The sequence below is a fragment of the Flavobacterium jejuense genome (assembly GCF_006491595.2).
Lineage (GTDB): Bacteria > Bacteroidota > Bacteroidia > Flavobacteriales > Flavobacteriaceae > Flavobacterium > Flavobacterium jejuense.
On record NZ_VEVQ02000004.1, the window covers coordinates 1 to 115,343 of the forward strand.

111 protein-coding genes and 1 pseudogene (1 of these 112 running past the window's edge) are annotated in these 115,343 nt (G+C 30.7%); 43 read left to right on the plus strand and 69 right to left on the minus strand.

Annotated elements, in window-relative coordinates:
• Positions 1–420: 420 nt before the first annotated feature.
• A complete protein-coding gene (map, locus tag FIA58_RS06905) occupies positions 421–1,185 on the plus strand; it encodes a type I methionyl aminopeptidase (protein ID WP_140961528.1) in 765 nt (254 codons plus the stop codon).
• A 117-nt stretch (positions 1,186–1,302) separates the two neighbouring features.
• Here the strand turns inward: map and FIA58_RS06910 are convergent, their stop codons facing one another.
• A complete protein-coding gene (locus tag FIA58_RS06910) occupies positions 1,303–2,274 on the minus strand; it encodes an IS110 family RNA-guided transposase (RefSeq protein WP_140961530.1) in 972 nt (323 codons plus the stop codon).
• A 362-nt stretch (positions 2,275–2,636) separates the two neighbouring features.
• Here FIA58_RS06910 and FIA58_RS06915 point away from each other — a divergent pair, with 362 nt between their 5' ends.
• Positions 2,637–4,376, plus strand: coding sequence for a S41 family peptidase (locus FIA58_RS06915; protein WP_140961532.1), 1,740 nt, complete (start codon positions 2,637–2,639; stop codon positions 4,374–4,376).
• Positions 4,377–4,734: 358 nt separating this feature from the next.
• Here FIA58_RS06915 and FIA58_RS21430 read toward each other — a convergent pair.
• A pseudogene (locus FIA58_RS21430) lies at positions 4,735–4,860 on the minus strand (hypothetical protein); the annotation flags it as partial.
• Between the two features lie 489 nt (positions 4,861–5,349).
• Here FIA58_RS21430 and FIA58_RS06925 point away from each other — a divergent pair.
• The 7 genes from FIA58_RS06925 (at position 5,350) to FIA58_RS06955 (ending at position 12,998) form a co-directional block, all read left to right on the plus strand.
• A complete protein-coding gene (locus FIA58_RS06925) occupies positions 5,350–6,162 on the plus strand; it encodes a ChaN family lipoprotein (RefSeq protein ID WP_140961534.1) in 813 nt (270 codons plus the stop codon).
• Between the two features lie 186 nt (positions 6,163–6,348).
• Positions 6,349–7,116 (plus strand): class I SAM-dependent methyltransferase, encoded by a 768-nt coding sequence (locus FIA58_RS06930; RefSeq protein WP_140961536.1) that lies wholly within the window; start codon positions 6,349–6,351, stop codon positions 7,114–7,116.
• A 641-nt stretch (positions 7,117–7,757) separates the two neighbouring features.
• On the plus strand, positions 7,758–8,762 hold the full coding sequence (locus FIA58_RS06935; RefSeq protein ID WP_140961538.1) for a hypothetical protein: 1,005 nt from the start codon (positions 7,758–7,760) through the stop codon (positions 8,760–8,762).
• A gap of 334 nt (positions 8,763–9,096) precedes the next feature.
• Positions 9,097–9,768: a hypothetical protein gene (locus FIA58_RS06940; RefSeq protein WP_140961540.1), complete on the plus strand. Its 672-nt coding sequence runs from the start codon at positions 9,097–9,099 to the stop codon at positions 9,766–9,768.
• Between the two features lie 266 nt (positions 9,769–10,034).
• The gene (locus FIA58_RS06945) at positions 10,035–10,442 is read left to right on the plus strand and encodes a hypothetical protein (RefSeq protein WP_140961542.1); all 408 of its coding nucleotides are present in this window, start codon (positions 10,035–10,037) and stop codon (positions 10,440–10,442) included.
• Between the two features lie 175 nt (positions 10,443–10,617).
• On the plus strand, positions 10,618–11,250 hold the full coding sequence (locus tag FIA58_RS06950; protein WP_140961544.1) for a LysE family translocator: 633 nt from the start codon (positions 10,618–10,620) through the stop codon (positions 11,248–11,250).
• A 224-nt stretch (positions 11,251–11,474) separates the two neighbouring features.
• Positions 11,475–12,998 (plus strand): ArnT family glycosyltransferase, encoded by a 1,524-nt coding sequence (locus FIA58_RS06955; protein ID WP_140961546.1) that lies wholly within the window; start codon positions 11,475–11,477, stop codon positions 12,996–12,998.
• 434 nt (positions 12,999–13,432) lie between these two features.
• On the opposite strand, the gene FIA58_RS06960 is transcribed toward FIA58_RS06955, so the two are convergent.
• Positions 13,433–13,804, minus strand: coding sequence for a Fur family transcriptional regulator (locus FIA58_RS06960; RefSeq protein WP_140961548.1), 372 nt, complete (start codon positions 13,802–13,804; stop codon positions 13,433–13,435).
• Positions 13,805–13,968: 164 nt separating this feature from the next.
• Here FIA58_RS06960 and FIA58_RS06965 point away from each other — a divergent pair, with 164 nt between their 5' ends.
• A complete protein-coding gene (locus FIA58_RS06965) occupies positions 13,969–14,886 on the plus strand; it encodes an NAD(P)/FAD-dependent oxidoreductase (RefSeq protein WP_140961550.1) in 918 nt (305 codons plus the stop codon).
• Positions 14,887–14,991: 105 nt separating this feature from the next.
• Here FIA58_RS06965 and FIA58_RS06970 read toward each other — a convergent pair whose 3' ends face one another.
• The 4 genes from FIA58_RS06970 to gdhA form a co-directional block, all read right to left on the minus strand.
• A complete protein-coding gene (locus FIA58_RS06970; RefSeq protein WP_140961552.1) occupies positions 14,992–20,628 on the minus strand; it encodes a GEVED domain-containing protein in 5,637 nt (1,878 codons plus the stop codon).
• Between the two features lie 337 nt (positions 20,629–20,965).
• Positions 20,966–21,679, minus strand: a complete 714-nt coding sequence (gene recO, locus FIA58_RS06975; protein WP_140961554.1) for a DNA repair protein RecO — start codon at positions 21,677–21,679, stop codon at positions 20,966–20,968.
• Positions 21,679–23,958 carry a type IX secretion system anionic LPS delivery protein PorZ gene (porZ, locus tag FIA58_RS06980; protein WP_140961556.1) on the minus strand — a complete coding sequence of 760 codons (2,280 nt, stop codon included), beginning with the start codon at positions 23,956–23,958 and terminating at the stop codon, positions 21,679–21,681. The genes recO and porZ overlap by 1 nt, the downstream gene beginning before the upstream one ends.
• 116 nt (positions 23,959–24,074) lie before the next feature.
• Entirely contained in the window at positions 24,075–25,418 is a 1,344-nt protein-coding gene (gene gdhA / locus FIA58_RS06985) for an NADP-specific glutamate dehydrogenase (protein WP_140961558.1), read from the minus strand.
• Between the two features lie 227 nt (positions 25,419–25,645).
• Here gdhA and FIA58_RS06990 point away from each other — a divergent pair, with 227 nt between their 5' ends.
• On the plus strand, positions 25,646–26,428 hold the full coding sequence (locus FIA58_RS06990; protein ID WP_140961560.1) for a THC0290_0291 family protein: 783 nt from the start codon (positions 25,646–25,648) through the stop codon (positions 26,426–26,428).
• 80 nt (positions 26,429–26,508) lie between these two features.
• Here the strand turns inward: FIA58_RS06990 and FIA58_RS06995 are convergent, their stop codons facing one another.
• The gene (locus FIA58_RS06995) at positions 26,509–27,654 is read right to left on the minus strand and encodes a cystathionine gamma-synthase (protein ID WP_140961562.1); all 1,146 of its coding nucleotides are present in this window, start codon (positions 27,652–27,654) and stop codon (positions 26,509–26,511) included.
• A 31-nt stretch (positions 27,655–27,685) separates the two neighbouring features.
• Complete coding sequence (locus FIA58_RS07000) at positions 27,686–28,144, minus strand: DinB family protein (RefSeq protein ID WP_140961564.1); 459 nt, start codon at positions 28,142–28,144, stop codon at positions 27,686–27,688.
• Positions 28,145–28,317: 173 nt separating this feature from the next.
• Here FIA58_RS07000 and FIA58_RS07005 point away from each other — a divergent pair, with 173 nt between their 5' ends.
• From FIA58_RS07005 to FIA58_RS07050, 10 genes are all read left to right on the plus strand, one after another.
• Complete coding sequence (locus FIA58_RS07005) at positions 28,318–28,683, plus strand: dihydroorotase (RefSeq protein ID WP_140961566.1); 366 nt, start codon at positions 28,318–28,320, stop codon at positions 28,681–28,683.
• Between the two features lie 48 nt (positions 28,684–28,731).
• Positions 28,732–29,085: an arsenate reductase family protein gene (locus tag FIA58_RS07010; protein WP_140961568.1), complete on the plus strand. Its 354-nt coding sequence runs from the start codon at positions 28,732–28,734 to the stop codon at positions 29,083–29,085.
• Positions 29,085–29,978, plus strand: coding sequence for a DMT family transporter (locus tag FIA58_RS07015; protein ID WP_140961571.1), 894 nt, complete (start codon positions 29,085–29,087; stop codon positions 29,976–29,978). Before FIA58_RS07010 ends, FIA58_RS07015 begins: the two co-directional genes overlap by 1 nt.
• A gap of 90 nt (positions 29,979–30,068) precedes the next feature.
• The gene (locus tag FIA58_RS07020; RefSeq protein ID WP_140961573.1) at positions 30,069–30,929 is read left to right on the plus strand and encodes a YicC/YloC family endoribonuclease; all 861 of its coding nucleotides are present in this window, start codon (positions 30,069–30,071) and stop codon (positions 30,927–30,929) included.
• An 88-nt stretch (positions 30,930–31,017) separates the two neighbouring features.
• A complete protein-coding gene (gene gmk / locus FIA58_RS07025; RefSeq protein WP_140961576.1) occupies positions 31,018–31,590 on the plus strand; it encodes a guanylate kinase in 573 nt (190 codons plus the stop codon).
• Positions 31,591–31,648: 58 nt separating this feature from the next.
• Positions 31,649–32,014 (plus strand): four helix bundle protein, encoded by a 366-nt coding sequence (locus FIA58_RS07030; RefSeq protein ID WP_140961578.1) that lies wholly within the window; start codon positions 31,649–31,651, stop codon positions 32,012–32,014.
• 64 nt (positions 32,015–32,078) lie between these two features.
• Entirely contained in the window at positions 32,079–32,660 is a 582-nt protein-coding gene (gene nadD, locus FIA58_RS07035) for a nicotinate (nicotinamide) nucleotide adenylyltransferase (protein WP_140961581.1), read from the plus strand.
• A gap of 7 nt (positions 32,661–32,667) precedes the next feature.
• Complete coding sequence (locus tag FIA58_RS07040) at positions 32,668–33,075, plus strand: hypothetical protein (protein ID WP_140961583.1); 408 nt, start codon at positions 32,668–32,670, stop codon at positions 33,073–33,075.
• Between the two features lie 62 nt (positions 33,076–33,137).
• Positions 33,138–33,716, plus strand: coding sequence for a hypothetical protein (locus FIA58_RS07045; RefSeq protein WP_140961585.1), 579 nt, complete (start codon positions 33,138–33,140; stop codon positions 33,714–33,716).
• 11 nt (positions 33,717–33,727) lie between these two features.
• Positions 33,728–35,158, plus strand: coding sequence for a hypothetical protein (locus tag FIA58_RS07050; protein WP_140961587.1), 1,431 nt, complete (start codon positions 33,728–33,730; stop codon positions 35,156–35,158).
• Positions 35,159–35,252: 94 nt separating this feature from the next.
• Here FIA58_RS07050 and FIA58_RS07055 read toward each other — a convergent pair whose 3' ends face one another.
• The 19 genes from FIA58_RS07055 to FIA58_RS07145 all read right to left on the minus strand — a co-directional run bounded on the left by FIA58_RS07055 (position 35,253) and on the right by FIA58_RS07145 (position 51,235).
• Positions 35,253–36,710 carry a nicotinate phosphoribosyltransferase gene (locus FIA58_RS07055; RefSeq protein ID WP_140961589.1) on the minus strand — a complete coding sequence of 486 codons (1,458 nt, stop codon included), beginning with the start codon at positions 36,708–36,710 and terminating at the stop codon, positions 35,253–35,255.
• A gap of 11 nt (positions 36,711–36,721) precedes the next feature.
• Positions 36,722–37,792 (minus strand): adenylosuccinate synthetase, encoded by a 1,071-nt coding sequence (locus FIA58_RS07060; protein WP_140961591.1) that lies wholly within the window; start codon positions 37,790–37,792, stop codon positions 36,722–36,724.
• The gene (locus FIA58_RS07065; RefSeq protein WP_140961593.1) at positions 37,793–38,674 is read right to left on the minus strand and encodes a hypothetical protein; all 882 of its coding nucleotides are present in this window, start codon (positions 38,672–38,674) and stop codon (positions 37,793–37,795) included.
• Between the two features lie 2 nt (positions 38,675–38,676).
• Positions 38,677–39,012, minus strand: coding sequence for a hypothetical protein (locus FIA58_RS07070; protein ID WP_140961595.1), 336 nt, complete (start codon positions 39,010–39,012; stop codon positions 38,677–38,679).
• 134 nt (positions 39,013–39,146) lie between these two features.
• Positions 39,147–40,001 carry a hypothetical protein gene (locus FIA58_RS07075; protein ID WP_140961597.1) on the minus strand — a complete coding sequence of 285 codons (855 nt, stop codon included), beginning with the start codon at positions 39,999–40,001 and terminating at the stop codon, positions 39,147–39,149.
• A 10-nt stretch (positions 40,002–40,011) separates the two neighbouring features.
• A complete protein-coding gene (locus FIA58_RS07080) occupies positions 40,012–40,515 on the minus strand; it encodes an O-acetyl-ADP-ribose deacetylase (protein ID WP_140961599.1) in 504 nt (167 codons plus the stop codon).
• Between the two features lie 75 nt (positions 40,516–40,590).
• Positions 40,591–41,460, minus strand: a complete 870-nt coding sequence (locus tag FIA58_RS07085) for an MBL fold metallo-hydrolase (RefSeq protein ID WP_140961601.1) — start codon at positions 41,458–41,460, stop codon at positions 40,591–40,593.
• A gap of 91 nt (positions 41,461–41,551) precedes the next feature.
• Positions 41,552–42,241: a Sir2 family NAD-dependent protein deacetylase gene (locus FIA58_RS07090; protein WP_140961603.1), complete on the minus strand. Its 690-nt coding sequence runs from the start codon at positions 42,239–42,241 to the stop codon at positions 41,552–41,554.
• Positions 42,242–42,255: 14 nt separating this feature from the next.
• Entirely contained in the window at positions 42,256–42,810 is a 555-nt protein-coding gene (locus FIA58_RS07095; RefSeq protein WP_140961605.1) for a 2OG-Fe(II) oxygenase, read from the minus strand.
• 18 nt (positions 42,811–42,828) lie between these two features.
• A complete protein-coding gene (locus FIA58_RS07100) occupies positions 42,829–43,428 on the minus strand; it encodes a TIR domain-containing protein (protein ID WP_140961607.1) in 600 nt (199 codons plus the stop codon).
• 8 nt (positions 43,429–43,436) lie between these two features.
• Positions 43,437–43,967 (minus strand): NADAR family protein, encoded by a 531-nt coding sequence (locus FIA58_RS07105; RefSeq protein WP_140961609.1) that lies wholly within the window; start codon positions 43,965–43,967, stop codon positions 43,437–43,439.
• The gene (locus tag FIA58_RS07110) at positions 43,951–44,901 is read right to left on the minus strand and encodes an ADP-ribosylglycohydrolase family protein (RefSeq protein ID WP_140961611.1); all 951 of its coding nucleotides are present in this window, start codon (positions 44,899–44,901) and stop codon (positions 43,951–43,953) included. The genes FIA58_RS07105 and FIA58_RS07110 overlap by 17 nt, the downstream gene beginning before the upstream one ends.
• A gap of 2 nt (positions 44,902–44,903) precedes the next feature.
• Positions 44,904–45,830 carry an ADP-ribosylglycohydrolase family protein gene (locus FIA58_RS07115; protein ID WP_140961613.1) on the minus strand — a complete coding sequence of 309 codons (927 nt, stop codon included), beginning with the start codon at positions 45,828–45,830 and terminating at the stop codon, positions 44,904–44,906.
• A 6-nt stretch (positions 45,831–45,836) separates the two neighbouring features.
• Positions 45,837–46,553: a DUF4291 domain-containing protein gene (locus FIA58_RS07120; protein ID WP_243754651.1), complete on the minus strand. Its 717-nt coding sequence runs from the start codon at positions 46,551–46,553 to the stop codon at positions 45,837–45,839.
• Positions 46,554–46,673: 120 nt separating this feature from the next.
• Positions 46,674–47,507, minus strand: a complete 834-nt coding sequence (gene prs, locus FIA58_RS07125) for a ribose-phosphate diphosphokinase (RefSeq protein WP_140961615.1) — start codon at positions 47,505–47,507, stop codon at positions 46,674–46,676.
• A gap of 73 nt (positions 47,508–47,580) precedes the next feature.
• On the minus strand, positions 47,581–48,276 hold the full coding sequence (locus FIA58_RS07130) for an NUDIX hydrolase (RefSeq protein ID WP_140961617.1): 696 nt from the start codon (positions 48,274–48,276) through the stop codon (positions 47,581–47,583).
• A 282-nt stretch (positions 48,277–48,558) separates the two neighbouring features.
• Positions 48,559–49,575, minus strand: coding sequence for a transglutaminase domain-containing protein (locus FIA58_RS07135; RefSeq protein WP_140961619.1), 1,017 nt, complete (start codon positions 49,573–49,575; stop codon positions 48,559–48,561).
• Positions 49,568–50,284: a carboxypeptidase-like regulatory domain-containing protein gene (locus FIA58_RS07140; RefSeq protein WP_140961621.1), complete on the minus strand. Its 717-nt coding sequence runs from the start codon at positions 50,282–50,284 to the stop codon at positions 49,568–49,570. The genes FIA58_RS07135 and FIA58_RS07140 overlap by 8 nt, the downstream gene beginning before the upstream one ends.
• Positions 50,285–50,335: 51 nt before the next feature.
• The gene (locus FIA58_RS07145) at positions 50,336–51,235 is read right to left on the minus strand and encodes a LysR family transcriptional regulator (protein WP_140961623.1); all 900 of its coding nucleotides are present in this window, start codon (positions 51,233–51,235) and stop codon (positions 50,336–50,338) included.
• Between the two features lie 137 nt (positions 51,236–51,372).
• Here FIA58_RS07145 and FIA58_RS07150 point away from each other — a divergent pair, with 137 nt between their 5' ends.
• Positions 51,373–52,167, plus strand: coding sequence for a type 1 glutamine amidotransferase domain-containing protein (locus FIA58_RS07150; protein ID WP_165928874.1), 795 nt, complete (start codon positions 51,373–51,375; stop codon positions 52,165–52,167).
• Positions 52,168–52,171: 4 nt separating this feature from the next.
• Positions 52,172–53,350 carry an iron-containing alcohol dehydrogenase gene (locus tag FIA58_RS07155; RefSeq protein ID WP_140961625.1) on the plus strand — a complete coding sequence of 393 codons (1,179 nt, stop codon included), beginning with the start codon at positions 52,172–52,174 and terminating at the stop codon, positions 53,348–53,350.
• Here FIA58_RS07155 and FIA58_RS07160 read toward each other — a convergent pair.
• Entirely contained in the window at positions 53,347–54,879 is a 1,533-nt protein-coding gene (locus FIA58_RS07160) for a T9SS type A sorting domain-containing protein (protein ID WP_208022776.1), read from the minus strand. The genes FIA58_RS07155 and FIA58_RS07160 overlap by 4 nt on opposite strands.
• Positions 54,880–55,160: 281 nt before the next feature.
• Here FIA58_RS07160 and FIA58_RS07165 point away from each other — a divergent pair, with 281 nt between their 5' ends.
• The 4 genes from FIA58_RS07165 to FIA58_RS07180 all read left to right on the plus strand — a co-directional run bounded on the left by FIA58_RS07165 (position 55,161) and on the right by FIA58_RS07180 (position 59,231).
• The gene (locus tag FIA58_RS07165) at positions 55,161–56,153 is read left to right on the plus strand and encodes an NAD(P)H-dependent glycerol-3-phosphate dehydrogenase (protein ID WP_140961629.1); all 993 of its coding nucleotides are present in this window, start codon (positions 55,161–55,163) and stop codon (positions 56,151–56,153) included.
• Positions 56,154–56,327: 174 nt separating this feature from the next.
• Positions 56,328–57,305, plus strand: a complete 978-nt coding sequence (locus FIA58_RS07170) for a TerC/Alx family metal homeostasis membrane protein (protein ID WP_140961631.1) — start codon at positions 56,328–56,330, stop codon at positions 57,303–57,305.
• Positions 57,306–57,493: 188 nt separating this feature from the next.
• On the plus strand, positions 57,494–57,790 hold the full coding sequence (locus FIA58_RS07175) for a hypothetical protein (RefSeq protein ID WP_140961633.1): 297 nt from the start codon (positions 57,494–57,496) through the stop codon (positions 57,788–57,790).
• A gap of 109 nt (positions 57,791–57,899) precedes the next feature.
• Positions 57,900–59,231 (plus strand): sigma-54-dependent transcriptional regulator, encoded by a 1,332-nt coding sequence (locus FIA58_RS07180; protein ID WP_140961635.1) that lies wholly within the window; start codon positions 57,900–57,902, stop codon positions 59,229–59,231.
• On the opposite strand, the gene FIA58_RS07185 is transcribed toward FIA58_RS07180, so the two are convergent.
• From FIA58_RS07185 to FIA58_RS07210, 6 genes are all read right to left on the minus strand, one after another.
• A complete protein-coding gene (locus FIA58_RS07185) occupies positions 59,212–61,584 on the minus strand; it encodes an ATP-binding response regulator (RefSeq protein WP_140961637.1) in 2,373 nt (790 codons plus the stop codon). The genes FIA58_RS07180 and FIA58_RS07185 overlap by 20 nt on opposite strands.
• Before the next feature lie 42 nt (positions 61,585–61,626).
• A complete protein-coding gene (locus tag FIA58_RS07190) occupies positions 61,627–64,434 on the minus strand; it encodes a GH92 family glycosyl hydrolase (protein WP_140961639.1) in 2,808 nt (935 codons plus the stop codon).
• A gap of 66 nt (positions 64,435–64,500) precedes the next feature.
• Positions 64,501–64,908 (minus strand): hypothetical protein, encoded by a 408-nt coding sequence (locus FIA58_RS07195; RefSeq protein ID WP_140961641.1) that lies wholly within the window; start codon positions 64,906–64,908, stop codon positions 64,501–64,503.
• Positions 64,909–64,938: 30 nt separating this feature from the next.
• Entirely contained in the window at positions 64,939–65,958 is a 1,020-nt protein-coding gene (gene pheS / locus FIA58_RS07200; protein WP_140961643.1) for a phenylalanine--tRNA ligase subunit alpha, read from the minus strand.
• 98 nt (positions 65,959–66,056) lie between these two features.
• Positions 66,057–67,019 carry a bile acid:sodium symporter family protein gene (locus tag FIA58_RS07205; RefSeq protein ID WP_140961645.1) on the minus strand — a complete coding sequence of 321 codons (963 nt, stop codon included), beginning with the start codon at positions 67,017–67,019 and terminating at the stop codon, positions 66,057–66,059.
• 14 nt (positions 67,020–67,033) lie between these two features.
• Positions 67,034–67,390 carry a hypothetical protein gene (locus FIA58_RS07210; RefSeq protein ID WP_140961647.1) on the minus strand — a complete coding sequence of 119 codons (357 nt, stop codon included), beginning with the start codon at positions 67,388–67,390 and terminating at the stop codon, positions 67,034–67,036.
• 137 nt (positions 67,391–67,527) lie between these two features.
• On the opposite strand from FIA58_RS07210, the gene FIA58_RS07215 reads away from it, so the two are divergent.
• On the plus strand, positions 67,528–68,076 hold the full coding sequence (locus FIA58_RS07215) for a CvpA family protein (protein WP_140961649.1): 549 nt from the start codon (positions 67,528–67,530) through the stop codon (positions 68,074–68,076).
• Positions 68,077–68,103: 27 nt separating this feature from the next.
• Here FIA58_RS07215 and FIA58_RS07220 read toward each other — a convergent pair whose 3' ends face one another.
• From FIA58_RS07220 to FIA58_RS07270, 11 genes are all read right to left on the minus strand, one after another.
• A complete protein-coding gene (locus FIA58_RS07220) occupies positions 68,104–68,757 on the minus strand; it encodes a hypothetical protein (protein ID WP_140961651.1) in 654 nt (217 codons plus the stop codon).
• Between the two features lie 2 nt (positions 68,758–68,759).
• Entirely contained in the window at positions 68,760–69,488 is a 729-nt protein-coding gene (locus FIA58_RS07225; RefSeq protein WP_140961653.1) for a glycine-rich domain-containing protein-like, read from the minus strand.
• A 40-nt stretch (positions 69,489–69,528) separates the two neighbouring features.
• Entirely contained in the window at positions 69,529–70,290 is a 762-nt protein-coding gene (locus FIA58_RS07230; RefSeq protein ID WP_140961655.1) for a tetratricopeptide repeat protein, read from the minus strand.
• A gap of 5 nt (positions 70,291–70,295) precedes the next feature.
• Positions 70,296–72,056, minus strand: coding sequence for a BatD family protein (locus FIA58_RS07235; protein WP_140961658.1), 1,761 nt, complete (start codon positions 72,054–72,056; stop codon positions 70,296–70,298).
• Between the two features lies 1 nt (position 72,057).
• Positions 72,058–72,861, minus strand: coding sequence for a tetratricopeptide repeat protein (locus FIA58_RS07240; protein WP_140961660.1), 804 nt, complete (start codon positions 72,859–72,861; stop codon positions 72,058–72,060).
• A 1-nt stretch (position 72,862) separates the two neighbouring features.
• Positions 72,863–73,900, minus strand: a complete 1,038-nt coding sequence (locus FIA58_RS07245; protein ID WP_140961662.1) for a VWA domain-containing protein — start codon at positions 73,898–73,900, stop codon at positions 72,863–72,865.
• Positions 73,901–73,912: 12 nt separating this feature from the next.
• Positions 73,913–74,917, minus strand: coding sequence for a vWA domain-containing protein (locus FIA58_RS07250; protein ID WP_140961664.1), 1,005 nt, complete (start codon positions 74,915–74,917; stop codon positions 73,913–73,915).
• Entirely contained in the window at positions 74,914–76,536 is a 1,623-nt protein-coding gene (locus FIA58_RS07255; RefSeq protein WP_140961666.1) for a BatD family protein, read from the minus strand. Before FIA58_RS07255 ends, FIA58_RS07250 begins: the two co-directional genes overlap by 4 nt.
• Position 76,537: 1 nt before the next feature.
• Positions 76,538–77,404, minus strand: coding sequence for a DUF58 domain-containing protein (locus FIA58_RS07260; RefSeq protein ID WP_140961668.1), 867 nt, complete (start codon positions 77,402–77,404; stop codon positions 76,538–76,540).
• A gap of 82 nt (positions 77,405–77,486) precedes the next feature.
• On the minus strand, positions 77,487–78,491 hold the full coding sequence (locus FIA58_RS07265; protein WP_140961670.1) for an AAA family ATPase: 1,005 nt from the start codon (positions 78,489–78,491) through the stop codon (positions 77,487–77,489).
• Positions 78,492–78,775: 284 nt separating this feature from the next.
• Positions 78,776–79,876 carry a DUF3103 family protein gene (locus FIA58_RS07270; RefSeq protein ID WP_140961672.1) on the minus strand — a complete coding sequence of 367 codons (1,101 nt, stop codon included), beginning with the start codon at positions 79,874–79,876 and terminating at the stop codon, positions 78,776–78,778.
• Between the two features lie 240 nt (positions 79,877–80,116).
• On the opposite strand from FIA58_RS07270, the gene FIA58_RS07275 reads away from it, so the two are divergent.
• Positions 80,117–81,256, plus strand: coding sequence for an ATP-binding protein (locus FIA58_RS07275; RefSeq protein WP_140961674.1), 1,140 nt, complete (start codon positions 80,117–80,119; stop codon positions 81,254–81,256).
• Between the two features lie 13 nt (positions 81,257–81,269).
• Here FIA58_RS07275 and FIA58_RS07280 read toward each other — a convergent pair whose 3' ends face one another.
• Genes FIA58_RS07280 through FIA58_RS07310 form a run of 7 tightly spaced genes read right to left on the minus strand, consistent with a single transcriptional unit; the run spans position 81,270 to position 85,067 of the window.
• Positions 81,270–81,947: a response regulator gene (locus FIA58_RS07280; RefSeq protein ID WP_140961676.1), complete on the minus strand. Its 678-nt coding sequence runs from the start codon at positions 81,945–81,947 to the stop codon at positions 81,270–81,272.
• 14 nt (positions 81,948–81,961) lie between these two features.
• Complete coding sequence (locus FIA58_RS07285; RefSeq protein WP_140961678.1) at positions 81,962–83,980, minus strand: tetratricopeptide repeat-containing sensor histidine kinase; 2,019 nt, start codon at positions 83,978–83,980, stop codon at positions 81,962–81,964.
• Between the two features lie 57 nt (positions 83,981–84,037).
• Positions 84,038–84,220 (minus strand): hypothetical protein, encoded by a 183-nt coding sequence (locus FIA58_RS07290; protein WP_140961680.1) that lies wholly within the window; start codon positions 84,218–84,220, stop codon positions 84,038–84,040.
• A 39-nt stretch (positions 84,221–84,259) separates the two neighbouring features.
• Complete coding sequence (locus FIA58_RS07295) at positions 84,260–84,436, minus strand: hypothetical protein (RefSeq protein WP_165928875.1); 177 nt, start codon at positions 84,434–84,436, stop codon at positions 84,260–84,262.
• Positions 84,437–84,469: 33 nt separating this feature from the next.
• A complete protein-coding gene (locus FIA58_RS07300; protein WP_140961682.1) occupies positions 84,470–84,649 on the minus strand; it encodes a hypothetical protein in 180 nt (59 codons plus the stop codon).
• A 27-nt stretch (positions 84,650–84,676) separates the two neighbouring features.
• Positions 84,677–84,856 (minus strand): hypothetical protein, encoded by a 180-nt coding sequence (locus FIA58_RS07305; protein ID WP_140961682.1) that lies wholly within the window; start codon positions 84,854–84,856, stop codon positions 84,677–84,679.
• Positions 84,857–84,890: 34 nt separating this feature from the next.
• On the minus strand, positions 84,891–85,067 hold the full coding sequence (locus FIA58_RS07310) for a hypothetical protein (RefSeq protein ID WP_165928875.1): 177 nt from the start codon (positions 85,065–85,067) through the stop codon (positions 84,891–84,893).
• 206 nt (positions 85,068–85,273) lie between these two features.
• Here FIA58_RS07310 and FIA58_RS07315 point away from each other — a divergent pair, with 206 nt between their 5' ends.
• The 9 genes from FIA58_RS07315 to FIA58_RS07355 all read left to right on the plus strand — a co-directional run bounded on the left by FIA58_RS07315 (position 85,274) and on the right by FIA58_RS07355 (position 93,828).
• Entirely contained in the window at positions 85,274–85,999 is a 726-nt protein-coding gene (locus FIA58_RS07315; protein ID WP_140961684.1) for a metallophosphoesterase family protein, read from the plus strand.
• A 33-nt stretch (positions 86,000–86,032) separates the two neighbouring features.
• Positions 86,033–86,527 (plus strand): DUF6646 family protein, encoded by a 495-nt coding sequence (locus tag FIA58_RS07320; RefSeq protein WP_140961686.1) that lies wholly within the window; start codon positions 86,033–86,035, stop codon positions 86,525–86,527.
• Positions 86,528–86,531: 4 nt separating this feature from the next.
• Entirely contained in the window at positions 86,532–87,104 is a 573-nt protein-coding gene (locus FIA58_RS07325) for a PhnA domain-containing protein (protein WP_140961688.1), read from the plus strand.
• Positions 87,105–87,357: 253 nt separating this feature from the next.
• Positions 87,358–88,221, plus strand: a complete 864-nt coding sequence (locus tag FIA58_RS07330; RefSeq protein WP_140961691.1) for a caspase family protein — start codon at positions 87,358–87,360, stop codon at positions 88,219–88,221.
• A gap of 27 nt (positions 88,222–88,248) precedes the next feature.
• Positions 88,249–89,208 carry a trypsin-like serine peptidase gene (locus tag FIA58_RS07335; RefSeq protein WP_140961693.1) on the plus strand — a complete coding sequence of 320 codons (960 nt, stop codon included), beginning with the start codon at positions 88,249–88,251 and terminating at the stop codon, positions 89,206–89,208.
• A 10-nt stretch (positions 89,209–89,218) separates the two neighbouring features.
• On the plus strand, positions 89,219–89,557 hold the full coding sequence (locus FIA58_RS07340; RefSeq protein ID WP_140961695.1) for a hypothetical protein: 339 nt from the start codon (positions 89,219–89,221) through the stop codon (positions 89,555–89,557).
• Between the two features lie 60 nt (positions 89,558–89,617).
• Positions 89,618–91,156 (plus strand): hypothetical protein, encoded by a 1,539-nt coding sequence (locus FIA58_RS07345; protein WP_140961697.1) that lies wholly within the window; start codon positions 89,618–89,620, stop codon positions 91,154–91,156.
• Positions 91,157–91,236: 80 nt separating this feature from the next.
• The gene (locus tag FIA58_RS07350; RefSeq protein WP_140961699.1) at positions 91,237–93,153 is read left to right on the plus strand and encodes a carboxypeptidase-like regulatory domain-containing protein; all 1,917 of its coding nucleotides are present in this window, start codon (positions 91,237–91,239) and stop codon (positions 93,151–93,153) included.
• Between the two features lie 12 nt (positions 93,154–93,165).
• Positions 93,166–93,828 carry a hypothetical protein gene (locus FIA58_RS07355; protein ID WP_140961701.1) on the plus strand — a complete coding sequence of 221 codons (663 nt, stop codon included), beginning with the start codon at positions 93,166–93,168 and terminating at the stop codon, positions 93,826–93,828.
• 139 nt (positions 93,829–93,967) lie between these two features.
• Here FIA58_RS07355 and amaB read toward each other — a convergent pair whose 3' ends face one another.
• The 3 genes from amaB to FIA58_RS07370 form a co-directional block, all read right to left on the minus strand.
• Complete coding sequence (gene amaB, locus FIA58_RS07360; RefSeq protein WP_140961703.1) at positions 93,968–95,521, minus strand: L-piperidine-6-carboxylate dehydrogenase; 1,554 nt, start codon at positions 95,519–95,521, stop codon at positions 93,968–93,970.
• A 150-nt stretch (positions 95,522–95,671) separates the two neighbouring features.
• Positions 95,672–96,211 (minus strand): 3-hydroxyanthranilate 3,4-dioxygenase, encoded by a 540-nt coding sequence (locus FIA58_RS07365; protein WP_140961705.1) that lies wholly within the window; start codon positions 96,209–96,211, stop codon positions 95,672–95,674.
• A gap of 91 nt (positions 96,212–96,302) precedes the next feature.
• Positions 96,303–97,409 (minus strand): endonuclease/exonuclease/phosphatase family protein, encoded by a 1,107-nt coding sequence (locus FIA58_RS07370; RefSeq protein ID WP_140961707.1) that lies wholly within the window; start codon positions 97,407–97,409, stop codon positions 96,303–96,305.
• A 139-nt stretch (positions 97,410–97,548) separates the two neighbouring features.
• Here FIA58_RS07370 and FIA58_RS07375 point away from each other — a divergent pair, with 139 nt between their 5' ends.
• The 5 genes from FIA58_RS07375 to hflX all read left to right on the plus strand — a co-directional run bounded on the left by FIA58_RS07375 (position 97,549) and on the right by hflX (position 104,092).
• Positions 97,549–100,323, plus strand: a complete 2,775-nt coding sequence (locus FIA58_RS07375; RefSeq protein WP_140961709.1) for a TonB-dependent receptor — start codon at positions 97,549–97,551, stop codon at positions 100,321–100,323.
• A gap of 10 nt (positions 100,324–100,333) precedes the next feature.
• Positions 100,334–100,954: a choice-of-anchor J domain-containing protein gene (locus FIA58_RS07380; protein WP_165928876.1), complete on the plus strand. Its 621-nt coding sequence runs from the start codon at positions 100,334–100,336 to the stop codon at positions 100,952–100,954.
• Between the two features lie 6 nt (positions 100,955–100,960).
• Positions 100,961–102,280 carry a DUF5689 domain-containing protein gene (locus FIA58_RS07385; RefSeq protein WP_140961713.1) on the plus strand — a complete coding sequence of 440 codons (1,320 nt, stop codon included), beginning with the start codon at positions 100,961–100,963 and terminating at the stop codon, positions 102,278–102,280.
• Positions 102,281–102,376: 96 nt separating this feature from the next.
• The gene (locus FIA58_RS07390; RefSeq protein WP_140961715.1) at positions 102,377–102,796 is read left to right on the plus strand and encodes a hypothetical protein; all 420 of its coding nucleotides are present in this window, start codon (positions 102,377–102,379) and stop codon (positions 102,794–102,796) included.
• Positions 102,797–102,859: 63 nt separating this feature from the next.
• Positions 102,860–104,092 (plus strand): GTPase HflX, encoded by a 1,233-nt coding sequence (gene hflX / locus FIA58_RS07395; RefSeq protein WP_140961717.1) that lies wholly within the window; start codon positions 102,860–102,862, stop codon positions 104,090–104,092.
• Between the two features lie 57 nt (positions 104,093–104,149).
• On the opposite strand, the gene FIA58_RS07400 is transcribed toward hflX, so the two are convergent.
• The 13 genes from FIA58_RS07400 to sufB all read right to left on the minus strand — a co-directional run.
• Positions 104,150–105,085 (minus strand): hypothetical protein, encoded by a 936-nt coding sequence (locus tag FIA58_RS07400; RefSeq protein WP_140961719.1) that lies wholly within the window; start codon positions 105,083–105,085, stop codon positions 104,150–104,152.
• Positions 105,086–105,110: 25 nt separating this feature from the next.
• The gene (locus FIA58_RS07405) at positions 105,111–106,022 is read right to left on the minus strand and encodes a DUF3078 domain-containing protein (protein ID WP_140961721.1); all 912 of its coding nucleotides are present in this window, start codon (positions 106,020–106,022) and stop codon (positions 105,111–105,113) included.
• Between the two features lie 119 nt (positions 106,023–106,141).
• Positions 106,142–106,648, minus strand: coding sequence for a DUF2480 family protein (locus FIA58_RS07410; protein WP_140961723.1), 507 nt, complete (start codon positions 106,646–106,648; stop codon positions 106,142–106,144).
• An 11-nt stretch (positions 106,649–106,659) separates the two neighbouring features.
• On the minus strand, positions 106,660–108,495 hold the full coding sequence (locus FIA58_RS07415) for an ABC transporter ATP-binding protein (protein WP_140961725.1): 1,836 nt from the start codon (positions 108,493–108,495) through the stop codon (positions 106,660–106,662).
• Between the two features lie 74 nt (positions 108,496–108,569).
• On the minus strand, positions 108,570–108,893 hold the full coding sequence (locus FIA58_RS07420; RefSeq protein WP_140961727.1) for an SUF system Fe-S cluster assembly protein: 324 nt from the start codon (positions 108,891–108,893) through the stop codon (positions 108,570–108,572).
• Between the two features lie 65 nt (positions 108,894–108,958).
• Entirely contained in the window at positions 108,959–109,381 is a 423-nt protein-coding gene (locus FIA58_RS07425; protein ID WP_140961730.1) for a SufE family protein, read from the minus strand.
• A 3-nt stretch (positions 109,382–109,384) separates the two neighbouring features.
• Positions 109,385–109,891 (minus strand): hypothetical protein, encoded by a 507-nt coding sequence (locus tag FIA58_RS07430; RefSeq protein ID WP_140961732.1) that lies wholly within the window; start codon positions 109,889–109,891, stop codon positions 109,385–109,387.
• 12 nt (positions 109,892–109,903) lie between these two features.
• Positions 109,904–111,124: an aminotransferase class V-fold PLP-dependent enzyme gene (locus tag FIA58_RS07435; RefSeq protein WP_140961734.1), complete on the minus strand. Its 1,221-nt coding sequence runs from the start codon at positions 111,122–111,124 to the stop codon at positions 109,904–109,906.
• A 202-nt stretch (positions 111,125–111,326) separates the two neighbouring features.
• Positions 111,327–112,643 (minus strand): Fe-S cluster assembly protein SufD, encoded by a 1,317-nt coding sequence (sufD, locus tag FIA58_RS07440; protein WP_140961736.1) that lies wholly within the window; start codon positions 112,641–112,643, stop codon positions 111,327–111,329.
• A 91-nt stretch (positions 112,644–112,734) separates the two neighbouring features.
• On the minus strand, positions 112,735–113,484 hold the full coding sequence (sufC, locus tag FIA58_RS07445; protein WP_140961738.1) for a Fe-S cluster assembly ATPase SufC: 750 nt from the start codon (positions 113,482–113,484) through the stop codon (positions 112,735–112,737).
• 10 nt (positions 113,485–113,494) lie between these two features.
• Positions 113,495–113,980, minus strand: a complete 486-nt coding sequence (locus FIA58_RS07450) for a flavodoxin family protein (RefSeq protein ID WP_208022777.1) — start codon at positions 113,978–113,980, stop codon at positions 113,495–113,497.
• Positions 113,981–113,984: 4 nt separating this feature from the next.
• Positions 113,985–114,380: a hypothetical protein gene (locus FIA58_RS07455; RefSeq protein WP_140961741.1), complete on the minus strand. Its 396-nt coding sequence runs from the start codon at positions 114,378–114,380 to the stop codon at positions 113,985–113,987.
• A gap of 12 nt (positions 114,381–114,392) precedes the next feature.
• Positions 114,393–115,343: the 3' portion of a Fe-S cluster assembly protein SufB gene (gene sufB, locus FIA58_RS07460; RefSeq protein ID WP_140961743.1), read on the minus strand. 498 nt of this gene lie beyond the right edge of the window; 951 of the gene's 1,449 nt are visible here — the last part of the coding sequence; its start codon lies beyond the right edge, outside the window; it ends in the stop codon at positions 114,393–114,395.

Sequence of the window (115,343 nt, forward strand, 5' to 3'; positions counted from 1 at the left end):
TACTAAGCATATTTTGAAGAAGACAACAGGATCAATACTCTCCTGTCCTTCTTGTCCATAATACTTCTTAGTGGATTTATATAGAAACCGAAAATCAATCGCTTTATCAAGTATTCGGTAAAAATTATGCTCTGGAATCAAGTCGGTCAAATGAACTTGATAGAGCATTTTGGGGTTGAGTTCATTTCTTCCTTGCCTGACTAAATTTACAAAAAAAGTACTCTTTTAAATGTTGCCTTTTTGTTATCTTTGATGGAGTTGTGCAACATGCACAGCAGTTACAAGAAATTGCTAGGCTTGGGATTTATCAGAATTGGCAATTGTTGAATCAAAGTTTTTGTTACATTTGTAATTGACAGTGAATGAAGTACGCAACTTCTTGTAGCTGCGAAACGTTGTAGCCAATTAAAACAAAACAGGATGTCGATAACAAAAGAATCAGAATTAATCGGAATGAAAAAAGTTAGTGAAGTTGTTGGAACTACACTAAAATTGATGAGAGAATATGCGAAAGTTGGTATGTCCACTAAAGAATTGGACGAATATGGAGGAGAAATTTTAAAAAGTTATGGAGCTAAATCAGCTCCTTATGAAACTTATGACTTTCCTGGTTATGCTTGTATAAGTGTAAATGAAGAAGCTGCTCACGGAATTCCATCTAAGAATAAAATACTTAAAGAAGGTGATTTGATAAATATTGATGTTTCAGCTGAGTTAAATGGATTTTGGTCTGATAATGGTGGTTCTTTTGTTCTTGGAAAAGACATTCATAATCATCAACCTCTCGTAGATGCATCTAAAAACATTTTACATAAAGCAATTAATAATATTAAAGGTGGAGTGAAAATAGCCGACATTGGACACTTAATAGAAACTGAAGCAAAAAAATCTGGATTCAAAGTGATTAAAAATTTAGCTGGTCACGGAGTTGGAAGAAGTTTGCACGAAGAACCTGAAAATATTTTAAATTATCGAGTTAGAACAAATAGAGAAAGATTTAAAAAAAATACGACAGTAGCTATTGAGACTTTTATCTCTACAAAATCAACTGTTGCGGTAGAATTAAATGACGGTTGGACTTTAGTTGGAAATAAAGGTGGATATGTAACTCAACACGAACAAACAATATTGATTACTGACAACAAACCTGTGATTTTAACGGAATCAAATGGAATATGGAATTAAAACTGGCTACAACAAAGAACTGAGATAAAAAACAAACTTTTTTAGAGTAATTTTTCACACTATTCGTCTAGGCTTACATTATTATTGAAGCCTTATTTCTTCTTTTTTGCTTATAATTTAATTTGATCCTAATACAGAAACAAAAGTTTCATCATAAGGATTTCCTGATTTTGCAATGGCAAAGGATTGTTTGAAGAGTTTGTTTGAAACTGCTATTAATGCTAGCTTTTTACTCTTACCTTTGTTTACTATTCGTTCGTAAATTGCTTTACAAGCCTTATTGTGCTTACAAGCATTGAAGGAACATAAAAAAACAAGATTTCGTAATTTTCTGTTTCCTACTTTGCTAATCCGACTGTGACCCTTAACACTACTCCCTGATTCTCTTATGGTTGGTGTGATTCCAACATAGCTGCATAATTGTGATGCTGTTTCAAATTTCTTAAATCCATCGGTTACGATAATTAAGAACAAAGCTGTTTTCAAACCTATCCTTGGGATACTCTGTAATAGTGTCAATTGATTTTGTTGATCTTGTTTTATCAAACTAAGCAACTTTTGCTCAATGCCTAATATCTCTTTATCAAGATGTTTTTTGTTTCTATTTAAAGAACGATACACCCATTTAGATGGAGTTCCCAAGACTTCTTCTCCATGTAATTTGTTTTTAGTTGCTGTTCTTTTTTTGATAAAACTATCTAGTAATCGAAACAGTTGTAGGCATTCACTTTGAACATCGGTAAGTGCATTATACAGTGGAACCTCATGTATCATACCGTAATTACAGATTGCTTTTGCATCGCTCTTATCGGTTTTTACCTTTACTAATTTCATCTGGATAAATCGTTTTACTGACAAGGGATTTACTACTGAAACAATCACATTTTGTTTGTATAAAAACTGTGCAAATCGGTAATGATAATAACCTGTAGCTTCCATAACTACTAAACTATCTTTTGATAGAATTTCTAGAAACTTTTTGAATCCAGTAGCTTCATTCTTAAATTGTAGATGTCCTTGAACACTACCATAACAATCAAAAACATCTTTACTAATGTCAATTCCAAAAGTTTCATTATATTTATTCATTAGAAATAATTTATGAAAGAATAATCTACTTAACTCACAACAACTTGAAAACGAGATCTAAGTCTCACAGAACTGAACGCGATTTTTAGTAGAAAAGAGAGAGGATTATCAATGTTGTCGAAGTCAACACTTCACCGTATATAGTAACCTTAATTCTCTCTTTTATTCTTTCTGATTAATAATATGTAATTTAGTTATTTAATTAAAATGCTAACTTAAGATGTATAAAATTAATGGCTAGTTCTCGCCTACTTACGAAAATCCTCGCGGATTTTCTATCTAGTAATTATTTGCTAAATTAGGTACTTAAACACGCCACTAATCTTATACATAAACGTTGGCAGTAATGAAATAAAAATCAAATGAAAAAAAGCCTTGCATTATTAATTACATTATTTATTAGCTACCAGATTTCTGCTCAAGAAAAATCTCCATACGATTATATTAAAGTTTGGAACTTTCTGAAATTTTATCACCCCGATTTAGCGAGTGGTAAAATCGATACAGATAGTCTTTTTCTGGAAAGCATCAATCAATCTCAGTACCTAGATATCAATGAATCCATTGAGTTACTTACCAAAAACTTGAATAATCAATTCACGACAAAATCAAAACCCAATGAAGAAACTGATGTTTTACGCATAAATCAGGATTTTAGTTGGTATCGGGAGAATCCAGACATTACACGCAAATATCGCAAACTCCTGAACAAAATTTACACCCATCGCTTTACGGGGGAACATTACTACGATGTTTCGCAAACCGTCTATAAGTATATCATTCCACATGAAAAACCCTACGATTTTGGTGTAGAAACGCAAATACCCTTAGCATATCGGTTGCTCGCTATGGCAAAAATGATAGGTACCATCGACTATCTGTATCCATATAAATATTTAATGCCCGAAAATGCAAATGATGAACTCAAAAAATTAATTCAACAGTCCATAACCTGCGAATCCAGAAAAGAATTTGAAACCATTTTGGCAAAAACTGCCGCTCTTTTTGAGGACACCCATGCCTTTGGTTTTTACAAAAAATTGCATTACCAAAAAGAAATCTACCATAAAAATTATTATGCTCCTTTTGATTATCACGTGTTTGAAGACCATATTCTTGTGACAAACCTAATCACTCCAGACGTATGTAAAGAAGCCGGTATTGCTGTAGGTGACAGGATTATGTCAATTAATGATATTTCTGTGAAAGATATGATCAGAGAGAAATCGACACTGCTTTCCACTTCTAATAAAAACAAATTATTGTACTATTTATCGGACTATATCAACAACTTAATCTGGACAGATGATTTGCAAACTAAAAGTTTACAAATTCAGAAATACCCGGATAGAAATGAAACAACCATAAAGCTCGCATTAATAGATCCTACCAATAAAAAACAAGCCATACAAATCAACGAATACTACCAACAAAAGTTGAATAAGAAAGCGGCTCGCAAGTTGGAACATGATGATATTGCCTATTTCAGAATAGATCAAACCCTTTCTTTCATAGATGATGTTGAAGATGATGAAATAGATGCTACTATGGATAAGGTCTTTGAAGAGGCGGCTGCTAAAAAAGCGATTGTTTTTGATATGCGGGCATATCCTGATTGGGGTGGATTTGCCTTTAACTATGTGTATGATTATTTTTCACCCAAAGAAAATTGGTTTGGGAAATATTACCAGCAAAACCTAAATAATATAGGAACCTATACCTATGTATACAAAAGTGCTACAATTGAGTATTTCCCAGATATTACAGACAAAACCACGCACAGCTACAACGGGAAAGTCTTTATCATTGTTGACCCCGCAACGCAAAGTATGAGCGAATGGAATACTATGAATTTTCAGCATGTATTTCCACAAGCCATCACAATTGGTGAACAGACGGCAGGTGCGGATGGTGACATGAAGTATCTTACCCTGCCGGGTGGATATTCCTTTGGCTTTACTGCCAATGCCTTGTTCTACCCAGATAATACACTCACGCAAAAAGTAGGGGTTAAAATAGATGAGATAATTCACTATACTGATACTGATATATTGAATCAAAAAGATATTCCGTTTGAGATTATTCTAAAAGCAATTGAATAAAAAGACACTACTGCCAACACGGGTGACTGTTGCACAACCTCTCCAAAAAGCTAAATTTTCTAAATAAATAAAAATAGTAACCTCATTTAAAGTGATTTAAACGAGGTTTCTTTTTTGACTAAAGGACAATTTACAAAAATTGATAGGCTTAAAAAAGCTGTTTTTAACTCATAAAATTGTGTTTTTAGAAAAATGTGTACTTTTCCTTGTTGTACATATAAAACTTGCGCTATTACTTTTGGTTTTTTTCACAATGAACCCCATGTATTTCTTTAAATTATAGGTCATTGATGCCATGAGTACGTGTTTATTGGCTTGTTTAATGCCTCTTGAGTTAACTTTCTTCATATTCAGAAAGTTAACAACATAAAGACAATACTTTTTTAAACAGCTCCATGAAGACTTCTTCTCCATAGAGTTGTCTAGTTCTTGAAATAGCACTATGCCAAGGTAAAACTTCATCAATGTCGTAGCGAATAAATAAACGAACATCTAAACAGTTGGATCAATACTCGATGAGTTTTCTATCAGAATTAATGTTATTCAAATAGACTACTAAGCATATTTTGAAGAAGACAACAGGATCAATATTCTCCTGTCCTTCTTGTCCATAATACTTCTTAGTGGATTTATATAGAAACCGAAAATCAATCGCTTTATCAAGTATTCGGTAAAAATTATACTCCGGAATCAAGTCGGTCAAATAAACTTGATAGAGCATTTTGGGGTTGAGTTCTTTTCTTCCTTGCATGACTAAATTTACTAAAAAAAGTACTCTTTTAAATATTGACTTTTTGTTATCTTTGATGGAGTTGTGTAACAAGCACAGCAGTTTGTAGCAATTGCTAGGCTCGGGCTACTTCGGAATTCTCTCCGAAAATTCCACGAGGAGTTTTGTACTTGTAATCTTTTGTTATAAATTTACGCAACTGCCACAAGCAGCCGAACGTATGCAAGTTAAAAACCTATTCGAATGAAAAAAATTTTAGAATTTATTTTTATTGGCTTGCTTTTTTGCAGTTGTACAACCAAAAGAACTGAATTGGTGCTTCTTGGAACTGTTCATCAGCCTGTCCAAAATTTTACACCTGATAGCCTTTACAACATCTTGGTTAAAATTAAGCCAGACTTAATACTTTTCGAAGTGGACTCTTCGTTCTTTACCAAAAATTTTGACTTTAAGAAAACTTGGAATAGTAATGAGAATATTGCCACCGTAAAGTATATGAACAACTTTGATGTGGATGTAAGACCATACGAATTTACAGGAAGAAACGAATACAGGATAAAAATTGGGTCTCGACCAACAGATAGTAAAGCGTTAAAATTATTGGACAGTCTTTACAAAAATAATCAGATGAACTCGTTGAACAATAGAGTCTATCAAAACTTTCTTGAAGTAAATGATAATCTTAATTCATTTGCCTATTTAGGTGCCCAAGCCTTTAATAATCTTGAAACAGATAAAATTGCTGAAATTCGGCAAAAATATCATTATAAAGAGTTTTTGGGTATTATGTCTGAATATCCAATTTTCGCTGACACATATTACGTTAAAAGTGATGGTGATAGCATTAGTTTTTTTGAAGGTTTCAAAAGGGCTTCAGAATTTTGGGACTTAAGAAACCACACAATGTCTAAAAATATTTTGCACTTTGTTAAAGAATATCATGGCAAGAAAATAATTGTATTGAATGGTTATTTTCACAGGTATTATCTGAATTCTTTAATTAAGCCTAAAGAAGAAGAATTGAATTTCACTATAAAAGAATTTTACGAATACTAAATACAGTTGCCAACAGTAATAACTGTTTCACAATGATGGTACACAATTGGGGTGAAAGCAAAAAATGAAACAATAGACATAAAATAAAGGTTAATGCTAAACTGAAAAGTTAGGATATAAAATCCACAACTATTTATAAACGAGATCTTCATATACAAGTACCTAGGACAACAATAATTACAATAAATGAATTATTTCAATCTAAAAAATGTCGCTGAAAGATACTCTAAAGGTCGTCCGAGCTTTCATAACAACACCATTGAAAAGGTAAAGACATTCCTTAAAATTGATTCTAAAATAGACAAAGCATTAGACGTTGCTTGCGGAACGGGCTTGTCCACAAAGGTATTGTTGCATATCGCAAGATCTGTTTACGGAACAGACTTATCTATAGAAATGTTGAATAATGCTTCATCCAAAGACCAAATCAATTATTCGATTTCTCCTGCCGAAAATCAGCCATTTAACGATGATGAGTTTAACCTAATCACAGTTTGTTCTGGAATTCACTGGTTCAAAATCGATGCCTTTTTAAACGAAGCCAATCGTCTTTTGAAGAGTAAATCCTTTCTCATTATTTATGACAACTATTTCATTTCCTATATGGTAGATGTTCCTGAATTTGAACGATGGTTTCCTGATATCTATCTGAAAAACTTTCCTTCTCCAAAAAGAAACGATAACTATAATTGGAGTTCGGATAATTTAAGTAGTAAAAACTTCTCACTCTTAAAAGAGGAATCTTTTAAGAACCCAATCAGCTTTACGAAGGCAGATTTAATTCTGTATTTCACAACGCAAAGTAATATTACCGAAGCAATCAGTAATGGAGACAATTATAGAAGAATTGAATTATGGTTGGATAATGAACTTACGCCATTTTTCGAGGATGAAACAACAGTGAGAACCATCAACTTTGGCAACTGGATTAAATACATTCAAAGAAACAATTAAAACCAACCTATAACATGCGCTAAAGAAATAGGGCAACAATTATGTCCGAGAAAATCCCTACTTTTCCTAGCACCAGACGTTATAGCTTATTACTTCCGAACTTGCGCAGTAAGATTAAAACTTGTATTACGAAAAGCAAAAAAACAAAAGCCTTTACTCTACTTTCTTAGTTTAGCACAACAGAAACTACATACTTTTTTTATTTTTTAAATCCAAATTCTGGCTGTTTTTTCTTCCGAATTTTGTCGGCAAACGAAACGTCGAATTTTGAACATTGAGAATAAACGAGACTTGAAAAACCAAACTTTGTCTAAAAACGTAACGTGAAGAATACGAACTTCTGAAAATTGAAAAGTTGAAAAATTTTACGCATAGATTTTTAAATCACTTTGCGCCCAATTCGTGCCGAATTGACGCAGTTGATTTAAAAAGAAGCAAATCATAACAGCACCTACACTCAATGCTTGGTTGGTTTTGTCTGGAAAATCTTTCGGATTTTTCCAAAGTTTGTCTATATTTGTAATGGTTCGCTAATCTGTTAACATTATTGTGAAGTGTAGTTACAACACATTGGCAGTCATTATGACGAGAATCAATACCATTTTAGCTATAAAAGCGTCAAATGGTTGAAAATCAAATCAATGAAAACATTCTTCGCAACTTTATTCACTTTCATTTCCTATATTTCTTTAGCTCAAATAAATGATATCCCAACTATTAATAATGCCCTTGAAAAATATAGCTTTATTCAAGAGCAAATTATTGTAAATAACGACACGATAACTTATTATTTAAAGAATACTAAAACTAAACCAAGCAACTTGGTGGTCTTTATCCAAGGTACAGATGCAAATCCAATTTTTTCATATAAAGTAGATAAAGGAAAAATCACGTATTACCGCTGGTTTGGAAATGATTATAAAAGTTTAGATTCTACTTATACATACGCTATTATTCCAAAGCCTGGAATGGAAGGACTTTATAAAGACGGTGAGATTATTATTCCAAAAAGCTATTACGAAAAAAACTACCTTGAGTACAGAATAAAACAGATAGATGTATCAATTAACCATATCATAGAGAAGCACCTTAACAATCCTAAAAAAATTATTGTTTATGGTCATTCAGAGGGTGCGGCAATTGGAGCAGCTCTAGCAACAATAAATAAAAAAATAACACATTTAGGATTTTGGTCAGGAAATGTTCTAAACAACTTCTATGAATTTGCTCTCTTCAATAGAATTGAATCCTTAAAAGGCTTAATCTCTGACGAAGAAGCTCATCAAAATATAATGGGAATTATAGAATGGTATAAGTCAGTTGTAAAAAATCCCAACTCAACCGAAATCGACCATATTGGATTTACCAACAAACGTTGGTCTTCTTATGAAAAAGCACCTCTTGATTATTTAACGCAACTAAATATCCCAATATATGCCCTTTTCGGGACTGAAGATGAAAGTACACCTATTGAAACAGCTTATTTACTTCCAATTAAATTCATAGAAAAGAGGAAAGAGAATTTGACTTTTGAAGTTTGTATTAGTTGCGACCATTCTTATAAATTAAAAACAGATGTTGGGCAAAAATCTCATTGGAATGAACAGTTTAAAAAGTTCATTGAATGGACAGATAAGACAAAATAACGAACTGCCAACACTGTTTAAAAATAATTACTTGGTTCTAGCCTACTCGGAAAATCCTGCGGATTTTCTATTCAGTTTTTATTTACTAAATTAGATGCTTAAACACGGTACTAATCATATGCTTAAACATTGTGCAACATTATCAGAAACCACGAACCAATAATTAAAATTCTTCAGAAAAATATAAGTAAATAAATAAAAGCCTACATGAAGTAATGACAAGCACACATTAGTGTAGTGATTTTTTTATAAATATTTAGTTTTGTGTATACTTTTAGATTTAATTGGTACGCTAGGCTACAGTAAATAGTACATCAACTTAAAACCCTTCTCTATGCAATATGATATTAAGAAAAACACCTTTGTAACTGTATCAAGGAAAAAGTTCCTTGATTATCTAAATCAGTTACCTTCAATTAATGATTATATTTATCTCATTAATGAATCGAATCCAAAAGAGGAAGAAAATGAATTTCAAGTTTTCATAGGAGATATAGACACACAAGAAAGTCTAACGTTTTCTAGTTATCATACCTTGATCATTGGAAATGTAACTACCAAATGGTTAGATTGTAGCAATAACAACGCATTAGGGTTTGATGAGGGAGGAAGCACTATTATAATGGGTAATCTAACTTGTGAATATTTCACAGGAGAATATCATAAACTAGTATTCATAGATAAAAACATTCATGTCTCTAAAGTACTTCATAATGCATTTGACGGCTCTTATTTAGTTGCTTTAGGGGATTTAAAAGCAACCTATTTTGCCGGATTAGATTATGGTACAGAAGTAGGAGGAGTTGTAGAGTTGACCTACGGAGAAGGATCTTGCTTACATATTAACTCTGCTGACTCCATTAAAAAAAAGATAAAACCAAGACATTCAGAAACCGAATCTCAAAAATTCTTGAAAGTAGAGTATACAGCTAATGAATTTAAAACTAGAGACAGTTTTCTTAAAGTAATGATTAAAACAGATATAACCGACTCGGAAAAAAACTAAATTCAAACAAGACTTGGAAAACAAAAATAGAATGAAAAGGTAAGTAAAAATACGCTCGAAAAAAGACTCCTTGATTGCATTCTTCAACTAGATACGTTTTGAAACTGGAAAGAACATAGTAAAAGCATATAACAAACACGCAACTTTTACACATAAACTTTGGTATTCATTTAAATTCATAAGATTGACACAATTATTTTTTTAGTGAATTAAAAAAATTAATTATTTATAATAAAAACTACACCCTTTCTAAAACTAAATAAATTATGAACGCGGAAGAAATATACAAAATTCATAATGCAATTGGATTTCCATCAATAACCCCAAAAAAACAAGCCGAAATCTTAATATCACACAATGTCGAAATCATCAATAAATTAACCCCAGGTTTCAAAGCTGAATTTATTCCATCAAATGTTGTGAAACGCTATGTAAAATTATCAAAGGATGAATTCAGGTTTTTTTTAAAAAGCTATAATTTTATCGAGAAATCTTATGCATATCATATCAAGAATCCAGATTTAGAATGTTGCTGGGTTGAGAAAACAAAAGAGTCTACATATGAATTTAGATGTTCAGAAAGAGGTGTATCTCAATGTATAGAGCAATTTGAAAATTATGATTCTACGATTGATTATTTGGTAGACTGGCATTTTAATATATATAATCTATAAAAACAAAATACCAACATCGCATAAAATTAATTGCTAATGTAAATCAACTTACGAAAATTCTAATATATTTTCTATTCGGTTTGTATTTGCTAAATTAGTGGCTTAAACATGTAACTAACCATAGACAATAACGTTATGGACAAGACAGTCAAAAACTAAGAACTAAAACAGAAATATGATACCAATTAACGATTTACTACTATTTGGATTTGCTGCATTAATTATGGTGATTTCTCCTGGTCCGAATATGATTTATTTAATCTCAAGGTCTTTATCACAAGGAAAAAAAGCTGGAATAATATCTCTTTTAGGAGTAATGTGTGGCTTTTTATTTCATATACTTATGGTGTCTTTTGGACTTACTGCAATATTTTTTGCTGTCCCTTATATCTTTGTTGTGGTTAAATTTCTTGGAGTTGGATACTTATTATACTTAGCCTATAATTCTGTTAAATCAAAAAACAAAATTTCTGACTCTGACCAAAATCTCAAATCAGACAAACCTTTTAAACTCTTCAATATTGGACTTCTGACTAATGTCCTGAATCCAAAAATGGCAGTATTTTATCTTTCATTTTTCCCTCAATTTATTAAACCTGAATATGGCTCAATTTTAAGTCAAAGTTTTCAACTCGGAATCATACAAATAATAATAAGTTTTTCAATTAATTTTTTGATTGTTATATCTGCTGCTAGAATAGCAACTTGGTTCTCCAAAAAGCCAATTTGGTTAAGAATACAGAAGTGGTTTATGGCTTCGGTATTAACTGGACTTGCTGTAAAAATGGCTTTGGCAAAAGCGAAATAAAATCCGTTGCACAATAATGTATAAAAACAATAAGGGTTAAGTACCAAGCCCAAAGCTAGTGTATATTAACAAAGTCTGTTAAATTTACAATTTGACGGTTACAAGAAAATTAAGGGTAAAATTGTAAATTTGGCTACATACTAAACTGAAAATAAATGCATTTTTAATCTCTTACTATTCTTATACTAATTGTTAACGGTAATTCTACAAATACACAGAATTTAATGACAAAAAAAACATTAATATTATTTGGGTTTATAATTTTAAAGTTTCTACTTCAATATAATTTAATAAGCTCTGAATACGATTTACAACGAGACGAATATCTTCATCTTGACTTAGGACGCCATTTGGCTTGGGGATACTTATCTGTTCCACCATTAACTTCCTGGATTTCGAAGATTATTTACCTTTTAGGAAATTCAGTTTTTTGGATTAAGTTCTTTCCATCATTGTTTGGTGCTTTAACTATTCTTATTGTTTGGAAAGCAATAGAAGAACTAAAAGGCAATCTATTCGCATTAGTTTTAGGGGCAACTTGTGTTTTGTTTTCTGCTCTTTTAAGACTTAATACTCTTTATCAGCCAAATTCTTTTGATGTTTTAAGCTGGACTCTTTTTTATTTCATAGTTATAAAATATTTCAACTCTGAGAAATTAAAATGGCTTTTTGTTGCAGCGTTTGTATTTGGTTTTGGGTTTCTGAACAAGTACAATATCGTTTTTTTACTTATAGGACTGATACCTGCAATTTTGCTAAGTGAACAACGCAAGGTTTTCGGTCAAAAGAAATTATACTTTGCTGCACTCTTAGGCTTATTTCTCATTACACCTAACCTTCTGTGGCAGTACAATAATGATTTCCCTATTATTCATCATTTAAATGAATTAGCAGAAACACAATTAGTAAATGTTGACAGACTTGGCTTTTTAAAATCACAATTACTGTTTTTCATAGGTTCTTTATTCGTGATTATTTCAGCTTTATATGCTCTACTATTCTACAAACCTTTTAAAAAATACAAGACATTCTTTTGGGCATTTTTTTTCACCCTTATTGTTTTTATTTTTTTCAAGGCTAAAGACTACTATGCTATAGGACTTTATCCTATTTACATTTCATTTGGGTCTGTTTTTCTTGCTAATGTTTTAAGGAATGGATGGAAAAAATATTTACAACCTATAGCTATCGCAATTCCCATATTAATTTTTATTCCAATTTTAAATTTTGCGTTTCCAAATAAAAGTCCGGAATATATAATTGAGCATTCTAGTAAATATAAAGAATTGGGACTACTTCGTTGGGAAGATGGTAAAGACCATTTGCTACCTCAAGATTATGCAGATATGCTTGGATGGAAAGAACTAGCAAGAAAAGTTGATTCCATTTATATCAAGGTACCTAACTCGAGCCCAACCCTTATACTTTGTGATAATTATGGACAAGCTGGAGCAATAAATTATTATACTAAAGAAGGAATAAAAGCAGTTTCTTTTAATGCCGATTATATTAACTGGTTTAATCTTGAAAAACAATATATCAATCTTATAAGGGTTAAAAACTACCATGAGAGAGATAATGAATTAAAAGAAACTAGTCCCTATTTTAAATCTAGTATTTTGGCAGATTCAATTACAAATAAATACGCTAGAGAATTCAAGACAATGATATTTGCTTTTAGTGGTACAAAAGTTGACATTAACAAAAGGATACGAAACGAAATTAATGAAGTAAAAAACAACCACTAACACCTCAATGGTTGTTGTACACCATATAAATTTAATTGTTAGTGTAAATCACTTACGAAAATCCGAAAGGATTTTCTGTTCGGTTTGTATTTACTAAATTAGTTGCTTAAAATAAGTAATTTGTCTTATACAAACTAGTGGAAAAAATTTAAGAAAATCCAATGGCAATTAACCAATATATCACTTATATATTACCAAAAAAAGCGATTGAAGCAAAATTTGGAGAGATACCTCATCAGTTAGAAATTAAAAATCCCGAATGGGAAAAATATACTGCATAACGGAATCGCCATTTGTAGCAATTGCTAAGTTTGGCTTGTGTTTGGAATTTTTTGAGAAGACTCAAAACGCTTTTGTAATATTTATTCTTAAATTAATTTTGGTTTATATCTATAATTCTTAGCTAGAAATGTAATGAATAGATTTAAACAAATTCAGCTACAATTACTACATAAACCTGAAACAAGTCCATTAAACCCTTCAAGAACGTAACCTTTTGGAAGATTAATTTGAAGCTCTTCATTCAAACATTCCACCTTCTCACAGGTATTACACTGAAAATGAATATGATTGTGATTGTGATTTTCTTTCTCACAATTCGTGCAAATAGCAAAATACTGTTTCCCATTTACACCAACAATACGATGAACAATTCCCTCTTCTCTAAACCTATTTAATATTCTATAAATTGTTGCCCTATTATAATCCTCTACTACAGCTTCTAGCATTTCATGACTCATTGCTGAACCTTTAGATTTTAAAGCTTCTAAAACATCTCTTTTTGATTTTGTTTTTCTTCTATTCATGTTTTTTGTTATTGCGATAATGTTGCAATAATACAAATATTTTATATCTTTGACAAATATTACAATGACAAATCATTCAAAGTGAACTTCAATAAAAACTGTCTTTTGCTTCTTCTTATTTGGCTTAACCTGGTTTTTATGAATTCCTTTAAACTTTTAAAACAATGGAAAACAAAAAAGAATTTGACGCAGTAATTGTTGGTGGCAGTTATGCAGGCTTATCGGCCGCAATGACATTAGGCAGATCATTAAGGTCAGTTTTAATTATTGATAGTGGTAAACCTTGTAATCTGCAGACACCTCATTCACATAATTTTATTACCCAAGATGGAGCTACACCTAGAGCAATTTTTGAAAAAGCCAAAGCACAAGTTTTAGAGTATCCAACCGTTAAATTCATAGATGACTCTGTAATTTCAGTTTCTAAAATCTTAAATAGATTCAAGATTGTCACTCAATTAAAACAAGAGGTAAAGGCAAAAAAAATTCTTTTCACCACAGGAGTTAATGACATAATGCCAAACTTAAAAGGATTTGCAGAATGTTGGGGAATTAGCGTTTTACATTGTCCTTATTGCCATGGTTATGAAGTTGCAAAACAAAATTTAGGAATAATTGCTAATGGGGAAACTGCATTCGATCTTTGTAAACTAATTCAACATTGGTCTGATAAATTAACTCTATTTACAAACGGGAAATCAGAGTTAACTATTGAACAACTTAATCTAATTAAAAAGCTCAAAATTGAGATTATTGAAAAAGAAATTGAAGAACTCATTCATAAAAATGGAATTTTAGAGAGTTTATCTTTTATAGATGGTACAAAAATAGTATTGGATGCAATATTTTCGAGGGTTCCATTTAAACAACATTGCGAAATCCCTATTACTATGGGTTGCCAAACTACAGAACAAGGTCACATTACAGTCGATTTCTCCCAGAAAACAAATATAGATGGTGTCTTTTGCGCAGGTGACAATACATCTCCATTCAGAACGGTTTCATTGGCATCATCATCAGGAACTAAGGCAGGAGCTTTCATCAATATGGAACTACTGAACGAAGAATTAAATCAAATTTAAACAAAATGAGCTCGATATAATATCGAGCTCATTATTATCAAAATTAATTATAAATTTGTCTAGGCTTTTTTTACATTCTAATAAGTCATACTAGTAGTTCTTTACTTATTGAATTATGATTTTCTTAATTATTGTTCTTTCTTTTGCTTTCAAATTAATAATATACACTCCTTTTGCTACATGTATTGGAATTTTAATCGAATTTTCATTCGAATTTAATTCTTTCTGAAACACCTCTTGTCCAATCACATTGAATAATTTTATCTTTTCAAGTAGTTTGTTGTCCGAATTATTAATTTGAAGCAATTGACTTTCTATATTAAAGAATAAAGAAATTCCTTCTATTAAAAAACTATCATTTGACAAACTAGTATTTTGAAACACCAGTTCAAATCTATTATCATCTATTCCTGTATTAACTGTTGTTGTATAATTACTAGCTTTTATATCGTGAATTATACCAAGTAAATTATCTTTTAAATAAATTTCTTTATCATTTGGAATGTTCTCCAAATCTTCAATAGAAAAAGTAGCGATACCTGTATCTCTTGTTTTAACTTCTAATGGTAAAACAACACTAGGGTCTATCGACGGAACTCCTTGTATAATGTAATTTTCTTGATCAATTCTCCAATTTAAATCATCAAATAGTGTATCGATATTTTTACCATCATATCGGTTATCATAATCAAATGTAGTATTTTCATCAACAGTAACTAATAATTGTCTATGGATTCCTCCTGAGGAATTGTATCCTAATCTAATTTTCATTCTTTCATCCGAAGAGCTTTGATTAGCAACAATTGTATTCGAACCGTTTCTAACAAAAATTGAATTTCCAGAAGCTTCTGTTACAAACTCTCTTTGTCCATTATTAAAGTGTACCATTCCATCATTAATGGCTTCAACAAAGAAACCTTGTGCGACAGGAATACAAAGTCTAGGTAGTTTTGTGGGCGTTCCTCCTGTTCCAACTAAAGGATCATTAACTCCATAAGAAGCATTTACAACTGCTCCTGATAAATTAAATAATGCATATCCTCCTTGATATTCTTCTAAGATATGGCTTCCTCCACCCCAATGTTCCCAAAATTTAAGTGTTCCTGTTATATCTGGATTGTCTAGAATAAATTGCTTGGCACTTAAAGCAGAAGGATATGGATTACCTACCAAATAAATATTATTAGCTGTTATGGGTAAATCAATATCTCCGTTATTTGGTTTTCCTTCAAATACATAGTTTTGTTCGTCTAAAATGTCTCCTGTATTAGGTCCTTTCATGGTAAAACCTTCGCCTGAATTCAAGTTCCCATTATGTCTTACATGAATCCAGTTTGCATATAATCCTGGTAGGTTAGTGAATTTCCACATCCAATATGTACTTAACGTTATTGGACTTGTTGGAACTCCATCAGCTGCTGTATACAAAGGTTGAAAAGTAATGGTAGTAGGTTCATTAGGGTTTGTTCCATCTCTTAATACTTCTTGAATAGTATAAGTTCCATTATTAATACTTGTATTAACAGGCATTACAGGAGATGAAAAATAATTATACGTAAAATTATCAGCTGTCCCCTGTTGATCTCTTTCTAGACTTCCTTCACTTGTAACATCTAGAATACTTTCTGAAGTTTGCACTAATTGTGATTCATTTTGTAAATCTAATTTACCATCTAGTTTAAGGTACCATGAATTATTAACTTCTATATCGCTTAACGTTTTTAAAGTAGTTCCATTATCAACAATTAACCCTAAACCTTTTATATTTGAGTTAATCAACACATTGTTTTTTATATGAACAATAGCACAACTACTATTACTTAGGTCAGTATTCCAAACTTCTGAGTACTTCCAAATGTTTTCATTTGACCAATTCCCATCGGCTGATGTTTCATAAGGTAATGGTGCTGTTTGCTGAAAAATATGTTTAACATTATATATTTTTGCTCCACTTACTTCATCAATTTCTGGTGTAACTAAATTATCTAAAATGTCATCTTTATAGGAATCCATTCTATAATAACGAAGTAAACTGGAAGACGATAAACCTGAAATATCAATCGGAATAACAGCACCTCTACTAAAATTAGAATTGTCTAATTCTTGATACACCATTTTTTGAAGTTGATTTTCAGTAAGCGCTACATTAAAAACTCTAACTTCATCTAGTTGTCCTTTAAAATAATTGCCGTTAGTTACTGTTGGTAAACTTCCTATTCTGAATATTGTATTGGAGTTATTATTGATTACTCCTGGAGCAGCAACAGTGTTTTTAAGTTCGCCATTTACATATAGTTTTACTTCTGAATTTAATCCATCAAAAACTGCTGCAATATGAACCCATTTGTTTGTACTTAAAATATTACTACCACCAGTTAAGCTTATATTTGATCCATTGAGTACAACACCGAATTGTTTTGTTGCTGTAATCTGTAAGTAAAAATTTTCTTGACCAACAACTACTCCATTACCTACCATTGTATCATCTATTTTTATCCAGCTCATTAAAGTAGCTTGTTGTAACCCTAAGATGATATCAGCATCTTCTTCTACGTAGTCATTTCTACCATCAAAATATAAATCATATTTATCACTTAAATCTCTTGGCGAGCCAAATTGAGCATCATTGGTGTCAAAATCAAATAAAAGACCATCAAAATCATTGTCTGTACTTCCATCTATAATTCCATCATTATTTGTGTCTAAGTCTGTAAAAATAGTAGTAGTAATATCATACTGCCCAGTAACATCATTATAAGCATCCAAATAATCAGGAATACCATCATTATCTGAATCTATGGGATCTGCATAGGAATTAGTTCCAAAATCATTTTCGTTTTCATCATCATCATTAGTATCAATTAGATTTAATATTCCATCATTATCAAGACCATCATTTAATATTCCTTCAATGTTTGCATCAGATCCATCTCCAAGACCATCTCCATTTACATCTAGATCTCCGTATCCGTCATTTTCTAAGACATCAAAAACACCATCATTATCAGAGTCTAAATCTAGAAAATCATAAACGCCATCTTCATCACTATCCAATGGTACACTATTTTCTAATGCATCATGCATGCCATTCCCATTAGCATCTACCCAACCTGTTCCAAAAGTAGTTCCGTCATAATCTGTATCATAATTCAATAAGGTTACTTCTCTTATATTTAAAATACCATCATTATCATTATCTAAATCAAATAAATCAGCCACTCCGTCTCCATCTCTATCACATAATTTTTGTGTAATTTTAATATCATCAATAGCTAAATCATTTCCTAAACCTCCAGTTGCTTTATTGATAAGTTGTATTACAAAATCGGTTTCTGGAAAGGTGATACTCTGCGTTATTACTCTCCAAACTGATTCAGTACAGTTATCTAATGGATCCGTACTATCACATCGTGTAATAACTCCTGTATCATAAGAATAAAGAATGGTTTGCCTATCTAAAGACAGAAACTGTACCGTTAGTTCTGGTAAAATTCTACCAGAAGCTCTATCTAAATTAATTACAGCAAATGACGATTCTATAGGTGCATTGGCTACAATTCCCCTCACTTCATATTCATAAAAAATACCAGGAGTATAAGAAGCGTTAAAAATAGCCATTCTTCCATTTGCATCTCCTGGAGTATGATCTTCTCCATTATACCAAGCCGCTTCTGCCCAATTAGCTAAATCTGGTCCTGTTGTAGAAATATCAGTTACTCCATCCCTATTAGATACCGAATAATGAACCGTATATTTCCCATCATCTAAATCAACAATATTATTACATTCATCTAAAGCTCTTGCAGTAGTACCGTCTTCATAACAATAAGTAGTAGTGACTCCAAAATTGACACCATTAATTCTTGTTCGTTCCGTTCCAGAACCAAAATTTTCATTTAAAAAAACCACATCAACAGTATTTGAAAGGCTATTTTCTAAACACGATAATTGTTCTATACTATCTCTTATCCCATCATTATCATCATCAATGTCAATATTATTTGTTATTCCATCACCATCTGTATCTGGATAAAAACTTACCCCTTCTCCAGTAATATCAAAAGTAAATGTGGGTTCGTCTGGATCATTACTATTTATTACTACACTAGCACTATAATTCCCTATCGCTGCAGGGTCAAAACCTATTACAAAAGTAAAACTTCCTCCAGAAGGTATTATCGTATTTGCAGCAGGTTGAGAAAGTATGGAAAAAGAACTACTGGAACCTGGAACTAAACTTATAGGAAGACTCCCCAATTGTAAATCTTGACCTCCATTATTTCTTATTTGAAATTGTTTGGAAATGCTTCCCGAACTTACATCCGCTAAACTAAAATTAGTATTATTTAGTAAAGATGTAACCGTGCCATTATTTACCAGTGAAATATTGTTTCCTAAGATTTTAATATCTTGATTAGAAGATGGGTCTATTGCAATTGACACTTTATAATCTTCAAACTCCTCTGGTTGATTACCTGTATTTCCGCAAGGATTCCCTGAGGAAAAATACAAGCGAGAACCCACTCTCATTATTGTATTTCCAGAAAGTGCATTTGCAGGAATTGTTATATTTCTAATTGGAAAAGGGAAAGTTGCTTCTTCACCTCCAGTTCCATTTGTTTCGTATACTTTTTCAGTATCAGTATCGAAAATTCCATCTTGATTAAAATCAATAAAAGCTGCCCAACCCGATCTATGATTTGCACTTGTTAAAGTAGTTGTATTACTTCCTATCGTAATCGATAACGGATAGTTGCCTGACAAATACAAATCTGCAGCTGGTAAATTGGTAAAATTAGCATAACCGCCCTCATTTCCAGATGCATTATTAATTGATGTTGTTTGTCCGGTAAGCGAAACATTTGTAATGAATCTTGAATTTGCTGAATTACTAGAAGGAATGCAAGCACCTAATGTTACATTAATGGAAACTGTACCAGTAAGACAATTAGCACCTGCATCACATAGCGTATAATTAAAACTATCAGTCCCTATAAAATCAGTAGCTGGTACATATTGGAAAATTCCATCTGACATCTCTATTACAGATCCTCCATTTGCAGTTATTAGAGTAGATGAAGTAATTGAATAGTCGTCTCCATCTGAACCAAATGAAGTTCCTATATTATCATTTAAACTCACATTTATCTGATTATTAAAACCAGAACCACTGTTTTTAACAACATTTAAATCATCATTATTTACTATAGGAGTTGGTGAATTCACTACATTGATAGTATAATCCTCGGTCTCTCCGTAGTTGGTTGCATCAATTTTACAAACTGTAGGAACATAATAATTAACCATATTAATTCGCATCCGTTTATTACCTGTGGTAACATTTGATGGAATAGTAATCGTAACTGTTCTAGGAGAACTAACATTATCTGATAACAGGGCAACCTGCTCGTTTGCGTCATCAAAATCATTATCATCATTAAAATCAATCCAAATCCCAAATCCAGGTCTATGTCCAGAATTTGCTTTTGTAGCATGAATGGTTAACGTATAAGATTGACCCATAGTCAAATCTGTCGGTGTTAAAGCAGTCAAATCTGAATAACTATTGGTCGCACTTACATAAGTTTGACTGTGATCTAAGGTGTTTAATTGTACCCTATTGATGTATAATTGGGAAGGATTGTTAAAAGAAGGTGTACAATATTGTGCGTGTATTTTACTAAAGAAAAAAGTAAAATAAATAACGACACACAACATACGTAGTGTAGTAGTTTTTTTCATGTATTAGTAGTTTAGTTGGTTGTTGACTTATTGATGATTTTATAATTACTTAATCATCAATAATATAAGCCTCAAATATAAATAAAAAATTAACATATATATTTATTTTATCGTAAAAAAATGCATTATAACGACAAAAAAAACACTGTTATCCTTTTTTTAACACTAAAATTATAAACAATCTTCTATTAAATTAACAATATTAATCCGCTATTCTAAATATGAATAATTTCATTATAAAATATTGTTTGATGGGAGGTTTTCAATGCAAAGTCAATATTGCTCAGAAGATTGTCCTTTATTAAGAAAACTATAGAGTAAGTTAAAATTCTACATCTTAATTGAAGACTTCTTTTAAAACTTGAAGAGAAGAAGGAGTCTTAAAACGTTCAATATTATACTTATAATAATCTAATACAATTTTTAACAATTGTTGTCTTTGGATTACTGAAAAAACTTTTTGATTATCTTCAAATTTAAGCCTCAATAATCTTTTTAAAAGCTCAGATTCTTCAATCGTTAAGGAGTTTAATGATTGAGTCTCAGAAAAAACACCTTCACTAATATTAAAATATTTTTTATCAGATAGGTTTTCTTGAGGGTAAAAACCAAGGTATTTAGTAAGTTGTAATAACAAAACTAAATGGAAATTAAACATTTCTTCTTGAGTATCGAACCATTGTAAAGCACTCTCTAAATAATCAAATAACTGTTCGTCTTTACCTTCTTCTTTAATGATATTGTGAAGTATTTCAGATAAAAAAAGCACTATAGACGATTTAATAATATCAAGATATATACTATGATAAGGATAATATATTTTAACCTCCTTTATTCGTTGTAAATTATTCTTATTATTATGATAAGCCTCAATCTCTATTTGATTTAAGGGTTGAAAAAAAACTTTTTTCTGCTTATTATTTTTCCCTGTAAAAGCATTATGTATAAAATAAGTTTGAATCCCATTTACTCTGGTCAAGCATTTAACAATTAGACTTTTCTCATTATATTTTAATGTAGAAATTACAATTGCTTTTGTTTTTACTAACATTACCTAACAATCATTATTTTTTTTACTGTTGAGTCTAATCCATCTTGAGAAGCAACAAAAACCATATAGACTCCAGAAGCTACTTTGTAACTACCAAAAGCAGATGTATCCCACTCTATTGTACCTCCTTCTGAAGTTGTTTCAAAAACTAAATTACCTTCAATATCTGTAATTTTCACATTTGCTTTATCAGTAAGCCCTGCAATTTTTACTGTTCCAAAAAACTCAGGCCTAACAGGGTTTGGATACACATAAACATTTGCCAGATTATCACTTGATTTAGTTGAAATTCCTAAAAAAGAAACTAATCCTTTATCTGTAGCAAAAAACACTTCACCAGTTAAATCATCTATTTCAATATCATTAACAGTATTACTTGGCAGAGGAGAATTGTCTTTAGTAAATCTATAGATTGTTTCTTGACCGTTTGAAGAAACTAAGAAAACACCTGCATCAGCAATAGAAACCCATTTTCTATTGGCTCCGTCTACTTTAATATCGAGTATACTTTGTTGGAAAAATAATTCTTGAGCTAAATCGCCTTCTTGAATTATTATTGCAGTAGTTGACAATTCATTTTCAGAAATAAATCGATCTACACTACTTAAGATCCTCAAGCCTTTAGCAGTTCCAACCCAAAGCTGATTTCTATTATCTATTGCCACACAATTAACAACGCGATTTGGAAGATTCCCATTTTCTAAATTTATTACAATAAATTTATTATTTAATTGATCATTAAAAGCAATAATACCTTCATTAAAGGCCGGAATCCATTTTGTGTTATTTTTATCGATGGCCATTGGACCATATCTCCCTTCTATAAATGTTGGTGATATACCATTTAAACTATACGACTGCCATTGTCCATTAGTTCTTAAAACCTTTATAGCTTTTTCTACAAAAGCATTAGTAACCCACAAATTATTATCTTTATCAAAAGTTGGACTATTAATTCTAACTGAAAGATCAGAATCACCGCCTGGTGGAATTCCTTCTAGTCCATTTGAACCTGTATTAGTATTGTCAAAAAGAGAAATATCATTCCCTTGTATTTTTAATAAACCAGAAAAATAGGAAGAAGCATAAATCTGATTTGAATTATTAGGATTAATTACAATATCACAAATTGATTTTGCTTCATAAAGATCCTCATAAAGTAAATTTTCCCAACCATTATTTCTAGAAAAATTACTTATTGGCAACTCATCTAAAGGATAAGGACTATAATCTTCACTATAGGATCCATAAACAACCCATAATTTATTAGGTGCCTTTTTAACTCTAAAAACATTATTTCTAAATGGTCCGTCTGGTGAAATATTTTCAAAAACCAAAGGATTCGAGATAGTAGTTGAAAAAAGTCCGTTTTTTTCTGTACCAATAAAAAGTTGATTATTCACTACATTAGCTGCCGAAAAATTAACATCAAAATTTGGAATATTTGTAATATGAACCAACTGATTAAACTGATTATCTAACACAAACACATTATTTTGAGTAGTCACAATTAGCTCATTACCATTGGTTTTAATTTTTTTACCAAACTGATTCTGATTTAAGATTGGTTGAAAAAAGCCATTAAACCGATAAGTATTACCATCCGTGTTCATAGCCACAATTTGATTATTTAAGGTAACTATACCTAACCAATAACCCGCATCAAAAGTTTGCCATTGACTATAATCATATAAAAAAGGGTTTATTAAACTTCCTTTTCTAATTCCGCTTTGCCTAGTAACAGCATAAATTTCATCGTTCAATACTGTGGTCTGAAGAACCTCTACTTCTTCTCCGGAAGTTCCAATAAAATAAGTAATAACAAATTCTGAAGTAGAAAGATCTAAAACAGAGATTCCATAATCTGTAGCTATATACAATTTACCATTATATTCATATAAATCATTAATTTTCTTTTTGTTAGGAGCAACAGGAACTTCTTCTATAATATCTACTTTAGTAAAAACACTTCCATCATCATTTGCTATTAAAAGCAAACCATCTTTATTCCCTGCAATTGTTTTTTTAAAGTTTTCAGAATAATGAATTGCAGTAATGGTAGTAGGCTTAAAACCATTTATTGAATTCAAAATCACTAAATCTTGTTGATTAGTACTCTTATAAAAAACACAATTTTCAGTTGCAGCATAAACTGAAGTAGTAGATGTTTCCACATCAATAATTTCATTATAAGAAAAATAACCTTTCCAAAGTAAGTTGCCTTGTGAAACAATAATTTGACTAATAAATAATAAAAAAAGAAAAAATTTAAATTTCATTATTATAATTTTTACAAATATACTATAAACGCTGAATATAAACTTTAGGTATAAGTTTTACAAATAAAAAAGGCTCACAAAAAATTGTAAGCCTTTTTTTATTTTAAAAAAAAGTATTAAACAACACCTTGTCCTAACATTGCGTCTGCAACTTTTACGAATCCCGCAATATTAGCACCTTTCACATAATCAATATATCCTTCAGCATCTTTACCATATTTCACACATGATTCATGAATATCTGACATTATATGTTTTAATTTTTCATCTACTTCTTCTCTTGTCCAACTCAAACGCAGTGAGTTTTGAGACATTTCTAAACCAGATGTAGCCACTCCTCCTGCATTTGAAGCTTTACCTGGTGCAAATAATATCTTAGCATTATGGAACACCTCAATAGCTTCAGGAGTTGAAGGCATGTTTGCTCCTTCAGCCACACATATACAACCATTAGCTACTAATGCTTTTGCTTCCTCACCATTCAACTCATTTTGAGTTGCACATGGTAAAGCAACATCACACTTTACTTCCCAAGGACGTTTACCTTCAACAAATTTGGCATTTGGATATTTAGTTAAATAATCGCTAATACGACCATAATTAACATTTTTTATTTCCATTATGTAAGCTAATTTATCTGCATCAATTCCTGCTTCATCATAAATATAACCAGATGAGTCAGAAGCAGTAACTACCTTTCCTCCTAATTGAGTTGCTTTTTCAATAGCATATTGAGCTACATTTCCTGAACCAGAAACTACAACTGTTTTACCAGAAAAGCTTTCTCCTTTAGTAGCTAACATACTTTGCGCAAAATACACATCACCATATCCCGTTGCCTCAGGTCTAATTAATGATCCTCCAAATGAAATTCCTTTACCTGTTAAAACCCCTGTAAATTCGTTTCTTAATCTTTTATATTGACCAAACATATATCCTACTTCTCTTCCTCCTACTCCTATATCTCCAGCAGGAACATCTGTATCAGCTCCTATATGCTTAGATAATTCTGTCATGAAAGCTTGACAAAAACGCATGATTTCAATATCTGACTTACCTTTTGGATCGAAATCTGATCCCCCTTTTCCTCCACCCATTGGCAAAGTAGTCAATGAGTTTTTAAATACCTGTTCGAAAGCCAAAAACTTTAAAATACTTAAATTTACTGATGGGTGAAAACGTAACCCTCCTTTATATGGACCAATTGCAGAATTCATTTGAATTCTATAGCCTCTATTCACTTGTGTTTTACCTGCATCATCAATCCAAGCTATTCTAAACATGACAACTCTTTCAGGTTCAACCATTCTTTCCAAAAGCATTTTGCCTTGGTATTTTTTATTTTCATCAATAAAAGGAATAACAGTTTCTGCTACTTCCTTAACCGCCTGCATGAATTCAGGCTCGTTTGGGTTTCTTTTAGCTACAGCTTCAATAAAAGATGATACACTTTCTTTCATGATTTTTGAGTTTAATTTGTAATAAATTTAGTTTACGTTTTCATTTTAAGAAAACGTTTTCGTAACTGCGGTGCAAATATACATTTTATTAAATGATGTAGTATTTAAATTTTCTTAAAAAACATTTTCGAAAGTGCTTTTTAAGAAAATTTTATCTAAAAAAAAGAAAAAAATTTTTACCTGAGTTTAGTTTTTATATATTTGTCTATAAATGTAATTCTTTAAAGATGCCTAAAATAATAAAAAACCTACTGTTTTTAACTGTTTTTATACCATTTTATGGAAACTCACAGTTAGGATTTTCTCACGAGATTGGAGCTTTTGTTGGTGGTGTTGCCTTTCAATCCGATTTTGGAGTTAGACATGACTTTGATACGAACAAAGGAAATACAGGATTTGCTCTTGGTATAGTTCACTACCTTAATTTTGCTTACAGAGCAGAGTGTAACTGTTACACACCTGACAGCTATTTTAATGATCACTTTAAACTTCGCTCAGAATTATCCTTTAACAGTACAAAATTAGAACATTTTGGAGAATTCGCAGAAAAAAATTCTTTCCTTGGACAACAATTAAGAGCAATGAAAGGAGAAGCTAAAGTAACAGACATTGGAATGCAATTAGAATATTACCCATGGAGTGTTAGAGAATTTACCGGAAGTCGTTCTGGTGCTTGGGCTCCATTTGTTGGCTTAGGAGCACATTTTTCTTTTTTTAGAAATGATACTTATTCTGAGCTTGGCCCTTTGGGTACACTTGCAACAACATATCCAGATTATTTGCCAGATGGTTATTCTTCAGAGGGAGGAAACACTTTTTCAGTTGTATCAAGTGTAGGTACTCGATATAAATTAACTGAACTTTCAGATTTATTTGTGGAATTAAGATGGCAATATTACTTTTCGGATTGGGTTGATGGATTAAGAAAAAACCCAGATCTTTATAAAGAAAATAAAGCTAATGACTGGAATCTTTGGTTAAATTTTGGTTATATCTATTACTTAGATTAATAAAGAATAATACTATATATAAAAATGCCTTGAAACTAACTTTTTTCAAGGCATTTTTATTTTCATCAGGTAAAGAAAAATTATTTCAACGCTTGTTCTAAATCTGCTATCAAATCATCAATATCTTCAACACCTACACTTAATCGAACCAAATCATCTGTTATACCTATTTCAACTCTTTTATCTACCGGAACAGACGCATGTGTCATAGTTGCTGGATGATTAGCTAAAGACTCCACTCCCCCTAAAGATTCTGCTAAGGTGAATACTTTTACTTTTTCTAAAAACTTAACTGCATCTTCTTTTTTAGCAGAATTAAAAGTAAAAGTTACCATTCCTCCAAAACCACATATCATTTGCTTTTTAGCAATATCATAACTTGGATGACTTTCTAAACCTGGATAATAAACTCTTTTCACAGCAGTATGCTTTGTTAAAAAATCAGCTACTTTTATTCCGTTTTCACAATGACGTTGCATTCTTAAATGCAATGTTTTTATACCTCTTAACACTAAATAACTATCCATTGGACCTAATATTGCTCCTGTAGCAAACTGTGCAAAGTGCAATTTTTCGCCCAACTCTTTTTCTTTAACCACTAAAGCTCCAGCAATAACATCAGAGTGTCCTCCTAAATATTTTGTAGCGGAATGCATCACAATATCTGCGCCTAGATCTAATGGTTTTTGTAAATATGGAGTTGCAAAAGTATTATCAACTGCTAACATTACATTTTTCTTTTTAGAGATCTCCGCTATTTCAGCAATATCAGCTAATTTCATTAAAGGGTTAGTTGGAGTTTCCAACCAAATCAACTTGGTATTTGAGTTAATTAATGATTCCATTTTTTTTAAATCAGTCATATCAACATAATGAAATTTGATTCCAAAATCTTCATAAACCCTAGTAAACATTCTATATGTTCCTCCATACAAATCATCAGTAGCAATTACTTCATCGCCTGGTTTTAAAATTTTCATTACTGCATCTGTCGCTGCCAATCCAGAAGCAAAAGCTAAACCTCTAACTCCATTTTCAATACTAGCCAGTGATTCTTCTAAAGCTGATCTTGTAGGATTTGCTGCTCTACTGTATTCGTAAACTCCTATAGGTTTACCTGGAGAAGTTTGTGCAAATGTTGACGTTTGAAATACAGGTGGCATAACTGCTCCTGTTGTTTTTTCATTATGTTGCCCACCGTGAATGGTTTTGGTATTGAATTTCATTTATTGTGATTTTTACAAGAAGATAAAACAATTATACAAATTTTCTAATTTGAAGTATTATTCCCAAATGAATTCCTTCATGAAAATTATTAAACTCAGCCGCTTGTAATGCATTTTGCATAGTAAAACCAGTACTTTTAGTGGTATATTCATGGAAATTTACAAAAATATCTTTTGAAAAATCTTCTCCTATTTTTTGGACAGAAGAAAACAAAATACTTTTGATATAATCTACTTCTTCTTGAGAGGTTTTCCCTGTTGGAATAGTTCCGTTTCTATACGTATTTATAAACTCATCCGAAACGTGCATTGGCAAGCCTGACAATTTATAAATTAAAGTCTGTTGAGTAGCAACACAATGTGCAATATTCCATATAATATTATTACTAAATCCTTTTGGAATGGTGTTTAATTGCTCTAAAGTGTACTTTTCTATAAAATTCAGAAATTGATTTCTCACATTTGTTGTGATGCTGAAGATGGTTTCCATGTTTATATTTTTCTTACGAATATACTTAATTTTTAGAGGCAAAAAAACGAATACGTCAACAATTAAAACATGCAAACTCTCCTTATTATTGATTTAACTATATTTTAACTAAAAAGGGTTTCATTAGAATTTTTTGTGCTTTAAATTAGTAGCTAATTAAATTTCTTTTAATTATGAAAACACTACATAAAGTCATCTTGTTTGGATTTTTATTCTTTTTTATAAACTCTTTTAGTCAAGAAGTTGATGTTAGTACTTTTATAAATAAAACGTACATCATTCAATCTGTTCCAAATGGCAATTACCAATACATCTCTTTTCCAAAACCTAATTTTATTAAAAAAAGAGGTGGTTTTGCAAATTATGATGATCTTGTTGGAAAAAAGGTTACCATCTTTAAAATAGTTAAAGAGAAAAAATCAGGAACTGTTGTTAGCATCAAACTTGAAGATGGAAATAAATTCTTTGGAGTTTATCCTTCAATAGATGCCAATCTTCAGAAAGCTATTGAAAAAGGAGAATTACTCGAAGTAAACTAAACATCCATTTAACTTTTAAAAGTATAATATGTACTTTTGTAAAAAAACATGAAAAACACTATCTTTTACTTAGCTTCTTGTAGTACTTGTAAAAAAATCATAAAATCTTTACCCGATACAGCTGAATTGATTTATCATGACATTAGACAAGAACCCTTAACTGAGGAAATCGTTACTGAAATGAAATCTTTAGCAGGAAGTTATGAAGCTTTATTTAGCAAAAGAGCACAGTTATATAAAGAACGTGATTTGAAAAACAAAACCTTAACAGAAGAGGACTATAAAGCTTTAATCTTAGAGCATTATACCTTTTTAAGTCGTCCCGTTTTTGTAATTGATGGTAAAATTTACATTGGCAATAGCCAAAAAGTAGTTAATGAAGTAATTGAAGCATTACGCTAATGAGCAAAAGAACATTAGCCTTACTAGGAGCCACTTTTGTAGCTTTAATTTATGGTTTTAATTTTACCATAGCAAAAGAGGTGATGCCGACTTACGTAAAGCCTTATGCTTTTATTTTAATTAGAGCAATCGGAGCAACCATTCTGTTTTGGGGTTTAACATTTTTTGGACCCAAAGAAAAAATAGCATTACAAGATTTTCCTAGAATCATCGCAGCTTCTTTGTTTGGAGTAGCTATCAATCAACTGTCATTTTTCAAAGGCTTGAGTTATACTTCTCCCATAAGTGCTTCGGTAATTATGGTCACTGCTCCTATTGTTGTTTTAATTTTATCCGCTATACTTTTAAGAGAACGAATTGAATTTAAAAAAATAATTGGTATTTTAATTGGTTTAACTGGAACGTCCATTTTAATTTTATACGGAAAAGATATTGGTGACAGTTCTAATGCAAGTTTGGGTAACTTTTTGGTCTTTGTAAATGCTTCTTCTTATGCCGTTTATTTAATCATTATTAAAAAATTGATTTCCAAATACCATGCTTTTACTTTTATCAAATGGATTTATACTTTCGGACTGTTATTTACACTGCCTTTTGCCATTGGAGAATTTAATGAAATTCGTTGGGAAACCATACCAACCAATATATATTACAACATCGGTTTTGTCGTATTATTTACTACTTTTTTAGCGTATTTGATTAATTTAATGGCCATGAAAGAGTTAAAACCTACAACACTTTCTGTTTTTATTTATTTGCAACCCTTATTTGCAACCATTTTTGCTGTGAGTTTAGGAAAAGATGAAGTTAATAGTATCAAATTAATTTCTTCTGTTTTGATTTTCATCGGAGTATATTTGGTTACCCAAAAGAAAGTAATTAGTAAAGAGTGAGACGTAATTGGTCTAATTTCTAAATAACTAATCACTTTTTATTTGTCACTAATCACTATTTCTTATCTTTGACTTCTTTTAAAATAATATATGATACTATCCATGACTGGTTTTGGTAAAGCGACTAAGCAATTACCAAATAAAAAAATAAATGTTGAAATAAAATCGTTAAACAGCAAAGGACTTGATTTGAATGTACGAATGCCTTCTGTTTACAGAGAAATGGAATTGGGTTTACGAAATGACATTTCACAAAAATTAGAACGTGGTAAAGTGGACTTTTCCTTATATATTGAAGTTACTGGTGAAGAAACTACTTCTAAAGTTAACGCTCCAATTATAAAAGCCTACATCAGCCAAATGAAAGCCATTTTACCAGAAGCAGATGCTACTGAATTGATGAAAATGGCGGTAAGAATGCCTGATGCTCTAAAAACTGAACGTGATGAAATTGACGAAAATGAATGGGTAGAAATCCTTTTGGTTATAAATGAAGCTTTAGAAAACATTCAAACGTTTAGAAAAGACGAAGGAAAATCACTTGAAAAAGAGTTCCAATTGCGTATTGCTAATATTCGTTCCTATATGGATCAAGCTTTAATTTTGGATCCAGAACGTGTAAAAAACATCAAAGAACGTTTACAAGCTGCTATCGATGAACTAAAAGTAACTGTGGATGAAAATCGCTTCGAACAAGAATTGATTTATTATTTAGAGAAATTAGACATCACTGAAGAAAAAGTGCGTTTGAACAATCATTTGGATTATTTCTTAGAAACGTTGAATGGTAATGAAGCTAATGGTCGAAAATTAGGTTTCATTACACAAGAAATGGGAAGAGAAATTAATACTATGGGTTCCAAATCGAATCATGCAGAAATGCAAAAATTAGTAGTAATGATGAAAGACGAATTAGAAAAAATCAAAGAACAAGTTTTGAATGTATTATAAAGAAGTGATTAGTAAATAGTAATTAGTGATTAGTCTTTTATTGAGTCTTTTGCTAATTACCAATCACTACTAACTAATAACTATAAAAATGACTAAAGGAAAATTATTTGTGTTTTCAGCTCCATCAGGATCAGGTAAAACAACAATAGTACGCTACTTATTAGGAAAAGAAGAGTTAAATTTAGAATTCTCTATCTCATGTGCTACACGTGAACCAAGAGGACAAGAAATAGATGGTACGGATTACTATTTTATTTCTTGGGAAACATTCAAACAACATATTAAAGACGAAGATTTTATTGAATGGGAAGAGGTATATACCAATAATTTTTACGGTACGTTAAAAGCAGAAGTAGAACGCATTTGGGCATTAGGCAAACACGTGATATTTGATATTGACGTTGTAGGTGGTTTGCGAATCAAACACAAATTCCCTGAAGAAACGTTGGCTGTTTTTGTAAAACCACCCAGTGTAGACGAATTAAAACGCAGATTGAAGTTACGCTCTACAGAAAGTGAAGACAAAATCAATATGCGTATTGCCAAAGCTTCGGTGGAATTAGCCACTGCTCCTCAGTTTGATAAAATTATTAAGAATTACGATTTGGATACTGCTAAGGAAGAAGCTTATCAGTTGGTGAAGGAGTTTATTGGGAAATAGTACTTAGTCCTCAGTACTTAGTGAGAATAATTAGTAGTTAGTATAGATAAATTATTTTATGAGTGGCATTAAATCTTATAAAGAATTACTTATTTGGCAAAAAGGCATTAAAATTGTTGTTCTAGTATATAAACTAACCCAAAATTTCCCTAAAGAAGAAATTTATGCTTTGACCAGTCAAATTAAAAGGGCTAGTGTATCCATTCCTTCTAATATTGCTGAAGGTTTTGGTCGTCAAACAGACAAATCATTCAATCATTTTTTGAATATTTCTAGAGGCTCCTTAAACGAATTAGAAACACAACTTATTCTTGCAAAAGAATTAGAATTTAATTTAGATGAAAAGATACTTACTGAAATTATGCTTTTGATTGAAGAAGAAAGTAAAATGATACATTCCTTTTCAAAAAAACTAAAAGAATAAAAAACAGTAATTTAGCACTAAATATTAAAACTAAGTACTAACAACTAAGCACTATGTACTAAAAATGAAAATCGGATTATACTTTGGTACTTTCAACCCTATTCACATTGGTCATTTAATTATTGCCAATCATATGGCTGAGCATTCTGATTTAGATCAAGTTTGGATGGTAGTGACCCCTCATAATCCTCATAAAAAGAAAAGTACTTTGCTAGATGATTACCATCGTTTGCACATGGTACATTTAGCCACAGAAGAATATGCCAACATTCAACCTTCAGATATTGAATTTAAATTACCGCAACCTAATTATACCGTTCATACTTTAGCCCATTTACAAGAGAAATATCCCAATTATGAATTCTCTTTAATTATGGGTGAAGACAATTTGAATTCGTTACACAAATGGAAAAACTTCGAAGTGATCCTTCAAAATCATGACATTTATGTTTATCCGAGATTAAATTCAGGTGAAATGGATGACCAATTTGCCAATCATCCCAAAATTCATAGAATAGGTGCTCCAGTGATTGAATTGTCGTCTACTTTTATTAGAAATAGCATTAAAAACAATAAAAATGTAGTTCCTATGTTACCTAATAAGGTTTGGGAGTATGTGGAACATAATTTGTTTTATAAGAAGTAGAATAATTATGAAAGGTTTAATTTTTCTATTATTAGTAATTATTTTCCCCTCTTTCAATTATCAAAAAAATGAAAAAATTGAAGGGATTTACTATTCAGTAGATAATAAATTTGAAAAATTTTCTATTATGAAATTATTTGACAATGGGACTTTTCAATATAGCTATGGATTAAGTGGATGTCAAGGAAAACTTACTGGTAAATATTTCATTGATAATAAAAGAATTACGTTTAAAAATGATGAAATTTTCACAGAAGTATACTTAGAAAAGCAGACTGATTCTTTAGCAAAAATAACTCCTTTTTATCCAGATTTAAGTATCGTTGATTGGAAAATTTATAAAAATGCTATTAAACCTATTTCGAAAATAAATACTGGTTGTATTGTTGAAAAAGGGAAACATTTAAAAAAATAATTTATTCTAAAAAAGCATAAATAATCCTATATTTGGCTTTTTTAATTTAAACCCCAAAAGTCATGAATAAATTACTTGTTTTTACTTTATCCATCTTACTTTTTTCATGTAGTAAAGATGATAACGACGATTCAAATCAAGCCTCAACTCGATTAGCTGTCAATGGCAAATCATATGATATTTCTAAAGCAACCGCTGTAGACAATTACAGATTTTCAAGTGATTCTCATGCTGAATTTGATTTTTTAATGACAAATGGTACATTAAATATCTTAGCAGAACCAATGTCTTATTTTGGATTTGAAGCAACTAATGCATCCATTTTATTAAATGTTCAAATGTTTTCAAATAATACCTCTTTTTCAAATGGTGTATATACTTTTGTTCAAAATGGAAATATCTTAGATCCTCAACCAGCGTCTAACTTTTTTAGCCAGTTAGGCATTCAAATAGATGGAAATAATGATAACGATTTCAATGACATAGAAGACATCTACTTAACTGCTACTGCTGGAACAGTTAGTGTTTTAGGGTCAAGTCCTAATTATACATTAGCAATTGATGTAACTTTATCTAACAATGAAAATTTTACATATACCTATAATGGTGGATTTGATTACTATAACAATAGAGGAAATTAAATTTTAATAAAATGAAAAATATATTTTTAATTCTTTTTTTAGTTTTTTCTGTCTTTTGTAGATCGCAACAAGTTATTGTAGAAGAAAAATTTGAAAAAGACAATGTTCCTTTAGGTTATGAATTTTTACCAATTAAAAATAAAATAGCTATTAAAAAGGGTAAACATATTGGAATATCTCAAAATAGAGAGGTTAATAAGATTATGACTTTTGATTCTAAAGGTAAAGATAGCATTTGGTTTGAAAATAAAAATGTAATGAATCCTTTTTTTAATTATAGTGGAAATATCTTGATTGCCGAGGATTACTCAAAACTAAGACTATCAGGTGATAACATCAATTTATTTGGAAAATTTGGAGTAAAAGTCTTGGATGCAAAAAAATATTCACCTCAATATTATTTTGACAACCAAATGTTAATGTATAAAAAAGATAAAGATAAATTTAATGTCATTTATCCTTATGAAGGGAACAAGACTACTAAAGTTGAACTTAGTTTGAAAGGGTTTGAAAGGCTAGTAGGAGAAAATTTCTATAAGTCACAAAGAGCTCCTGGTATTAAAACATTTATAAATAAAAAAGGAAATATTGAAGTAATTTCTAAATCAATTTCAAAAGACTGTAAAGAGTCCAAAATATACAGAACAGAATACAATCCATCAGGAGAAAAAATAGGTGAAATACAATATGATTTATTACTAAAAGATTACAGTTTTATTCTATCAGTTACAGGTGGTGGACAAATGGTTTTAAAATCGGTTGGAGGATTTAGCAATACTTTTACTAATCATGCTGGTTTTAGTAACACAGTTAGTTTAGGATCAAGTACTTATTCAGATTTTGCAGATGATGGATCGATTAACAACTTATATTTTGATTCTTCAGGAAATGTATATGTTTATGGAATGTTAGGTAATAAAGAAAAAGAAAATTTACTTTACAACAGAATAGTTGGATATTATATCTATAAGTTTGACAAAACAGGGAATTTATTATGGGAAAAGAAGTTTGAAACTGATAAATTAGAAAAAATTCGTATAGCTTATTTAAACAACACATACGTTAGAATGTTTAATATGAATGGACAGTTACAGTTTTTATTCGCATCAACTCAGCCAGACGAAATTTTAATGTTATCCGATATAAACGAGAAAAACGGTGACTTTGTTAAAACTGATTTTTATTCGTTTAAGACAAATAATTCAAACGATATTCGAGACTTTATTTATGCTAATATTACTGATAAAGATCTTTTAAAAAATAAGATTATGGATTATGAGGCGTTAATGTTATATTATAAAGACAAAGATTTCAAATTATATATTGACTCTATTGATGCAAAAAATAAAATATATTTTAACACAATGGTAAGCAATGATGGAATTTGGCTAGTAGAATCTGATAACAAAGACTATTATAAAGTCTTAAATTTTAAGTCTTAATAAATTATCATTTCTTTTGAAATAAAATCCCACTAAGTTTTAAAACCTAGTGGGATTTTTTCTTTCGTCAAAATGACAATATGAAGTGAAATAGTTAATAAAATTTCCTCACTCGTTTACGAATATCTTCCAAAGTATGATCTATCAATAGTTTTCCATCTCTGAACACTTCTTTCATTTCGCCTTGCTGTTCTTCGTTCCAAGAAACATTATCTGTTAAAGTATAATTTCCGTCTACTAAATCGATTTTCATTAGGCCTTTGGCTGATTTTTTGGTTCCATCGTCTGTAATGGGATCTTTGAAAATGGCTCTTCCTTCTCCGTTTACTTCTCCGTAAGTGGCTTTCATGGCAAAGCCAAAAGTATCACGTGTGTTGTATTGATAGGTAAACGAACCTATTCCTAGAACGACATTGGTAGACGCAAATCCTTTTTTCTTTAACTCTTCACAAATTTGAGTCGCTCTATCAATCGTAATGCTATCTCCATAAATCGCTCCAATTTGCGGAATCAACTCTTTATAGCCTTTTGCATTAATAGTTCCTCCAAAAGTCTGCCAAAGCAATTCTACGACTCCTTTTATTTCTTGTTCGGTTTTTCCGTTTGGATTACCACATAAAATAAGAATTGGGTCACCACTATCAGGACGAATGACTACTTTTCCTTCTCTGGTTACAATTTCTTCTTTTAATCTTGGTAAATAATCTGTTAGAACTTTCCATAAATCCCAAGTATCCGAAACGATAGAAACAATTCCTTTTGGATAGACTTCGCAAATTAATCTTTTGAAAGTGTCATATTCTCCTTCGGTTGTTCCCATACACATTACCGAATGCTCGGTTGCTGCTACTGAACCACCAATTAATTCGTTATCTGAATTGGCATTGTAGTATTCTTCCAAAAATTCAATCGCTGGAATCGTATCTGTTCCTGTGAAACTCAATAAATGTCCGGCTGCTGAAATTACGGCTGCTTCAATTCCTGCCATTCCTCTCATAGAGAAATCGTGTGCTTGCCAATCTACAAATTCGGTAATCGAAGAGGTTTCATGAGCATATTTATCTAATACTTTTCGATATTGTTTCGCTATGGTTGCTGAATTACAAGGCATCCAAACTACTGCTGAAAGTAGGGTTTCAAAATAGTTGGTCAACCAAAAGAATTCTGGTTTTGTATTGTACATGGTAAACATTGGTGTACGAATAGGCACACTAACTCCTTCTGGCAAAGCTTTGAATACCATTGGAATATAGCCTAAATCGTGTAAATCTTCGATATGTTGAATTCCAACTTGGTTTTCACCCAAATAATTATTGATTCTACGAGCATATTTTTTAGCTACTTCTTCTTTTGGTTTCCCAAAGAAATGCGTTTGAAAGTCTTCTAAAATGTATTTTTTAATGAAATATTGTAAACCGAAGAAAACCACCTCATCAATGCCTTCAATTCTTGATTTTCTTGGTGTCCAATTGGAATATACTAAAGTTGTTCCGCTTGGATATTGTCTTCTGTGATCTACTTTGTAACCGTCGGTTAATAGTAATGGGTTCATATAATTATGTTTTACTTTATTACTTTAAAAAATTTAGATTCTGGTGCGTAAGAACCATAAATCTCATCAAATTTAGTTTTTAATTTATCAAAATCAACTTCTTGTTTGTATTGATCCAAACAGGTTATTACTAAATTATTTTTGGTTGCTTTTGAATAGATTTGGTCAATTTGCAAAGCGTGAAGTAACAATTCTTCGTCTAGTTTTCCAAATCGGAGTTCTTTTTGATATTCGTTGTATACACAAGTTTCTTCTTCATTGTTTACTAATGTTATGTTTTCTTCATTTGGCATCCAACCACTTCCATGTCTAGTGGTGTAACATCTTGTTACATAAAATAATTCTATATCTTGAATGTCTAATTGCTTACAAATTTCCATTGCATTTTTGGAAGTAGTATTCGCATACGTTACATTGGGAAACACACCATGATCCATATCTAATAAAACACCTTGACTGCCTTCAAAAATAAGGGTTTCGTAGTTTTTCAATTCTTCATAAGTAGTGATTTTCCAGTCAATTTTTTCAATACATTCTAAAAAGTAAGCAACTTCATTTTGTAGCTGAATATCATTGGAAACACCATAATAAGAAGCGATATTTTTTAATTTTTCAATCAGAAAATCCTTTGGTCCTATTAAATCTATGGCAAATAACTTGTACGCACCTTCATTGCGCTTCATGGTGGCTCCAATTCCTTTTCCGCAAGAACCATGAGATAAATTTTTGGTGTTATTTCGGTTTTGCCAAACATCGAAAGGTGTGGTTACTTTGGCTAACGGATGAATGTAAAGGGTTGTATTACCTCCTTTTTCTTTTAATTCGAGAAACTCATTGTACAAAAGTGACGGATGAATCGTGCAATGCTCGCTAAAATAGGATGGCAAACCCCGCAAAGCACCGCTAGCGAAACTGGAATGCACGTGTTTTTTCCCGTTAAGCAGTACAGTATGTGCTGCTTGTTGGCCACCTGAAAAACGAATTACAATAGCTTCGGGATTTTGGCTACAAAGGAAATCGGTTGTAATGCCTTTTCCTTCGTCTCCAAACCCTAAACCGATAACCACTTTTGCTTTTTTCATTTATAGCATGTCAATATGATCGAATCCTGAATTTCCTGAAACACTTGAGTCTCCTGAAGTAGTTGAATCTCCCGTGAATAGGGTTTTGTGTCTTTTACACACAATATCTTTAATCACTTCTGGAATGGTTTTATAATCTTCTACTGAAATACAGTTTTCACCTAAAACTTCTTTCCAGCCTATTTCTGCCGATTGTGCTCTTGTAGAATGTAAAACACTTATGTGATAGACTTCGTATCGTTTTTTGGCTTCAGCCAATAATTCTAAATCGGTATACGTTTGTTCTCCACTTCCCATAATTTCTTTGATGGCAGAAGCAGGTAATACTTTTAAATTAGGTTCGTCACCAATTGTAAATAATAACCCTTTTTGACCTCTTTTTTCGAAAGCATCTATTTTTGTATGAAATGCTGCGAAATACCAAGCTAATAAATAACTTTCACCTGCATTTCCACCACCACCTGATTCGATATAGGTTCTGGTTAACCACATATCTAATTCTTCATCACCAGATTCGAATTGGCCCACTTGCAACGGATAACCATCACATTCATGATCTCCAATCCCTAAGAATAGTAAAGCTGCATCTGGAACACCACCTTCAATAATACCTCCCATTAATTTGGGTAAACCTTCTTTTACTAAATCGTGTGGAATGTGTCCCATACTTCCAGTTACATCTAACCCTAAAATGATAGGTAACGAATTTGGATGTACTTCTGAATCTCTTGCTTCTCTAAAAGTGACTCCTTTAGGATTCATTGATTCGTGTGCTTTTCTTTCTTTATTTTGAACGAAAATATCATTTACTGATTTACTAGCATAACCTGCACTTTTCGCTCTTAAAATTCTATCGTCTAAGTTGTATTTTGTTCCTCCCATGATTAAAATGTTTTACCGAATAAGTATTCGTATCTTGTTTTTGCTATTTCAAATTGGATTTTTAAATTTCTAATGTTCAAAGACAATTCGATATCTCTTTGTACAAAAGTATCTGGATTGAAATCGGCAAAGGTTAAACTGTTTTTGTCTAACGGACTGATGTCGATACAACTATCTTGTTCTCTTTCTAGTCGTTTGATTTTCAATTCAATATCTTCAATGCGTCTTTTGTAGATGAGTTCTGAGTCTTCAGCTATGGCTTTGGCTCTGTCTTCTCTTATTTGGTCGTTGTTTCTTCGTAAAGCATCAACGAATCTTGGTTTTAAATCGTCACTCATATTTTTAGTTTTATTTTCTTATTATTATTTTCAGTTATCTAACTCAAAGGTACATTCGTAAATAGTATTTCAAATCATCATAAATAATGATTTTCTTGTCTTCTACTAATTTCTCCTTCTTTTGATTAAGTAAATTATCTAGAATACATTTTAATCATTTTTCTTTCTAATTGACTAATTTCTTGCCAATTAAAAAACGATTCTTTTGGACTAACTTTGTCAATTTTATCAAAAGGAATAAATGCATATGTTAATGGTAAAAGTTTATATTGGTCATCTGTTCTCTTTATTTCATAAGTAAATGCTTTATCACAAAATAAAAAATCATCAACAAATTCAGGTTTAATTCCATAGTTTACTAAATTTAAATTTGAAGCAACACTAGGATATATTATACAATTTATTTCTTCATTTTTTAAAAGTATATTACTAAATGCAATACTGCTTTTGTAAACATATTCTTCATCATTATCTTTAACTCTTTGTTGAAATTTTGAAGATATATATTTTTCAATTAATTCATCATTTTTACTTCTGTATTTGTAATCTCTTAACATTGAATTTTGCATCAAATTATTTTTCAAAACCTCAATACCTGCATATTGTGAAGTGATTTTTAGTTCAGAAAATCTTTTATGAAAAATTCCAATCATAACTTTATCATTATCTTTAGGATCTAGTTCTTTAATTACTGCCTCAAGAGAATTAGATGAATAAAAAAAATTCTGTCCTTTATCACTACATCTATTTAAGCGATGATTTTCTTGTTTAATTTCTTTAAAATCAGGATACCAGATAGACTTAGCTGTTTTTAAATCCTCTTGACTTACTTCCGAAATTATTCTAGCTCTAAAAAGTCCTTCTGGAGAAATGCTTACAGTTGGTCGTGAATGACCTAATATTTCATCTGAAAATAACTGCTCAATATCTTTAATGGAACTATTTTTAAAATCAAAACTTGATAACTCCTTTTCTAAATTCCTAATCATATTATTTAGTTTATAAAAGTTGTTCGTACAACTTGTAATTTTCTTCATCAAAACAGACAAAGGTTATTTCTTCTATGCTTTCTACTGGAAATTGCTTTACTGTTTCTATGGCAATTTTTGCTGCTTCGTTTTTTGGGAAACGATAAATCCCTGTGCTTATGTTTGGAAAAGCGATTGATTTTAATTGGTGCTTTTCTGCTAGTTGTAAACAATTTTTATAACAAGTAGCTAATAATTGTTTTTTCTCTTCTTTATCTCCATTCCAAACAGGTCCAACAGTATGAATCACATATTTCGAAGGTAAATTTCCTGCTGTTGTGATAACGGCTTCTCCAACTGCGCAACCTCCTTGCTTATTTCGTATGGCTACGCATTCTTCTAAAATAGCTTTTCCACCCGCTCTGTGAATAGCTCCATCGACTCCACCACCACCTAGCAAGGAAGTGTTGGCTGCGTTTACGATTGCGTCAACGTTTGTTTTTGTTATATCACCTTGTTTTAGTGTTAGTTTCATATGTACATTTCGCTCCTCTGGAGCTGCTTTTTTTAGACTTTGTCTAAGTTATAAATAGTAAACTCCGCTGAAGTTTTAATTTATGGGATTTCCGTTTAAAATATCTTTGCTTACTTCTCCTATTGGCAAACGAAATACTGGAATTTTTATATTAAATTGCTTTACTAATTCTTTAATTTTTAAATCAATTTCTTCTGTGTGATAACGAGAAGAGAAATGACCCAAAATGAGTTGGTCAATAGTACAATTGCTTACCATTTTCATTACTTCTTCTAATGAACTATGATTGTTTTTTTCGGCTTTGGTATTGGTTTCGGCTTTTGTTAAAAACGTGGCCTCATGTATCAATACTTTGGAATGATCATAACGTTTATAATCCACTACTGGTGTATCTCCAGAATAGGAAAGAATATTCATTTTTAGTTCTTCTAGAACAAAATCATCTCCTTTTTCTTGTCGCAAAGTTCTTAATTGTGTTGGTTCTAAATTAGTAAATTCGGGTTTAAGTTTCTTTTTGGTTTCCCAAATTTTATAACTCAAACTCTTTATCATTCCATTTTTGGTGACAACATGCTCATTTTCTATAGCTTCTACACTAATTTTCTCTTTTACATCAATTGTCTGATTTTTATCTATGGCTTGCCAAGTTGTTCCTTTTGCATGCGGATCGAAATTAGTAAAAAACTGATTTAAAAATGGAAATGACTGTGCGTCTTTTGGATAATATATCTTTGGTTGATGAATTGAAAATAGTTGGTTATACTGCAACAATCCAGTAAGGTGATCTCTATCGGCATGCGAAATGAATATGTTTTTTATTTTTCCGCATTTGCTCAACAAACCCGAGGTTAATCCGTCACCTGCATCGAAAAGAATTCCTAGTTCTTCTATAAAATACCAAGTAGCAAATAAGGCTGTTGAATATCCGTGTATGGTTAGTTTCATATATACATTTCGCTCCGCTGGAGCTGCTTTTTATAGACTTTGTCTAAGTTATAAAATATTAAACTCCACTGGAGTTTCTGAAATCACTTCATTATTTCGCTTCTTTTAGTAAAACATCAAATACTTTTTGCATCCCTGTGGTTGCTTTTTCTTTTACATAAATAGCTCTTCCACCATAATTGCCTCCATCGTGTTCTGGATTGATAATGATTAGCTGAGCGTCATTTTTGATAAAGCTTAACAAATTGGCTGCTGGATACACTTGTAAAGAGGTTCCGATTATCATAAAGATATCGGCTTGTTTTACCATTTCGATAGCTACTGGATATAAAGGCACTTCTTCTCCAAACCAAACAATATCAGGACGTAATTGGGAATCGTCTGCGGCTTTGTCTCCAATTTTTATGTCTTCCAAACAATCGTATACTAATTTTCTATTGAGTGACGAACACATTTTGTTTAGTTCACCATGTATGTGTAAAATATTAGTTGAACCTGCTCTTTCATGTAAATCATCTATGTTTTGTGTGATGATTTGTACTTCGAAATGTTCTTCTAATTGTTTTACTAAATGATGCGCTTGATTGGGCTCAACCTCTTTTAGTTTTCGTCTTCTTTCGTTATAGAATTCTAGTACTACTTCTCTGTTTTTTCGCCATCCTTCTGGTGAAGCTACGTCTTCTACTTTATGGTTGTGCCATAATCCGTCAGCATCTCTGAAGGTTTGGATGCCACTTTCTGCACTTATTCCTGCTCCGGTTAATATTGCTATTTTTTTCATTTTTTTAATCTCTTTTAATTTTTCATTCGATACATAATATCACTTCGTAATGCGTATTTGTAACCACTTTCTATTTTCTTTCCTTCGTGTCTATAGGAATGATAAAAAACCAATAGGTCACCTGTTTTGGGTTGGATTGTAAACAAATCTTCAAATCCAGTTGTTCCTCCTTCAAATTCTTCATTAAGATAGATTAGGAATGTAAAAAAGCTTTTTTCTCTTTCGTTTCGTTTAAAACTTCCATCTCTGTGCATTTTAAACCGCTGTCCTGGACTGTATTTGTAAAAACGGAATAGTTCGTTTAATCCTATTCTGTCATAATTTCCAATTTCATTAGATAATAACGGCAATGCTCTTTCGTATAATTGATTAGCCAATACTTCATCTTTGTATAAAATCCGATCATTGTCTCTTACACTTTTTAACATCGATTGCGTGTTGGCTCCCGTTTGCACTTTAGCTTCTTCATATCCTATTTGTTCACTTTTTTCTATTAAAGCTACACATTCTTCTTTGGAAAGGAAGTTTTCTAGTACAAATATGTCTTTGTTATAAATGATCTTTTTCATTGTTGCTATTTTTATTCATTAGAAAACCCATTTGTTTTTTACTAATGTTGTAGCAATTTCTTCTATAAACGAATCTGCTACTTGTTTTTCTTTATCTTCTTTTTTTAAAACATGCCATTTAATACCATGTGAAGCAACTAACTTTTTAGCCCAATTAACACTTTCGGCATCTTCTGGTGCACCCACAATGAAATGTTTCTTTTGAGGGTTTTTAAGGTATTCCTGAAAATAATATCCAAACTCCCAACGGCTTGTGGGTCCAATATTATTTGGGAAATTTTCTGCTTTTTCTTCTGAAAAATAAGTTGGTAACCAAAAAGCAGTAATATCACACAATCCTAAATATTGCCATTCCCAAGCTATTTGATCATTATGTACTTTATTCAATAAACTGGTATTTGGTTTTTCAATAGTATTCCAATTTCCAGATTCTGGTTCGGGAGAAACAATTAGCATACTTGGGTCTAATCTTTCATCTTTTAATAACTTATCTAGTATCACTCTTCTCCAACCTGATTCCATTCTTTCGTTTGGTGGTGTTGGTCCTGCTAAGAAAACACCTAAATTAGGAAGTACTGTTTCATGTTCTCTCGAGAATAAAGTTCTTATTGTTTCCATCTTTTCAATTACTTTCTTAATTCATCCCTAACTTCCATTAAAGCAAAGCCTAGCAAATTTAATCCTTTCCATTTTTCGGGATTGTTGGAGTCTTTATCATCGCTTGCCATACCAATTCCCCAAATGGAATCTACTGGACTTGCTTCTACAATAACTCTTTCATTGGTATTCAAAAGAAACTGTTTTAAATCTTTATGCTGACTGAACTTATGGAAGTTTCCTTCTTTTACTATTTGAAATCTATTGGCTAACCATATTTCATTTTCATAATTACGAACTTCTCTGCCTAGCTTTTTGGCTTCCGCTGGTGACTTACAAAGTAGTATTCTTTTTAACACTTCTTTATCTCCAAACAACTGAGCCTTTTTTGCCATCATCCAATGTTCGGCTGTTTTGTATTCAATTCCTTGAACTGTAAAACTACTTTTCCACCATTGACTGAAACAAGTTTTTGTGATTGTTCCGTCTTTTGAAGGTTGGTGACCCCAAAAGAATAGGAATTTATTGTCTGACTTTATAGTTTCAATTGTGTATTTCATATTTCTCACTTAATCTATCACATAGCTTTGTGATGTCGTTTTTTCTAGCTAATACGTTGATCCATTCTTCTGGAATGCTTTCGTAGCCATATAGTAATCCTGCTAATCCTCCTGTGATGGCTGCTGTTGTATCGGTGTCACTTCCTAGATTTACTGCTTTTAAAACTGTTTCTTCGTAGGTGTTCGAATTTAACAAACACCATAAACTGGCTTCGAGGCTGTGAACAACATAACCACCTGAATGAATTTTATCTTCTTCTAACTCATTAATATTTGTTTTTAAAATTCTATCGAACAATTGAAGTTCTTTTTTATTAAAATCTTTATTATCAATAAAATCTTCAAGTGTTATTTTGGTCTGATTATAAGCTTCAAATTTATTTTTCGCTTTTAATAATTCTAAAGTATAAACTATATAAACAAAACAAGCAAAAACAGAACGAAAATGAGCATGTGTAATAGAGGAAACCTCTTTAACTTTTTGATAGATTATACTTATATCTTCTTCTCCTTTTAAATAAAAAGCTAAAGGTAAAATTCTCATTAACGAACCATTTCCATTGTCCTCTTCATCAAAACCACCGCATAATACTGGGTCTTCTCCTTGAGCAATTCTATAAATTGCTTCTCTTGTTGCAATTCCAATATCAAAGACCTGTCCTCTAGCAGTCCAACTAGCATATTTTTTCCATTTCAAAAACTTATTTGCGATATCATTTAAATCATATCTTTTACATAAACTATCTGATAAACAAAAGGTTAAAGAACTATCGTCACTCCATGTTCCTTTTGGTTGATGATGTGATCCGTATTCTTGCATATCAACTACAGGAAATCTTATTAAAAATTCTCTAGATTTAAATTCTACAGGAACTCCTAGCGCATCACCAACGGCTACTCCAAATAATGCGCTATGTACTTGGTTTGTTTTCATTTTTAATTTTCTTTATAAAAAACACTTTCTTCCCATTTTTCTATCGAATTGATCCATAATTTAGGAATTCCATCATTACTAGTATTCATAATTGAAATTCCTCCTGCAATAGCACAAGTAGTGTCTCTATCTCCTAACCCTGATACTGTTTTCCAAAGACAATTTTCAAAATCATGCATAAAATGATAAACATTCCATATAGCATAAGGAACAGTATCTTGTGTTAACATTTTAATCCCATTCCCTAAAGCAGACACTATTGTTTTAATATGATAATTACTTGGTAATTGTTTTATTTTTATCAATTTATATCTTAAGTCACTTTCTGGAGTACAATCTATTACGGTATTTAACCAATCTTCTTTTGTAATCTTTTCTCCTAATAACATTCTTGTACAAAGGGCTGTTGCTACAGCTACTGTTATTGTTCCTGCAATAGCCTCATTATTATAGTGTGTAACTTCGCACGATTTCTTTGCCTGTTCTGAAGTTTTATCGAAATCATCATGAAAATAAGCTCCAATTAATGATGCTCTCATTGCTCCTCCATTTCCCATAGAACCTTCTCCATTAAAACTAGCTTTTGAAATAGCTAACCAATTTGAAGATACTTTCATTTCCATTAATTTTCTATGCATTGAAGGTCCATATCCTCTACTACTTTCTTTCTCGTAATTTAATGCAAACTCTTTGGCAATATAGTCTTGATTAATTTCTTGAAATAGTTCTAACGATTTAAGTAGTGGAATTGCCATTACAGTATCATCTGTGTATCTCCATTGTGTTTCTGGAATGATTTTGTTATAAATTGCTTCTTCTACCAATTCAGTCTCTCTAAAAAAACTATCTCCAAAAGCATCACCAATAGCAATTCCAGTAAGTGATTTTTTTGCTAAATCTAATCTGAATATTTCATTAATTGTTTTCATTCTTTATCAAATTGCAATCTTCAACATTTTATTTAATTCATTATCCTTGAAAATTAATGGTTTTTCTGCTGGGATCATCAGTTTTTCTAAGGTGTTGTTTTTTACATTTTCATATTCATGGGCTACAAAATCGCTGATGTCTTCTATTAACAGAATGTCTTCTTTTGCAAATGTTTTTATAAACTCGTTTCGCAATCCTATTTGTATGGCTCTTCGTTCTAATTTAGTTCCATAAGGATCGTGATCTGGATCCCATTGTAATCGGACATTTGATGATTTTACTTCGTTTTGCCATTCTTCTCTTGTCATTCCTTCAACTTGATTAAAGGAAGAATAAACAGCATGTTGTAAATACGTTTCAAAAGCGTCTCTTTTCAGATGAATGGCTAAAACAACTTCTTGTCCTTCTTTTGTTCCCCAACCGTTTCGGTACATCATCCAAAGGAAATTGGGTTTTATCCAGGTCATTCTTTCCAGACTAAATGCCCCACCAAAGTATTGATTTTTGACTGCAAATTCTCCTATTTCTTTTCTGTAGGATTGATATACTATTATTTTATCATCATCATATTGTGCCATAATGTGATAGCCTTCTTTTGGCCATTCTTCTATTTGTGCTGTATATTTTTTTAATTCTAGTTTCATTTTTACTTTGTGTTTGATTCCTATTGCAATGGGTTTAGTAATTAAAAACGTCTTTTTTAGCCCTGATAGGAATGGCATCCTTTTCTTTTTTTCCTTCAACAGATTCAAAATAAAAAAAGAAAAGATAGAGTGGATAGCAGGTGTGCTTTTCTACTGAATGAATTAGTTTGTGCTTCTGAAATTAAAATTAAATTTGAATTACTGTTCTACTGTTAATTTAATTACTTCCACCTTCTCATTCTCAATATCTTTGAAAGAATTGGTAGTGAAAATCTTTTGGAATACACTTAAACTTTCAAAACCTTTGTTGAAAATACCGTGACTTACTGCTAAGTATAAGTTGCCTGCTTTTTTGTTTTTTAGTTCTTCGGCTAAGCCAATAAAAGTTCCTCCTCCATCGCAAATGTCATCTACGATTAGACAATCTTTGCCTTGTAAGTCTTCTGAATAAACTTTGAAGCCTGATAGTTTTCCTGTTTTTACATCTCTACTTTTACTACATTCTATTACCTCAACTCCTCCTAAATATTCTGATACTTTGTAGATTTTCTTTAAGGCTCCTCCATCTGGTGAAATTAATACCACTTCGTTTCCTATCTTTTTAATTACTTGTTGTATAAAATCGTAATTGGTTACTACCTCGCAGTTATTCAATAAAGCTGGTGTCACTTCTGAATGCGGGTCGAATACTTGGATTTTATTCAAATTCAAACTATTGATGATATCTGCATAAACTTTTACAGATAAAGGTTCTCCTGGAATCATAACACGATCTTGTCTTGCTGCTGGAAAGTAAGGGATAAAAGCATTGATGGTTTTCACGCCCATTCTTCTTAAAGCATCAATAGCCAAACAAAACAACCCTAAATTGTTGAAAGAATTGATTCGATGTGTAACGGTCACCGTAGCTGTAGTATCAAAGTTTGCTGTGATCTTTATATGAGGTTCTCCTCCTGAAAAGATAAAACTTTGAAATTCAATTGTATTTTGTGTTCCTAGTGGGGTAAATTGTGTATCTAAATTAAGTATCATAACTATTTTGTGTTTATTTTACACAAATGTATGATTTAATTTTTTTCTGACAAAATATTTTATTGTGTATTTTTTACACTAACTTAATTTCAAAGTGAATTCCCTCTTTTTCAAGGCGTTTGTATTCGGCAGTATTGAAAGCATACAATTTAGCTGGACGACCTGTTTTTTTGGTTGCGTATTCTTCTGTTTCTGTAATAAAGCCAAAACTCATCATTTTCTTTCGGAAATTTCTTCGGTCAATTTCTTTACCTATGATAGTATTGTATAAATTTTCTAATTGAGAGAAAAGAAATTTAGTAGGCAGCAAATCAAAACCAATAGGTTGATAGGTTACTTTATTTTTTAATCTTTCAATTCCCAATCTAATAATTTCGTTATGATCAAAAGCTAAGTTAGGTATTTTATCAATTTCTACCCAAGACACTTTTTCTGCATCCGTATCAGCAATTAAAGTTAGTTTTGATGGATCAACCAGAGCGAAATATGCTACAGAAATTACTCTGTTTCTAGGATCTCTTGAAATATCATCTCCAAAAGTATACAGTTGTTCTAGATAATTAACAGAAACATTGGTTTCTTCTTTTAATTCTCGTTTTACAGCTTCTATCAAAGCTTCATCTTCTTGAACCAATCCACCAGGCAAGGCCCAATAGTCATTTTGACTGCCAAACTTTTGTTGGATTAATAAAACATATAGTTTTGATTTTTGATATCCAAAAACTACTGCATCTACTGCTATTTTAATATTTTGATGATGTGCTGACATAAAAACGTGTATATACTACGCAAATATAGTTTTTTTTGGTTTTACTATCTGTATTTGGTGATTTGTTTTCCATTTTGGTATTACTTTTATTAAACTTAAACAGCAATTAATATTACTATGAAGTTACTATAACCTTACTATAGAATTACTATAAATTGGAATGCAAACTGATTTATTATAGGTTTATTGTAAATTAATTAATAGTTTATTTTTTATTCCAATTAAATTTTACATTCCACTAAATGACATGTTTGCAGTATAGATAACGAATTATTAGTAAATTTATTTTTTTTCCACTTTTACAGTATAAGTAATCAAATACTCCTCTTTAAGTTTAATATGAAAATCATAAAAACCTCGTTTGTCAAAAGTGTGTTTCACCTCTAAAAGTTCATCACTATTTTTATTTATTGTTGGTTTAACCGAAGTTTTATAAGTTCCTGAAGTCATTTCAATAGTTATATTGCTTGTATCCATAGGATTACCTTCTTTTAGTAAAAAAATGACTTCTTGATTTTGCTTTACTTCCAAGTGTAGGGTTACTGGTTGAGTAGGAACAATGGCTTGTTTAAAAGTGGTTGGATACACTATTGGTCCATTTAAAAAACTAGTAATTGGAATTATGGTATCTGTCAGTAACCATTTGGTGTTTACTGGATAGTGATTTTTTACGAATAAGTTTGGATCTGTTAAAAAATATCCGTCGTTGTAATCATATTTGAAACTGTAGTGATTTAAATCATAAATACCGCTGGACCAAGTAGCGTCACAGAGATACCATTTATTATTGAGTTGGACTGCATTCCAAGAATGATTGGGAATACTTAATTCTTCAATGTTTACATCTGCTGTTCTCCCATAACCGTCTAAGATTTCACATTTTATTTCTGCCAGATTGGCTAATTCTTTAATGAGATATGCATAACCTGTACAAACTGTTTTTTGTTCTTTTAATAGTCTTTTAAATGTTTTTTGTGTAAAATATGCGTTCCAAGTAGCCAATTTTAAGCTGTCTTTTTTTAGTTTGTTACGAGTCTTTTTGTTTTTTAGGTAAGCGTAATAATCGTTTTCAATATTGGCACATACCCAACGATATATTGCTCGAAATTTTTCAACATCCGTTTTTAATGTACTCGTTAAATTATAGGACAAAATAGGTAAACTTTCTAAAGTTGCTCCTTTGTATTTATTTGCAATTGCATCAGCTTTTGTAAAGTTGATATTACTAAAATCAGATTGTTGCGCTTGTGTTTTTAGACTAAAAAAACAAAGAGCTAAGCATAATAGGTGTTTACTCATTCTTAAACCAACTTTTTACTCTTTGAACAAAAGAAAGTTTGGATTGATATACTTTTGCTACTGAAACTTCTCCAACAAAGCACAACATAGCATCATCCATTTTTAAAGTAATGTGATTTGTTTCATTTGTAACCTTAACCTCTTGCGTTGTAAAACCTACATAACTTACTAGTAAAATTGTCCCCTCCTTTAAAGGTTGTGGAAAAGTGAATTCACCATTAAAATTAGTTGTTACTCCAATATTTGAGTTTTTCAAAGCAACATTTGCACCTGCTAAAGGACCAATCTCATCTGAAATTATTCCTTTTACAATAATTCCTTCTGATTGATTTTCTAATTGTCTTTCTTTATTTTTAGTTTCAGTTTGAATCGTTGTCGGTTTTGTTTTGGTCTGTCCAAAAGATGTATTAAAATACAATAAAGAAAGTAAAGAAACACTAGCTAAACCAGCGTTAAACAACTTATATCTATTTGTTTTTAAAGAAGTTGAATCATTATCATAAGTCTTCAGTTGTTCTTCACGAAAATAACCGCAAGTATTTTGCGTAGTGTTTTTAAAATGATTAGCAACTTCTTTATCTGTCCAATTTATAAAGTCTGTTACTTCTTTTTGACACGAACTACAAAAACCTCCTTTTTCAGTTGAAAGAAAATTATCGAACTTTTCCGAACAAGGTGTGTTTATGGAAAGGGTTGTTTTTTGGTTCATAGCTTTTTATGTTGGTGTACTCAAATATACAAAATAGCTTAAATATATAAATTATGTGCTTAAGAATAATTTCAACTCTATCAAAACCTCATCCAAAATACTATTCAAAGTGTCATTTTTTCTTGATAATGAATAAACTGGTGTGAAAGGCATTTTTGAGCTAATCCAAAGTAATTGTATTCTGTTCATTTCCAAAAATTCTTTCGCATTGATATCCCAAACTACTGCAAGTCCCGAATGTTTTGATAGCGTATTTAGCATTTCATATTCTGAAGGTATTATATAATTCGCAACTAAGGAAGGTCTCTTTTTGTCGAAAACATGTAACCAAAACAATTTTACATGTGGAATTCGAGCATCATAACTGTACCATTTTTGTTGGTTTAACCAATTTTCCACTGCTGTTAAATTGTTAGTCTTAATCTCATTTTTCACAATATTTAAATCCAAATCGTTACTAGCAATCATAATTTGTTTTATTTGACCTATTTCTTTTTGAATGGTGTCAAAAGTGTCATATTTCTTGGTAACTATGGCAAAATCAATTTTTTTGGAATCGACCAATTGGAACAACTCATCATTTTCTGCATAAGTAAAGTCTATAAAATCGAATTTGGACAGCAATTGATTACCAATACTTGAAAATAAATGTTTGGAAATACCAACAGAAACCAACTTATTGGTATTAAAAGCTTTTTCTCTAAAACCATTTTCAACATTTTCGAGTCGGTCTAAAGCTTCAATGATTAAATTATTCAGCAACTTAGCATATTCTGTTGGCTCAACTCCTTTTGACTTTCGATTGAACAGTTTATAACCAACATGTGCTTCCAACATTGCTATTTGCTGACTCACGGCTGGCTGACTTATATATAATTCTTTCGCAGCATTTGAAAAATTACCGTTTTTATAAACCGATTTAAATGTTCTGTACCATTCTAAATTAACCATGGTATAATTATATTTATCACAAACATAATTTAAATTATTTTTACTAATATCATTTATGTAGTAATTTTGATAAATAATTAAAAAATGTTGAAACGTAAAACAGTAACCTTATCCGTAATTTTGATTAATAGAAAATCATGAAAAACATAGCAATAGCCTTATTATTAGTATTATCCATCAGTTGTAAAGAAAAAGAAGACACAACTGAAACAGTAACGCAAAACGAAGAAGCAACAACAAAAAAAGAAACCATGAGAAAAGTAGTATTTGTATTAACTAGTCATGATGAACTAGGAAACACAGGAGAAAAAACAGGATTTTGGATTGAAGAATTTGCAGCACCTTATTATGAATTAGCTGATAAAGGAGTTGAAATAACCATTGCCTCACCAGAAGGAGGTCAACCACCCATTGATCCTAGAAGCGCTGATTCATCTTCTGCAACAGAAGACACTAAACGATTTGATAACGATAAAGCTTTACAAGAAAAATTAGCAAACACAGTAAAGTTAGCTACCATAAATCAAGCTGATTATGATGCCGTATTTTATCCAGGCGGTCACGGTCCATTATGGGATTTAGCTTCAAGTGAAACTTCAAAATCTTTAATTGAATCTTTTTATACGAACAATAAGCCAGTGGCTTTCGTTTGTCATGCTCCTGGAGTATTGAAAGACGTGAAAGTAAATGGTGAATTCTTAGTAAAAGGTAAAAAAGTTACCGGTTTTACAAATGAAGAAGAAGAAGCTGTAGGTTTAACCAAAATAGTTCCTTTCCTATTAGAAGACGCATTACAGGCTGATGGAGCTATTTATAGTAAAGGAGAAAATTGGGCACCTTATGCTGTAGAAGATGGTTTATTAATTACAGGGCAAAATCCAGCTTCTTCTAAATTAGTAGCTCAAAAATTATTAGAACAAATAAATAAATAAGAAAATGAACAATTTCGAATTATATAATCCCGTAAATTATGTCTTTGGAAAAGGACAAATAGAAAAATTAAAAGATTTAGTTCCTGCCAACACAAAAATATTACTTGCTTATGGTGGAGGAAGTATTTTTAAAAATGGAGTGTATGACCAAGTAAAGAAAGCTCTATCCTCACAATTTGAATCAAATAATATTGTGGAATTTGGAGGAATTGAACCCAATCCTCGTTATGAAACCTTAATGAAAGCTGTTAAAGTGATTCGTAAAGAAAAAATTGGATTTATTTTAGCTATTGGTGGTGGAAGTGTAATTGATGGTGTGAAATTCATTTCAGGTGCTGTCAATTATGAAGGTGATGCTGCTGAAATTTTAAGAAAACGTATTTTATTTAAGGATGTATCTCAAGTGATTCCGTTTGGAACGGTTTTAACGTTACCAGCAACAGGTTCAGAAATGAATTCGGGAGCTGTAGTTACTATTGAAGAAACACAAGAGAAACTAACTCTTGGAGGCAGTGCTTTATTTCCTGTTTTTTCTGTGGTGGACCCAACAGTAATTACATCTTTACCAAAGCGACAATTGCAAAATGGTGTTGTAGATGCTTTTACACACGTTATGGAACAATATTTAACCTATCCTCATGATGCGATGCTTCAAGATAGAATTGCTGAAGGCATTTTACAAACGCTGATAGAAATTGGTCCAAATGTGGTTGAAAATCCTTCTGATTATAAATTAGCTTCTAACTTCGTTTGGTCTGCAACAATGGCTTTAAATGGATTAATTCAAAAAGGAGTTCCTTCTGATTGGGCAACACATATGATTGGTCATGAATTAACTGCTTTGTATGAAATTGATCATGCTAGAACTTTGGCAATTATTGGTCCCAACTTATACAAAGTAATGTTTGACACCAAAAAAGATAAATTAGCCCAGTACGGAAAACGTGTTTGGAATATCTCTGGAGATTCAACTGAAGCAATTGCAGAAAAAGCCTTAGAAAAAACGGTTGATTTCCTTCACAAAATGGGAATGAAAACCAAATTATCTGAAAACACAGAAAACTACGAAAAAACTGCTGACTTTATCGTAAACCGCTTTGAAGAAAGAGGTTGGAAAGCCCTAGGTGAAAAACAAAACATTACCCCTGAAAAAGTAAGAGAAATAGTGGAAATGAGTTACTAGTTTTTAGTAATTTTCATCCTGTTTGTTTGTAAGTTTGATTCCATTTTAAGAAAATAAATGCCTTTCTCAATAGTTGAGAAATCGATTTGAAAATTTTCTTGATTTGGAATCAACTTTTTTATTTCTTGTCCTAATGTGTTAAAAACAGTAACCGTCTTAATACTTTCAATCGAATAAACATTCAAAATATCTTTAACTGGATTAGGGAAAAGCTGTATTTGGTTATTCCCAAAAGTTTTTGTTGCTAAACTTCCTACTTCTATACTAATAATAAAAGAGCTAGTACCAAATTGATTAGAGACTGAAACTGTGTAATCAGTCATAGGAGATATTACTGAAGGTGTTCCTGCAATTTCTCCAGTAAATTGATTTAAAGAAAGACCATTAGGTAAACTTGGTGAAATTGTATATTTATATGTAGTTATTTTACGAATTTTATGATTCCCGTAATCAGCAATAATTACTTCATCATTATCGTTTACAACAATTCCTGTTGGTCCTTTAAATGTAGCTAAAGAAGCAACATCATCAATTGCTCCTTGACTTCCTGTTCCTGCAAAAGTAGTAACATCGCCTAAAGCATTAATTTTACGAATTTTATTATTGTCTTCATCGGTAACATAAAAATTATTTTGACTATCCATAGTAACAACAGCTGGGTGATTAAACGAAGCTATAATTCCATTATTATCTACCGCTCCTGCTATTCCAGAACCTACAAAAGTAGAAACTTGCCCATTTGTGTCAATTTTACGTATTTTATGGTTTCCATAATCAGCTACATAAATAATCCCTGAACTATCTAAGCAAAGACCAGTTGGACCATTAAATGTAGCTGTACTTGTATTGCCATCAATTGCTCCTGCACTTCCTAAACCAGCTACAGTTGAAACTAGCCCATCTGGTGTAATTTTACGAATACGATGATTACTGTAATCGGCTATGTATAGATTATCATTACTATCTATTGCCATAGCAGCTGGAAAATAAAATTTAGCAGAAAGAGCTGCTCCGTCTTGAAAACCAGCTATTCCAGTTCCTGCAAAAGTAGAAACTTGACCATTTATGTCAATTTTTCTAATTTTGTGATTGCTTTGATCCGTAATAAAAATATTGCCTTGAGAATCTACAATAGCTCCATCTGGGAATCGGAATGAAGCCATGTTTGAAGGGCCATTTACTGCACCAATAGTTCCTGTTCCTGCTATAGTACTAACGTTTTTAGTGCTGGAAATATTTCTAATCTTATGATTACTTCTATCAACCACAATAATATTATTTTGGTTACCCAATGTTACCACCGTAGGAAAATTAAATGTTGCTATACCAGAAGTTCCGTCTAGAGACCCAACAGAACCAGTACCCGCAAAAGTGGAAACCACTGGTTCACTTGGAATAATTCCACCAGTATTTGTAGGCTGTAAAGGAATTATTGTTTCATTTACAGAAAAAGTATTGGGACTTGTATAAGTTACATTAGGTGCTTGTGCTTGAAAAATCAGTAATTTAAATAAACATATAAATGACATATATCCTTTTTGCATAACAATAAGCGTTTATTAAGCATAAATATAACAAAAAAGCGTTCAAAATTCTATTTTGAACGCTTTTATTAACCAACCAAAAACTAAATAATTTAACCCAAATTATTTAAAATATATCTATACAACGCTTAGCTACAAGTTTAAATTGCATCGAAAAAATTAAAAAAATGTTAAAGTTAATGCATCAGCTTTATAAGGTATGTCATACAGGCATTTTCAATATTAAAAGTATTTCTTTACCTTTGAATTTCCTAAAATATAAATAAATGGAAAAACCAAAGTTTGCCGTTATTGGTGGTGGGAGTTGGGCTACGGCTCTTGCTAAGATGTTATGTGCAAATCAGGATAAAATTGCTTGGTATATGAGAAGCACTTACGCTTTAGAATGTATCAAACATCAAAAGCACAATCCTAACTATCTTAGCTCAGTAGAATTTGATAATAATAAGTTGTTTCTTACCAATGACATTAATGAAGCAATCGCATTTGCCGATTATATTATTTTTGCCATTCCTTCTGCTTTTTTAAGTGGTGAACTAGAAAAATTAACAGTGCCAATTTCAGAAAAAATTATTTTTTCAGCAATTAAAGGGATTGTTCCAGAATCTAGTTTAATTGTAGGAGAACATTTTAATATTAATTATAATATTCCTTTTGATAATATTGGTGTTATAACGGGTCCTTGTCATGCAGAAGAAGTAGCTATGGAGCGTTTGTCCTATTTAACAATAGCTTGTAATGATAGAGACAAAGCTAAGTATGTTGCCAAAAACTTAAGCTCCTATTACATAAAAGCTAAAACTACTGATGACATTATTGGTACTGAATATGCTGCTGTTTTAAAAAATATTTATTCAATTGCTGCTGGAATTGCTCATGGTTTAGGTTATGGAGACAACTTTCAAGCTGTTTTAATGAGTAATGCTATTCGTGAAATGAAAAGGTTTATTCGAAAAGTACATCGTATGAAACGAAATATTAATAATTCTGCTTATTTAGGAGATTTATTAGTAACTGGATATTCTGTATTCTCAAGAAATCGCATGTTTGGAAACATGATCGGCAAAGGATATACAGTTAAATCAGCTCAAATGGAGATGAGCATGGTTGCTGAAGGATACTATGCCGCTAAGAGTGCTTATCAATTGAATAAAGAATACAAAGCAGATACACCAATAATTGATGCTGTTTATCGCGTTCTATATGAAGGTAAAGAAGCAAAATCTGAATTTAAAAAATTGACTGAAAAATTGAATTAAAATTTAACATTTCATTAGATTATACTAAAATAAAGTCTATGTTTTTGAAAATCAATTACATAGACTTTTTTAATATCTTTATGAATAAAAGTAATAAGCTAAAAATCAAAAACTTACAACTTTACTCCTTGAAGCTAAAAATAGCTAATACATTCGCAAAAAAATCTAAAAAAAATGGACTCATTAATTAATCATCCTGTAATATTAAGTGTTTTTACTGTTGTAATCATTGGCATGTTACTCTTAGATTTAGGAATTCTAAATAAGAAAAGTCATGCTATTACAAGTAGAGAAGCTGCTTATTGGTCAATTTTATGGATTTCTTTGTCAATGGGTTTTAGTAGCATTATCTATTATTATTTAGGCTTTGAAAAATTCTCTCAATTCCAAGGTGCTTATTGGATAGAAAAAGCCTTATCTGTAGACAATTTATTTGTTTTTATTTTAGTCTTTGGTTATTTCAATGTAGGCAAAGAATTACAACATAAAGTATTGTTTTGGGGAGTTATTGGAGCATTAGTATTTAGGGCTATTTTTATTTTTTCTGGGGTTTGGATTTTAAATTATACTTATTTGCCAGAAATGATCTTATTTGGAAAAGAAGTTACTATTAATTACCTACTAACTATATTTGGTTTAATACTAATTGTTGCTGGTTTTAAATCTTGGTTTAGTGATAATGCTGACGATGGAGAGAAAGATTTTTCAAAAAGTCCTGGAGCACGATTGGTTCACAAATTCTTTAAAGTAAGCCCAAAATTTGATGAAGATCATTTTTTTACCATTCAAAATGGAGTAAAAATGGCAACACCTTTATTAGTAGTAATTACCATCATTGAATTTACCGATTTATTATTTGCTGTTGATAGTATTCCTGCTATTTTTGCTATCGCTCCTGATGATCCTTTTATACTTTACACTTCGAATATTTTTGCTATTTTAGGGCTTCGTTCGTTATACTTCTTGTTGGCCAACTTTATGTATATGTTTAGCCGTTTACACTATGGATTAGCACTCATTTTAGGTTTTATAGGTATAAAAATGATAATAGCCCCGTTTGTACATATCTCTTCTTTAGTTTCTTTAGGTGTTGTGGGAAGTGTTTTACTCATTTCAGTAATTTGGTCTATCCTTTCTCCTGTTAAGGATTAGCAAAACAAAATGTAACTTATTTACACGTATTTTGATTTGTTCTTTTCTCTTTTACACAACAGTTTATTTTATAAAAAATAATAAAACACTGATATTCAGTTATTTAATTATTTATATTTATTCTTTCTCTTCTGGCATGTTTTTTTCAATTACTTAAGCAGATTAATTAATAATTAAAAAAGTAAGTTATGAAAAAAGTAATTTTAACAGCAGTATTTGCATTTGCAACAGTAACAACATTTGCAACAACAGGAATCAGTTCGACAGCAACTCAAAATGTAGTTCTTCAAGAAGAGTTTAAAGAATTACCCGTAGAAGAATTGCCAAGCGCTGTTCAAGAAGCTGTAAAAAAAGATTTCAAAGATGCTAAAATTCAAAAAGCATATGTGAATGAGAGTAAAGAGTTTAAGTTAGAGTTAATAGTTGGTCAAGTTGCACAAACTGTGTATGCTGATGCTAACGGAAATTGGTTGAAAAAGGAGTAATATAAATTCACTTTCCTTTAATGAAAATGCTATCTCATATGAGATAGCATTTTTTATATAATTTTTAAGAAGATTACTAATAAAAATCTTTATTTTTATTTAAAAAAGAATGCCAAAAATTTTAATTGTTGAAGACGACACTACTTTTAACAATATGCTTTTACAATTTTTAAAGCGTAATAACTACGATGCTATCCCTACTTTTTCTATTAAAGAAGCTTTAGAAGAATTAGATTCTAACTCTTTCGATATCATTCTTTCCGATTTACGTTTACCTGATCGAGATGGCTTAGCCTTGCTCTCTATTTTAAAACAACAAAACAAATCCATACCATTTGTGTTAATGACCGCTTATGCTGATGTTAAAACAGCTGTAAAAGCAATGAAAATAGGTGCAGCAGATTATATTTCTAAACCTTTTGTTCCAGAAGAAGCCTTATTAGTACTCCAAAAAATACTTTCTAGTGATAAAAAACAAGAACGATCTGTACAAAAAGAAGACAAAATACCTTCTGATAAATCTGATTTTTATTGGGGCAAAGGAATTGCCTCCATTAAACTAAAAAAACACATCGATTTAGTTGCTCCTACTCCTCTTTCTGTCTTAATTACAGGAGAAAATGGAACAGGAAAAGAGGTTGCTGCAAAAACGATTCATAAAAAAAGCAATAGAAGTAATTTACCATTTGTAGCAGTGGATTGTGGTGCCATTCCAAAAGATATTGCTGGAAGTGAATTTTTTGGACATGTAAAAGGTTCTTTTACAGGTGCCATAAATGACAAGATTGGTTGTTTTGAAGCTGCTAATACTGGTACTTTATTTTTAGATGAAATTGGTAATTTATCTTATGAAAATCAGGTTTTATTATTACGTGCTATTCAAGAGCGAAAGATTAAACCCATTGGTTCTAATAAAGAAATTGATATCAATATAAGGTTAATTTGTGCTACCAATGAAAATTTAAAAAAGGCTGTTGCCAATGGAACCTTTAGAGAAGATCTCTACCATAGAATAAATGAATTTTCGGTTTCTATTCCTGCCTTGAGAGAGAGAAAAGAAGATATTGAAGCTTTTTCTTATTTGTTTTTAGAGCAAGCTGCCGCACAATTGAACAAAGAGGTCACTAAAATTTCAAAAGAAGCTTTATTAGCTTTAATTCAATACCAATGGCCAGGTAATTTGAGAGAACTTCAAAATTACATTAAAAGAGCCACACTTTTAAGCTTAGAAGACAATATAGACATCAGTTGTTTACCCGATGAAATTACGTCTTTTAATGAAGAGCAAGAATCTTCCGATTTAGGATTAAGAGATGAAGTAGAACGAAAAGCAATAGTTGATGCACTTGCCATGACCAATGGAAATAAAACTAGAGCTGCAGAAATATTAGGGATATCAAGAAAAACGATGTATAATAAAATTACACAATATCATTTATGATCAACTTTTCTTTAAAATCATTTAATTTTTGAAAAAGAAAAGTATAATCTGATGATAGATCTCTTTTTTTGGATTGCAATTCAATGCGTTGTAATGCAGTGTATAATTCTTTTTCTTCTAATTGTCCAATCATGGTTTGCATTTTATGACTTATAATGGCAATTTCTTTGCTATTTTTATTGGCAATAGCTTTTTCTAAATGAACTATATCATGAGTTAATTCTGCTTTATATTGCTGAATGAATTTTTGGATTTCTTTTGGATTATCTCCAATAAAGCGTTTTAAAACTGCTCCATAAGAATCTCCTTTTACCGCTTTTTGTTTCTCTATTTTTTTACCAGATATTTTAGACAACAAAGTCAATAGTTGATTCGTTGTATAGGGTTTTAATAAGAAATCATTATACTGTTTTGGTAAGTTTTTTTCATCATTTGGAATTTGACCGCTAATGAAAACCACTGGAAGATGTTTTGTGTTTGGTAACTTTCTTAGTTTGGCTACAAAATCATAACCACTCATTTCTGGCATTTGAATGTCTGAAAAAACAATAGAAGGAAGTTGCTTTTTACAAAATTCTAGTGCTTTATTACCAGAAGTAAAAGTAACAATAGAGTTAAAATAAGGTAGAAGCAATGATTTAGTAAGTTCTATTTGAGAACTATCATCATCTAAAACTAAACAAGTATCTAATTCAATCTCATTTTCCAACTTAACTTCTTTTGAAAAATTTAAAGGTAAACTAATGGTAAAAATAGAACCTTCTCCTAATTTACTTTCCAAAGTTATTTTCCCATCTAACAAATGTGCTAATTTTTTGCAGATGGAAAGACCTAATCCTGTACCTCCATATAACAATTCAATTTCAGCATTTTCTTGTGTAAAAGAATCAAATATTTTTTCAAAGGATTCAGACGCTATTCCTACACCAGTATCTTTTATGGCAATAAATAATCTATCTTCTTGAATTCTTGTAGCAATAGTAACACTTCCTTTTGCCGTAAATTTGAACGCATTTCCAATTAAATTATAAAGGATTTGCCTTATTTTATTATAATCTCCATAATATAATACATCTTCCGTTTCTTGAATAACATATTGTAAAATGACTTCTTTTTCCTGATGTAAATCGGCAATACTTTGTGCTGTTTCTTCTAATAATTCGTTTAATTCAAATTCTTGTGAAAAGACTTTAATTTTCCCTTTTTCCATTCGAACATAATCCAATAAATCTAAAACCAACTGCTCTATATAATGTGTAGCAGATTTAATTTTTATCAGTTTATTTCTATTTTGAAACGATTCTTCTTTTTCTAATAATTGAGAACCATATCCAATAATTGATTGTAAAGGCGTTCTAATATCATGACTTACTGCCGCCATTAATTGTTCTCTAGATTCCAAAAGCACTTCTGTTTTTTGTTTTTGAAGCTCTAATTCTTGTCTATATGTTTTGTTTTTAAGGAAATCTGTAGACAAAAGAATAAAGAAAAAGATCACTAGAAGTAAGCAAATTATTGCTGCAACAGTAACTAGTTGTAATGAATCACGCTGATTTTCTACTCTACTTACTCTTGCTTGTTCTTGTTCTTTCGCAATTGTTTCTCTTAATTTTGAAATAATATCCGTTAATTTTTGAGCAATAAAGAGTTCGTTTCTAAGCAATTCCACTTCTTTATTTTTTATGGCTATCGATTGTTGGTTATTCTTCTTTTGTGATTCTAATAAAATGATTTTTGAAGCTGTCAAAATAGAATCTGCTTCTTTTGCTGAAATTGTATTACTACTGTCTTTAGGAACATTTTCATTTAAATAATCTACAAAATCTTGTGCGACTCTTTTTTGATAAGGGTTAAAATCTTCGGTATTTATAAATAAATTTTCGATTTTCAATTTTCCTTTTACCTCCTCCAGATTTTCAATTTTAGAAACTACTTGAGTAATGGGAGAAGAATTGTTCGATTTTTTTTGCAATTGTAATAGTTGCAATACGTTCTCTTTTTTGTAATTTAAAAGTTGTTTTAGTGTATCAATAATTTCGACATCCGATTGTAATAATCCTGATTTTAAACTGTCTAATTTTTGAATGATTTTAGTGTTTTTATTTAAAAACAAATTTATATTCTGCTTGCTTTTCGTTTGTAAAGCAACTTTAGATTGGTTATCTGTTTCATATAAATCTCTTATTAATTCGGTGTAAGCCAATTGATTTTCATCCATAGAATCAGACTTTAACAGTTGATTTAATTTGTATTGTTGTTGAAACAAATACCAAACTGCAAAGGCCATTAAGCCAAGAAGTAATAAATAGCTAATTAATAATTTTAAAGAAGTATATCTAGAAGTATTTGTCATTTAAAACTTGCTTTAAAAACAGGCACTATTGTTTTAACGAAATTAATTCACTGTTATTTCATCAATAAAAATATAAGCATCACCATCGTAAGGATGACCTTGATGCCATTCGGGTAGTTTTCCAAAGTTTTTAGCTATGATTTTTACATAACGCCCTTTTTCTTTTACTGAAACACTAAAGTCTTTAATTACTGTGTTATATTCTTTGGGGTCAACAGTATTAACAACTGTCGCTACTTTTTTAAACGTCTTATTATCATTGGAAACATAAAATTCAACTTCCGTTGGCATTAAAATCCAAGCTCTAGTATCTTGTAAAAAATTAGCATTTAATTTATCTATTTTCATTTCCTTTTGCAAATCAATTATAGCTTCAAAATCCTTGCCTTGATAGCCCTGCCAGTCTCCTTTTCTCCAATTTACATCTCCATTAATTCCATCTAGCAAACCATCTGATCCTCCAGCGTGATATTGTTTATCTAGTTTAGGTTTGATAGCAATGGTGTAATTATTTGGTTTTTTGAAGAATTGAGCGGAAATGGTGTCGCTTTCATTTCTTCCTTCTAAATCTTCTTTAGTAAAAGCATAAATTTTAGCTGAATTTGAAATTTCAAAAGGTTTTGTATAAAGAGAAAACTCTTTTTGTCCTTCTATTTTATAGAAAATCATATAATCTCTATATTTTCCATTATCCAAATTATTACTGTCCATTGAAATCAATAATTTGTCTTTAAATGATTTACTTTCCGCTTGAATTACTGGAACTGGTAAGATCATTCTAGAATAATAATAGTCAGATGTATTAATTGGTCTCTCAATAAAGAATCCTAATTTTGAATTATCATTATTTAATACATTGACTGTTTTATCATTTTCAAAATGAACTTTAATCTTATCGAAATTTGGCTTAACTGTTTGCCATTTTGAAATTCCTGGAGTAACCGCATAAATCCCCATGGAACTCAACACATACCAAGCACTCATTTGTCCGCAATCTTCGTTACCTATTAAACCGTCTGGTGTGTTTTTGTAGAAATTTTCTAAAATGTATTTTACTTCTTCGTTTGTTTTTTCTGGTTTACCTACATAATTGTACAAATAAGCCATATGGTGACTGGGTTCGTTTCCATGTGCATATTGTCCAATTAAGCCTGTTACATCTACTTGTTCCCGACCTGTGGTTTTACTTTCACTGTTGAACATTTGATCTAATTTGGCTTCAAATTTTTCTTTTCCGCCATAAGCATCAATCATTCCTTGAATATCTTGTGGCACGAAAAACGTGTATTGCCACGCATTGCCTTCGGTAAAATTATTATTCACTTCACGAGGGTCAAACGGTTTGTCCCAACCTCCATTTTTCTTCGGTCTGATGAAACCTGTTTCCCAATCGAAAAGATTTTTCCAATTTTGAGAACGTTTCATGAAGTATTCATACTCTTTTGGCTTGTTTAAAATTTGAGCCATTTGTGCTATACACCAATCGTCATAAGCATATTCAACGGTTTTCGAAACACTTTCATGATCATCATCTATAGAAATAAAACCTTGTCTTTTGTAGGCTTCTAAGCCCAAAACATCTCTCATGGCTGAAGCTTTACTGGCTTCAAATGCTTTTTCATAATCAAACCCTTTAATCCCTTTAACCATAGCGTCAGCAATTACAGAAACTGAATGATACCCAATCATACAATCCGTTTCATTGGAAGCCAATTCCCAAACGGGTAATCGTCCTCCTTGTTCGTATTGTTTGAGGAATGTATTAATGTAATCTGACGTTCTTTTTTTATCGATTAATGTATATAAAGGATGTGCTCCTCTAAACGTATCCCAAAGTGAAAAAACGGTGTAATAATCAAACCCTTCTGCAGTATGAATTTTGTTATCTCTTCCACGATATTTTCCGTCTAAATCTTGAGCAATATTGGGTTGCATCATCGTATGATATAAAGCAGTATAGAAAACGGCTAACTTATCTTTATCATTTGAAGAGACTTCAATTTTAGATAATTCTTTATTCCAAAGTGCTTCTGCGTCTTTCTTGACTTTTTCAAAATCCCAATGTTTAATTTCCGAACTATTTAATTTGGCTCCTTCATAACTGGTTGGAGAAAGCGATACTTTTACCAAGATTTTTTCTCCTTTTTTGATTTGTTTGGAGAAACTCATTTTTAGTTCTGTTCCTGAATAAAAGTCACCTTTTTTCTCTCCATTTGATTTAACACTTGTTATTTTCATTGGAACATTAAACTCTATTCTTGCATAAACGTATTGATTCGTTGCCCAAGCTTCGCTTCTGCGTAACACTTCGATAGTTTTGTTATCAATTACACGAACTCTTCCTTCCAATAATTTATCGCGATGATTCAAATCGAGAATAATATTGGCTTGACCACTCTCGTTAAAAGTATATTCATGAAAACCTACTCGTGTTGAAGTGGTTAAACACACATCTATATTGTGTTTGTCTAATTTTACGCTATAAAATCCAGCGGAAGCATTTTCGTTATCGTGAGAAAAAGATGAAGAGTACACTTTATTATCGAGTGAAGGTTCGCCCATGTTTGGCATCAACATGATATCGCCATAATCTGAAACTCCTGTTCCGTTCAAATGGGTGTGGGAAAATCCATAAATAACTGAATCAGAATAATGATAGCCACCACAACCATCCCAACTTCCATCAATTCGAGTATCTGGAGACAATTGCACCATTCCATAAGGTGTTGTTGCTCCTGGAAACGTATGCCCGTGACCACCAGTACCAATAAATGGATTAACGTGTTTGGCAAAATCTTGTGCAAATGTAAAATTTGCGATAAAAAGTAATGTTAAAAGAAAATTCCTCATTTTACAACTTGAATTAGATTATAAAATTGAGGAATTTTTATGAGGATTGCAATTTTTTTGTGATTCCTAAATACTCATTACTCCGCGTTTCGGAATAACAGGTAAATCAGATTGCGCTTTATCGTTGATACTGTTTGCTTTGAAAATGAATTTCTTGTCGAACATTTGGTTGCCAATGAAATACGACAACATAAATTCATTGTTCAATTGTAAGACATTATTCTCTAAAAATTCGATTTTTACAGCTGTTTGTGGTTCAACTTTAGCAAAAGCATGACGCAATTGCATGGTATTTCTATTTTCTCCATTGATTAATCCGTAAGCACGGGAAACAATCATGGCCATTTCCAAAGTTTCATTAGTAGCATTTAATAAATAAGCATACCAACAATTTTCTTGAAAATCATCGCTCCATTCTAATATAGCTACAACGTGAACGTTTTCTACTTTTGGGATTATAATATCTGCTTTCATTTGAATAGTATTAAAACTAAAGTATTAAGACTAAATTGACGATTTAAATTGCTCTAAGAAACGTACGTCATTTTCATAAAACATACGAATATCTCCTATTTGATATAATAACATAGCAATTCGTTCAATTCCCATTCCGAAAGCGAAACCTGTATACTCGTCTGGATTGATGTTACAGTTTTTAAGAACATTTGGGTCCACCATTCCGCAACCCATAATTTCTAACCAACCTGTTCCTTTGGTTATTCTATAATCGATTTCATTATTTAACCCCCAATAGATATCTACCTCAGCACTTGGCTCAGTAAATGGGAAATAAGAAGGTCGTAATCTAATTTTAGATTTTCCGAACATCTCTTTAGTGAAATACAACAACGTTTGTTTTAAATCAGCAAAAGAAACGTCTTTGTCAATATATAAGCCTTCTACTTGGTGGAAAATACAATGTGAACGTGATGAAATATCTTCGTTACGAAAAACACGACCTGGAGAAATAGTTCGGATAGGTGGTTGGTTGTTTTCCATATAACGCACTTGCACCGATGAAGTATGTGTACGTAGTAAAATATCGGGATTAGTTTGAATAAAGAAAGTATCCTGCATGTCTCTTGCTGGATGATATTCTGGTAAATTTAATGCGGTAAAGTTGTGCCAATCATCTTCAATTTCTGGTCCCTCAGACACATTGAAACCTACATTTGAAAAAATATCAATAATTTGATTTTTCACAATAGAAATAGGATGACGAGAACCAATGTTTATAGGCTCACCTGGACGTGTTACATCTCCATAAATCCCTTTTACAACTTCTTTGCTTTCTAATTGTTCTTGAATAGCAGCGACTTTATCTTCCGCAGTGTTTTTTAACTGATTGACAATTAATCCAAAATCTTTTCGCATTTCATTTGGAACATTTCTCATATCTGCAAACAACTCTCTTAGCAAGCCTTTGCTACCTAAATATTTGATGCGGAATTCTTCTAGTTTCTCTTTACTATCAGTATGAAAAGCTTTAGCTTCTTCAATATGACTTTTAATCTTGTCTATCATTGCAAATCTTAAAATGGACTGCAAATTTACAAATTAAATTTTTTTCTTTTGATTTAATTCTAAAGTTTGTCTGTTTCTATAGTAAATCTTTAAAAAATCTAGCCTTTTTCTCTTGTTCCAAGTTTAGAAGCAATCACACTAATAATAAAAATTTGAGTCGCGTGAAACAACATTAATGGTAAAAGAATAATTCCAGTAGAAATAGTTGAAGGAAATAAAATTTTAGAGAAGACTGTTCCATGAACCAATGATTTTTTGGTTCCACAAAATTGTGCTGTTATTTGATCTTCCTTATTAAACTGTAGTTTTTTAGATAAAAAACCAATTAAAGAATACACTACAAAAAAGAGTGCGATGTCTATCGTAAAAATCAGCACTAAATCGAGTATTTTAACAGATGTAAATACATTTCCTTCAAAAGATTCAGCAAAGCTTTTATAAATAATTAATAAGATAACCGATTTATCAAATAAGGTTAATTGCTTGTTGTATTTTGCAGCGTATTTCCCTAAAAACCGTTGTAAACTAAGGCCTAAAATGACTGGTAGAAGAATTTCTGTTGCTAATTTGATATAAATTACACCTAAGTCAAATTCAGTTGTGGTTTGCTGTAAAAATAAACCCATCCAAAGTGGAGTAATTACTATCCCAATTAATCCTGAAATACTAGCATTGAAAATTGCTGCTGGAATATTACCATTCGACATAGAAACCATTACTACTGAAGAAGAAACTGTAGAAGGCAAAGCTGCTAAAAACAAAAAAGCCAACCAAATTATTTCTTGATTTTCTGAAGTGATAAAAGGTTTAAAAAGCAAGATTAAAATTGGAAACAATAAAAAAGTAGACAACTGCACCAAAACATGTAATTTCCAATTTTTAAGTCCGCTTTTAATTTTATCAGGATGCAATTTTAATCCGTAAAAGAAAAAAATCAAAGCAACACCTATACTTCCTATCAAATCAAGAGGAATATTGCTTTCTTTTGCGCCCAATTGAGGAAAAAGATAGGCAAAAAGAACTATTGCTATAATAGCCAATACAAACTTATCTATTTTCATTTAACAGCTATCAATTAATCTATTAATTCTTTATCTAAAAAATAATTCACAATAGCATCTTTCATTAGAATACTTTGTTCACCTGCTTTTAAAGGAGGTAATTCTTCTTTAACTTTGTAATGAGGCCAACCGTCGCTATCGAAAAATTCAAATTCGTAATAGCCATACGGTTCGAGTAAACGGCAAATAGCAATATGCATGAGGTTTACTTTTTCATCTTTTTTAAATTCTTGTTTGAATTTACCCAATTCTTGAATTCCAATCAAATAAATAATCGCATCCAAATCGAGTTCGTCTCCATCTGCGAATTTATTGGATAATATAGTGACAACGCTTTCCCAACGTTCTTTTAATTGTTCGTCTCTTGACATGTTTCAAAGTTGTAAGTTATAAGCTGCAAGTTGTAAGTAACCTCAACTACTAACATAATTTTGTGCAAAGATATAGCCGAAATTTGGTTTTAAATAATTTCTATTATCTTTATTCTTTAATCTATTTTCTTTTTAGAATGAGTTTTATTGATATTGTATTTGCTGTTTTGTTGTGTTATGCTTTGTATAAGGGAATTAAGAATGGTCTTTTTGTAGAATTAGCTTCTTTGATTGCTTTAGTTGCTGGAATATTTGTAGCGATTAAATTCTCTTATTTGGTAAAAAATATTTTGGAAACCAAGGTAAGTTGGGAACCCAAATATATTGAAATAACAGCCTTTGCTTTGACGTTTATCCTTGTAGTTGTGCTAATTTATCTTTCTGCAAAACTATTGACTAAAATAGCTGATTTTGCTTATCTGGGTTGGATTAACAAATTAGCCGGAGCTCTTTTTAGTGTTTTAAAGACCATTTTATTACTAAGTGTGGTCATTTTATTGTTTGAGAAAGTGAATATCAATAGTGCATTGGCAACTCAAGAAACCTTGGATGACTCTATTTTTTATAATCCTACCAAAGAAATTTCTGCATATTTATATCCAAAGATTGAAGAATGGTATGAAAAAAGCATAAAAAGTACTGATGAGGAGGAGAAGGAAGAAACGAATGAGAACGAACAAGTATAGTATTTAGTCTCAGTACTTACTTAGGAATCAACTTCCACAGCCACCACAACCGCCGCCACATGAACTACCACAACTGGAACCACAAGAACTTCCGCAGCTAGAACCACAACTTGTGCCACATCCTGAAAAATAATTAGAGCTGGTATAAGTACTTGCTAAAGGAATAAATGCGGCCGAAAGCAATGCTGTTCCATTTAAAAAATAATTCCATTCCCAGCCTGTGTGTTCGGTCTTCGATTTTGGAATAATTTCATTTCTAAACTGATCTGGAATACCTTTATAAACCATTATATTCCATGCTTTTTTTAAAAAAAGAAATGACAAATAAAAAGCCAAAACTAATAGTAGTACTAAATATATCACTGGTTTGTTTCTTAGTAATCCAATGACCAATCTAGTAACTCCTATTGCAAGAAAAAACACTATAAAAGCATAGTTAAATGCAAATAACTTTACATTATTTTTTGAAAAATTAATTGCTTCTTTGATTTTATTTGTTGCCTTAGGAATTTTTGAAAAAATAGGCTTGCTCAAAAGCAGTCTCAATAAATGACTATATTTTACACTACTACTTGAATCAAAAGAATCTATAATACTGTTTTCTATAGCGTTGCTCCCTTTTTTACCTCTATTTGATTTTATTATTTCTTTTGAGTCTGTAATTTTTAACTTTTTATCCACTACTAAATATTCACATAACCATGAATAACCACTTTTAGTTGGTTGGTTTTTAAATGAATTAATTCGCTTGCTGTTAATTTTTTAATAATGGGATTTGAGATTATTTTTTTTATATTTTTACCCACTACAATCTCATTATATATATTTAAAGAATAATAAATTACTACTGCTAAAGAAATGTATAGGATTAGAAAAAAAGGATTGTCAATATATACAAAGACATCATAAAGAACATATCGAAAGAATAAGACTAGAAAGAATAGCATTAGTAAACCGAAAGAAAGAATAGAACTTAAATGTATCTTTGATTTTTCAATCTCTAACGCTTCTGAAAATGTGTTGTATTCCCAAAATGCTTTGGGTTGTAACCCAAAAACACTTTCATATAATTCTTTAGTACGTTTTTTGGCAGCCATGAATTTATCTTTTTCTTCTCTGTTATGAGTAGAAGGAATGTGTTCTATTTTTTTACCTAGGATATCGCCAAATTCTTTGTAAGATTGAGTAAAAATCAAATGTTGATGCCAAACAATATCTACAATTTCTGAAGGAGAAACCATTTGATTAGAAGTAGCAGCCAAATACATGAATTTCTTATATTCTTCAATGGCTTTTTGAGTAAAGAATGTTGTCCATTCATTTTCGTAAGCCAAACGAGTAGAAAAACCATATTCTGAAAGAGAAAAATCAAAATCGAATTTTTCAATTTCTTTCCAAAGCGTTTTATCCATGTAAATAAAATTTCAACTTTCCCAAAAATAGAGAATAATTTTATTCTTTCAATTCTTTAATCGCCTCTTTTTTAATCCAACCTTCTGATTTATCTGTAAGCTCAATACGTTTCCAATTGTCTAAGGTTTCTTTTACAAAAACTTTCGTCCCTTCGTGAAGCATGAATGCGTTTTCTGAACTAGTTTTAGGCTCCGTTTTCACATTTACCAATTCTTCAAAAACAATTGCAGGTCGCACATTCCTCTCTAATTGCTTTTGCAGAAATGCACATGAAATACTTATAACTATAAAACCTATTAATACAAACATTCCCAAGAAGAATATTCGTTTTAAAATAGTTGTTGATGAAAAGTAATATCCTATAAAAAATAGCAATACCATAGTTGATAAACCAACAGCAATCCAAGCCCAAATATCATAAGAAAAAACGGCTGTTGTTTTGTTTAAAAAGTTTGAAAAACCCACTTTTGGCATCACTTTTATGTCGTCGATTGTTCTTTTTTGGGCAAAACTTAAGTTGGTCTTTATGGCTTGATCATCAGGGTTTAGTAATGCTGCTTTTTCGAAATTATATATTGAGGGTGCAATTTTACCTAATTTATAATAGCAATTTCCAAGGTTAAAATACAGCTCCGCTGATTCTAATTTATCTTTTGATAGAATAGATTCATATTTATCAATCGCTTGAGTATATTGTTCCTTTCGATACAATTCATTTGCACTATCAAATTGTTTTTTTGCGTTTTCTTGAGCGAAAATAAAATTCGTAATTAAAACAACTATGTAAATTAGTTTCTTCATCTTTATTACAATTGTTTTTCTAGGTCGGAAATTAAACTTACTGCTTTTTCGAAGTCTTGCTTCATTGCTACTTCTGTGGCTGGAGCATATCTAGCAAATTCGCAATCATTCATTAATTGAATAAATTGCTGTATCGTTTCTGGTTGTGCTTTTTTATTCTCTAATATTTCTTGAATATTCTCCTTACTCATTTCTGAAGTTTCAATGTGCAATTTGGCTTTTAGGAAATTGTGTAATGCTCTTTCCATTGCCATGTAAAATGGAATTTTATTACCCATTTGTTTTTTAGCTTCTGAAAGATATTTTTTGGCTAACTTATTATTTCTTCTGATTTTATTTCCAAATTCATCTGCATCAATCGCTTCTTTTTTCTTTCTAGCTAAGACTATTATTGGAATAAATAAAAACGGAGCTAATACTAATCCATAAAATAATTGAGTGCCAAAAAAGGCTGTTCTTTCTTTTGGAACAAAATCTGATTTTAATTTGATAAATTGAAACGTATTGTTTTTTACAACCTGTTGCTTATTCGTATCATTTTGAACCACATCTTGTTTAGTAGAAGTAAAGTTTGGATTATCTAAAACGTCTATCGTAATCTCATCTGAGGTGATTGTTTTGTATGATTTTGTATTCAAATCAAAATAAGAAAAATCAATTGGTTTTAGCGTATATTTTCCTTTAAATTGAGGAATAATAGTGTATTTATCGGAGATTTTTCCATTCATTCCAGACAAAGGAGTATTCACTTCTTCTTTGTGTTCTGGGTCGAAAATTTCAAAAGAACTTGGAAATTCTGTTTTTGGTAATGTAAACAATTTTAAATTACCTGTTCCTGTTACACTGATTTCAAGATCTAATGATTCACCACTTTTCAACTCTGTTTTGGAAGGTTTTACCTCAAAATTGAATTTCCCAACTGCACCTGCAAAACTAAGTGGTTTCCCTTCTTCTGGTAACGATTTAACGTTTAATGTTTTGGCTCCAGCCGAAATCGTTTTTGTGACTGATTTATATTCTGGTTCTAAAAAGAAATTTCTTCTTCCTGTAGGCACATCAATATCTAAATTAATCGTTAATGGTTCTAATGCTTTGGTTCCTACTTCTTGAGGATAAAGAATAACCTTTCTCCAAACCACTAAAGCATAATCTTTTCCGTCATACTTTCCTTGAACAGCTTGTAGTTTATCAATATTAATTTGTTGGCTCCAAAACCCGTTATATTTAGGGTTCTCTACCTCTTGTACATTTCTAACTTGAAATCTTGGATTAAAGTATAGTTTGTAAACAACCGTTACAGGTTCGTTTAAATAAGGGTTTCCATTTGAAACTTCTGCTACTAAATGAACACCCTCACCTACTTTGTAATCTGGATCATTTGGGTCTTTAGGTAATTCTACAGCATCAGTTACTGCCACTGTCACTGGTTGCGTTTTATATGTTTGTCCATCAAACTCAATTACACCTTGCTTAATAGTTATTGTCCCTTTTTGAGTAGGTTGTAAAACATAGGTATAACTTCTACTAAAAGACTTTACTCCATTAACCCAAGAAAAGTTTGTGGATTGAAAAGGACCACCTACTAGTCTAAAGCCTTCGAAATTTGGTGCTTGAAAATTATCACCATCTTCATTAATTGCAAAAGTTACTTGCAAACGCTCATTTAACCCAATAGTAGATTTACTGACTTTTGCTTCAAATTTAATTTCTTGAGCTAAAAAAGCCGTTTGAACAAAAAGTAATAGTACAATAAAATACTGTTTCATTTTACCAATCTTTTTCATTTGTTGCAGGAACACCTTTTACCTTTTTTTCATTTAACTTATCTTGTATTTTTTTCTCAGCATTATTTACAGCATCTAACAAGTTTTCTATTTGTTGCTTATTAACACCAGAAGGTTTTGGGTTTCCTTTATCATCTTCTTTTTTCTCTCCGTCTTGCTTGTCTTTTTTATCATCACCTTCTTTTTTCTTATCGTCTTTATCTCCTTTATCTGAGTCTTTTTTGTCTTTATCTTTTCCGTTGTCTTGCTTGTCCTTTTTATCTTGACCATCTTCTTTCTTATCCTGATTTTTCTGGTCTTGATCTTTATTTTTATCCTTGTCTTTGTCCTTATCTTTATTCTTATCGTCTTTAGGAGGATTTTCTTTTTGTTTTTTCTTTGCTAAAGCATAATTATAACGCGTTTCTTCGTCTAATGGATCATTACGCAAGGCATTTTTGTAAGCTTCTGCTGCAGCTCCATAATTTTCTTCACGCATTAAAGAGTTTCCTAAATTATGAAAAGCCTTATGTTTCTCTTCTTTAGTTTTAGCCGATTCGACAGCATTTAAAAACTTATATTTAGCTTCACTAGGTTGGTTCTGTCTATAGATACTATTTCCTAGATTATAATTAGCCACCGCTTTCTTCTCTTCATTGTTAGATTGCGAAATTCTAAAATCACTTTCGGCAGATGAATAGTTTTTTGTGCTAAATAATTCTGTTCCTTCAAATAAATTTTTGTCTTTATTTTGACTAAAAAGTATTGAAGTGATACATAATGCTATTGTAATAATTATCCTTTGCATACTATCTTTCATTAAATAAGTTCAATTTTTGTAACCAAGCTGTTTTTCTCTCTAAAAAGAAAATATCTATTAATAAAAGAAAAAAAGCAATGCCTATAAACCATTGATATTGGGTTTGATATTCTGCTATTTCTTGTGATTCAAACTCTGTTTTTTCTATGTTATCTAACACATTTTTTACTTGTTCTAAAACCTGTTTGGTATTATTTCCTTCGATATAAGTTCCTTTGGTGTTTTGAGCAATATTTTGAAGAATATCTGGGTTAAGCTTAGTAATCACAACTTCTCCCTGATTGTCTTTTTTATATTCTGCAATAACACCATTGTCTCCTTTTATAGGAATGGGTCCTCCATTTACAGTTCCAACTCCAATTGTTGTGATTTTAATTCCTTTTTCTTTAGCAATTTCACTTGCCTCATCGGCTCCATCTCCATGATCTTCTCCATCGGAAACCAAAATAATCAATTTACTTGTATCTTGAGCATCGAAAAAAGTGGTTGCTAAATTAATAGCATCATTTAAAGCTGTTCCTTGTGATGAAACCATGTTGGTATTCATGTTTTGCAAATACATTTTTGCAATACTATAATCGGTTGTCATAGGTAAAACTGGATAAGCACTTCCTGCATAACCTACAATTCCTATTCTATCATTTCCTAAACTATTAATAATTTGACTTATCAATTGCTTTGATTTTTCTAAACGACTTGGAGCAATATCTTCTGCCAGCATACTTTTTGAAATATCTAAAGCAAAAACAATATCAATACCTTGTCTTTTAACCGTTTCAATTTTTGTTCCTATTTTTGGATTAACCAATGCTAATATAAGTCCCGTTAAGGCTAGTAATACAGTAACAAATTTTAAAGTAGGCTTAAAAATTGATTTTGTAGGGCTTAACTTTTTTATTAATTCTAAATCACCAAATTCTTTTTGTTTTTTCTTTTTCCAATATACCTGAAATAAGAATAACAGTACTAACACTGGAAGTACTAGTAATAAATATAATAATATTGGTTCTTCTAACTTATGATACATTTTCTTATTTTTTTAAACAAACCCTTTAAAAATAGTGTTTCTTAAAGTAATTTCTATCAGTAATAATGCAAAAGCAAACCAAACAAAAGGTTTGAATTTTTCGTCATAGTTGAAATATTTTTTTTCTTCTATTTCCGTTGTTTCAAGCTTATTTATTTCTGCATAAATTTCTTCTAATTTCTTATTATTCGTTGCTCTGAAGTATTTTCCGTCAGTCGTTTTTGCAATTTCTTTCATTAAATCTTCGTCAATTTCAACTTTCATGTTTCGAAATAAAAATTGTCCGTTTGAAGCTTTAGCATAAGGAAAAGGAGCCATTCCGTTTGTTCCTATTCCAATAGTATAAACTTTTATACCATATTGTTCTGCAATATTTGCTGCCATTCTAGGGTCGATTGTTCCTGCATTGTTTACACCATCAGTCAATAAAATAATAATTCTACTTTTTGCTTTACTATCTTTTAATCTATTGATTGCTGTTGCTAATCCGACACCAATTCCTGTTCCATCTGCAATAACAGAATCGTCATATTCTACTGTTTTTAGAGATTGTAAAACCACTGTTTTATCAGACGTGACAGGTGTTCTTGTATAACTTTCTCCTGCATAAACTACTAAACCAATTCTATCGTTAATTCTGTCTTCCACAAATTTTGCAGCCACTCTTTTTAAAGCGTCTAACCGGTTTGGCTTTAAATCTTTGGCTAACATACTTCCGGAAACATCGATTGCCATTACAATATCTATTCCTCTTGTTGTTCTTGATTTTGCAGTTACATCAACACTTCTTGGTCTTGCTAAAGCTACTATAATTGCTGACAAAGCCAACATTCTTAATACAAAAAGCGCTGGTTTTATTTTTGATAGTATCGTTTTACTATTTGCAAAAGGAGCTAATGAACTCATTTTAATAGTTGCAGTATGTTTTTTCCTAGAATAAACATACCAAGCTATTGCAATTGGCAAAGCCAAAAACAACCAGAAAAATTCAGGATGTAAAAAAGTTACATTTTTCATTTCTCTGCAGTTTTTCTAAGTTCGACAGAAGTGATTACTCTTTCCATAATTTGTTTTGCATATTCATCGTCATTTTTATAGATAAGGAAAAGTTCTTGTACTCCACCTGGTTGAGAAAAAACATATAATTCGTAATTCATTTGTTGATTTTCCTTATCAATAGGATTAGTTACTGTAAAACTACCAAATGCTTTTTTACCAGTTAACCCTTTTGGGTCTTCATAATCTTCTTCTTTTACAGTAATGTTTTTTGCCCCAAACGACTCCATATTTTTTAAATCATATTCCACAACACGACTTAAGTCTACCGTAGTTGTATCTTTATAAGCAGTTGTATTCAAAGTAATTGAAAAGTTATCCAATACACTTCCATAAGTAAATTTAGCTGTAGCTTTTACATGAGCTGGTAGATTAGTTTGAATACGTTCATCTGAAACTCGTTTTAAAACCTTAGGCGTTGAGATAATTATTGCTGGATCACCATATTCTGAAGAAACCCATTCCTCATTTAATAAAGATTTTGCATTGTGACCCAACCAATTTTCTCTAATATAATCTGTTCCTTTAGAAATTCCTATAAAAACACCACCCAGAATTACTAAGAAAAGGACTAATGATAACGGAATGAATATTCGTTTTAATTTTTGAGAACGATTTCTTTTTCTTTTTAATTCCTCAGTAAACAAATTTTCTTTTTCTTCATCTGTTCTTGGAATAGCTTTATCCAAAGAAATTAAGAACGAATCCACCATTTTCTTATCGTTTTCAATTTCAAAGTCTAATGGTTTTGATTTGGCAAACTTAACCAAATCGGCATTTGACATAACTTTTTTAAATTTTTCTAAAATATCTTGACTTAGCTTAATTTTTCTCTTTTTTATAGTGCTTTTCAATGTTTGAAACAACTCATTAGAAGTACTTTCCATAGCGTGAATTTCAACAGCCTCTTCTAGATAATATCTAGTTATATCTGTCAATTCAGAATAATACGCTTTTGTTTCTCCTTTTTGCCAAAGTTCTTTGCCTTCTAAATTTTGTAATTGTGATAATGCTTTTTCAATTGGTGAAGCAAACAATATTTCGTCTTCTTCATTCTTTTTAATTTGTTTCTTTTTGATGAAATAATATGCTAAAATCCCAATTCCAATAATAGCAATTAATCCTAACAGAACATACAACCAAAAATAGTCGGTTGGTTTTTCAACAGTTATAATTGACTTAATATCATACATCTGTTGTTTTAAAGTATCTACCACTACTGGATTGACTACTATTGCAAATGAATCTGTTCGGACTGTCTTATTATTAATAATTACTTGAAGAGGAGGAATAATATATTGACCAGAATCAAATTGGGTTAACCCATATTTTTTAATTAATTCTAATTTATCGTTGTTTTTTATGGAATCTACCGGATAGGATTCTAAAATTTCTAATTGTCCAAAAAATTGTCCCTCTGGAAAAACGACTTTGTCTTTTTGAGAAACGTTTGCTTTAATCGTTAGGTTAAACTGAGAACCTATTTTAATTTGTGTTGAATCTACAGTAGATTGAATCGATTGAGAAAAAGCAATCGAAGTAAGTAACAAACAAAATAGTAATCTTATATTCTTTAACATCTTAATTTCTTGCTTTAAAATAGCCTAATAATTTGGTAACATAACTTTCATCAACTCTTGTACTCACTGTTCCCGCACCACATTTTGAGAAAATTTCAGTAAAATATTTTACATTCTCCTTATAATACTTTTCGTAATTCATACGAACACTTTTTGAACTTGTATCTACTAAAAAGGATTCTCCTGTTTCTGCATCAAGCATATTTACCATACCAAGGTTTGGTATTGATTCTTCTCGTTTATCAAAAACTCTAATGCCTGTTAAATCATGTTTCTTTGAAGCAATCTTTAAAGTCTGTTCATATTCCTTTATCATAAAATCGGAAATCAAAAAGACAATTGCCTTTTTCTTCATCACACTTGATAAAAATTTTAAGGCTTGAGCCAAATTGGTTTTCTTGCTTTTAGGTTTGAACTCTATTAACTCTCTTATGATTCTTAGAACGTGGGATTTCCCTTTTTTAGGAGGAATAAATAATTCAATTTCATCGGAAAATAAAATTAAACCTACTTTATCGTTATTTTGAGTAGACGAAAAGGCTAAAGTAGCTGCGATTTCAGTTACAATTTCGTTCTTAAATTGATTTTTTGATCCAAAAGACTCAGAACCACTGCAATCTACCATAAGCATCATGGTTAACTCTCGTTCTTCTTCAAAAACCTTTACATAGGGTTCGTTGTAACGAGCAGTAACATTCCAGTCAATAGCACGAACATCATCACCATATTGATATTGACGTACTTCGGAAAAAGTCATCCCTCTTCCTTTGAAAGAAGTATGGTATTCCCCTGAGAAGATATGATCGCTCAATCTTCTGGTTTTTATTTCTATTTTTCTAACTTTTTTGAGTATCTCTTTCGTTTCCATTCTTTTAGTGTTCAGTGATCAGTTATAAGTGATCAGTATAATTGTGAAACCGCATACTGTTACTGTTTACTGCCAACTAATTTTAAGGTACTTCAACTTCGTTTACTATTTTATTAATAATATCAACTGAAGTAATGTTTTCCGCTTCCGCTTCATAAGTAATACCTATTCTGTGACGTAAAACATCATGAACTACAGCTCTAACATCTTCTGGAATTACATATCCTCTACGTTTAATGAAAGCATAACACTTAGCAGCTGTTGCTAAATTGATACTTCCACGAGGAGAAGAACCAAAACTAATAAGCGGTTTTAAACTTTCTAATTTATATTTTTCAGGATAACGTGTTGCAAAAATAATATCTAAAATATATTTTTCAATTTTTTCATCCATATACACTTCCCTAACTGCTTGTTGCGCTCTAAGGATTTGTTCTATTGAAACCACTTGATTTACTTTTTCGAAAGAGCCTGATAAATTTTGACGAATTACTAAGCGTTCGTCTTCCATTTTAGGATAATCAATAACTGTTTTTAGCATGAAACGGTCAACTTGCGCTTCAGGTAAAGGATAAGTTCCTTCTTGTTCTACTGGATTTTGAGTAGCCATTACTAGGAAAGGTTTGTCCAGTTTAAAAGTAGTATCTCCAATAGTAACTTGTTTTTCCTGCATTGCTTCAAGTAAAGCTGATTGTACTTTGGCTGGAGCACGATTAATCTCATCAGCTAACACAAAGTTAGCAAAGATTGGTCCTTTTTTTATAGTAAAATCATTTTCCTTGATATTGTAAATCATCGTTCCTACAACGTCTGCAGGTAATAAATCCGGTGTAAACTGAATTCTACTAAACGAGCCATGTACTGCTTGTGAAAGGGTATTAATGGCTAATGTTTTTGCAAGTCCAGGAACACCTTCTAATAAAATATGTCCTTGACCTAAAAGCCCAATTAATAATCTTTCAATCATGTGTTTTTGGCCTACAATTACCTTATTCATTTCCATTGTCAATAAATCGACAAAAGCACTTTCTCTTTCAATTTTTTCATTAATCGCTCTAATATCTAGAGTGGCAGTATTTTCTTCCATTTTCAATTTATTTTAGTTCAAATTTTAAAAAAAAATTTAACAATTCAAAATTGAAAATTTATTTAGGACTACGATGTTAACATTGCGTTAAAAAAATTAAGTTTAGTCCTTATTTAAGCCTTATTTATGATTTTGTTTTTATAGTTTTAAGATTTTTTGCAATAAAAGTTAACTTTCAAGCAATAAACAATTTCTAATCAATACTTTCCTGATTCCTGTTATTTTATTAAAACAAAAAAAGCACATTTTAAAAATGTGCTTTTTAAACTAACTCATATTAATTTCTACAATGTTTCGAAAGAATATGTAATTGAGGCATTATTGCTAGCTCCTTTTTTTAATTGGGTTACATTTTGCTTTCTAATAATGTAATATTGATCAATTTCATCATCTGAATCTGTTGACCAACTTCCTTTTATTTCATTCAAAACGGATGTTATTGTATTTACAACAAATGGAGTCCAAACTACATCACCTGTTCCTAAAGTTACTCCTGTTCCTATTGCTTGAACAACAATATTTATTACAGATGCATAATTGAATCCTGAATCTTCTTCCATGATAATCATAGTTGCAGCATTTCTTGTATGTTCATTCCAAAAAACAAAAGGTTGTTCTGGTGTATACAGCACATTTTTCTTTTTAATATATGGCATCTGTAAAACTCTAAGTGGAGGAACAGATGGGTCGTTAAAGTTTTTATCAAAATTAAATACTATTGCATAAATTTCAGGATTTCCTTTAAACCAAGGCTCTTGAATATCTGATAATTTTACTGAATCTATTTTATTAAAATCTACTGCAGTAGATTTATCAGAAGCAGTATTAGTTACAGCATAATCAAACCCTCTACTCTTAAGTTCTTCATTGAATGAATTCATATTTTTTTGGAATTCAAATTTTCCATGTTGATCTATAAAAAGCATTGGTTTATCACTTGGTTTTAATGCATCAACGACTATTTTATTTCCATTAATATCTACTCCATACAATTTTTTAACATTGTCGTCAATTGGGACAAAAAGAATTTGTAAGTCGTTTAAAAAATTCGAGTTCATTTTTTCTTGATTGTATACAAAGCATTCTAAAATACCTTCTTTTTTAATCTCTGATGAAATGAATTCTTCATTATTCTTCATGTTTAATGATTTGAAAACATCTGTGAGTAATACTTCATTCTGATCTTTAAATTTATTATTGCTAAATAGATTTATTCCATTATTACTTTTAATGGAATTCGCTATATATTTTGCTAATTCTATTTTATCTGGAGATAAATAACTCGATTCTTGGTTGCCTTCTTCAACAACAGCATCGTTGTTACAGGAAAAGAAAAAAAATGATATTGCTACTACAGAAGCAACTTTTCTAAAGTAAATTTTCATGATTTTAAAAGTTTTGTTAAAATAATTTTAGGTTTTTTTATTTTTTGATAAAGTAAAACTACAACTGAAACTTAGTAATTTGGATACAAGTTTTTTGCCTTTATTGTTAAAGTTTTCAATAAGAATTAAAAGGCTGTTTGTTTTTTATAACAAAAAGAAAATCAAGATTATAATTAACTTATAAAACATTTTGAATGAGCTAAAATAAAACAGTAAATTAGTCACAAATTATTTCTAAAAATGCTAAATAAAAGATTACTGATAAAAAATTTATTAGCTCATAATGATGAGAATAGTTTTTATGATAAAAAAAGACAATTAAATCTACATAGTAAAGAAGGAAAGGCTAAATTTTTAAAGCATATTTGTGCATTATCTAATTCCAATCCTGTGAACAATTCTTACATTGTAGTAGGTGTTGAAGATGAAAATAATGAAATTGTAGGTGATGATTTTTTTGATGATAGTAAAATACAAAATTTAGTAAATGCTTATATAGAAAACCCTCCAAAAATTCAATATGAAAACGTTCCTTTTCCAAATTTACCAAAAGACAAAGTAGTAGGACTCGTTACTATTAAGCCTAAAAGCAAGACCTCTTCCTTTAAAAAAGGAATTCATACAATAATTGCTAATACTGTTTTTGTGAGAAGAGGAAGTAATTCTATGCCTACTGAAGAAAAAATTCCTTTTTCAAAAATTAATACTGAAACGATTATTAGTATTGAAAATAATTCTAGAAATAGTATTGAACATACACTAGATGGTGTTCAAGACTTCATCAACAATAGGCATAAAGATTTGTTTTCCAAATACAAAGTGTTCAAAGAGCTCTTTGTAGTTTGCTGGGCTGGTATTAAAAAAAATATTAGAAATAATGTTTTCTATTCAAGAGTAGATATTGAATTAATAAACGAGCAAGTAAAATTGTTTTATTCGGCACAAGATGATGTTACCATAGAGTATGATGATGTCTCTTTTACCATTACTGAACATATTGCTCTTGGCATCAATGACAAAACAAGTTATTATCCTTTAGAAAAACTTACTATCACTTTTTTTGATAATGGTTATTACAAAATGAATACACAAATGCTATTTGAACCTCCACAATACAATAGAAAGATGCTTCATCATATTTACAACTCAAACATTAGCATTCTAAAAAAAATGAAAAAAAACATCCCGTTAACGGAAAGAGAAAACAAAGAAGTTCTAAATATACCTTCTACACTTATGATATGCTACCTTAATGGCTTTGAAGAAGCAAAACAAAAGTTAATTGAAGGAAAAATTTATCTCAAAAAATTCCAAAATGCTGATGTTTATTTAGAATTTAAAGAAGTGATGCGTGTTCTAAGAAAAATGAAATACAATTAATTAATTTCTATTTTTAAACAAATCCTTGTTTTTTTGCTTCTCTAACTATATCTTCATCTGTTCCTCCTTTTACACAGAAATAATCTTTGATTTGAGCTTTTCTTTTATCGATTGAACTTTGAGCTAGATTAATATAATTAGGCAAATTTTTAGACAAAACACCTTGTGCTAACAAAGAAATTATAGTTCGATTATTTTCATCTAGGAAAACATTATTTTTTACTTCTAACATTTCTTGAATACTCTCTTTAACTGTTTTACTTACGTATTTTTCTTTATTAGAGATCACCTCAAAAGCTTTAAGAAATTCTTCAGCAGTAAAATCGCTTTTCACTAAAAGGCCATCTGGATCTATATTAGTTTGTATATCATATAAAATGAATGCTTCTGCATGTGATGTTAAAATAACAATTTTTGCAAAAGGGTATTTTTTCTTTGCAATTATTGCTAAATCTTGACCCGAGTTAATTTTTTTTTCTTCATAAGGAGGAAGACTTAAATCTAAAAAAACCATATCAAATTCATACAAATCTTCTGATTTCATCATTCTTTTGTAAGCGCTTTCACAATCAAAAGCTGAAGTTACGTTAATTTCATATCCTAAATCATTATAAGATAAAATACTCTTATATCCCTCAATCATTGAAGGATGATCATCAATCATGAAAATGTTTACTTTCTTAGAATTCATTATAATTTATAGTTTTAGTTGATTGGTAATTTAATAAATATTGTTGTTCCTTTTCCAATTTCAGATGTGATTTTAAAATCTCCTTTAACAGCTTCTGTTCTTTGAAGCATGTTTTTCATACCGATTCCTTTTTTAGCTTTATTAGTATTAAAACCATCACCATCATCTGTTATTTGTAAAGTTACAATTTTTTCTTGTTTATCAATATTTACATAAATATTTTCTGCATTTGCATATTTATTACAGTTATTTAAAGCTTCTTGTAGAATTCTATACAAATGCATTTTAATCTCGATATCGATATTTTCCCATACAATATCCTTATCAATCTCATAAACACATTCAGGATTATATAATTCTCTTTGTTCTGTTAGAAGTTCAGTCAATATTGTTTTAAAATTTCCTTTTTCTGAAAAAGTATCATTACTTAATTCATGAGCAATTACTCTAACTTCTTTTTCAATGTTCTGAATTTCATTTATATGACCAATACATTTTTTTATTGTTTCTTCATCATTTCTCTTAGTGAGAACAAATAAATTAAGTCTGGTACTTGCTAATTTATTCATTATTCCATCATGCAATTCTCTAGCAATTCTATTTTTCTCAATGTTTTTTACCTCATCAATTTTTGTTTGCTGATCAAGCATTAATTGATAAATTTCTTCGTTTGCCTTTTGTTGCTCTTGTGTAAACATTAATTCTTTTTGTTTTGCTCTTTGAAACAAAATAATAAACAACAATCCACCTATAAATGCAACAAGAATAGAAACTGTTAGTATTGTTTTTTTCTGACTTGAAATTTCTTGATTTTCATGAATAATCTCATCAGTCTCATATTCAATTCTGGCTAACTTATTTCTTGTAGCTCTCTCTAAATCATATAAACTATCACTCAAAGTAATATATTGTTTTGCATAACTCAATCCTTTAGATGGGTCAATTTTTGTATACAAATCTAAAGTTTTTAATATCTCATTATTATAATTAGATTCCTTAGCTAAATAATAAGCCTCATTATTTAATTGTAAAGCTTTAAAACTATTTGATTTAGAAAGATAATATTCTGTTAAATGGATTTTACTTTTTATAATTCCAGCAATATTATTAATACTATCTCTCAAGAATAATGCTCTATTTAACTCTTCAAATCCATCATTGTTATCAAGTTTGAATTTAGAATAAGCATAATTATCAAGTAATGCAGAATACAAAACGGGTTGAGTTCTTAATAAGTTATTAATTTTTAATCCTTGTGAAAAATTTGCTAATGCTTTTTCATATTGATTATTGTTTTGATAGACTAATCCAATATTATTAAAAGTTTGTGCTTTAAAATCTTCATAAAGGTAATTGTCTTTCAATTTTTCGATCTGAAGTAATGCTTTTTCATGGTAATACAAAGCCTTTTCATAATTACCTAATCCAGAAAGAGCACTTCCTAAATTCCCATAACATTGATAAACAAGTAATTTATCTGAAATATTTAAAGAAATATCTAAAGCCTTAATTGTCGCTGTTTCACTACCTAAAAAATCTTTTTCATAAAGTAATACATAAGCTTTATGTAAAATAGTATTGGCTAAATTTTCTTTATCATCTATCTTATTATATATTTTTTCGGCATTGTTATAGTACCAATAAGCACTATCGTTTTTAGCATTTTCAAAAAAATAATCACCCAAATAGTACAAAGCTTTTCCTATTGTTGCTGAATCTTTACTTTTTTTACCTAATTCTAAAACTTCATTAGTCACCTTTTTATATTTCTCTAATTCATATAATGGAAAGTAACGATTTGCAACTTTAAAATAATTCCTTCTTGTTATAGAGTCATTTTTATTTTTTCTAATAGTTTCATATGCTAAATCCCCAAACCTAATTCTCATCTCTTTAGATATAGTTTCCTTTTGCGCTAAAGAGAGGTAGTTATCAATTTTTTGACTTTGCACAGTCATTTCTTGCTCTTCTCTTTTACTTTCAGAACAGGATATAAAAACAATAAACAGAATTAGTAATGTAAAATATTTCAAGAATAAAAAATATTAAATAAATGCATTTAAACAAATTTAATGATTTTCTTACACGAATTAATCGTTTTTAATAATTAGTATAGGGTTATAAGAATTTCCTTCTCCTAATAAAACAATTTGATTAGTATTATTTTCTCGAATTATTTCCTCTTTTTCACTATTTAAATCTATTGTCAAGTAAGAAATAATTGAAGAAGACATTATTAATAATACTGTTAAAGAATATATTGCTTTCTTCATAATATAATAATTAAGTTTAAATTATAAATCGTTTTGGGATTAGTCTTTTTTTGGAATAATGATTGGATCTGTCTCTGCATCTGTTTGTCCTAAATCATCGGTATGAACTGAAGTATTGTTTCTTTCCATATCAGCATCATAGGAATCTGTAGTACAAGAAACACTTAATAAAGAAACTGTTAGAATAATTGCTAGGGTAAAGATTGTTTTTTTCATAATACTAAAATTTAAATATAAATCGTTTTGAGGTTAGTCTTTTTTTGGAATAATGATTGGATCTGTCTCCGCATCTGTTTGTCCTAAATCATCGGTATGAACTGATGAAGTATTGTTTCTCTCCATATCAGCATCATAGGAATCTGTAGTACAAGAAACACTTAATAAAGAAACTGTTAGAATAATTGCTAGGGTAAAGATTGTTTTTTTCATAATACTAAAATTTAAATCGTTTTGAGGTTAGTCTTTTTTTGGAATAATGATTGGATCTGTCTCTGCATCTGTTTGTCCTAAATCATCGGTATGAACTGATGAAGTATTGTTTCTCTCCATATCAGCATCATAGGAATCTGTAGTACAGGAAACACTTAATAAAGAAACTGTTAGAATAATTGCTAGGGTAAAGATTGTTTTTTTCATAATAAGTAAGTCTAAATTATAAATCGTTTTGAGGTTAGTCTTTTTTTGGAATAATGATTGGATCTGTCTCTGCATCTGTTTGTCCTAAATCATCGGTATGAACTGAAGTATTGTTTCTTTCCATATCAGCATCATAGGAATCTGTAGTACAAGAAACACTTAATAAAGAAACTGTTAGAATAATTGCTAGGGTAAAGATTGTTTTTTTCATAATACTAAAATTTAAATTTGTTTATATTATTATTTTTACTACTTTAAATAAAATACTGTGCATCTAATTATTTTTTGTAACACCTTATTTTTGTTGTTTCAAAAATAAGGTGTTACAAAGTTTTAATTTTACAAGTTTTCTGCCGTTTTTGTTAAAGTTTTAAAGTGAGTTAAACTATTTTTACATAATTATTTAATAGTATCTAAATGAAAACATTTGTTGTAGGTGATATTCACGGTGGATTAAAAGGACTGAAGCAAGTAATTAGTAAAGCTGGCATAGTTGCCTCTGATAGGCTAATCTTTTTAGGAGATTATGTTGATGGCTGGAGTCAATCTGATAAAGTTATAGATTTTCTTATAACGTTAAAAAAAACACATAATTGTATTTTTTTAACAGGAAATCACGATGATTTGCTTTTAAAATACCTGAACACAAAGAAACACAATGAAGAATGGTATAAACATGGTGGTCAATCAACTATCGATGCTTATAAAAAAGTAGATGAAAAAACCATAAAAAAACATATTACGTTTTTAAATTCTCTGAAGCCATATTACATTGATGAAAAAAACAGATTATTTATACATGCTGGGTTTACCAATTTGAAAGGCGTCGATTTTGAATACTTTAGACCTCTTTTTTATTGGGATAGAACGTTATGGGAATGTGCATTGGCTCTAGATAAAACTCTAAAGATAGAAAGCATTTATTACCCGAGTAGATTAAAGTTATACAACGAAATATATATAGGACACACTCCTGTGACAAGGATAAATAAAACAACACCTCATAATGCCGCTAACGTATGGAATATTGACACAGGTGCCGCTTTCAAGGGACCGCTAACTATTTTAAATGTGGAAACAAAGAAGTATTGGCAAAGCAATCCTTTACATGAGCTTTATCCAGAAGAAAAAGGAAGAAATTAACTTATATTTATATCTTTGCAACAAAATAAAAAAATGAAAAAAATAATAATAGTATTAGCATTATTCACTTTTGGAATAAATAATGCTCAAGTTTTCTCAGGGAAAGGAGATAAAAAATTTCAAGTAGGTGCTAATTTTCAAGAGAAGGGCACAGGCATAATAGCAACGTTTGATAATGGATTAGGTAAAAATATGTCGTTTGGTTTTACTGCTTTATATTTATTAGGCATAGAAGAAGTATTAGGTGAAAAACCAAATTTTGATGATCGTTTCGATATTAGAGCAAGGTTTAGTGCTAATATAGCAGACATTTTTAATATTGAAGAAAAAGTTGATATTTATCCAGGTTTAAATATTGGAATCAAAAATTTTGGTGGTCATTTTGGAGCTCGTTATTTCTTTTCAGAAGGATTTGGAATCTATTCAGAAATACAGTTTCCTATTGCTCAATATGACAACAATCCTGTAGGATTTGAAAAATACAATAATCAATTTAATTTTTCCATAGGAACAAGCTTTAATTTATAAGGAAATGAGTATAATTGAAAAAAAATTAAAAGACAGAAGTGACTCAAAATGTGAATTATGTGGCAACGAATATGATTTGCAAGTATTTAATGTTCTCCCTTTTACTGAAGAAAGTTTAGAGCATTCAATATTAGGGTGTAAAACATGTGTTAATCAAATTGAAAATATAAACGATGTAGATTTAAACCATTGGAGATGCTTAAATGATAGCATGTGGAACGAAAATCTTCCAGTACAAATTATTTCTTGGAGAATGCATGCAAGACTAAAAAATATAGACATGTTAGAAATGATGTACCTAGACGAGGAAAGTTTAGATTGGGCAAAAGCAACTGGTGAAGCAGACGATGATGAAGGGAAAATAATACATAAAGACTCTAATGGAAATATTTTACTAGATGGAGATTCTGTAGTACTAATAAAAGATTTAGATGTCAAAGGAGCAAACTTTACAGCAAAAAGAGGTGCTGCAGTTCATAACATTAAATTAGTTTGGGATAATGCCGAACAAATTGAAGGTAGAGTAGAAAACCAAAACATCGTTATTTTAACACAATACGTTAAAAAAACAAAATAATTAATTAATAATTTCTAAAAAAAGGAGTTGACTAAATTTAGTCAACTCCTTTTTTTATACCCATAAAATTGAGCAAATACCCCCCTTCCTTAAAAAGGGCATTTCCGTTATTTCTATCAAAAACCACCTAATTAAAAAGGTTAATAAGCCTATAAAAAAAATAGGTAATTTACTATAATTCAGAGTTTTAATTTATTGCAATTTTACAAAATCAAAAAATGTAAAATAAAGAAACAATTAAAACACATAAATTATGGCAAAAAAAGCAGTAATAATAGGAATAAACGATTATGCTCCTATTGGTCCAGGTGGTCCAGATTTAAATGGTTGCGTACATGATGCTCGTGATATGGCAAATACTCTTGTTATTTGTGGTTTTGAAGCAAAAGATATTAGAATTCTAACAAATCAAAATGCAACTAGAGATAATATTATAAGCTATTTAAAATGGCTAGTAACTACAAGTAAAAAAGGAGACTCACTTGTGTTTTATTATTCTGGACATGGAACAAGAGTAGCTAGTATGAATGATGATTTAGAATTAGATGGTCTTGATGAAGCTATCTGTCCACATGACTTTAAGACCGCAGGAGTTTTAAAAGATGATGATTTAAAAGCAGTTTTAAACACTTTACCTAAAGGTGTTAACCTAGACGTATTCTTCGATTGTTGTCATTCGGGTTCTGGAACTAGAAGAATAAAATTTGATGAGTTCAACAATCTTACAAACGAAACACCAAGATTTATTGAGCCTATGCTTGAAGATGAGTTCTATTTTAATTTCTCTAGAGAAATACAAACAAATTCTGAGAAAGAAATTGAGACAAAAGAGGATAAAAAATCAACAATGAAATCTTTGGTTAAAGTAAGGGGAATGAATCATGTTTTATGGGCAGCATGTAAAGAAAATCAAGTAGCCATGGAAGGAGATTTTTCAGGTCAAACAAGAGGGTATTTCACCTATAATTTATGTAAAGTATTAAGAGCTACAAATGGAAAAATTAACAGAAGCCTTTTAGATATTCAATTATCAAATGCTTTGACAGCTATGGGTGCAGCTCAAATCAATCAAACAGAGGGAAAAACAACAGAATTAAAACAATTCCTTTTTAATTAAACGAATAACAACTAAAAATGAAATAACATGAAAAATCAAGAAAATGAAAAACCTCTTTCTTCAAACGAGGTAAAAAAATTAAAACCTGTAAAAGCAAAAAAAACAGATGAATTAGATGAAAATGGTCTTTTAGAAATTGAAGCAATTGCTGTTGAAAAAGTAGTAAAGGGAGCAAGATCAATAGGAGATCTAGATGGTTTTATTCCAGAAAATGTAAGTCAAGATTTTAATCCCCCTGTAGACAAAAAAGGAGCAAAAAAATCAAAATTCATTGATAGAGAAACATTTATGCAGCCTCAAGGAAGCAGAACAATTTTTGGTCCAGATCAAAGAATTGTTTACAATTCAACTGCTTATCCATGGAGATGTGTAGGAAGAATAGAAACCGCATTAGGTTATGCTAGCGGAGTAATGATTGGGCCTAGACATGTATTGACATGTGCTCATGTAATTGACTTTTTAAGCAATGGTTCAACAGGCTGGGTTAAGTTTTCTCCAATGTATTACAACGGTCCAAATGCTTCTTATGGAACCGCTAATGCAATCAAAACATATTACAAATACAAAGTAAAAGGACCTACAATTGATAGTACTGAAGGTAAATACGATTATTCAGTAATTGTATTAGACAGGAATATTGGTAACACAATAGGATGGATGGGAGCAAAAGCTTATACCGATTCTTGGGATGGTGGTGCATATTGGACTCATGCTGGTTATCCAATGGATTTAACTGGTGCTCAAAGACCAATTTATCAAAATAGTATTGCTTTAAATGGTGATGATTCTACTACAGATACTCATCAAGCGATTTATCATCAAGGAGATGTTTGGCCGGGACAAAGTGGAGGGCCATTTTGGGGTTATTGGGGAACTACTCCTTATGTAGTTGCAGTTCAAAGCTGGCAAAATGCTTCTACAAATGCAGCTAGTGGTGGAAATGACTTGTTGGACTTAGTAAACAAAGCTAGAACAGAATATCCTTAAAAGCAATATTATGGATCAAAAATTAATTGATGATTTCTTCAATGATTTTGTTGATACTGAAAAAGTAAATCTTATAAAATCTACACTTGGAACAATTAAAAAGATAGATTCAATCGATTTTTTTGAACCAAATGAACAATTCAAAGCCTATTTAGAATACAAGAAAAAATTTGATGATTCAAATTCAGCCTTGCAAGAAATTAAAAAAAGAGCTGAAAACAAAGAGATTAAAGCAATTCATCAGTTAAGTATCTCTGGTTCATTACTCCATAAGATGATTAATTCAGCCTTAAATTCTTGGATTAGTTTAGGCTACAAGAATGAAGTAGAAAAAATTATCAACAATTAAAAGAATAGGCGGAAACCGAAAAGCCTTGACAGAGTAGGACAAACTATAAAAAATAAAATTATGCCAAAAGCAGCAAACGTTCTTCCCGAAGATCTAATGAATAATATGATGGGGAAGATATTCGACATTATTACGAATGGAGATGGTACAACTGTACCAAAATCCGAAGACAACTTTTTTGCTTGGACATCACCAGGTGTACCTTTTGATATAGAAGACTTTGATTTCTTATCACAAGGTTTTACGGGAGTATGTAAACCACAAATGATAACAAATCCAGATGGAACCCAAAGCACAGAACCTATGGATGAAAACAAAAGGCTAGCATTAGAAGCTCAAGATTCAACCAAAATGTATCAACAAGCTGAACAATTTGCGCGATTTGTTGATGTTATTCCAGATGCTTCTGGTATTGATGATACCAAAGTAAGAATGAATATAAAAAACGATGAAGGAACACTTTCTGATGTTTATGAAGAAACACTACGTTTCAGTCAAGTAGCCAATACTGAACTTACAGCTGCAGAAAAAGCTAAAATTGAAAGATTTAGACAGCTCCTTCAAGTTGAGCGAGAAAAAGAGGATTTAATAACTGGAGAAATGGTTAAAGTTATTGAAGAAAGTCCTTTAGTTAAATTATATAATGAAAAAATGCAAGCTTGGATGGAAGCTGCATTAGAATACAACAGTGCAAGAATAGATGCTTTAACAGCATCTACTCCTAGAGCTGTTCACAATTGGGCAATTAATGCAAATGTGTTAAGAGCAAAAGTAAAATTTTCATATAATGATTGGGTAAACAATGGCTATAAAAATGAGTTTGAAGGCATAGCTGCAAGAATAGATCAAATGTCATCTAGAGATTTATCATTATTAAAAGCGCTATACAAAGACACTCTTGAAAAATCAAGAATTACTGGTATAAGTAGTGGTGCCGACTTTTTTTACACTAGTCTTGCACCTGCAAATTTTGCAAAATCTAAAGGATGGACTCGTTTTACCTTTACAAATAATGATTATTCTTCTTATTCAAAAAAGACAACTAAAAAATGGGGGGCCTCTGGTGGTTTAAGTTTAGGGTTTTTCACTATTGGAGGCTCAGCAGGAGGACAAAAAACAGAGTTTGATGCAAAATGTGATTTCAGTTCATTCAAAATGTCTTTTGAAATTTGTCAAGTACCTATAGTTTATCCATGGTTAAAAAAGAATTTCTTAACATCAAAGACATGGAGATTTGCTCAAGGGAATGAAGGTTTTAAATCTAAATTCCTTTCAGATGGTAAAAAACCACCTCATAGAGATTCTATGCTTCCAGCTATTCCAACAGCAATGATTTTTATTAGAAACCTAAAAATTGAATTTGCAAATGCGAGCTCAGTAGCTCATGCTTTGGATTCAAAAATAGGTGGTGGTGGTATGGTAGGTTATGGTCCTTTCTTTATAGGAGGAAGTTATGAGTCAGGTAGTTCGGAAAAATCTAGACAACACCATAGCGATTCACAAGGAATTTATGTAGATGGCTTACAATGTGTAGGTTTTAAATGTCATTTACTACCTAAATCTCCAAATCCAGATCCTGCAATTAAATCTTGGGTATAGTATTTATCCAAAAGTTAGCTACTAGATGTTTTGAAGAATATCTAGTAGCTTTTTATTAAACTATAAAAAAATTAAAAGTTATGAATGCTTCATTTTCAATCCTTCAAAAATTAAAAAATCAGTTTTTTCAAAGTGTTTCTAATAAAAGTGATTATCATGTCGCTTTCGCGCCTTTTGCTTTTACTTTATCAAATGACGACTTTTATTTTCTAAAAAATAATATTACAACTGGTTCTCAAGCAAGAAAATACTTAAAAGAACAATCAGAATTTGCATTTATAGCAAATTCTATCTTAAAAAGACCAAATATTTGGGCAATAGACAACGATAATTTATTATATAATTCCTATAGAAATATTTTGGAAAACGCTTTAACAATAGACCCCGATGTTTTTTCACAAACCGAACTAACAAAAATTGAAAGTGCAAAAAAAGTGTTGTTTGAACCTAATGGTGATGATTCTGTAAAATACCAACAATATAAATCCTATGCTATTAAAGCAACAGATATTGAGAAAAACATAATAGATCTCAATGCATTAAAAAACACTATTGACCCTTCGGACACTTCAAGTTTAGAAAAATGGACTATTGATTTTACTACACTAAACAATCAAAAAAAAGAATTACTTATAGAATGGCAGGTTAAAGGCTTTAAAAGTGCTGTAGAATCCGCTAAATCATCATACGATACAGTAATTTTAAGTAAAATTAATTTTATTGAAAAATGGAATGATGCTAAAAATATAAAATTACCTTCAAGTGTATTGACTGATGAATATGGGGTTGAATTTTTGAGTACTACATGTGTGCCAAATTCAATTTGTGATTATCAATCTCCTATTTGGAAAAAACTAACGCTTACAAAACAAGAAATTACGCAACTTTCAAAAACATTTACCCAAGAAGTTTCTGCAGAAGTTTTGAATGAATTTGGAAATCTAGAACCTGAATTAGAATCTATTTCTTTCGAATACTGCATCATAGACATTCAAAGGCCTTGGTTTGATGAAAGTATAATTAATAATAACCTATGGAAATATCCAGATACAAATCAATTTTTATCAAAAGGAGATGATTCCATGAAAGGTGAGATTCCTGCTTATCCTGTTAAAATAATTTTATCAAAAAATATTGATTTAACATTTACTCCAAACAAAGCTGTGAATGAAGAGATAAAAAACAAACTTAAAAGTGGTAGCCGATTATTTTTTGGACCTTTATTACTAAAAACAATTCCGCTAAATCTTGCTAATGAAAGTATAAATTCATACAAAGTACAACAACTTTCAAACAATGAATTATCAGTTCTAACAAAAGTGGCTGTTCAAAAACCAGGTCTAATAGTAAATACTAAAGAAACTAGTAAATACAAAATGATTAAAATGATGAATAATCAGCCCCAAAGAATAATGCGAAAAAATGTGGAAGAAAAGTCGGTTGCACCTAGCATCAATATTGCCAAAATGAGCACAATAAAATATGTTAACCCTACTATTATTAAAACAGCAATGCTAGCAAATAAACCAGCAAAACCTGTCCTTGCAAAACCCGTTAATCCAGCAGTTTTAAGAGCGCTTCGCATGGATCGAATGATTATAAAACCTATTTTAGTTCCTGTAAAACCAGTTAAACCTGCTCAACCTAAAGTTCAAATAGTAAAAATAACTGGAAAAATTGTAGATACAGCAAACGAAGCTTTACCTGTTACAGAAATACAGCTAATGAATGTTAAAAATGCCTCTACGCAATCCGTTCTTAGTCTAGAAGATGGAACTTATACTATAGAGAACATTGAAAATGGAACTTATGAATTTAAAATTAAGAAAACAGGATATCTTACAGTAGAAAAAAAGATTGAACTAACAAGAGATATCAACTTTGATTTCTTATTAGAGTTAGAGCCTGTTCCTACTGAATCTTTTCAAGTTATGGGTGTTATTTGTAAAAAGCTTCCCTTATTACCAAATCCTCTTCCTGAAAACACTTACATATAAAACCTTTAAGCCATGCAAAAAAGTATAGAAACAAGATGGTTATTAAATTCAAATGAATTTAACACTTTAGAGCATTGGTTTAACCAAAAAGACATTCATTTTAAAACTACAAATGATTTTCCACGACAAGATTATTACTTAAAATTAGTAAAAAGCACTAATCTGGGTATAAAAATAAGAGAACCGAAACTAGTTAAAAACGAACAAAAGTCAAAACTAGAAGTAAAACTACTTATCAAAGATAATGGTGCTCAAAAATTCAACAATAACAATCAAGGCATTGTAAATACTTGGGAGAAATACAGTTTTGAAACCATTGGTAACGAACCAGAAACCGAAAAGATAATAGCTCTATTCGTTTTTAATGGTAGTGACCTCAATTCATGGATTAAAATAGAAAAGGATAGATTATTGATAAAATTTGACACTGAAAACAAAAAATTAGTTTCAGCTGACTCTTTAATACACGAAGGAAGCGGCATTGAACTAACCCGATTTAAAATCGAAAATAAAGTATATTATTCACTAGGTATTGAAACCTTTTCTAATTCAAAGAAAGAAGTAGATAATTTTAATCAAACAACAGATTTTATATTCAATACTATTAAAATAACTGGACTTAATGGTTTAAAATCTCTTTCCTATCCAGAAATTATTAGTAATCATTTTTTATAAATAATATTTTCCTTTTTAAAGATTTTAAAAACCCGTGATGTGATTTTTTAATTATAGAATTGTTAAAAAAATAATTCAAACAAAAACCCTGCAAAGAAAAATCTTCACAGGGCTTTTATCATTGTAATTTAGTTATATACTATAAATCAAATTTAATTCCTTGTGCTAAAGGTAATTCATCTGAATAGTTAACCGTGTTGGTTTGTCTTCTCATATACACTTTCCAAGCGTCTGATCCAGACTCTCTTCCTCCACCAGTTTCCTTTTCACCACCAAAAGCACCACCAATTTCAGCACCAGAAGTACCAATATTTACATTAGCAATACCACAATCGGAACCTGAGAACGATAAGAATTTCTCTGCTTCTTTCATACTATTGGTCATAATAGCTGATGATAATCCTTGTGCTACTCCATTTTGTAAATCAATTGCATTTTCTACTTCACCACTGTATTTCATTAAATATAAAATAGGAGCAAAAGTTTCATGTTGTACAATTTCAAAATGATTTTCAGCTTCAATAATGGCAGGTTTTACATAACAACCACTTTCATAACCTTGTCCTTCTAATACACCACCTTCTACTAATACTTTACCACCTTCATTTTTTGCTTTTTCAATAGCTGACAAATAAGTATTTACAGCATCTTTGTCTATAAGAGGTCCAACATGTTTTGTTTCATCTAATGGATTACCAATTTTAATTTGTCCATAAGCTCCAACGATAGCATCTCTCACTGTATCATAAACTGATTCATGTATAATTAAACGTCTTGTAGAGGTACAACGTTGACCACAAGTTCCTACAGCTCCAAAAACTGCTCCTGGAACAACTACTTTTAAATCAGCAGTTGGTGTAATAATGATAGCATTATTTCCTCCTAACTCTAATAATGATTTACCAAAACGTTCCGCTACTTTTGCACCCACAATTCTTCCCATGCGAGTAGAACCTGTTGCAGACACTAATGGAATTCTAGTATCAGAAGTCATCATTTCTCCTACTTTGTAATCTCCATTTATGATACAAGAAATTCCTTCTGGTAAATTATTTTCTTTTAAAATTCCTGCAATAATATTTTGACAAGCAATAGAACACAAAGGTGCTTTTTCTGAAGCTTTCCAAACACAAACGTCTCCACAAATCCATGCTAAAGCAGTATTCCAAGACCAAACCGCTACTGGAAAGTTAAACGCAGAAATAATTCCTACAACTCCTATTGGATGCCATTGCTCTCTCATAACGTGACCAGGACGTTCTGAAGGAATAGTTTGCCCATTTAACTGACGTGATAAACCCACAGCAAAATCACAGATATCTATCATTTCTTGAACTTCTCCATAACCTTCTTGTAAAGATTTACCCATTTCATAAGAAACCAATTTTCCAAGTGGTTCTTTTAATTCTCTTAATTTATTTCCAAACTGACGCACTATTTCTCCTCTTTGTGGAGCTGGCATAGTTCTAAAAGTTTTAAAAGCCGCTGTAGCTTTTTGCATAACTTTTTCGTAATCTTCTTTTGTAGTAGTCGTAACAGACCCTATTAACTGACCGTCTACTGGTGAGAAACTATCTATTTTTTCTCCGTTTGAAAACCAATCATTTCCTGTTGAAGTACCTTGATTAATTGATTTAACTCCTAATTTTTCCAATGCTTCTTGCATTCCGAATTGTTGTGCTATTGTTGACATTGTAACTTTTTTACGTGTTTTTGTTATATTTTTACAAATGTATGAAATTGATTTGAATTACTCGTCCTGATAGAATTGATAGCTTTTAAAAATGAATATTTTTGTTTTTTTAATATAAAACTAAATAGAGATAGCAGGAATAGCTACTCATCATTCTTCTGTAACAAATCGAGAATCTGTCTCCATCACTGTTCCGCAATGGGAACATGTTCGTAAGGCTTCTGAATTATAAAAATGATTGAAGTGTTTTAAAAAATCAACTTCTATGTTATTCAATTCGAAATACACTTCGTGCAATTTATGATTACAGGTGTCGCAAAACCAAAGTAAACCATCTTTTACAGGTAAATGATTACGCTTTCTTTCGATTACTAATCCAATTGAACCTTCTGTTCTGTTAGGAGAATGAGGTACTTTTGCAGGGTGCAAATACATGTCTCCTGCACTCAAAGTCATTGCTTTTTTTTCTCCCTCATCTTGAACATAAACGGTTATTTCTCCTTCTAACTGATAAAACAATTCTTCTGTTTCATTATAATGATAATCTTTTCTTGCATTTGGACCTGCTACAATCATTACAATATAATCTCCCGAATCTATATAAATATTTTTATTGCCAACAGGTGGTTTTAATAAATGTCTATTTTCTTCTATCCATTTCTTTAAGTTAAATGGTTTTTGTATGCTCATTTTAAACTGTTTTAGAAAAGTAAAGTTACAAAAAAGAAAAAAGGTTAACTGAATAATTTCAACTAACCTTTGACACTATATTTCTATTTTCTTAATTTACTTGTTTTATCAAATAAATATAAACGGGTAAGTGATCACTAAAACCAGGAACTCCATTTGAATTTCTTTTTGGATAGCCTTTCCATCTACCCTCGTTTTGAATCAAATAAGGCTTTTTAAATACGTTTGCTTTCCAATAAGTCCATGTAGAATAATCTCCTTTTACTAAAGGTTCAGATAACATGATTTGGTCAAAAATATTCCAAGAGTCTCTGTAACCTAAAGTACCTATACCTTGTTTATGCATTTTTTCCATAGGATTGTAAATACCCAGAGGTTTTAACTCATCTTTACTTCCAACTGCACCAACTCCTTTTTTAACACTTTTATTAGTAGGGTCATCATTTAAATCACCCATTGTAATAATTTTTGCTTTAGGATTAATTTTATAAAGAGAATCTATTATTTTTCTATTCAAAGCCCCTGCAGCTTCTCGGTTTGGACTACTTTTTTTCTCACCACCAGAACGAGAAGGCCAGTGATTTACAATAAAACTGATTTCTTCACCTTCTAAATAACCTGTTACTAATAATTGATCACGTGTGTAAATTCTTTTAGTAGAAGCATCTACCTCAACATTATCATCTGTTTCCTCTTCTTTTTCTTCTTTACTTTTCTTACCATTATTCTCAGCATCCTTATATATATATAAAGGAATGTTAGTATAGCTTACAGGTGTAAAGTATTTTTCTTGATATAATAAAGCTACATCTATTCCTCTTTTATCAGGAGAATCAAAATGAACAATCTTATATCCTTTATTAATTAGAGTTGGATGTTTTACCAAATCTTCAAGTACACGTCTGTTTTCAATTTCACAAGCCCCAATTACCACAGGAGAATTCGCAGGATTTTCATCTGTTCCTATTTCAATAATAACCCTACTTAAATTATCTAACTTCTTTCTGTAATTCTTATAAGTCCAACCTTTGTTTGGTAAATACTCTTCATCAAAAGTTATTGGATCATTTATAGTGTCAAAAAGATTTTCAAAATTATAAAAAGCTACTGTATGAATTTTAAATTTCTTATCTTGTGAAAACGATTTGTTTATTGCGAAAATCACAATAAAAGTGATTAAAAAATGTTTAATTTTCATGAAATGTATGTTATGTTAATATCAATTTTGGTACAAAATCGGTGCCAAAGGTAAATAATATTATTAAAAGTTATACATTTGCAGGCTGTTAAGTTTAAACCACTTAAAGTTTAAATTATTATTAATTTTTATTCTTTCTATGAAAAAACTTGTATTAAGTACATTATTAGTGCTACAAGCCGTTTTTGTTTTTGCACAACAAACCTCATCCTTAAAAGGTAAGGTAGTTGATTCTAAATCACAAAAGCCTCTACAAAATGTTGTTGCAACCATTCAAAGTACCAATCAATCTGTAGTAACAGATTCAGAAGGTAATTTTACAATTAAATCGCTTCCAAACGGTGAGCCTGTTCTTTTAATCAGCTCAACTGGCTACAGAACACAAACATTTGTTTTAGAGGTTACTTCTGGACAAAATTTAGATTTAGGTACTATTGTATTAGAAGAAGATATAACTTCAGAACTACAATTAAGCTTAGTAACAATTACCGAAAATGATTTAGGCGATGACAATACTGGATCAGAAAGTACTTCTGGTCTTTTACAAGCTTCAAGAGATACATATCAACAAGCTGCTGCCTACAACTGGGGTCAAGCACGTTTTAGAATTAGAGGTTTAGATAACCAATATGGAACTACCATGATTAATGGTATTACTATGAATAAGATTTATGATGGAAGACCACAATGGAGTAATTGGGGTGGTTTAAATGATGCTACTCGTAATCAAGAATTTACGATGGGATCTACCCCTTCAGAATACACTTTTGGAGGAATATTAGGAACACAAGAAATAGACACAAGAGCTTCTCATTACAGACCTGGAAATAGAATTACAATGTCAGGAACAAATACCAACTATAGTTGGAGAGCTATGGGAACTCATGCATCAGGATTAAATGATAAAGGATGGGCTTTTGTAGTCTCAGGTTCAAGAAGATGGGCTCAAGAAGGTTATTTTGACGGAACCGATTACAGTGCAAATTCATTATTTGCAAGTGTTGAAAAGAAATTTAACGACAAACACAGTATTAACTTCACTTCTATTTATGCAGAAAATAGTAGAGGAAAGTCATCACCAAATACTCAAGAAGTTACTGACTTAATGGGAGTAAAATATAATTCATATTGGGGATGGCAAGATGGTCAAAAAAGGAATTCAAGAGATAAAGATATTGCTGAGCCAATTAATATGTTATCTCACTATTGGAAAATAAATGAGAATACAACTCTTAATACTAATGTTGCTTATCAAACAGGTAGCATAGGTAATACTAGACTAGATTATCAAAACGGTAACAATCCTGACCCAACTTATTACAAAAAATTACCTAGTTATTTTAACAACTTAGGCACTTATTCTGATTCAGAAATTACTGGTTTTGAAAACGATTTCATCAATAATTCTCAAATTAATTGGAATGCTATGTATACTGCAAATCTTAATTCTGGTTTTCCAGGAAGAAGTATTTTTGTTTTATACGAAGACAGAACAGATGATTCTCAATGGAGTGCAAATTCAATCTTAAACACTAGGTTGTCTGATAATGTGTCTATGAATTCTGGAATTAATTTTAAAAAGTTAAAATCTCATAATTTCCAAAATCTATTAGACTTAATGGGAGGAACTTATTTCGCTGATATTGATCCTTTTTATTCTGGTGATAATAGTCAATCAGACTTAAATAACCCAAATAGATATGTAGGTGAAAATGATACTTATGGTTATAACTATAATTTATTTGCAACAGTTTTTGATGGTTTTACCCAATTTAAATTCAATTATAACAAATTTGATTTTTATTTAGCGCAATCTTTTTCAAGAACTGAATATCAAAGAGAAGGTCTATATAAAAATGGAATATATGCAAATAATTCGATTGGAAAAAGTCAAAAAACAACTTATGAAAACTTTGGTTTTAAAGGTGGTTTGACCTACAAAATTAATGGTCGCCATTTATTAGATTTTAATGGTTTATATATGACAAAAGCACCAATAATGAGAAATGTGTTTTCAAATGCACGTTTAAACAACAATATCACTCCAAACTTAACAGATGAGAGTATTGTTGCTGCAGATGCTAGTTACATTATACGATCTCCAAAATTAAAAGGACGTTTAACTGGTTTTTATAATAAAATTTCTAATAGTTCTGAAATTTCTTTCTATTATGCAGAAAGTATTGGAGATGCAACAAGCGGAGATACAGATTCATTTGTAAGTGAAATTGTTACAGGATTAGACAAACAATCTATGGGAGCTGAACTTGGTCTTGAATATCAGATTACTTCTACTATTAAGGCAACTGCTTCTGCTTCTTATGGGCAATATATTTATTCAGATAATGCTAAATTAATCACGAATGATGATGGTAGAGCAGCTGAAGGATTAAATCCTCTACGTGATTTTGGAACTGTCTATTTAAAAGATTATCATCAACCTGGTTTACCTCAACAAGCTTATTCTTTTGGTTTAGAGTATCGTGATCCTCACTACTGGTGGATTGGAGCAAATATTAATCATTTATCTGGTAGCTATGTTGATGTTTCAAGTATTTTAAGAACAGATAACTTTACAATTGATCCTACTTCAAATGATAATTATACTGGTGCAACTCCTGAAAATGTTAGAACTATTTTAAAACAAGAAAAATTTGATGACTTTATGTTATTAAACTTAATTGGAGGAAAATCTTGGAGAATTAGTTCAAAAAACAGAAATACATTTGGATTCTTTGTATCTATTAATAATTTATTAGATATTGAATACAAAACAGGTGGTTTTGAACAATCTAGAAAAGCAACATATCCAGATCTAGTTGCCGATCAAGCTAATGGAACTCCATCATTTGGAACAAAATATTTCTATGGATATGGAAGAACCTATTTTGTTAATTTCTATATTAACTTCTAAAAATTGCATTATGAAAAAAGTTTTAAAAACAGTATTTTTAATTATTGTAACACTAGGTTTAACAACTAGCTGTGTTAATGATGACGATTTTGTGATTCCAACAGTTTACGATTATTTATTTAATCAATCTTTTTCAGATATACCAGTTGGTTCTGGTTCAAATGAAGTAGCAATCGCACTAGATGGGTGGGTAAATGTAAATTTACAAAATACCGGAAAATTATGGCATGGAAGAAGCTTTAATAGTAATAATCATGCTGAATTTAGTTCTTATTATTCTAATACTGGAACTAATGACAAAGCTTGGTTAATTACTCCTAAACTAAATTTAACAAATAGTTCTGGGGAGATATTATCTTTCACTACTAAGTATAGATATTCTAACGGTGATGTTTTAAAAGTTTATATTTCAACAGATTTTGATGGTAGTGAAGCTAACATATCTACTGCAAACTGGATAGAGTTAGAAATTACTTTACCTACTACTGATGATGAAGTTACAAATAGTGGTGCAATTGACCTTAGTTCATATGAAAGTGATAATGTTCGTATAGCTTTTGTTTACACTGGAAGTAAAGCAGGTATTACAACTACTTGCCAATTAGACAATATTAAAATTTCAAAAAATTAATAAGCTATGAAATATATTAAAGTAATTTTAGTAACAGCCATCTTTACAACACTTTCAAGTTGTGTAACAGGTGACGACTACAACTCTCCTGATTTAACTGGAGAATGTGTAACAATGACTGATGATATTGCGATTGAAGATATTACTACAACAGCAAACTCAAATCCGCAATTATGGAATAGTACTAATGGTTCTATTTTAGAAGCATTTGTGACCTCTTCAGATGAGGGAGGTAATTTCTATAAATCTATCTCAATGGTTGCCTATGATGATAACCAAAATGAATTTGGCTTTAGTATTCCTGTAGATCAATATAACTTATTTAATGAGTTTGAACCAGGAAGAAAAATTTATATAAAGATGGATAATTTATACTATGAAATTTATAATGGATTAGTAGTTGGTAGTTCATATAATGGAAGCGTTGGAAGAATTGCTATTGAAGAATACAACAAAGTATTATTACACGGTTGTGAGAAAATTAATGAAGAAAATTTAGTTCACCATATTTCAATTACAGATGCGTTAAATGATTCCTATTTAAATAAGCTAATTGAATTTGAAAACGTACAGTTTGCAAATTCAGCTGTTGGTAAAACATATTATGACTCAAATAATACAGCTGGTACAGGAACTAATCATAATATAATAGATGCCGATGGAAATTCAATTATAGTAAGAACAAGTGAATATGCTAATTTTGCTGGAGAAAAAGTACCTGAAGGAAATGGAAAGATTAGAGGAGTTTTAACAAAATTTGGTTCAACTTACCAATTCTTGATAAGAACCTTATATGATGTAAAATTAAATAACCCAAGAGCAGATTATACTTTTTTAAATTCTGTTAACGAACCATTTGAAAGTTATGGAAATAATGCTTCAAGTTTTACAAAGTATTTCAATTTGGCAACTGCTGGTACTTATTTATGGCAAGTAAAAACTTTTAGTAATAACAAATACATTCAAATGTCAGCTTACAACTCAGGTGGTTCAAATAGAGCTTTATTTATTGTACCTGTTAATTTTGATAATATAAGTAACCTTTCTTTCAAAACTAAAGATGGCTATAACAATGGTAGTGCGTTAAAAGTGTACTATTCCTTAAATTTTGACCCACAAAACCCAAGTAACGGAACATTAACAGACATAACTTCCAATTTTTCTATAGCAACAGGTTCAACTTCTGGCTATGCTGCTAATTTTACAAATAGTGGGACTTATAACTTTACTGGAACATCTGGTTATGGATACGTGATTTTTGAATATGTAGGAAGTGCAACTGGTGTAACTACTACTATGCAAATTGACGACATTGTTTTAAATTAAAAATAAAATTTATTAAAATTTAAAAGCGGTTCATTTAATAAATTGAATCGCTTTTTTTATTGAAATAAAATAATAAAAACCTATTTAATAAGTAAAATGATAAGAATTTGTATCCTAGTAGTATTTTTAATTTTGAGTTCTTGTAACTTAAATAACAAAAAGAAATACCAAGAAGCAGAAAAAATAATTGAGCGCTATTATAAAACCTATAATTTTTATAGCGATATATCTGAGTTTGATGTTTTGTTAACAGATGATTTCAAAAGTAGATACAAGCAGGATTTTATTAAAAACACTCAAATGTTTAAAGATAGTTTTGGGCCCGTTATTAATTATAAAAATGAAAGAATGACTCTTCTCTCTGAGGGTTTAAGTACACAAAATATTAGAGTAGTCTATGATGTAGAATATAAGAAGTTTTATAATAAAGAAGTTTTTGATTTAACAAAAGACTCTGTAGACAATCGATTTAAAATTAATGCTTATAAATTAGACACATATAAACTTAAGGATTAAGACCTTTATTATTGAACTCTTTATGCTAAATAATCTTTACCTTTGTATGGTTAAAGAAAGGCTATGTTAGAAAAAATAGAACATCAATTTGAAAAAACCGCTATTGTAGGTATTGTTACACAAAATCAAGATGAAGATAAATTAAGGGAATATCTAGACGAGTTAGAGTTCTTAACTTATACCGCTGGAGGAGAAGTTGTAAAACGATTTTCTCAAAAAATGGATAAACCTAATCCAAAAACTTTTGTTGGAACTGGAAAATTAGAAGAAATCAAATACTACATTAAAGATAATGATATCACAACTCTTATCTTCGATGACGAATTAACCCCTTCACAATTAAAAAATATTACAAAAGAACTAGATTGTAAGGTTTTAGACCGAACTAACCTTATCCTAGATATTTTTGCGCAAAGAGCACAAACGTCTTATGCGAGAACGCAAGTTGAATTAGCACAATGCCAATATTTATTACCTCGTCTTACAGGAATGTGGACACACTTAGAACGTCAACGAGGTGGAATTGGAATGCGTGGGCCAGGAGAAACAGAAATTGAAACGGATAGACGAATTGTACGTGATAGAATTTCACTATTGAAAGAAAAAATCAAGACAATCGACAAACAGATGGGTGTTCAGAGAGGGAATCGCGGTGCAATGGTTAGAGTAGCTTTAGTAGGTTATACCAATGTAGGAAAATCTACTTTAATGAATGCTATTGGAAAAAGTGATGTTTTTGTTGAAAACAAACTTTTTGCTACGCTAGACACAACTGTTCGAAAAACGGTTATAAGGAATTTACCCTTCCTTTTAAGCGATACAGTTGGTTTTATTAGAAAACTACCTACTCAACTTGTAGAATCTTTTAAAAGCACCTTAGACGAGGTTAGGGAAGCTGATTTGTTATTACATGTTGTCGATATTTCTCATCCTGATTTCGAAGATCATATTGCATCTGTAAATGAAATATTAAAAGATATTAAAAGTAATGATAAAGCTACAATAATGGTTTTCAATAAAATTGATGCTTTTAAATCAGTATATTTCGACGAGAATGATCTAAGTATTGAAAAAACAACCAAACATTTTACGTTGGAAGATTGGAAACAAACATGGATGAATAAAATAGGTGAAGACAATACTTTGTTTATTTCAGCAACTGATAAATTGAATTTTGAAGAGTTTAGAGAAAAAGTGTATGAAGCAGTGAGAGAAATTCATATCACTCGTTTTCCTTACAATAAATTTCTTTATCCTGAATATAAAGAAGCGATTGAAAACGAATCTGAATCATAAGATAACAATCAAAAAGCTGGATATAGTAATCCAGCTTTTTGATTGTTTTGCTTTTTATTAATCTAATTTAAAACTTCTAGAAGATAATAACTTTCCTTTTGAACTGAAGATATTTAAAAAATAAACTCCTTTATCTAAGTTTAAACCTTGAGTAGAAAATTCTTCTTCTATTTCTGTAACTTGTTCCTCATACTCTACATTAGATTTAAAACTATAAACTAGTTCTTTATCATCAATAAAAAAACTTTTTGTCTTTCCTACATTTTTATTGTTAGTATCAAAAATCTGAACATAAAAAACATTCATTCTTTTATCATTACTCTTATCAACATATAGAGTGTACCTTAGACCCAAACTATTTACTTTAGAAGCACTTGTCGTTTCCTTTTTAATTCCTGACTCTTTTTTATGATAGGTTTGAACACTTGAGTTTAACAAACGAATGTTCTCTTCAAGTTCCCTAACAATTTCCTTAATTGGTGACTCTATATCTTCTTTCCTAGCTAAACTTTTATCTGAAGTTGCCTCTGATGAGTAATTGACACTTTCATCTGAAACCAATTTTTCTTTATTTGAAGCCCGTTTTTCAGCAGACAACTTATCATAATCCTTTCTCGCTTTTGCCAATTCATTTTTTAAAGACATTAGCTTAGACACATCTTTTTCTAAAGATTCTATTTTAGAGATTAGCTCTTCAACTTGTTGGTATTTTACTTCAAGTTCAGACTTAAGCGAATCGTTTTCTGTTTCTAAAGTTTGAAATTTTTCTAATTGCTCCTTAAGTTCTTGCATTAACAATTCTTTTTCACTAATTAGCTTTTCTATTTCAATATAAGATTTTTCTAAATCAGATTCTAGCTCAGAAGAATTAAAAATATTTAAATTTTTACCAAAACTTGTATTGGTAAGCAAGAAACTAGATGCTAGAACTATTAATGTTACACAAGATAACACCAATGACCATAAAGCCATTTTATACTTTTTTCTTACCATGGTGGTTAATAGTTTAAGGTGGTAATTAAAATCCGTAATTAAATCCTAAACCAAATACTTCTCTAATTTGAAATGCTCCAATTGCATTATCGTCATAAATAGCTTGGAAAGCTATATTTGTAGAGATGTATTTGTTAATTTTCATAACCAAATTCATTTGATAATCGATGTCCACATTTTGTGGATTTTCCAAATAATTTGAATATAAATTCAATATATTTTCCATAGAGACATTCTCCATGATATTAAATTTATAATACCCATTCAAAGCTGCTCCAAATTCAAAGCGTGATGATTTTCCTTGTTCTACACCAAAAGCAGATCCAAACTCAGTGAAATGCTTATGAACATAAATCAAACGTGAAGTAGCTGGTGCTATATTAACTTTTAAATTATCATTCTTTTTCCATAACATACCAGGACCAGCTTGTAAATAGGCTGGAGAAAAGAAGTGAGAGTTTTTTATAAAAATTATTTCACTGGTTACAGGATCAGCAGCTTTTACAAATCCAGCATCCATTTGTGTTTTGAAATTTAAAAATCCTGAATAAAACCAATATCCCTTTGCCTTTTTACCTATAAGAGATGTGAATTCTAAACGATCATCTGATTTAGTAGTTTCTTGTCCTTTTAATTTATTGATACCATAAGCAGCAATAAATTTATTATCCCAAATTAACTCAGGTGTCTTATAATTAAAATCATAATTTAAACCTGCATTTCCTGCAATGTTTGAAGTACCTCCACCTAACCATTCATTATTAAAAGCCGATTGATTAAAAAGTAAGACAAAATTTCCTCCTCTTTTCCAACCCATGTTAATCGTGTCTTTTGATTTCTTTTCAGCAGCAGATGTAGTGTTAATCAATTCTCCTTCAGTTTTCTGCGAAAAAACACTTAAAGATATAAAGGAAACAATTAAAAATAACTTTTTCATTTTTGTTTATTTTAAAATTTGAGGTACAAATTTAACTTAATCCTACAATTAAGGTATAAAAACTTACAAACAATGAATGGTATTTCGGTTTAAATGGCACTTTTATAAGACAAAATACACTATTTAGACTTAAATAAAGGTACAGCTGAACAAGCTTCACCAAACATAATGCTCTTTGCAAAAGGCATAATTTTTTGAATGGCCAAGGTATAAATCTCTTGAGGAACAGGCTTTTTGGCACAGCCTTTTAAAATTAAAGGTTTATCCATGTAGATGTTGTAATCTAATCCATCTAGTGTAGTCTTGTAAGATATTAAAAGATAATCTTCAATACTTCCATGTACAATATTCTTTGCAAATGGTTGTAAATAGGTTGTTACCAATGCAAAAGTCCAAGCGGGCAATATCGCATCTGAACTACAAAATAGAGTTATTCCTTTTCCTGCATATTGTGACCAATTATAATTATTTAAAGCTTCACGAAAGTCTTTTTCTTTCAAAATAAAGCCTTCAAATAACCATTGTGAAATATCTAAAACTATTATCTCTTCTCTTGGAAAGTAATCTTCTAAGTCAAAAACTTCTAATTTACTATTAGCAACTTTATTAATAATCTCTTTTTCCATTTTTCTTCTTTTTATTGATATCCTTCTGCCTGCAATTGAAATAATTCAGCATATAATTTATCATTATGCATTAATTCTTCATGTGTTCCTGCTTCTAAAATTTTGCCTTCTTCTAAAACAATAATTCTATCTGCTTGACGAACAGTACTAAAACGGTGAGAAATAATGACACTTGTTTTATTTTTAATCAAATGAATAAAACGCTCAAAAACTTCACTTTCTGCTTTCGCATCTAAGGCAGATGTTGGTTCGTCTAAAATCATTACCTCAGCATTCTTCATATAGGCTCTTGCTAACGCAATTTTTTGCCATTGACCACCAGACAATTCTTGTCCTTTTACAAAACGCTTTCCTAATTGTTGTTCGTAACCATAATCTAATTCTGAAACGACTTCTTCTGCTAAACTTAATTGGGCTGCTTTTTCAATGCGTTCCAAATTATCTATTTCATCTATTTTACCAATGGCAATATTCTCCTTAACTGTAAATTCGTAACGAAAAAAATCTTGGAACAAAACTCCAAAATAAGCTTGATACTCGCTTTTATTATATCGGTTGATATTAATACCATCTAATAAAATTTCTCCCTGTGTGGGTTCGTAAAAACGCAAGAGTAACTTCGTTAAAGTAGTTTTTCCTGCTCCATTTTGACCTACAAAAGCTATTTTTTCTCCTGCTTTAATGCTAAAATTTACATCTTTTAATATTTGATGTTCCGATTCTGGATAAGCAAAATAAACATTTTTAAATTCAAATCCTTGTTTAATTTCCTTAGGTAAAGGCACGTCTTCTTTGGTCTTGGGTTCAGAAGAAATATCAATGAAATCAAAATAATCTTTTAAATACAAAGCACTTTCAGATATTCTAGTAAATCGTGAAAAGAAATCTTGTAAACTTTTCATCAATCTATTAAAACTTCCAGATAAGAATGTTAATTCTCCTAAAGTGATGACTCCAGACAACACACGATAAATGATAAAAACATAAGCTGCATAATAACTTATGGAACCTAATAAGTTGAATAAAAAGCCGTAACTAGAACGTTTTATGACTAGTGTTTTGTTCAGATTAAAGTATTTGTTTGCCAAATTTTGAAAACGAGCTACTACAAAATTGGTTAACCCAAAAAGTTTAATCTCTTTGGCTGTTTTATCATTGGCACCAATGAAGCGTAAATAATCTAACTCTCTGCGTTCTGATGTCCAACTTCTAGCTAATGAATATTGTTGTTGACTAAATCGAATTTCGTTTAAGAAAGAAGGAATGATACTTAAAACTAGTAAAATAATTAAATAAGGCTCGAAATAAATCAAACCTGCAATTAACGTGATAATGGAAATCGAATTTTGGGCTTGACCCAAAACGTTTGACATTAAATCCACTCTTCCCATAGTTTGGGTTCTCGCTCGCTCTAACTTATCGTAAAACTCAGAATTTTCGAGTTGGCTAATGTCTATTTCATTGGTTTTTTGAATAATTTGAACCGATGTTTGAATATTATATTGGTCACCCAAAATACCATCAGTCAAAGAAATGGCTCTACTTACTAAGTCTGATAAAACCACCAAGATAAATTCAATAACAACATATTTCCATAAAACAGCATAATCTGTATCTGAAGTTGTTGTAATTCGAATGATTTCATCAATGATGATTTTTCCAATCCAAAGAATAATTACTGGAAGTAAAGCCGCAATTAAACGGCAAAAACTAGAAACAAGAAATAATTTTTTATTGGTTTTCCAAATTTCTTTAAAAAAACGAGGTATAAAAAAAAGCGAACTAAAAGAGGCTTTTAATCCGATTTTTTTCTTGTCATTTAAGGATTTGGGTTGAAATCGTGTCATTTTTTAGTGTTCAGTAATCAGTGTTCAGTATTGATAGCTAACTGCCTACTTTGTACTGAACACTGAACACTTTTTTAAAGCATTCCTAATTCTAATTTAGCTTCTTCACTCATTAAGTCTTTACTCCATGGTGGATCAAAAGTAATTTCAACCTCAGCAGATTTTACTACATCAATTGATTTTATTTTTTCTTCCACTTCCATTGGTAACGTTTCTGCAACCGGACAATTTGGAGAGGTTAAAGTCATTAAAACTTTTACATCATTATCTTCATTAATCATTACGTCATAGATTAATCCTAATTCGTAAATGTCAACTGGAATTTCAGGGTCATAAATTGTTTTTAAAACTTTTACAACAGTTTCTCCTAGGTTTATTTCGTCTTTATATTCTTCCATTTTTTTGTATTCAGTTATTAGTATTCAGTAAATTGATATGATATCTACTTAAATGACTTATGTGTTTAGTTATTTTTTGCATTAAAACCCAAAGCATACATTTTGATTTGTTTGATCATAGACACCAATCCGTTTGCTCTTGTAGGTGATAAATGTTCTTTTAATCCTATTTCGTCAATAAAATCAGTATTGGCTTCCAAAATAGCTTTGGCAGATTGATTTGAAAAAGCGCGAATTAAAATTGCAATGATTCCTTTTGTTAAAATCGCATCGCTATCAGCGGTAAATACAATATTTCCATCATTTTCTTCTGCATGTACCCAAACTTTCGATTGACATCCTTTAATGATGTTATCTTCTGTTTTGTATTTTTCGTCTATTAAAGGTAATGTTTTTCCAAGTTCAATCATATATTCATAACGTTGCATCCAATCGTCGAACATTGAAAACTCATCTACTATATCCTCTTGTATGGCTTGTATGTTCATTCTTTATTTAATTTTATCAGCTATTTTTAAAATAGTTTCTACCAAATTTTTAATTTCAGCAGGAGGAAAACCCCCATCAAAATCAGAAGTTCTAAAAGTTTCCTCCCCTTTCTTCACTATTAAGTTAGTAATTGGTGCTCCATCATAAAATCTTTTTTCTGTTGGAGCTTTTAAATTAGGGAATTCTTTTGGATTTACCCCTTTATAAGCTTCTTCTAACAATTTAATATCGCTAGAAGCAATTGCTACTATTTTTGATTCTTCTCCTCTTGCATTTTGAACGGCTATCTTACCATTTTCAATAGAAATTCTTCTAAAATAACCTCTAGACATGGATTCATAAACTAATACAGGTAGTGTTTGGTTTATTGTCATGTCTTCTTTATTTGCAGAGGATACAGTTTCTGTTTTATCATTTGATGTTATCATGGCTGTATCAGTTGCTTTTTTTTGACAATTACAACTACTAATAGTTATAATTAAAGTCGATAGAATGGTAATTGCTTTCATGTTGTTTGTTTTTTAAGATAACATTAGTTTTGCTTTTTTAACGGCTTCTACAAAGATATCAATTTCTTCCTTTGTATTGTAAAATGCAAAACTTGCTCTTATTGTTCCAGGAATTTTAAAGAAATCCATTATAGGTTGTGCACAATGATGACCAGTACGCACAGCTATACCTAATTTATCTATAATCGTGCCAATGTCATAAGGATGAATACCATCAATGTTAAATGAAATTACAGAAGCTTTCTTAGATAAGTCTTTTGGACCGTAAATCGTAACACCTTCAATTTCTTGTATTCTTTTAGTTCCATATTCCAACAATTCTTGTTCTTGCTTAGCAATATTGTCAAAACCGATAGCGTTCATGTAATCTATAGCTGCTCCAAAAGCAATTCCACCACAAATATTTGGTGTTCCAGCTTCAAATTTATGAGGTAAATCGGCATAAGTTGTTTTTTCGAATGTTACTGTGGCAATCATTTCACCACCACCTTTGTATGGAGGTAATTTGCGTAACCATTCTTCTTTTCCATATAACATTCCAACACCTGTAGGACCACACATTTTATGAGCAGAAGTGACATAAAAGTCAACATCCAAAGCTTGCACATCTGGTTTTAAATGCGGACAAGCTTGGGCACCATCTATTAAAACCGCTGCACCTACTTCGTGTGCTTTTTTAATAATATATTCAATAGGATTTAAAGTTCCTAAAGCATTTGAAATATGATTACAGAAAACTAATTTGGTTTTATTAGAAAGTAACTTATCATATTCGTCCATTATTAAGTCACCATCCAAACTCATTGGAATCACTTTCAAAATAGCTCCTGTATGTTCACAAAGCATTTGCCAAGGCACAATATTACTATGATGTTCCAAAGCTGAAACAATGATTTCATCACCTTTTTGTAAAATTGACGCAAAACCATTGGCAACCAAATTGATACTTTCTGTAGTTCCAGAAGTTAAGATGATTTCATAGCTATGCTTAGCATTAAAATGCTTTTGAATTTTCAAACGCGCTTCTTCATAAGCATCAGTAGCTAGTTGACTTAGAGTATGTACACCACGATGAATATTTGCATTGTATCTTGAATAATAATCTACAATAGCATCAATTACTACTTGAGGCGTTTGTGACGTGGCTCCGTTATCGAAATATACTAAAGGTTTTCCATTTACTTGTTGGGATAAAATAGGAAAATCGGCTCTTACTTTTTGAACATCAAACATTTCATATCAATTTGATTACAAATTTACAACTTGATTATTTAAAATGGGAATAAATAAAGGTTAAAATATATTGGAATTATTTAACAACTGTTGTTTTAGTTACTCCAGAGATTTTATAGATTTAATTTTTCTTATTTTAAGTTATAATAAAACAAGAAAACCACCTTTAAAAGATGGTTTTCTTGTTTTATTTAGAGATTTTTTACAATTCAAATCCCATTTTTACACCTAACTTGTTAGCTATAATCTTAGTGATTCGTTGCTTTAATTCTGGTATTTTAATGCTTTGTATCACTTCATTTGAGAACGCATACATTAATAAGGCACGAGCTTCTTTTTTAGGAATTCCTCTCTGTTGCATGTAAAACATTGCTGTTTCGTCTAATTGACCAATAGTACAACCGTGTGAACATTTTACATCGTCTGCAAAAATTTCTAATTGTGGTTTGGCATTAATAGTGGCTTTTTCGCTCACTAAAATATTATTGTTTTGTTGAAAAGCATCTGTTTTTTGAGCTTCTTTTTCTACATATATTTTCCCATTGAAAACACCTGTTGAGCTGTCTCCAAAAATACCTTTGTAATTTTGGTGACTTTCACAATTCGGTTGTGCATGGTGTACTAATGTGAAATGATCCACATGTTGCTTATCTCCAATGATTGTAATCCCTTTTAGAGTAGAATCGATACGTTCCCCTTGATGATAGAAATTCAAATTGTTACGTGTAATATTTCCTCCAAAAGAGAAAGTATGCACAGCAACCCTGCTTTCTTGTTTTTGAGCAATGTAGGTATTGTCAATTAAATTAGCCGTTTGTACATCATTTTGTATTTTATAATAATCTACATTCGCTCTTTTTTGTGCAAAAATTTCAGTCACACTATTGGTTAAAACAGGATTACTATTTAAACTTTGGTGACGCTCTATAATTTGAACATGTGCATTTTCACCAACAATTATTAAATTTCTTGGTTGCACCATTAAAGCAGCTTCGGTACCTGTTGAAAAATAAACAATTTCAATAGGTTTATCGGCCACTTTACTCTTAGGTATGTTAATAAAAGCACCTTCTTGAGCAAATGCTGTATTCAAAGAGGTTAATGTTTCGTCTTTTTTAGCGATTTGATTAAAATACGTTTCAAGAGTTGGTTTGTATTTAGGTTTGGTTAAAACCGAAGACAGCAAACACACATCAATTCCTTCGTGTGTTGTTGACGATAAAAACGAGCTGAATTTACCATCAATAAATACTAATTTATAAGTATCTACTTCGTGAAGGAAGTATTTTTTTACATCTTTAAATTCAATTGCGTTTTCATGCTTTGGGAAAACCGAAAAATCATTCTTTAAAATAGCATTTAAAGAAGTATATTTCCAAGCTTCCTCTTTTTTAGTTGGAAACCCTTTATTTTCAAAGTTTTTTATCGCTTGATTTCGTACCTCATGCAAATTGGAATCCATATCGAATTTCTCTTCAAATGCAATGTATGACGAAAGTAATTTATCTTTTAAATCCATTTTTTTGTTGTTGTCGGTTGTCTGTTATGAGTTGTCTGTTATGGGTTGCCAATTATTTGGTTAAACTGAGAACAGAAAACAGATAACTTTTTTAAACCAATTCTGCTTTTATCCAGTCGTATCCTTTTTCTTCTAATTCTAAAGCCAAGGAAGCATCACCTGATTTCACGATTTTTCCATCCATAAGAACGTGTACAAAATCTGGAACGATATATTCTAAAAGTCTTTGGTAATGCGTAATAACCACTACAGCATTGTCTTTGCTTTTCAATTTATTAACACCATTAGCAACAATTCTAAGCGCATCGATATCTAGACCAGAATCGGTTTCATCTAAAATAGCCAGTTTTGGTTCTAACATAGCTAATTGAAAAATTTCGTTACGTTTCTTTTCACCACCAGAAAATCCTTCGTTTAAGGAACGAGAAAGAAATTTTTTATCCATTTCCAATAATTCAGATTTCTCACGAATTTTCTTCAACATCTCATTGGCTGGCATGTCTTCTAAACCTTTTGCTTTTCTACTTTCATTGATTGCTGTTTTGATAAAGTTAGTTACCGAAACACCTGGAATTTCCACAGGATATTGAAAAGAAAGGAAAACGCCTTTATGTGCTCTTTCCTCTGGAGCTAATTCAGAAATTTCTTCACCATCTAAAAAGATTTCTCCATCAGATACTTCATAATTTTCATTTCCAGCAATTATTGAAGAAAGTGTTGATTTTCCAGCACCATTTGGTCCCATAATCGCATGAACTTCTCCAGCTTTAACCTCTAAATTAATTCCTTTTAATATTTCTTTGTCTTCTACTGAAGCGTGTAAATTTTTAATACTTAACATTGTCTCTATTTTATATAAAAGCTAATTTTATGTTTTGTGTTTCTTCAGGTTTATCTGCATTAAAATGCTTTTGTCCCAAATAGTGCATTCCTAAATAATCGGCCGATTTTTTAAAAGGAATGTAAAAATCAAAATCAATTTCACTATCGTGAGAATTGGTAATGACAGCCATATTTTTTCCTCTTAATTTTCTGCCTGTTTCTTTTTCTATTCGAATTAAATCGGAAAATCTATCAAAAAACACTTTCATTATACCACTCATACTGTACCAATACACTGGTGTAGAAAAGATTAAAGTGTCATATTTTTCAAGTATTCCTTTTATTAATTCAAAAAAATCGTCATCTCTATTTTTACTCTCATAATCATAATAAGAAAAATTATAATCACTCAAATTAATAACATCTAAATTATATTGATTCGCAACCTCAGTAGCAATTCTCGTTGTATTACCTATTATTCTAGAGGAACCAATTATAATTACCGACTTACTCATTATTTTAAACCGTTTTGTCAAATTCTATCTCAGCTTTTTCCTCAGGTAAAATTTCAATAAAATAATACACAATCTCTGAAATAGTTCCTGTAAAAACAAAAAGTAAAATCCACATTAAAACCTTATTGCTAGAATCATTTTTATTTGATCTAGTTAAATGTATGATATCAAATATCTTAATTCCCAATGAAATTAGTATAGTGAGTATTAAAATAACAAATGCACCTACAAACCCTCTAAAAAAAGCCAGAGGTGGTCTTCCTGTTTGTACATCATTTTCGAAATGCTCTAAACTTCCTAGAAAAAAAGAAAAAAAGAAAATGAAATAGAAAATCATTCCAATTATGGGAAGAAAGTGTAAAATACCAATTAGTGTTTTTTGTGTCTTTGTTAAATTCATAATTGTGCCTTTTTATCCTACAGAACCTTCTAATGAAATCTCTAATAATTTTTGAGCTTCAACAGCAAACTCCATTGGTAATTTATTCAAGACTTCTTTACTGAAGCCATTTACAATTAAAGCGATTGCCTTTTCTGTTGGAATTCCTCTTTGGTTACAATAAAAGACTTGATCTTCTCCAATTTTAGAAGTAGTTGCCTCGTGTTCTATTTTTGCAGATGTGTTTTTACTTTCAATATATGGAAAAGTATGAGCTCCACATTCGTTACCCATTAATAAACTATCACATTGAGAGAAATTACGAGCATTGTCAGCCCTTGATGAAATTTGAACTAAACCTCTATAGCTATTTTGAGATTTCCCAGCAGAAATACCTTTTGAAATAATGGTTGACTTAGTATTTTTACCTAAATGAACCATTTTTGTACCAGTATCTGCTTGTTGAAAATTATTAGTTACAGCTATTGAATAAAATTCTCCAATGGAATTATCTCCTTTTAAAATACAAGAAGGATACTTCCAAGTTACAGCAGATCCAGTTTCAACTTGCGTCCAAGATATTTTTGCGTTCTTTTCACACAAACCTCTTTTGGTTACAAAATTATAAACACCACCTTTACCCTCTTTGTTACCTGGAAACCAGTTTTGTACGGTTGAATATTTAATTTCTGAATTATCCAAAGCAATCAATTCAACCACTGCAGCATGTAATTGGTTTTCATCACGACTTGGAGCTGTACAACCTTCTAGGTACGAAACATAACTTCCTTCATCAGCAATTACAAGTGTTCTTTCAAACTGACCTGTTCCTGCTTGATTGATTCTAAAATAGGTTGAGAGTTCCATTGGACAACGCACTCCTTTTGGAATATAACAAAAACTACCATCAGAAAAAACAGCAGAATTTAAAGCCGCATAAAAATTATCTTTTGTTGGCACAACTGTACCTAAATGTTTACGAAC

Coding starts and splice junctions, on each gene's coding strand:
- map (WP_140961528.1), top strand. CDS start 421: ATGTCGATAACAAAAGAATCAGAATTAATCGGAATGAAAAAAGTTAGT.
- FIA58_RS06910 (WP_140961530.1), bottom strand. CDS start 2,274: ATGAATAAATATAATGAAACTTTTGGAATTGACATTAGTAAAGATGTT.
- FIA58_RS06915 (WP_140961532.1), top strand. CDS start 2,637: ATGAAAAAAAGCCTTGCATTATTAATTACATTATTTATTAGCTACCAG.
- FIA58_RS06925 (WP_140961534.1), top strand. CDS start 5,350: ATGAAAAAAATTTTAGAATTTATTTTTATTGGCTTGCTTTTTTGCAGT.
- FIA58_RS06930 (WP_140961536.1), top strand. CDS start 6,349: ATGAATTATTTCAATCTAAAAAATGTCGCTGAAAGATACTCTAAAGGT.
- FIA58_RS06935 (WP_140961538.1), top strand. CDS start 7,758: ATGAAAACATTCTTCGCAACTTTATTCACTTTCATTTCCTATATTTCT.
- FIA58_RS06940 (WP_140961540.1), top strand. CDS start 9,097: ATGCAATATGATATTAAGAAAAACACCTTTGTAACTGTATCAAGGAAA.
- FIA58_RS06945 (WP_140961542.1), top strand. CDS start 10,035: ATGAACGCGGAAGAAATATACAAAATTCATAATGCAATTGGATTTCCA.
- FIA58_RS06950 (WP_140961544.1), top strand. CDS start 10,618: ATGATACCAATTAACGATTTACTACTATTTGGATTTGCTGCATTAATT.
- FIA58_RS06955 (WP_140961546.1), top strand. CDS start 11,475: ATGACAAAAAAAACATTAATATTATTTGGGTTTATAATTTTAAAGTTT.
- FIA58_RS06960 (WP_140961548.1), bottom strand. CDS start 13,804: ATGAATAGAAGAAAAACAAAATCAAAAAGAGATGTTTTAGAAGCTTTA.
- FIA58_RS06965 (WP_140961550.1), top strand. CDS start 13,969: ATGGAAAACAAAAAAGAATTTGACGCAGTAATTGTTGGTGGCAGTTAT.
- FIA58_RS06970 (WP_140961552.1), bottom strand. CDS start 20,628: ATGAAAAAAACTACTACACTACGTATGTTGTGTGTCGTTATTTATTTT.
- recO (WP_140961554.1), bottom strand. CDS start 21,679: ATGTTAGTAAAAACAAAAGCAATTGTAATTTCTACATTAAAATATAAT.
- porZ (WP_140961556.1), bottom strand. CDS start 23,958: ATGAAATTTAAATTTTTTCTTTTTTTATTATTTATTAGTCAAATTATT.
- gdhA (WP_140961558.1), bottom strand. CDS start 25,418: ATGAAAGAAAGTGTATCATCTTTTATTGAAGCTGTAGCTAAAAGAAAC.
- FIA58_RS06990 (WP_140961560.1), top strand. CDS start 25,646: ATGCCTAAAATAATAAAAAACCTACTGTTTTTAACTGTTTTTATACCA.
- FIA58_RS06995 (WP_140961562.1), bottom strand. CDS start 27,654: ATGAAATTCAATACCAAAACCATTCACGGTGGGCAACATAATGAAAAA.
- FIA58_RS07000 (WP_140961564.1), bottom strand. CDS start 28,144: ATGGAAACCATCTTCAGCATCACAACAAATGTGAGAAATCAATTTCTG.
- FIA58_RS07005 (WP_140961566.1), top strand. CDS start 28,318: ATGAAAACACTACATAAAGTCATCTTGTTTGGATTTTTATTCTTTTTT.
- FIA58_RS07010 (WP_140961568.1), top strand. CDS start 28,732: ATGAAAAACACTATCTTTTACTTAGCTTCTTGTAGTACTTGTAAAAAA.
- FIA58_RS07015 (WP_140961571.1), top strand. CDS start 29,085: ATGAGCAAAAGAACATTAGCCTTACTAGGAGCCACTTTTGTAGCTTTA.
- FIA58_RS07020 (WP_140961573.1), top strand. CDS start 30,069: ATGATACTATCCATGACTGGTTTTGGTAAAGCGACTAAGCAATTACCA.
- gmk (WP_140961576.1), top strand. CDS start 31,018: ATGACTAAAGGAAAATTATTTGTGTTTTCAGCTCCATCAGGATCAGGT.
- FIA58_RS07030 (WP_140961578.1), top strand. CDS start 31,649: ATGAGTGGCATTAAATCTTATAAAGAATTACTTATTTGGCAAAAAGGC.
- nadD (WP_140961581.1), top strand. CDS start 32,079: ATGAAAATCGGATTATACTTTGGTACTTTCAACCCTATTCACATTGGT.
- FIA58_RS07040 (WP_140961583.1), top strand. CDS start 32,668: ATGAAAGGTTTAATTTTTCTATTATTAGTAATTATTTTCCCCTCTTTC.
- FIA58_RS07045 (WP_140961585.1), top strand. CDS start 33,138: ATGAATAAATTACTTGTTTTTACTTTATCCATCTTACTTTTTTCATGT.
- FIA58_RS07050 (WP_140961587.1), top strand. CDS start 33,728: ATGAAAAATATATTTTTAATTCTTTTTTTAGTTTTTTCTGTCTTTTGT.
- FIA58_RS07055 (WP_140961589.1), bottom strand. CDS start 36,710: ATGAACCCATTACTATTAACCGACGGTTACAAAGTAGATCACAGAAGA.
- FIA58_RS07060 (WP_140961591.1), bottom strand. CDS start 37,792: ATGAAAAAAGCAAAAGTGGTTATCGGTTTAGGGTTTGGAGACGAAGGA.
- FIA58_RS07065 (WP_140961593.1), bottom strand. CDS start 38,674: ATGGGAGGAACAAAATACAACTTAGACGATAGAATTTTAAGAGCGAAA.
- FIA58_RS07070 (WP_140961595.1), bottom strand. CDS start 39,012: ATGAGTGACGATTTAAAACCAAGATTCGTTGATGCTTTACGAAGAAAC.
- FIA58_RS07075 (WP_140961597.1), bottom strand. CDS start 40,001: ATGATTAGGAATTTAGAAAAGGAGTTATCAAGTTTTGATTTTAAAAAT.
- FIA58_RS07080 (WP_140961599.1), bottom strand. CDS start 40,515: ATGAAACTAACACTAAAACAAGGTGATATAACAAAAACAAACGTTGAC.
- FIA58_RS07085 (WP_140961601.1), bottom strand. CDS start 41,460: ATGAAACTAACCATACACGGATATTCAACAGCCTTATTTGCTACTTGG.
- FIA58_RS07090 (WP_140961603.1), bottom strand. CDS start 42,241: ATGAAAAAAATAGCAATATTAACCGGAGCAGGAATAAGTGCAGAAAGT.
- FIA58_RS07095 (WP_140961605.1), bottom strand. CDS start 42,810: ATGAAAAAGATCATTTATAACAAAGACATATTTGTACTAGAAAACTTC.
- FIA58_RS07100 (WP_140961607.1), bottom strand. CDS start 43,428: ATGGAAACAATAAGAACTTTATTCTCGAGAGAACATGAAACAGTACTT.
- FIA58_RS07105 (WP_140961609.1), bottom strand. CDS start 43,967: ATGAAATACACAATTGAAACTATAAAGTCAGACAATAAATTCCTATTC.
- FIA58_RS07110 (WP_140961611.1), bottom strand. CDS start 44,901: ATGAAAACAAACCAAGTACATAGCGCATTATTTGGAGTAGCCGTTGGT.
- FIA58_RS07115 (WP_140961613.1), bottom strand. CDS start 45,830: ATGAAAACAATTAATGAAATATTCAGATTAGATTTAGCAAAAAAATCA.
- FIA58_RS07120 (WP_243754651.1), bottom strand. CDS start 46,553: ATGCCATTCCTATCAGGGCTAAAAAAGACGTTTTTAATTACTAAACCC.
- prs (WP_140961615.1), bottom strand. CDS start 47,507: ATGATACTTAATTTAGATACACAATTTACCCCACTAGGAACACAAAAT.
- FIA58_RS07130 (WP_140961617.1), bottom strand. CDS start 48,276: ATGTCAGCACATCATCAAAATATTAAAATAGCAGTAGATGCAGTAGTT.
- FIA58_RS07135 (WP_140961619.1), bottom strand. CDS start 49,575: ATGAGTAAACACCTATTATGCTTAGCTCTTTGTTTTTTTAGTCTAAAA.
- FIA58_RS07140 (WP_140961621.1), bottom strand. CDS start 50,284: ATGAACCAAAAAACAACCCTTTCCATAAACACACCTTGTTCGGAAAAG.
- FIA58_RS07145 (WP_140961623.1), bottom strand. CDS start 51,235: ATGGTTAATTTAGAATGGTACAGAACATTTAAATCGGTTTATAAAAAC.
- FIA58_RS07150 (WP_165928874.1), top strand. CDS start 51,373: ATGAAAAACATAGCAATAGCCTTATTATTAGTATTATCCATCAGTTGT.
- FIA58_RS07155 (WP_140961625.1), top strand. CDS start 52,172: ATGAACAATTTCGAATTATATAATCCCGTAAATTATGTCTTTGGAAAA.
- FIA58_RS07160 (WP_208022776.1), bottom strand. CDS start 54,879: ATGTCATTTATATGTTTATTTAAATTACTGATTTTTCAAGCACAAGCA.
- FIA58_RS07165 (WP_140961629.1), top strand. CDS start 55,161: ATGGAAAAACCAAAGTTTGCCGTTATTGGTGGTGGGAGTTGGGCTACG.
- FIA58_RS07170 (WP_140961631.1), top strand. CDS start 56,328: ATGGACTCATTAATTAATCATCCTGTAATATTAAGTGTTTTTACTGTT.
- FIA58_RS07175 (WP_140961633.1), top strand. CDS start 57,494: ATGAAAAAAGTAATTTTAACAGCAGTATTTGCATTTGCAACAGTAACA.
- FIA58_RS07180 (WP_140961635.1), top strand. CDS start 57,900: ATGCCAAAAATTTTAATTGTTGAAGACGACACTACTTTTAACAATATG.
- FIA58_RS07185 (WP_140961637.1), bottom strand. CDS start 61,584: ATGACAAATACTTCTAGATATACTTCTTTAAAATTATTAATTAGCTAT.
- FIA58_RS07190 (WP_140961639.1), bottom strand. CDS start 64,434: ATGAGGAATTTTCTTTTAACATTACTTTTTATCGCAAATTTTACATTT.
- FIA58_RS07195 (WP_140961641.1), bottom strand. CDS start 64,908: ATGAAAGCAGATATTATAATCCCAAAAGTAGAAAACGTTCACGTTGTA.
- pheS (WP_140961643.1), bottom strand. CDS start 65,958: ATGATAGACAAGATTAAAAGTCATATTGAAGAAGCTAAAGCTTTTCAT.
- FIA58_RS07205 (WP_140961645.1), bottom strand. CDS start 67,019: ATGAAAATAGATAAGTTTGTATTGGCTATTATAGCAATAGTTCTTTTT.
- FIA58_RS07210 (WP_140961647.1), bottom strand. CDS start 67,390: ATGTCAAGAGACGAACAATTAAAAGAACGTTGGGAAAGCGTTGTCACT.
- FIA58_RS07215 (WP_140961649.1), top strand. CDS start 67,528: ATGAGTTTTATTGATATTGTATTTGCTGTTTTGTTGTGTTATGCTTTG.
- FIA58_RS07225 (WP_140961653.1), bottom strand. CDS start 69,488: ATGGATAAAACGCTTTGGAAAGAAATTGAAAAATTCGATTTTGATTTT.
- FIA58_RS07230 (WP_140961655.1), bottom strand. CDS start 70,290: ATGAAGAAACTAATTTACATAGTTGTTTTAATTACGAATTTTATTTTC.
- FIA58_RS07235 (WP_140961658.1), bottom strand. CDS start 72,056: ATGAAACAGTATTTTATTGTACTATTACTTTTTGTTCAAACGGCTTTT.
- FIA58_RS07240 (WP_140961660.1), bottom strand. CDS start 72,861: ATGCAAAGGATAATTATTACAATAGCATTATGTATCACTTCAATACTT.
- FIA58_RS07245 (WP_140961662.1), bottom strand. CDS start 73,900: ATGTATCATAAGTTAGAAGAACCAATATTATTATATTTATTACTAGTA.
- FIA58_RS07250 (WP_140961664.1), bottom strand. CDS start 74,917: ATGAAAAATGTAACTTTTTTACATCCTGAATTTTTCTGGTTGTTTTTG.
- FIA58_RS07255 (WP_140961666.1), bottom strand. CDS start 76,536: ATGTTAAAGAATATAAGATTACTATTTTGTTTGTTACTTACTTCGATT.
- FIA58_RS07260 (WP_140961668.1), bottom strand. CDS start 77,404: ATGGAAACGAAAGAGATACTCAAAAAAGTTAGAAAAATAGAAATAAAA.
- FIA58_RS07265 (WP_140961670.1), bottom strand. CDS start 78,491: ATGGAAGAAAATACTGCCACTCTAGATATTAGAGCGATTAATGAAAAA.
- FIA58_RS07270 (WP_140961672.1), bottom strand. CDS start 79,876: ATGAAAATTTACTTTAGAAAAGTTGCTTCTGTAGTAGCAATATCATTT.
- FIA58_RS07275 (WP_140961674.1), top strand. CDS start 80,117: ATGCTAAATAAAAGATTACTGATAAAAAATTTATTAGCTCATAATGAT.
- FIA58_RS07280 (WP_140961676.1), bottom strand. CDS start 81,947: ATGAATTCTAAGAAAGTAAACATTTTCATGATTGATGATCATCCTTCA.
- FIA58_RS07290 (WP_140961680.1), bottom strand. CDS start 84,220: ATGAAGAAAGCAATATATTCTTTAACAGTATTATTAATAATGTCTTCT.
- FIA58_RS07295 (WP_165928875.1), bottom strand. CDS start 84,436: ATGAAAAAAACAATCTTTACCCTAGCAATTATTCTAACAGTTTCTTTA.
- FIA58_RS07300 (WP_140961682.1), bottom strand. CDS start 84,649: ATGAAAAAAACAATCTTTACCCTAGCAATTATTCTAACAGTTTCTTTA.
- FIA58_RS07305 (WP_140961682.1), bottom strand. CDS start 84,856: ATGAAAAAAACAATCTTTACCCTAGCAATTATTCTAACAGTTTCTTTA.
- FIA58_RS07310 (WP_165928875.1), bottom strand. CDS start 85,067: ATGAAAAAAACAATCTTTACCCTAGCAATTATTCTAACAGTTTCTTTA.
- FIA58_RS07315 (WP_140961684.1), top strand. CDS start 85,274: ATGAAAACATTTGTTGTAGGTGATATTCACGGTGGATTAAAAGGACTG.
- FIA58_RS07320 (WP_140961686.1), top strand. CDS start 86,033: ATGAAAAAAATAATAATAGTATTAGCATTATTCACTTTTGGAATAAAT.
- FIA58_RS07325 (WP_140961688.1), top strand. CDS start 86,532: ATGAGTATAATTGAAAAAAAATTAAAAGACAGAAGTGACTCAAAATGT.
- FIA58_RS07330 (WP_140961691.1), top strand. CDS start 87,358: ATGGCAAAAAAAGCAGTAATAATAGGAATAAACGATTATGCTCCTATT.
- FIA58_RS07335 (WP_140961693.1), top strand. CDS start 88,249: ATGAAAAATCAAGAAAATGAAAAACCTCTTTCTTCAAACGAGGTAAAA.
- FIA58_RS07340 (WP_140961695.1), top strand. CDS start 89,219: ATGGATCAAAAATTAATTGATGATTTCTTCAATGATTTTGTTGATACT.
- FIA58_RS07345 (WP_140961697.1), top strand. CDS start 89,618: ATGCCAAAAGCAGCAAACGTTCTTCCCGAAGATCTAATGAATAATATG.
- FIA58_RS07350 (WP_140961699.1), top strand. CDS start 91,237: ATGAATGCTTCATTTTCAATCCTTCAAAAATTAAAAAATCAGTTTTTT.
- FIA58_RS07355 (WP_140961701.1), top strand. CDS start 93,166: ATGCAAAAAAGTATAGAAACAAGATGGTTATTAAATTCAAATGAATTT.
- amaB (WP_140961703.1), bottom strand. CDS start 95,521: ATGTCAACAATAGCACAACAATTCGGAATGCAAGAAGCATTGGAAAAA.
- FIA58_RS07365 (WP_140961705.1), bottom strand. CDS start 96,211: ATGAGCATACAAAAACCATTTAACTTAAAGAAATGGATAGAAGAAAAT.
- FIA58_RS07370 (WP_140961707.1), bottom strand. CDS start 97,409: ATGAAAATTAAACATTTTTTAATCACTTTTATTGTGATTTTCGCAATA.
- FIA58_RS07375 (WP_140961709.1), top strand. CDS start 97,549: ATGAAAAAACTTGTATTAAGTACATTATTAGTGCTACAAGCCGTTTTT.
- FIA58_RS07380 (WP_165928876.1), top strand. CDS start 100,334: ATGAAAAAAGTTTTAAAAACAGTATTTTTAATTATTGTAACACTAGGT.
- FIA58_RS07385 (WP_140961713.1), top strand. CDS start 100,961: ATGAAATATATTAAAGTAATTTTAGTAACAGCCATCTTTACAACACTT.
- FIA58_RS07390 (WP_140961715.1), top strand. CDS start 102,377: ATGATAAGAATTTGTATCCTAGTAGTATTTTTAATTTTGAGTTCTTGT.
- hflX (WP_140961717.1), top strand. CDS start 102,860: ATGTTAGAAAAAATAGAACATCAATTTGAAAAAACCGCTATTGTAGGT.
- FIA58_RS07400 (WP_140961719.1), bottom strand. CDS start 105,085: ATGGTAAGAAAAAAGTATAAAATGGCTTTATGGTCATTGGTGTTATCT.
- FIA58_RS07405 (WP_140961721.1), bottom strand. CDS start 106,022: ATGAAAAAGTTATTTTTAATTGTTTCCTTTATATCTTTAAGTGTTTTT.
- FIA58_RS07410 (WP_140961723.1), bottom strand. CDS start 106,648: ATGGAAAAAGAGATTATTAATAAAGTTGCTAATAGTAAATTAGAAGTT.
- FIA58_RS07415 (WP_140961725.1), bottom strand. CDS start 108,495: ATGACACGATTTCAACCCAAATCCTTAAATGACAAGAAAAAAATCGGA.
- FIA58_RS07420 (WP_140961727.1), bottom strand. CDS start 108,893: ATGGAAGAATATAAAGACGAAATAAACCTAGGAGAAACTGTTGTAAAA.
- FIA58_RS07425 (WP_140961730.1), bottom strand. CDS start 109,381: ATGAACATACAAGCCATACAAGAGGATATAGTAGATGAGTTTTCAATG.
- FIA58_RS07430 (WP_140961732.1), bottom strand. CDS start 109,891: ATGAAAGCAATTACCATTCTATCGACTTTAATTATAACTATTAGTAGT.
- FIA58_RS07435 (WP_140961734.1), bottom strand. CDS start 111,124: ATGTTTGATGTTCAAAAAGTAAGAGCCGATTTTCCTATTTTATCCCAA.
- sufD (WP_140961736.1), bottom strand. CDS start 112,643: ATGGATTTAAAAGATAAATTACTTTCGTCATACATTGCATTTGAAGAG.
- sufC (WP_140961738.1), bottom strand. CDS start 113,484: ATGTTAAGTATTAAAAATTTACACGCTTCAGTAGAAGACAAAGAAATA.
- FIA58_RS07450 (WP_208022777.1), bottom strand. CDS start 113,980: ATGAGTAAGTCGGTAATTATAATTGGTTCCTCTAGAATAATAGGTAAT.
- FIA58_RS07455 (WP_140961741.1), bottom strand. CDS start 114,380: ATGAATTTAACAAAGACACAAAAAACACTAATTGGTATTTTACACTTT.